Annotated in this window: 124 protein-coding genes, 1 tRNA gene and 1 riboswitch (2 of these 126 running past the window's edge); of the genes, 7 read left to right on the top strand and 118 right to left on the bottom strand. The window is 51.0% G+C overall.

All coding sequences use genetic code 11. The features are described 5' to 3' along the window. From fabG to ACFQ0N_RS04815, 7 genes are all read right to left on the bottom strand, one after another. Window positions 1-531 carry the 5' portion of a 3-oxoacyl-[acyl-carrier-protein] reductase gene (gene fabG, locus ACFQ0N_RS04845; RefSeq protein WP_379324265.1) on the bottom strand. 219 nt of this gene lie to the left of the window's left edge, so the window shows 531 of its 750 coding nt (coding positions 1-531); it begins with the start codon at window positions 529-531; its stop codon lies beyond the left edge, outside the window. A gap of 21 nt (window positions 532-552) precedes the next feature. Then, entirely contained in the window at window positions 553-1,464 is a 912-nt protein-coding gene (fabD, locus tag ACFQ0N_RS04840) for an ACP S-malonyltransferase (RefSeq protein WP_379323387.1), read from the bottom strand. A 26-nt stretch (window positions 1,465-1,490) separates the two neighbouring features. Continuing rightward, window positions 1,491-2,477, bottom strand: a complete 987-nt coding sequence (locus ACFQ0N_RS04835) for a beta-ketoacyl-ACP synthase III (protein WP_379323385.1) — start codon at window positions 2,475-2,477, stop codon at window positions 1,491-1,493. Window positions 2,478-2,486: 9 nt separating this feature from the next. Next, window positions 2,487-3,476 carry a phosphate acyltransferase PlsX gene (gene plsX / locus ACFQ0N_RS04830; RefSeq protein ID WP_379323383.1) on the bottom strand — a complete coding sequence of 330 codons (990 nt, stop codon included), beginning with the start codon at window positions 3,474-3,476 and terminating at the stop codon, window positions 2,487-2,489. Next, the gene (gene fapR / locus ACFQ0N_RS04825; protein WP_379323381.1) at window positions 3,460-4,086 is read right to left on the bottom strand and encodes a transcription factor FapR; all 627 of its coding nucleotides are present in this window, start codon (window positions 4,084-4,086) and stop codon (window positions 3,460-3,462) included. The genes plsX and fapR overlap by 17 nt, the downstream gene beginning before the upstream one ends. Before the next feature lie 233 nt (window positions 4,087-4,319). Then, window positions 4,320-4,493, bottom strand: a complete 174-nt coding sequence (gene rpmF / locus ACFQ0N_RS04820; RefSeq protein WP_379323379.1) for a 50S ribosomal protein L32 — start codon at window positions 4,491-4,493, stop codon at window positions 4,320-4,322. 41 nt (window positions 4,494-4,534) lie between these two features. Then, window positions 4,535-5,038: a YceD family protein gene (locus ACFQ0N_RS04815; protein WP_379323377.1), complete on the bottom strand. Its 504-nt coding sequence runs from the start codon at window positions 5,036-5,038 to the stop codon at window positions 4,535-4,537. Window positions 5,039-5,149: 111 nt separating this feature from the next. Between ACFQ0N_RS04815 and ACFQ0N_RS04810 the strand changes: the two genes are divergently transcribed. After that, window positions 5,150-6,388, top strand: a complete 1,239-nt coding sequence (locus tag ACFQ0N_RS04810; protein WP_379323375.1) for a nucleotidyltransferase — start codon at window positions 5,150-5,152, stop codon at window positions 6,386-6,388. A 48-nt stretch (window positions 6,389-6,436) separates the two neighbouring features. On the opposite strand, the gene ACFQ0N_RS04805 is transcribed toward ACFQ0N_RS04810, so the two are convergent. Then, window positions 6,437-7,501: a YlbL family protein gene (locus ACFQ0N_RS04805; protein ID WP_379323373.1), complete on the bottom strand. Its 1,065-nt coding sequence runs from the start codon at window positions 7,499-7,501 to the stop codon at window positions 6,437-6,439. Between the two features lie 111 nt (window positions 7,502-7,612). Here ACFQ0N_RS04805 and ACFQ0N_RS04800 point away from each other — a divergent pair, with 111 nt between their 5' ends. After that, the gene (locus tag ACFQ0N_RS04800) at window positions 7,613-8,815 is read left to right on the top strand and encodes a nucleoside recognition domain-containing protein (protein WP_379323371.1); all 1,203 of its coding nucleotides are present in this window, start codon (window positions 7,613-7,615) and stop codon (window positions 8,813-8,815) included. Window positions 8,816-8,829: 14 nt separating this feature from the next. On the opposite strand, the gene coaD is transcribed toward ACFQ0N_RS04800, so the two are convergent. From coaD to ACFQ0N_RS04715, 17 genes are all read right to left on the bottom strand, one after another. Continuing rightward, window positions 8,830-9,342 carry a pantetheine-phosphate adenylyltransferase gene (gene coaD, locus ACFQ0N_RS04795; RefSeq protein ID WP_379323369.1) on the bottom strand — a complete coding sequence of 171 codons (513 nt, stop codon included), beginning with the start codon at window positions 9,340-9,342 and terminating at the stop codon, window positions 8,830-8,832. A 5-nt stretch (window positions 9,343-9,347) separates the two neighbouring features. Then, window positions 9,348-9,959 carry a 16S rRNA (guanine(966)-N(2))-methyltransferase RsmD gene (gene rsmD / locus ACFQ0N_RS04790; RefSeq protein ID WP_379324263.1) on the bottom strand — a complete coding sequence of 204 codons (612 nt, stop codon included), beginning with the start codon at window positions 9,957-9,959 and terminating at the stop codon, window positions 9,348-9,350. Window positions 9,960-10,126: 167 nt separating this feature from the next. After that, window positions 10,127-10,984, bottom strand: coding sequence for a SurA N-terminal domain-containing protein (locus ACFQ0N_RS04785; RefSeq protein ID WP_379323367.1), 858 nt, complete (start codon window positions 10,982-10,984; stop codon window positions 10,127-10,129). Window positions 10,985-11,088: 104 nt separating this feature from the next. Continuing rightward, window positions 11,089-12,045 carry a D-2-hydroxyacid dehydrogenase gene (locus tag ACFQ0N_RS04780; RefSeq protein ID WP_379323365.1) on the bottom strand — a complete coding sequence of 319 codons (957 nt, stop codon included), beginning with the start codon at window positions 12,043-12,045 and terminating at the stop codon, window positions 11,089-11,091. A gap of 314 nt (window positions 12,046-12,359) precedes the next feature. Then, entirely contained in the window at window positions 12,360-12,698 is a 339-nt protein-coding gene (locus ACFQ0N_RS04775) for a hypothetical protein (RefSeq protein WP_379323363.1), read from the bottom strand. 131 nt (window positions 12,699-12,829) lie between these two features. After that, window positions 12,830-13,558 carry a restriction endonuclease gene (locus tag ACFQ0N_RS04770; protein ID WP_379323361.1) on the bottom strand — a complete coding sequence of 243 codons (729 nt, stop codon included), beginning with the start codon at window positions 13,556-13,558 and terminating at the stop codon, window positions 12,830-12,832. A 151-nt stretch (window positions 13,559-13,709) separates the two neighbouring features. Beyond that, on the bottom strand, window positions 13,710-14,405 hold the full coding sequence (locus tag ACFQ0N_RS04765; RefSeq protein ID WP_379323358.1) for a DUF421 domain-containing protein: 696 nt from the start codon (window positions 14,403-14,405) through the stop codon (window positions 13,710-13,712). 286 nt (window positions 14,406-14,691) lie between these two features. After that, window positions 14,692-15,171, bottom strand: coding sequence for an RNA polymerase sigma factor (locus tag ACFQ0N_RS04760; protein ID WP_379323356.1), 480 nt, complete (start codon window positions 15,169-15,171; stop codon window positions 14,692-14,694). A gap of 8 nt (window positions 15,172-15,179) precedes the next feature. After that, window positions 15,180-16,100, bottom strand: coding sequence for an ABC transporter ATP-binding protein (locus tag ACFQ0N_RS04755; protein ID WP_379323354.1), 921 nt, complete (start codon window positions 16,098-16,100; stop codon window positions 15,180-15,182). 87 nt (window positions 16,101-16,187) lie between these two features. Continuing rightward, window positions 16,188-18,977, bottom strand: coding sequence for an ABC transporter permease (locus ACFQ0N_RS04750; RefSeq protein ID WP_379323352.1), 2,790 nt, complete (start codon window positions 18,975-18,977; stop codon window positions 16,188-16,190). Further along, window positions 18,977-20,044, bottom strand: coding sequence for an efflux RND transporter periplasmic adaptor subunit (locus tag ACFQ0N_RS04745; RefSeq protein ID WP_379323350.1), 1,068 nt, complete (start codon window positions 20,042-20,044; stop codon window positions 18,977-18,979). Before ACFQ0N_RS04745 ends, ACFQ0N_RS04750 begins: the two co-directional genes overlap by 1 nt. Continuing rightward, window positions 20,004-20,741, bottom strand: a complete 738-nt coding sequence (locus ACFQ0N_RS04740) for an ABC transporter ATP-binding protein (protein ID WP_379324261.1) — start codon at window positions 20,739-20,741, stop codon at window positions 20,004-20,006. The genes ACFQ0N_RS04745 and ACFQ0N_RS04740 overlap by 41 nt, the downstream gene beginning before the upstream one ends. A gap of 20 nt (window positions 20,742-20,761) precedes the next feature. After that, entirely contained in the window at window positions 20,762-22,228 is a 1,467-nt protein-coding gene (locus tag ACFQ0N_RS04735) for an ABC transporter substrate-binding protein (RefSeq protein ID WP_379323348.1), read from the bottom strand. Window positions 22,229-22,392: 164 nt separating this feature from the next. Then, window positions 22,393-23,757, bottom strand: coding sequence for a sensor histidine kinase (locus ACFQ0N_RS04730; RefSeq protein WP_379323346.1), 1,365 nt, complete (start codon window positions 23,755-23,757; stop codon window positions 22,393-22,395). Further along, window positions 23,757-24,434, bottom strand: a complete 678-nt coding sequence (locus ACFQ0N_RS04725; RefSeq protein ID WP_379323344.1) for a response regulator transcription factor — start codon at window positions 24,432-24,434, stop codon at window positions 23,757-23,759. The genes ACFQ0N_RS04730 and ACFQ0N_RS04725 overlap by 1 nt, the downstream gene beginning before the upstream one ends. 72 nt (window positions 24,435-24,506) lie before the next feature. After that, window positions 24,507-24,842 carry a hypothetical protein gene (locus tag ACFQ0N_RS04720; RefSeq protein WP_379323342.1) on the bottom strand — a complete coding sequence of 112 codons (336 nt, stop codon included), beginning with the start codon at window positions 24,840-24,842 and terminating at the stop codon, window positions 24,507-24,509. 4 nt (window positions 24,843-24,846) lie between these two features. Beyond that, the gene (locus tag ACFQ0N_RS04715) at window positions 24,847-25,926 is read right to left on the bottom strand and encodes a glycoside hydrolase family 172 protein (protein WP_379323340.1); all 1,080 of its coding nucleotides are present in this window, start codon (window positions 25,924-25,926) and stop codon (window positions 24,847-24,849) included. A 166-nt stretch (window positions 25,927-26,092) separates the two neighbouring features. Here ACFQ0N_RS04715 and ACFQ0N_RS04710 point away from each other — a divergent pair, with 166 nt between their 5' ends. Together ACFQ0N_RS04710 and ACFQ0N_RS04705 are read left to right on the top strand one after the other, a co-directional pair. After that, window positions 26,093-26,968, top strand: a complete 876-nt coding sequence (locus ACFQ0N_RS04710) for a helix-turn-helix transcriptional regulator (RefSeq protein ID WP_379323338.1) — start codon at window positions 26,093-26,095, stop codon at window positions 26,966-26,968. Between the two features lie 87 nt (window positions 26,969-27,055). Further along, the gene (locus ACFQ0N_RS04705; RefSeq protein ID WP_379323336.1) at window positions 27,056-28,468 is read left to right on the top strand and encodes a hypothetical protein; all 1,413 of its coding nucleotides are present in this window, start codon (window positions 27,056-27,058) and stop codon (window positions 28,466-28,468) included. 82 nt (window positions 28,469-28,550) lie between these two features. On the opposite strand, the gene ACFQ0N_RS04700 is transcribed toward ACFQ0N_RS04705, so the two are convergent. The 25 genes from ACFQ0N_RS04700 to ACFQ0N_RS04580 form a co-directional block, all read right to left on the bottom strand. Next, window positions 28,551-29,360, bottom strand: a complete 810-nt coding sequence (locus tag ACFQ0N_RS04700) for a TatD family hydrolase (protein ID WP_379323334.1) — start codon at window positions 29,358-29,360, stop codon at window positions 28,551-28,553. After that, window positions 29,357-30,157, bottom strand: a complete 801-nt coding sequence (locus ACFQ0N_RS04695) for an ABC transporter ATP-binding protein (RefSeq protein WP_379323332.1) — start codon at window positions 30,155-30,157, stop codon at window positions 29,357-29,359. Before ACFQ0N_RS04695 ends, ACFQ0N_RS04700 begins: the two co-directional genes overlap by 4 nt. Before the next feature lie 4 nt (window positions 30,158-30,161). Then, a complete protein-coding gene (locus tag ACFQ0N_RS04690; RefSeq protein WP_379323330.1) occupies window positions 30,162-30,938 on the bottom strand; it encodes an ABC transporter permease in 777 nt (258 codons plus the stop codon). After that, complete coding sequence (locus tag ACFQ0N_RS04685; RefSeq protein ID WP_379323328.1) at window positions 30,928-31,230, bottom strand: thiamine-binding protein; 303 nt, start codon at window positions 31,228-31,230, stop codon at window positions 30,928-30,930. The genes ACFQ0N_RS04690 and ACFQ0N_RS04685 overlap by 11 nt, the downstream gene beginning before the upstream one ends. 32 nt (window positions 31,231-31,262) lie before the next feature. Continuing rightward, window positions 31,263-32,342 (bottom strand): ABC transporter substrate-binding protein, encoded by a 1,080-nt coding sequence (locus ACFQ0N_RS04680; RefSeq protein ID WP_379324259.1) that lies wholly within the window; start codon window positions 32,340-32,342, stop codon window positions 31,263-31,265. A 160-nt stretch (window positions 32,343-32,502) separates the two neighbouring features. Beyond that, a riboswitch (TPP riboswitch) is annotated at window positions 32,503-32,621 on the bottom strand. Between the two features lie 42 nt (window positions 32,622-32,663). Then, on the bottom strand, window positions 32,664-33,404 hold the full coding sequence (locus tag ACFQ0N_RS04675; protein ID WP_379323326.1) for a DnaD domain-containing protein: 741 nt from the start codon (window positions 33,402-33,404) through the stop codon (window positions 32,664-32,666). 24 nt (window positions 33,405-33,428) lie between these two features. After that, on the bottom strand, window positions 33,429-34,673 hold the full coding sequence (locus ACFQ0N_RS04670; RefSeq protein WP_379323324.1) for an acetate/propionate family kinase: 1,245 nt from the start codon (window positions 34,671-34,673) through the stop codon (window positions 33,429-33,431). After that, the gene (locus ACFQ0N_RS04665; protein ID WP_379323322.1) at window positions 34,670-35,542 is read right to left on the bottom strand and encodes a 3-hydroxyacyl-CoA dehydrogenase family protein; all 873 of its coding nucleotides are present in this window, start codon (window positions 35,540-35,542) and stop codon (window positions 34,670-34,672) included. The genes ACFQ0N_RS04670 and ACFQ0N_RS04665 overlap by 4 nt, the downstream gene beginning before the upstream one ends. 152 nt (window positions 35,543-35,694) lie before the next feature. Then, entirely contained in the window at window positions 35,695-37,221 is a 1,527-nt protein-coding gene (locus ACFQ0N_RS04660) for an AAA family ATPase (RefSeq protein ID WP_379323320.1), read from the bottom strand. Beyond that, window positions 37,214-37,750: a hypothetical protein gene (locus ACFQ0N_RS04655; RefSeq protein ID WP_379323318.1), complete on the bottom strand. Its 537-nt coding sequence runs from the start codon at window positions 37,748-37,750 to the stop codon at window positions 37,214-37,216. Before ACFQ0N_RS04655 ends, ACFQ0N_RS04660 begins: the two co-directional genes overlap by 8 nt. A 155-nt stretch (window positions 37,751-37,905) precedes the next feature. After that, window positions 37,906-38,424, bottom strand: a complete 519-nt coding sequence (locus ACFQ0N_RS04650) for a cell wall elongation regulator TseB-like domain-containing protein (protein WP_379323316.1) — start codon at window positions 38,422-38,424, stop codon at window positions 37,906-37,908. Beyond that, on the bottom strand, window positions 38,424-39,719 hold the full coding sequence (locus ACFQ0N_RS04645) for an amidohydrolase family protein (protein WP_379323314.1): 1,296 nt from the start codon (window positions 39,717-39,719) through the stop codon (window positions 38,424-38,426). Before ACFQ0N_RS04645 ends, ACFQ0N_RS04650 begins: the two co-directional genes overlap by 1 nt. Beyond that, window positions 39,700-40,350, bottom strand: a complete 651-nt coding sequence (locus ACFQ0N_RS04640; protein WP_379323312.1) for a redox-sensing transcriptional repressor Rex — start codon at window positions 40,348-40,350, stop codon at window positions 39,700-39,702. The genes ACFQ0N_RS04645 and ACFQ0N_RS04640 overlap by 20 nt, the downstream gene beginning before the upstream one ends. Next, window positions 40,347-43,217, bottom strand: coding sequence for an ATP-dependent DNA helicase DinG (gene dinG, locus ACFQ0N_RS04635; RefSeq protein WP_379323310.1), 2,871 nt, complete (start codon window positions 43,215-43,217; stop codon window positions 40,347-40,349). The genes ACFQ0N_RS04640 and dinG overlap by 4 nt, the downstream gene beginning before the upstream one ends. 25 nt (window positions 43,218-43,242) lie before the next feature. Further along, a complete protein-coding gene (locus ACFQ0N_RS04630) occupies window positions 43,243-43,956 on the bottom strand; it encodes a tetratricopeptide repeat protein (protein ID WP_379323308.1) in 714 nt (237 codons plus the stop codon). A 119-nt stretch (window positions 43,957-44,075) separates the two neighbouring features. Then, window positions 44,076-44,459: an aspartate 1-decarboxylase gene (gene panD, locus ACFQ0N_RS04625; protein WP_379323306.1), complete on the bottom strand. Its 384-nt coding sequence runs from the start codon at window positions 44,457-44,459 to the stop codon at window positions 44,076-44,078. A 4-nt stretch (window positions 44,460-44,463) separates the two neighbouring features. Then, window positions 44,464-45,345, bottom strand: a complete 882-nt coding sequence (gene panC, locus ACFQ0N_RS04620) for a pantoate--beta-alanine ligase (protein WP_379323304.1) — start codon at window positions 45,343-45,345, stop codon at window positions 44,464-44,466. Continuing rightward, entirely contained in the window at window positions 45,342-46,217 is an 876-nt protein-coding gene (gene panB, locus ACFQ0N_RS04615; protein ID WP_379324257.1) for a 3-methyl-2-oxobutanoate hydroxymethyltransferase, read from the bottom strand. The genes panC and panB overlap by 4 nt, the downstream gene beginning before the upstream one ends. Window positions 46,218-46,578: 361 nt before the next feature. Next, the gene (locus ACFQ0N_RS04610) at window positions 46,579-47,577 is read right to left on the bottom strand and encodes a biotin--[acetyl-CoA-carboxylase] ligase (protein WP_379323302.1); all 999 of its coding nucleotides are present in this window, start codon (window positions 47,575-47,577) and stop codon (window positions 46,579-46,581) included. Between the two features lie 10 nt (window positions 47,578-47,587). Beyond that, window positions 47,588-48,862 (bottom strand): CCA tRNA nucleotidyltransferase, encoded by a 1,275-nt coding sequence (locus ACFQ0N_RS04605; protein WP_379323300.1) that lies wholly within the window; start codon window positions 48,860-48,862, stop codon window positions 47,588-47,590. 33 nt (window positions 48,863-48,895) lie between these two features. Further along, on the bottom strand, window positions 48,896-50,056 hold the full coding sequence (gene bshA / locus ACFQ0N_RS04600; protein WP_379323298.1) for an N-acetyl-alpha-D-glucosaminyl L-malate synthase BshA: 1,161 nt from the start codon (window positions 50,054-50,056) through the stop codon (window positions 48,896-48,898). A gap of 76 nt (window positions 50,057-50,132) precedes the next feature. Further along, on the bottom strand, window positions 50,133-50,849 hold the full coding sequence (gene bshB1 / locus ACFQ0N_RS04595; RefSeq protein ID WP_379323296.1) for a bacillithiol biosynthesis deacetylase BshB1: 717 nt from the start codon (window positions 50,847-50,849) through the stop codon (window positions 50,133-50,135). Beyond that, entirely contained in the window at window positions 50,849-51,265 is a 417-nt protein-coding gene (gene mgsA, locus ACFQ0N_RS04590) for a methylglyoxal synthase (protein ID WP_379323294.1), read from the bottom strand. Before mgsA ends, bshB1 begins: the two co-directional genes overlap by 1 nt. 36 nt (window positions 51,266-51,301) lie before the next feature. Next, window positions 51,302-52,105: a 4-hydroxy-tetrahydrodipicolinate reductase gene (gene dapB, locus ACFQ0N_RS04585; protein WP_379323292.1), complete on the bottom strand. Its 804-nt coding sequence runs from the start codon at window positions 52,103-52,105 to the stop codon at window positions 51,302-51,304. Window positions 52,106-52,198: 93 nt separating this feature from the next. After that, window positions 52,199-52,534, bottom strand: coding sequence for a nucleotide pyrophosphohydrolase (locus tag ACFQ0N_RS04580; RefSeq protein ID WP_379324255.1), 336 nt, complete (start codon window positions 52,532-52,534; stop codon window positions 52,199-52,201). Between the two features lie 127 nt (window positions 52,535-52,661). On the opposite strand from ACFQ0N_RS04580, the gene ACFQ0N_RS04575 reads away from it, so the two are divergent. Then, window positions 52,662-53,528, top strand: coding sequence for a YitT family protein (locus ACFQ0N_RS04575; RefSeq protein ID WP_379323290.1), 867 nt, complete (start codon window positions 52,662-52,664; stop codon window positions 53,526-53,528). Between the two features lie 9 nt (window positions 53,529-53,537). Here ACFQ0N_RS04575 and ACFQ0N_RS04570 read toward each other — a convergent pair whose 3' ends face one another. From ACFQ0N_RS04570 to ACFQ0N_RS04280, 59 genes are all read right to left on the bottom strand, one after another. Continuing rightward, entirely contained in the window at window positions 53,538-54,434 is an 897-nt protein-coding gene (locus tag ACFQ0N_RS04570; protein ID WP_379323288.1) for a sporulation protein YpjB, read from the bottom strand. Between the two features lie 53 nt (window positions 54,435-54,487). Continuing rightward, window positions 54,488-55,126: a DUF1405 domain-containing protein gene (locus ACFQ0N_RS04565; protein ID WP_379323286.1), complete on the bottom strand. Its 639-nt coding sequence runs from the start codon at window positions 55,124-55,126 to the stop codon at window positions 54,488-54,490. 57 nt (window positions 55,127-55,183) lie between these two features. Next, a complete protein-coding gene (locus tag ACFQ0N_RS04560; protein WP_379323284.1) occupies window positions 55,184-56,074 on the bottom strand; it encodes a c-type cytochrome in 891 nt (296 codons plus the stop codon). Between the two features lie 22 nt (window positions 56,075-56,096). Beyond that, window positions 56,097-56,768 (bottom strand): menaquinol-cytochrome c reductase cytochrome b subunit, encoded by a 672-nt coding sequence (gene qcrB / locus ACFQ0N_RS04555; RefSeq protein ID WP_379323282.1) that lies wholly within the window; start codon window positions 56,766-56,768, stop codon window positions 56,097-56,099. A 17-nt stretch (window positions 56,769-56,785) separates the two neighbouring features. Then, window positions 56,786-57,319 (bottom strand): Rieske (2Fe-2S) protein, encoded by a 534-nt coding sequence (locus ACFQ0N_RS04550; protein WP_379323280.1) that lies wholly within the window; start codon window positions 57,317-57,319, stop codon window positions 56,786-56,788. Between the two features lie 251 nt (window positions 57,320-57,570). After that, window positions 57,571-57,993: a DUF2487 family protein gene (locus ACFQ0N_RS04545; protein WP_379323278.1), complete on the bottom strand. Its 423-nt coding sequence runs from the start codon at window positions 57,991-57,993 to the stop codon at window positions 57,571-57,573. Window positions 57,994-58,148: 155 nt separating this feature from the next. After that, window positions 58,149-58,331 (bottom strand): IDEAL domain-containing protein, encoded by a 183-nt coding sequence (locus ACFQ0N_RS04540; protein WP_379323276.1) that lies wholly within the window; start codon window positions 58,329-58,331, stop codon window positions 58,149-58,151. A 123-nt stretch (window positions 58,332-58,454) separates the two neighbouring features. After that, window positions 58,455-59,681: a hypothetical protein gene (locus ACFQ0N_RS04535; protein ID WP_379323274.1), complete on the bottom strand. Its 1,227-nt coding sequence runs from the start codon at window positions 59,679-59,681 to the stop codon at window positions 58,455-58,457. 363 nt (window positions 59,682-60,044) lie between these two features. Then, on the bottom strand, window positions 60,045-60,629 hold the full coding sequence (locus ACFQ0N_RS04530; RefSeq protein ID WP_379323272.1) for a histidine phosphatase family protein: 585 nt from the start codon (window positions 60,627-60,629) through the stop codon (window positions 60,045-60,047). 163 nt (window positions 60,630-60,792) lie between these two features. Then, a complete protein-coding gene (locus tag ACFQ0N_RS04525) occupies window positions 60,793-61,389 on the bottom strand; it encodes an anti-sigma factor family protein (RefSeq protein ID WP_379323270.1) in 597 nt (198 codons plus the stop codon). Next, window positions 61,386-61,982 carry an RNA polymerase sigma factor gene (locus ACFQ0N_RS04520; protein WP_379323267.1) on the bottom strand — a complete coding sequence of 199 codons (597 nt, stop codon included), beginning with the start codon at window positions 61,980-61,982 and terminating at the stop codon, window positions 61,386-61,388. Before ACFQ0N_RS04520 ends, ACFQ0N_RS04525 begins: the two co-directional genes overlap by 4 nt. Window positions 61,983-62,688: 706 nt before the next feature. Next, on the bottom strand, window positions 62,689-63,780 hold the full coding sequence (locus ACFQ0N_RS04515; protein ID WP_379323265.1) for a prephenate dehydrogenase: 1,092 nt from the start codon (window positions 63,778-63,780) through the stop codon (window positions 62,689-62,691). Window positions 63,781-63,784: 4 nt separating this feature from the next. Further along, a complete protein-coding gene (hisC, locus tag ACFQ0N_RS04510) occupies window positions 63,785-64,885 on the bottom strand; it encodes a histidinol-phosphate transaminase (RefSeq protein ID WP_379323263.1) in 1,101 nt (366 codons plus the stop codon). Window positions 64,886-65,024: 139 nt separating this feature from the next. Next, window positions 65,025-65,837 (bottom strand): tryptophan synthase subunit alpha, encoded by an 813-nt coding sequence (gene trpA, locus ACFQ0N_RS04505; protein ID WP_379323261.1) that lies wholly within the window; start codon window positions 65,835-65,837, stop codon window positions 65,025-65,027. After that, window positions 65,824-67,029 (bottom strand): tryptophan synthase subunit beta, encoded by a 1,206-nt coding sequence (gene trpB / locus ACFQ0N_RS04500; RefSeq protein WP_379323259.1) that lies wholly within the window; start codon window positions 67,027-67,029, stop codon window positions 65,824-65,826. The genes trpA and trpB overlap by 14 nt, the downstream gene beginning before the upstream one ends. Continuing rightward, on the bottom strand, window positions 67,026-67,727 hold the full coding sequence (locus ACFQ0N_RS04495; RefSeq protein WP_379323257.1) for a phosphoribosylanthranilate isomerase: 702 nt from the start codon (window positions 67,725-67,727) through the stop codon (window positions 67,026-67,028). The genes trpB and ACFQ0N_RS04495 overlap by 4 nt, the downstream gene beginning before the upstream one ends. Further along, window positions 67,724-68,521: an indole-3-glycerol phosphate synthase TrpC gene (gene trpC / locus ACFQ0N_RS04490; RefSeq protein WP_379323255.1), complete on the bottom strand. Its 798-nt coding sequence runs from the start codon at window positions 68,519-68,521 to the stop codon at window positions 67,724-67,726. The genes ACFQ0N_RS04495 and trpC overlap by 4 nt, the downstream gene beginning before the upstream one ends. Further along, complete coding sequence (gene trpD, locus ACFQ0N_RS04485; RefSeq protein WP_379323253.1) at window positions 68,511-69,557, bottom strand: anthranilate phosphoribosyltransferase; 1,047 nt, start codon at window positions 69,555-69,557, stop codon at window positions 68,511-68,513. Before trpD ends, trpC begins: the two co-directional genes overlap by 11 nt. Before the next feature lie 6 nt (window positions 69,558-69,563). Beyond that, window positions 69,564-71,114 carry an anthranilate synthase component I gene (trpE, locus tag ACFQ0N_RS04480; RefSeq protein ID WP_379323251.1) on the bottom strand — a complete coding sequence of 517 codons (1,551 nt, stop codon included), beginning with the start codon at window positions 71,112-71,114 and terminating at the stop codon, window positions 69,564-69,566. 323 nt (window positions 71,115-71,437) lie between these two features. Beyond that, window positions 71,438-71,806 carry a chorismate mutase gene (aroH, locus tag ACFQ0N_RS04475; protein WP_379323249.1) on the bottom strand — a complete coding sequence of 123 codons (369 nt, stop codon included), beginning with the start codon at window positions 71,804-71,806 and terminating at the stop codon, window positions 71,438-71,440. Between the two features lie 6 nt (window positions 71,807-71,812). Then, on the bottom strand, window positions 71,813-72,916 hold the full coding sequence (aroB, locus tag ACFQ0N_RS04470; protein ID WP_379323247.1) for a 3-dehydroquinate synthase: 1,104 nt from the start codon (window positions 72,914-72,916) through the stop codon (window positions 71,813-71,815). Between the two features lie 163 nt (window positions 72,917-73,079). Continuing rightward, a complete protein-coding gene (locus tag ACFQ0N_RS04465; protein WP_379323245.1) occupies window positions 73,080-73,259 on the bottom strand; it encodes a hypothetical protein in 180 nt (59 codons plus the stop codon). A gap of 83 nt (window positions 73,260-73,342) precedes the next feature. Next, entirely contained in the window at window positions 73,343-74,131 is a 789-nt protein-coding gene (locus tag ACFQ0N_RS04460; RefSeq protein ID WP_379324253.1) for a CheR family methyltransferase, read from the bottom strand. A gap of 37 nt (window positions 74,132-74,168) precedes the next feature. After that, complete coding sequence (gene ndk, locus ACFQ0N_RS04455; RefSeq protein WP_379324251.1) at window positions 74,169-74,612, bottom strand: nucleoside-diphosphate kinase; 444 nt, start codon at window positions 74,610-74,612, stop codon at window positions 74,169-74,171. A gap of 19 nt (window positions 74,613-74,631) precedes the next feature. Further along, window positions 74,632-75,606, bottom strand: a complete 975-nt coding sequence (locus tag ACFQ0N_RS04450) for a polyprenyl synthetase family protein (RefSeq protein ID WP_379323243.1) — start codon at window positions 75,604-75,606, stop codon at window positions 74,632-74,634. After that, entirely contained in the window at window positions 75,603-76,466 is an 864-nt protein-coding gene (locus ACFQ0N_RS04445; protein WP_379323241.1) for a menaquinone biosynthesis protein, read from the bottom strand. Before ACFQ0N_RS04445 ends, ACFQ0N_RS04450 begins: the two co-directional genes overlap by 4 nt. Continuing rightward, the gene (locus ACFQ0N_RS04440) at window positions 76,429-77,079 is read right to left on the bottom strand and encodes a UbiX family flavin prenyltransferase (RefSeq protein ID WP_379323239.1); all 651 of its coding nucleotides are present in this window, start codon (window positions 77,077-77,079) and stop codon (window positions 76,429-76,431) included. The genes ACFQ0N_RS04445 and ACFQ0N_RS04440 overlap by 38 nt, the downstream gene beginning before the upstream one ends. Further along, window positions 77,073-77,948, bottom strand: a complete 876-nt coding sequence (locus ACFQ0N_RS04435; protein ID WP_379323237.1) for a UbiA-like polyprenyltransferase — start codon at window positions 77,946-77,948, stop codon at window positions 77,073-77,075. The genes ACFQ0N_RS04440 and ACFQ0N_RS04435 overlap by 7 nt, the downstream gene beginning before the upstream one ends. Then, window positions 77,945-78,685 carry a demethylmenaquinone methyltransferase gene (locus ACFQ0N_RS04430; protein WP_379324249.1) on the bottom strand — a complete coding sequence of 247 codons (741 nt, stop codon included), beginning with the start codon at window positions 78,683-78,685 and terminating at the stop codon, window positions 77,945-77,947. The genes ACFQ0N_RS04435 and ACFQ0N_RS04430 overlap by 4 nt, the downstream gene beginning before the upstream one ends. Before the next feature lie 8 nt (window positions 78,686-78,693). Then, complete coding sequence (locus ACFQ0N_RS04425) at window positions 78,694-79,563, bottom strand: heptaprenyl diphosphate synthase component 1 (RefSeq protein WP_379323235.1); 870 nt, start codon at window positions 79,561-79,563, stop codon at window positions 78,694-78,696. Between the two features lie 141 nt (window positions 79,564-79,704). Then, window positions 79,705-80,244: a hypothetical protein gene (locus tag ACFQ0N_RS04420; RefSeq protein ID WP_379323233.1), complete on the bottom strand. Its 540-nt coding sequence runs from the start codon at window positions 80,242-80,244 to the stop codon at window positions 79,705-79,707. 128 nt (window positions 80,245-80,372) lie between these two features. Beyond that, window positions 80,373-80,597, bottom strand: a complete 225-nt coding sequence (gene mtrB / locus ACFQ0N_RS04415) for a trp RNA-binding attenuation protein MtrB (protein ID WP_379323231.1) — start codon at window positions 80,595-80,597, stop codon at window positions 80,373-80,375. A 104-nt stretch (window positions 80,598-80,701) separates the two neighbouring features. Next, window positions 80,702-80,778: transfer RNA gene (locus ACFQ0N_RS04410), tRNA-Pro, on the bottom strand. Between the two features lie 162 nt (window positions 80,779-80,940). Further along, window positions 80,941-81,213: an HU family DNA-binding protein gene (locus tag ACFQ0N_RS04405; protein ID WP_379323229.1), complete on the bottom strand. Its 273-nt coding sequence runs from the start codon at window positions 81,211-81,213 to the stop codon at window positions 80,941-80,943. Between the two features lie 365 nt (window positions 81,214-81,578). Continuing rightward, window positions 81,579-83,057: a stage IV sporulation protein A gene (spoIVA, locus tag ACFQ0N_RS04400; protein ID WP_379323227.1), complete on the bottom strand. Its 1,479-nt coding sequence runs from the start codon at window positions 83,055-83,057 to the stop codon at window positions 81,579-81,581. 387 nt (window positions 83,058-83,444) lie between these two features. Beyond that, complete coding sequence (locus ACFQ0N_RS04395; RefSeq protein ID WP_379323225.1) at window positions 83,445-84,167, bottom strand: hypothetical protein; 723 nt, start codon at window positions 84,165-84,167, stop codon at window positions 83,445-83,447. 3 nt (window positions 84,168-84,170) lie between these two features. Next, window positions 84,171-84,518: a 2Fe-2S iron-sulfur cluster-binding protein gene (locus ACFQ0N_RS04390; protein ID WP_379323223.1), complete on the bottom strand. Its 348-nt coding sequence runs from the start codon at window positions 84,516-84,518 to the stop codon at window positions 84,171-84,173. Then, on the bottom strand, window positions 84,515-85,114 hold the full coding sequence (locus ACFQ0N_RS04385) for a hypothetical protein (RefSeq protein WP_379323221.1): 600 nt from the start codon (window positions 85,112-85,114) through the stop codon (window positions 84,515-84,517). Before ACFQ0N_RS04385 ends, ACFQ0N_RS04390 begins: the two co-directional genes overlap by 4 nt. Window positions 85,115-85,143: 29 nt before the next feature. Next, window positions 85,144-85,458, bottom strand: coding sequence for a 2Fe-2S iron-sulfur cluster-binding protein (locus tag ACFQ0N_RS04380; RefSeq protein WP_379323219.1), 315 nt, complete (start codon window positions 85,456-85,458; stop codon window positions 85,144-85,146). 65 nt (window positions 85,459-85,523) lie between these two features. Beyond that, entirely contained in the window at window positions 85,524-85,694 is a 171-nt protein-coding gene (locus tag ACFQ0N_RS04375) for a DUF2768 domain-containing protein (protein ID WP_379324247.1), read from the bottom strand. Between the two features lie 209 nt (window positions 85,695-85,903). Continuing rightward, a complete protein-coding gene (locus ACFQ0N_RS04370; protein WP_379323217.1) occupies window positions 85,904-86,182 on the bottom strand; it encodes a stage VI sporulation protein F in 279 nt (92 codons plus the stop codon). Window positions 86,183-86,245: 63 nt separating this feature from the next. Beyond that, entirely contained in the window at window positions 86,246-87,268 is a 1,023-nt protein-coding gene (locus tag ACFQ0N_RS04365) for an NAD(P)H-dependent glycerol-3-phosphate dehydrogenase (RefSeq protein ID WP_379323215.1), read from the bottom strand. Window positions 87,269-87,278: 10 nt separating this feature from the next. Next, entirely contained in the window at window positions 87,279-87,872 is a 594-nt protein-coding gene (plsY, locus tag ACFQ0N_RS04360; protein WP_379323213.1) for a glycerol-3-phosphate 1-O-acyltransferase PlsY, read from the bottom strand. 126 nt (window positions 87,873-87,998) lie between these two features. After that, the gene (gene der, locus ACFQ0N_RS04355; RefSeq protein ID WP_379323211.1) at window positions 87,999-89,321 is read right to left on the bottom strand and encodes a ribosome biogenesis GTPase Der; all 1,323 of its coding nucleotides are present in this window, start codon (window positions 89,319-89,321) and stop codon (window positions 87,999-88,001) included. 111 nt (window positions 89,322-89,432) lie between these two features. Next, a complete protein-coding gene (locus ACFQ0N_RS04350) occupies window positions 89,433-89,618 on the bottom strand; it encodes a capping complex subunit for YIEGIA (RefSeq protein ID WP_379323209.1) in 186 nt (61 codons plus the stop codon). After that, window positions 89,611-90,537, bottom strand: a complete 927-nt coding sequence (locus tag ACFQ0N_RS04345) for a YIEGIA family protein (RefSeq protein WP_379323207.1) — start codon at window positions 90,535-90,537, stop codon at window positions 89,611-89,613. The genes ACFQ0N_RS04350 and ACFQ0N_RS04345 overlap by 8 nt, the downstream gene beginning before the upstream one ends. Window positions 90,538-90,541: 4 nt before the next feature. After that, window positions 90,542-91,159 (bottom strand): YphA family membrane protein, encoded by a 618-nt coding sequence (locus ACFQ0N_RS04340; protein WP_379323205.1) that lies wholly within the window; start codon window positions 91,157-91,159, stop codon window positions 90,542-90,544. A gap of 119 nt (window positions 91,160-91,278) precedes the next feature. Then, entirely contained in the window at window positions 91,279-92,526 is a 1,248-nt protein-coding gene (rpsA, locus tag ACFQ0N_RS04335) for a 30S ribosomal protein S1 (RefSeq protein ID WP_379323203.1), read from the bottom strand. A 103-nt stretch (window positions 92,527-92,629) separates the two neighbouring features. Next, window positions 92,630-93,208 carry a lysophospholipid acyltransferase family protein gene (locus ACFQ0N_RS04330; RefSeq protein WP_379323201.1) on the bottom strand — a complete coding sequence of 193 codons (579 nt, stop codon included), beginning with the start codon at window positions 93,206-93,208 and terminating at the stop codon, window positions 92,630-92,632. Window positions 93,209-93,211: 3 nt separating this feature from the next. After that, window positions 93,212-93,913, bottom strand: coding sequence for a (d)CMP kinase (gene cmk / locus ACFQ0N_RS04325; protein ID WP_379323199.1), 702 nt, complete (start codon window positions 93,911-93,913; stop codon window positions 93,212-93,214). 148 nt (window positions 93,914-94,061) lie between these two features. Further along, window positions 94,062-94,328: a hypothetical protein gene (locus tag ACFQ0N_RS04320; protein WP_379323197.1), complete on the bottom strand. Its 267-nt coding sequence runs from the start codon at window positions 94,326-94,328 to the stop codon at window positions 94,062-94,064. 59 nt (window positions 94,329-94,387) lie between these two features. Then, window positions 94,388-95,041, bottom strand: a complete 654-nt coding sequence (locus ACFQ0N_RS04315) for a flagellar brake protein (protein WP_379323195.1) — start codon at window positions 95,039-95,041, stop codon at window positions 94,388-94,390. Window positions 95,042-95,985: 944 nt separating this feature from the next. Beyond that, window positions 95,986-97,314: a germination protein YpeB gene (ypeB, locus tag ACFQ0N_RS04310; RefSeq protein ID WP_379323193.1), complete on the bottom strand. Its 1,329-nt coding sequence runs from the start codon at window positions 97,312-97,314 to the stop codon at window positions 95,986-95,988. 103 nt (window positions 97,315-97,417) lie between these two features. Next, window positions 97,418-97,576 carry a hypothetical protein gene (locus ACFQ0N_RS04305; protein WP_379323191.1) on the bottom strand — a complete coding sequence of 53 codons (159 nt, stop codon included), beginning with the start codon at window positions 97,574-97,576 and terminating at the stop codon, window positions 97,418-97,420. Window positions 97,577-97,645: 69 nt separating this feature from the next. Then, window positions 97,646-98,344, bottom strand: coding sequence for a glutamic-type intramembrane protease PrsW (gene prsW / locus ACFQ0N_RS04300; RefSeq protein WP_379323189.1), 699 nt, complete (start codon window positions 98,342-98,344; stop codon window positions 97,646-97,648). A gap of 138 nt (window positions 98,345-98,482) precedes the next feature. After that, a complete protein-coding gene (locus ACFQ0N_RS04295; protein ID WP_379323187.1) occupies window positions 98,483-99,091 on the bottom strand; it encodes a genetic competence negative regulator in 609 nt (202 codons plus the stop codon). A 244-nt stretch (window positions 99,092-99,335) separates the two neighbouring features. Further along, the gene (locus tag ACFQ0N_RS04290) at window positions 99,336-99,617 is read right to left on the bottom strand and encodes a hypothetical protein (RefSeq protein WP_379323185.1); all 282 of its coding nucleotides are present in this window, start codon (window positions 99,615-99,617) and stop codon (window positions 99,336-99,338) included. 95 nt (window positions 99,618-99,712) lie between these two features. After that, the gene (locus ACFQ0N_RS04285) at window positions 99,713-100,573 is read right to left on the bottom strand and encodes a metallophosphoesterase (protein WP_379323183.1); all 861 of its coding nucleotides are present in this window, start codon (window positions 100,571-100,573) and stop codon (window positions 99,713-99,715) included. An 82-nt stretch (window positions 100,574-100,655) separates the two neighbouring features. Further along, window positions 100,656-101,249, bottom strand: a complete 594-nt coding sequence (locus ACFQ0N_RS04280) for a CPBP family intramembrane glutamic endopeptidase (RefSeq protein ID WP_379323181.1) — start codon at window positions 101,247-101,249, stop codon at window positions 100,656-100,658. Window positions 101,250-101,387: 138 nt separating this feature from the next. Here ACFQ0N_RS04280 and ACFQ0N_RS04275 point away from each other — a divergent pair, with 138 nt between their 5' ends. Beyond that, window positions 101,388-102,314, top strand: a complete 927-nt coding sequence (locus tag ACFQ0N_RS04275) for a hypothetical protein (protein ID WP_379323179.1) — start codon at window positions 101,388-101,390, stop codon at window positions 102,312-102,314. A 90-nt stretch (window positions 102,315-102,404) separates the two neighbouring features. Here the strand turns inward: ACFQ0N_RS04275 and ACFQ0N_RS04270 are convergent, their stop codons facing one another. Then, entirely contained in the window at window positions 102,405-102,731 is a 327-nt protein-coding gene (locus ACFQ0N_RS04270; RefSeq protein ID WP_379323177.1) for a rhodanese-like domain-containing protein, read from the bottom strand. Window positions 102,732-103,259: 528 nt separating this feature from the next. Between ACFQ0N_RS04270 and serA the strand changes: the two genes are divergently transcribed. Then, window positions 103,260-104,852 carry a phosphoglycerate dehydrogenase gene (gene serA / locus ACFQ0N_RS04265; RefSeq protein ID WP_379323175.1) on the top strand — a complete coding sequence of 531 codons (1,593 nt, stop codon included), beginning with the start codon at window positions 103,260-103,262 and terminating at the stop codon, window positions 104,850-104,852. Window positions 104,853-104,961: 109 nt separating this feature from the next. Here the strand turns inward: serA and ACFQ0N_RS04260 are convergent, their stop codons facing one another. The 8 genes from ACFQ0N_RS04260 to ACFQ0N_RS04225 form a co-directional block, all read right to left on the bottom strand. After that, window positions 104,962-106,440, bottom strand: a complete 1,479-nt coding sequence (locus ACFQ0N_RS04260) for a HAMP domain-containing sensor histidine kinase (protein WP_379323173.1) — start codon at window positions 106,438-106,440, stop codon at window positions 104,962-104,964. 3 nt (window positions 106,441-106,443) lie between these two features. Further along, window positions 106,444-107,160, bottom strand: a complete 717-nt coding sequence (locus ACFQ0N_RS04255) for a response regulator transcription factor (protein WP_379323171.1) — start codon at window positions 107,158-107,160, stop codon at window positions 106,444-106,446. A 32-nt stretch (window positions 107,161-107,192) separates the two neighbouring features. After that, a complete protein-coding gene (ccsA, locus tag ACFQ0N_RS04250) occupies window positions 107,193-108,452 on the bottom strand; it encodes a cytochrome c biogenesis protein CcsA (RefSeq protein WP_379323169.1) in 1,260 nt (419 codons plus the stop codon). After that, window positions 108,449-110,122 (bottom strand): cytochrome c biogenesis protein ResB, encoded by a 1,674-nt coding sequence (gene resB / locus ACFQ0N_RS04245; protein ID WP_379323166.1) that lies wholly within the window; start codon window positions 110,120-110,122, stop codon window positions 108,449-108,451. The genes ccsA and resB overlap by 4 nt, the downstream gene beginning before the upstream one ends. A gap of 20 nt (window positions 110,123-110,142) precedes the next feature. Then, window positions 110,143-110,676 carry a redoxin domain-containing protein gene (locus ACFQ0N_RS04240; protein ID WP_379323164.1) on the bottom strand — a complete coding sequence of 178 codons (534 nt, stop codon included), beginning with the start codon at window positions 110,674-110,676 and terminating at the stop codon, window positions 110,143-110,145. Window positions 110,677-110,769: 93 nt separating this feature from the next. Further along, a complete protein-coding gene (locus ACFQ0N_RS04235) occupies window positions 110,770-111,510 on the bottom strand; it encodes a pseudouridine synthase (protein ID WP_379323162.1) in 741 nt (246 codons plus the stop codon). A 129-nt stretch (window positions 111,511-111,639) separates the two neighbouring features. After that, entirely contained in the window at window positions 111,640-112,173 is a 534-nt protein-coding gene (locus ACFQ0N_RS04230) for a spore maturation protein (protein ID WP_379323160.1), read from the bottom strand. Continuing rightward, on the bottom strand, window positions 112,166-112,818 hold the 3' portion of the coding sequence (locus ACFQ0N_RS04225; RefSeq protein ID WP_379323158.1) for a nucleoside recognition domain-containing protein. 28 nt of this gene lie beyond the right edge of the window; 653 of the gene's 681 nt are visible here — the last part of the coding sequence; the start codon falls outside the window, past its right edge; it ends in the stop codon at window positions 112,166-112,168. Before ACFQ0N_RS04225 ends, ACFQ0N_RS04230 begins: the two co-directional genes overlap by 8 nt.

Here is a 112,818-nt window from a genome sequence, read left to right as displayed (position 1 = left end):
CGTAGCAAGCTCCTTGGCTGCCGATTTAGTCAAGCCGATTACGCCCGCTTTTGCCGCCACATAGTTAGCCTGTCCAGGGTTGCCTACCGCTCCGACGATCGAGGAAATATTAATTATTCTTCCCGAACGCTGCTTCATCATAGGTCTCGTAACGGCCTTTATGCCATTGAAGACACCCTTCAGATTCGTTTCGATTACTTCGTCGAATTCCTCTTCCTTCATGCGCATTAGCAGGTTATCGCGGGTAATGCCTGCATTGTTTACTAAAATATCGATAGAACCGAAAGTGTCGACCACCTGTTTGACCATCGAATCAAACTGATCCGCTTTGCCGACATTAGCTTGCAAAATAAGGGCACGGCGCCCCATGGCCTCGATGGCTTTTGCGGTTTCAACGGCTGCCGCTTCACTGCCCGCATAGTTGACCGCAACATCGGCGCCCGCTTCTGCCAGCGCAAGCGCGATCGCCCTGCCGATACCGCGCGAAGCACCGGTAACGAGCGCTGTCTTGCCTGTTAAGGATGCAAACATCATCGATTCCTCCTTCATTTACTACAGCGCAGCGATAGAGTTGATCGCAATGACATTAACGCTGCGGTCTACCTTTTTGATCAATCCTGCCAAGACGGTGCCGGAGCCGATCTCGTAAAATGTATCGACACCTTGGCCAATAAGCGTACGCACACTGTCTTCCCAAAGCACAGGCGAGTACACCTGCTCCTCAAGCAGCCGACGAATTTGCGCGGCTTCCTTGACCGGCTGCGCCGTCACGTTGGCAACGACAGACACCTTCGCATCGGCAAACTCGCTAAGCTTAAGCGCAGCGGCCAGCTTTGCCGCAGCAGGCTTCATCATCGAAGAGTGGAACGGTCCGCTAACCTCAAGCGGAACGACCCGCTTTGCGCCTGCCTCCTTGCCGCGCTCTACAACAGATTGCACACCTGCCGCTGTGCCCGAAACAACAATCTGCCCCGGACAATTAACATTCGCCAATTCTACGACATTTCCTTCTTCCGTTACCGATTGGCATAATGCAGCCAGCGCATCGCGCTCGGCGCCCAGTACAGCCGCCATCGCTCCTTGGCCGCTCGGCACCGCTTCTTCCATGAACTGCCCGCGCGCGCGCACTGTTCTGACTGCGTCCTCAAAACTCAAGACGCCGGCTGCGACAAGCGCGCTATACTCACCCAGGCTGTGTCCCGCAACAAAGTCCGGCTCGATTCCGCGGCTGCGGAAAGCCTCCAAATAAGCGATGCTTGTAGTCAGCAACGCCGGTTGCGTAATAGCAGTCTGCTTAAGCTCTGTATCCGGCCCTTCAAAAATAATATCGCTCAATTTAAAACCAAGGGCAGCATCTGCACGTTCAAAGATAGCCTTTGACGCTGCAACCCCGTCATAGACATCTTTGCCCATGCCGACTGCCTGCGCGCCCTGGCCAGGAAAGACGAATGCTATTTTCCCCATAAGTTCGCTACCTCCAAATCAATCAACTACCAGACGACTACAGCAGCTCCCCAAGTCAAGCCGCCGCCAAACCCTACAAGCACCAGCCGGTCGCCTTCCTTGACTCTTCCCTGCTCGACAGCTTCGGCAAGCGCAATCGGAATCGAGCCTGCGGAGACGTTGCCGTAGCGGTCCAAATTTATCATGCACTTCTCTTCCGACAAATTCAGCCGGTTGAGAGCAGATTGTATGATGCGAATATTAGCTTGATGGGGCACGAGCAAATCAATCTCGCTCTTGTCCATATCCGCCTTGCGCAGCGCTTCCTCAGCAGCGCCGCCCATAATGCGGACGGCGAATTTAAACACCTCGCTGCCGGCCATATAAATAAAATGGCTGCGGTCTGCAAGGCTTTGCTCAGAAGAAGGCATTCTGGAGCCGCCGCCGCGCACATTCAGCAATTCACCGCCGCTGCCGTCAGCTCCAAGCTCAAAGGCTTTGAACCCGCGGCCTTCCGGAACCTGCCCCAGCACGACAGCGCCTGCACCGTCGCCAAACAAAATACAAGTGTTGCGGTCCGTATAATCCGTTATGCGGGACAAGCACTCCGCGCCTACAACGAGCACATGCTTATACATCCCGGTTGCAATCATGCTGGAAGCAGTCGACAGTCCATATATAAATCCGGAGCAAGCGGCCGACAGGTCGAATGCCGCAGCTTTTTTCGCCCCCAGCTTATCCTGGAGCAAACATGCTGTAGACGGAAAGAACATATCCGGGGTAATTGTCGCCACAATAATAAGATCGAGCTCCTCGGCCGTTATGCCGGCAGCCGCCAAAGCTTTCACGGAAGCGTGGTAAGCCAAATCGGATGTCGCCTGATCGGGCGCTGCCATGCGCCGCTCCTTAATTCCTGTCCGAGTGACAATCCATTCATCATTGGTATCTACCATCTGCTCAAGATCATGGTTGGTTATTACTCGTTCTGGAACATACTTGCCCGTCCCAATAATTCCTACAGGATATAATTGCATGTCACACTCTCACTTCCGGCTAAATTCGGTTGCAATCGATTCAACCAAACGATTTTGTACCGCTACTCGCGCTTTGCCGATAGCATTCTTAACCGCTTGATCGTTCGAAGAACCATGACATTTAAGCACAAGCCCGCTAACTCCAAGCAACGGCCCGGCTCCGTGTTCCTTGTAATCCATTTTAGCCGCCATCGCCTTAAGCCGCGGCCGCACGGTCAAAGCAGCAAGCTTGCTGATCCACGATGAAGTCATCGCATTTTTAATCTCGCGCATCAGCGTGATCGCCGTACCTTCCATCGCCTTCAGCATGATATTGCCGGCAAAACCGTCACAGACGAGAACATCGCAATTGCGGGACAGGACGTCCCGCGCTTCCACATTGCCAATAAACTCGACCGGCGCGTTTTCAAGCAGACCAAAAGCGGCCTTTGTCAGCTCATTTCCCTTCATCGCCTCGGTCCCTACATTAAGCAGGCCTACCCGCGGACGTTCCAGCCCATGAACCCTCGTCCGATAAATGCTGCCCATTATGGCATACTGAACCAGATGCTCCGGCTTGGAATCCATATTGGCGCCCAAATCCAGTGCCAGCACCCCGACATCATCCATCGTAGGCAGCATCGGCGCCAGCGCCGGGCGCTCAATTCCGTCTATACGCCCGACCACAAGCAGTCCAGTCGTCATCAGCGCCCCGGTATTGCCGGCGGAAATCATCGCCTCGGCCTCGCCTTCACGCACTAATCTGCCCGCCACTACCATAGATGAATCTTTTTTGCGGCGCACCGCCTTCACCGGCTCATCATCCGGGCTAATTACATCGCTCGCATGCACAAGCTCAACATTGCCGGGCTTCGCGCCTTGCATACAAGCTTCAATGCGCGCCTGATCGCCGACGAGCAGCAATTTCACATCCGTCCACGCTGCCGCGGCATCCAGCGCTCCCTTTACGATCTGCTCCGGGGCATGATCGCCTCCCATCGCATCAATGGCGATCCGCACGTTCATTTCCTCCCTCAACAATTGGCTCTCCCGCGGATCTGTAAATGATAAAGTGTCCTTGAAATACCATCTCGTCTCCCACGTACGAAAAAACCTCTACCTTCGCCTTGCTGCTCTCGCCGGATATCGAGCGCACATACGCTTTGGCAATACATTTCTCGCCCAGTTTGACGGAACGGAGAAAGCGGATATCCGCCGCCGCCGTCAAAGCAATTTCATCATTAATGACCGCAACCGCCAGCGAGTTCGCTTGAGCGAATATATGATGACCCCGGGCGATGCCCGTTCTGGAAAATACATGCTCATCCCGTATCTCGAAGATCGATATGCCGCTGCGGTCCAGCTGCAGGTCAACAATATCTCCGATTACCTCGTGAAGCGGCAGCGAGCGGACGGCATCATATGAACGCTCAGCCATCAACTTCATTCGCTCCCGCAACTCCGGTATACCTAACTCCATTCGATCCAGCCTCACTGTCTGAATGCTGACCTTCAGCATTCTTGTCAGCTCGCGGTCCGTTATAAAAGGATTTTCATCAATTAGACGGGACAGCTGCTGATGCCGCTGCCGCTTCGGAACGCGTTCGATGGCCCGCACCGCCTTTGCCAATAATAAGTATCCGTAATTTGGTAGCAGCCCGATAAATGCTATAAAATCTCAGGGGAAGAAACTTGGCGATGCGTCAAGGACGGCGTCAGCCATTTCTTCTTGCAAGCTGCTATTATAACCAGGTACTAACCAGTATATAAGAGAATGGAGCCGGAAGCAATGCAGACTGTGGCTTATTTCAAAAAAAATAGCACTTCATCTATGATGATGAAGCACTACCTTTAATCCATCAACTATTGCTTGATGATCTCTCTCGTTTTGTAAACTCCGCAAACTTTGCAAACCCGGTGAGCCAACTTCAACTCTCCGCATTGCTCACATTTTACCATACCCGGCACTGCAAGTTTGAAATGCGTGCGGCGTTTGTCACGACGGGTTTTGGATGTTCTTCGTTGTGGTACTGCCATGTTTCCCACCTCCTTCACAGAATTCGGCAATGAAGCTCTTGCTATGATTGCTTGAACACATCTTTCAACGCGGCTAGCCGCGGATCGATTTTCTCTTGAGAGCAGCCGCATGCAGCTTCGTTCAAGTTCGCCCCGCAGCTTGTACACAACCCTTTGCAATCCTCCTTGCAAAGCGGAGCAAACGGCAATGACAGCATCATCGTCTCTTCGATGAGCGGCTCAAGATCGAACTTGTCCTCTTCTACGGCAATAACTTCTTCGTCCTCTTCCTCATTCTTCGCGTGCTTGAACTTCTCGGCGAACGGTATGGAAATCGACTGCTTGACAGCTTCCAGACACCTGGAGCAAGACATCTCGACATCGAGATCCAGCTGCCCCTCAACATGCGCGACTCCATCAAGCCCATAAGCTTCAAGATTTACATTCAAGGCTCCGACACTCACAATATCCTTGCGAATCTGCTTCAGCCAATCGGCATTCAGACTTGCCTGAATGGGAAGTCTGTCTCCTCGGGAAGCCAGTTCACGAATATGGATTTCCATCATTCATCACTCCAAACAAACAAAGTTTATTATATCGACGTTCGAATCGTTTTGTCAACATTTTCACACCGTGTTATAGTAAAATGAAGGAATTTCTAGGACGGTGGAACATTTATGCGGACAGTCGGACTAATAGTCGAGTACAATCCGTTTCATAACGGTCATCTCTATCATTTGCAGCAATCCAAAAAAATAACTGGCAGCGACGCTGTCATCGCTGTCATGAGCGGCCATTTTTTGCAGCGCGGCGAGCCCGCTTTGCTTGACAAATGGACGCGCGCCGAAATGGCGCTCCGCGGCGGCTGCGATCTGGTGATTGAGCTGCCTGTCGCATACTCGACGCAAGCAGCCGAGTGGTTTGCTTACGGCGCAGTCGCGCTGCTCGAGGCAACCGGGGTTGTCGATTGCCTCTGCTTCGGCAGCGAAGGAGGCATGATCGCCCCTTTAAGGCGCATCGCCAAAACGATGGCTAAGGAGCCGGCCTCGTTCGGAACCCTGCTGGCTGCTGCGCTGGCCGGCGGCAGCAATTATCCGTCCGCCTACAGCTCGGCTGTCAAGCAGCATATGCTGCTTTCCGGCGATGATGAGGCGGCGGCATTCCCTTTGAATGAGCCTAACAATACACTTGGGCTTCATTACCTGCTTGCTCTGGAACGGCTTGAGTCAGCCATTCAGCCCTTTACGATCAAACGGGAAAAGGCAGGCTATTCGCAAGCAAACATCAGCGATGCCAGTATTGCCAGCGCTACGGCAATCCGCAAATTGATTATGGAAGACAAAATGCCCGAAGCTATCGCTCCATATGTACCGGCTTCTACGTTTGAGCTGCTGATGCAGCAAGCCGGAGAGCGCCGCCTGGTAGGCTGGGAGCAATTATCCAGGCTGTTGTTTCACAAAATCATCAGTGAATCCGCTGCAGAGCTAAACCAATATCACGAAGTTACGGAAGGACTCGAATATCGCATCAAACGCCTGATGCCCTCACTTCCCAGGCTCACCGTCGCCTCGCTGCTCGATTCGCTCAAAACGAAGCGATACACGCGCACCAAATTGCAGCGCGCACTGCTGGCGATTCTGCTCAATCATCACAAGGAACAGCTCGGCGCAGAGCAACTGCGGGCGGGTATTCAGTATTTGCGCATATTGGGCTGCTCCGCCAAAGGGAAAACGCTGCTCAAAAAAATGAAAGGGAAGGCCGCTCTGCCAATTCTGCTTAGCGCGGCCCGCCCTCCGGAGCCGTTTCCTTTTTTGGAGCTCGATGTAAGAGCTACTTCGATCTACGGCATGGCTCAAAACAACGCGGCACCAGATGCACTCTACCGCGATTATTATGCGAAGCCGATCTTTATTTGAACAACGCTGCAGCAAGCCGGTCTGATGCGCGCGATCAAGCCTGCTTGCTTATTTTTTCACCTGCCGGGCCTCCAAATTTTGTACAGCCTCCTTGAGCGTTGCTACGGAGACAATCTCCATCCCTGTTCCGAGCTGCTTGGCTCGCTCCGCCGCTTCCTTGGCGTTTGCCTCCGGGACAAAAAACAATTGCGCTCCCGCCTCGGCTGCTGCGACAACTTTAAGCGTGACTCCCCCGATCGCCCCAACTTCGCCATCCGGCGAAATCGTGCCTGTACCGGCAATTTTCAAACCGTTCGTCAGATCCCCCGGCGTGAGCTCATCCAGCACCTGCAAAGCAAACATAAGACCCGCTGACGGCCCGCCGATAGCATTAGCCTTAATCTCAACTTCATGATGCGGGTCCTCCGCCGCTATGCGCCGCAATTCAGACAGCTGCTTCACATAGAGCGCATTCGCCGTCTCAGCGGCCAATTCCTTCTGATCGTCAGAGCCGGATGTTAAATTGATAACGGGCAAATGAATTTCAACCTCTGCCCCTTTGCGCAGCACGACAAGCTTCAACTCGCCGTCCATCTTATTTTCCGTTAGCGCCGCTCTTGCCTGCTGTACGCTTTTCACTTCCTGCCCATTAATTCGCCGCACCTCATCGCCGGTCCTGGGGCGCTGCTCCCCGGCTCCTTCTCCTTCTACAGCTACGATCAGGCCTTCCGGCACTACCTTGTAAGCAATTCCAGCCTGCTTATAGGCCGCTTCCAGCGCGGCGCTTTGCGAGCCCTGCATAATGACAGTCATTCGCTCCGCATATTCCTTCATCGTTTGGCCCTGCAGCAAGTCCTTTTTCATGTAAAGCTCCAAATCGCGATCCCATGCCGAACGCAGCGCCATCCAAAAGTTGGCGTCGGACAACTTAACAGTCATCAAAAGGAACTGGCCCGCACTCGGCTCATCAGGCTCTGCAGCCCGTACCAACGGTTCCGTTGCTATAGCAAAGCCAGGCTCATAAGCCGCAAATGGGGTTGGCACATAAAGCAGCAGTGTCATTATTAAAGCCGCACCGAGCGGCCAACGCAAAAACCATCGATTATTCCGATACCATTGCTTCAGCTTTTGCATGCCGGATCACCTTCTTTATGTAAAATGGTCTACCCCTGCATAGACAAGCGTAAACTATATTGCCGTCTGTTATTTTCACCTCGTCCTCAATATTTGATTGGAGTTGATGGAATGTCGCGTACCATCGTTCTCGCTCTGCTTTCCCTTGCGCTCGTAGCGGCAATTATTTATCAGCCTGGGGATGCTTTCGCCGCCTCCCTGCAGGGACTGACCGTCTGGTGGACGATTGTCTTTCCCGGTTTGCTGCCGTTTTTTACATTGCTTGAGCTGATGATGGCTCTCGGTGTCGTTCATGGCTTCGGTACATTACTGGAGCCGGTAACAAGGCGCGTTTTGCGTCTTCCTGGCGAATCGGCCCTGGCGCTGGTTACCGGATGGCTCGGCGGATTTCCCGCCGGGGCGGAAGCAACGGCTGCATTAAGACAGCAAAATTTAGTCACCAGGCAAGAAGGCCAGCATTTGCTGGCGTTCTCCCATATGCCAAATCCTCTTTTTATGCTGCTCGTTGTCGGAGCAGGTTTTTTTCGGCGCCCTGAGCTTGGACTAGCCATCGCAATTTCTCTCTGGCTAGCCTGCATTATTACAGCGCTGCTTTTTCGCTTTAGACATGCAGCATCCGAAGCCGGCAATGCCGCTAGTGTGAAACCGGGCCCCTCTCCGCTGCGGCGTGCAGCAAACGCAATGAATGATGCGCGCATTCGCGACGGGCGCAGCTTTGGCAAGGTGCTTGGCGATTCTGTAACGATCTCTGTCGCCAAGCTGATGGCCGTCGGCGGATTTATGATGCTTGCTTCTGTCGTTGTCCAGCTGCTAAACAGTCTCATGTCCCAGCCTTTCTTATCTCTGCTCATACCGGGCCTGCTTGAAAGCCATCTTGGCGCCTATACCGCCTCGCTTGCAAAGCTGGGCATAGCAGGAGCCGATGTACCGTGGCAGGCAGCATTCGCAGCGGCCTTTCTTGCCTGGGGAGGAATTTGCGCTTTGCTGCAAGCGGGCAATGCAATTGCACGCACCGATCTATCGTTGATTCGTCTGGCGCTCAGCCGGCTTTTTCAAGCGGCGTTAGCTTTTATTATAGCGCTGTTTGCCGCTGAACCCATTGCCAATGTCGCTGGCCGATTAATGAAAAGCGCCGCTCCCGCCCTTTTTCAGCAAACGGCAAACCAGGACAATTACTTACTTCCTGTAAGGGCCTCCGATTTGCCGGCAGTATGGCCCTATGTCCCCGCGATTTTGCTTTCGTTCGGCTTTATTGTATTGCTCCTGGCAGGCATCGCCTTTGTCAGCGCAACAAAACGGACGCCTTCAAATTGAATGCGTCCTTCTGTTTATCTCCCTTTATATTTGTCCTGCAGGGCAAGCTCTACTTCAGGCGGCACGAGATCCTTAACATTACCGTGAAATTGAGCGATTTCTTTGACAATGCTGGAGCTCAAATACGAATAGCGCGGATTCGTCATCATGAAGATCGTTTCGATCCCCTCATCCAGCTGATGATTCGTCGAAGCCAGCTGCAGTTCGTACTCAAAATCCGTCACTGACCGGATGCCTCTAATAATGACTTGGGCATTGCGCGTCCGCATAAAGCGAACGAGCAAATCGCGGAAGCTGTCAACGGAAACATTCGGCAAATCTTTGGTCACTTCAGTCAGCAGAACTTTTCGCTCGTCTACCGAAAAAAGCGGATTTTTACTCGAATTGTTAAGCACAGCAACGATTAAATGATCGAATTGCTTGGCTGAGCGGCGAATAATATCCAGATGTCCGAGCGTCACCGGATCGAAGCTCCCCGGATAAACTGCAATGCGTTTTCCCTGCTGATTCGTCTCTGTAGATTGCATATGTATTACTCCTCCGCTGGCGTCGCAGCACATGCTCCCGTATAACGATAAATTGTAACCGCGATGTCGCCATATTTTGCATATTTCATCTGTTCATACTGCTCTATATGTTCAGCATACTGATGACCGGCATCATGCTCCACTACGACGATGCCGCCAATTTCGAGCAGCTTTTTGTCCGCAAGCTCCGCCATCCATTCGTCCATCTCAACCATCCGGTATGGCGGATCAAGAAAGACTAGAGAGAAGCTTTCCCCTCGCTTGGCCAATACCTTCAAGGCGCGCGACGCTTCATTGCGGTATATCTCCGCCCGGTCGGCTACACCGGCCGCTGCTGCATTATGCTTGATCGTTTCGACACTCGCCCGCTCCAAATCGACAAAAAACGCGCGTTCCATACCGCGGCTCAATGCCTCAATGCCCAATCCGCCGGTTCCTGCAAATAAATCCAGGACCAGCCCGCCGTCAAAGTAAGGCCCGATCATACTGAAGATCGCTTCCTTCACCTTGTCTGTCGTCGGGCGCGTATTCATGCCAGGCACCGCTTTCAAAGCCCGGCCCTTTGCTGTTCCTGCCACGACTCTCAGATGCGCCGCCCCCTCTCGCTGCTTGTCAATTTTTCACTGCCAATAATAGTACCACATTTATCCGCTACTAATAAAGTCTCCTTTTTTCGACAATTCACGCATAGCGGCGATAACGATTTACTCCTGGCCTTAGCACTAGAAAAAGCCCTGTCAGCTGCGCCGGGGCAGCCGAAAGGGCTTTTAATTCTATAGCTGTTCTACTTCGCTGCCTGTTCGTTATTGGCAGGCTTATCTCCGTCAGCAGGCTTGTCCCCGTCAGCAGGTTTATCTTCCTTCTTATCGCTGCTTGCCGGCTTGTCCTCGTTAACAGGCTCCTTGTCGAGCGTGTTCGTAATTTTGGCGTTATCTTTGACTCCTTGATACCAGCTTTGATACAAGGTGTTTATTTCTTGATCGACAAGCATGGACTCAAGATCAGCTTTTTTGTCTTCAAACTTCGCTTCTTCCCCAAGCTGTTCCTTATTGTCATCGAAATATTGTTTTACCTTTTCTTCTGTTACACTTTCTTTTGCTTTCGATTCGAACATTTTACGGACTTCCAGCTGTTTAGGGATTGCTTTTTTCAAATCGTCCACTGTCATGCCGTATTGCATCAGCGTCGTTTCAAAATCTTGCTCGGACGAGATTTCCTTTTTTATCTTATCAAGCTCAGCCGTAATTTCCTCTTCGGAAATTGTAATATTTGCTTTTTTAATTTCCTGATTCCACAGTTCCTCGTCGATCATGGACGTCAATATCTGCTCTCCGGCGCCTACTTCAACTAGCTTATCGTATAATGCCCCTTTGCTTATTTTCGTGCCGTTAACATCGGCCACCATCTTGGAATCGCCATTGCCGCCGAATGGCGGCTTGATCAGTACAACGACAAGTACAGCTGCCAGTACAATTGCAACATACATCCAGCCCCGGGACGGCTTTTGTTTCTCTGGCTGGATCTGCTCGCCAAACAATTGACCCTCGCTTTGTATTGCTGTCTCTTCTGCAGCCGAAATTTCTTCCTTCGTTACTTCTTCAGCTGCTTCTGCACCTTGAACTTGCTTTTCATTTTCGTTCAAACTTAAAATCTCCCTTCTGGCACATAGCAACACCATTTTTCTAGTATGCTGTCACTATACCAGAAGCATTTTGACAAAACCTTAAGAGAAGATAAAAAATGAACTCAATTGACCTGGTTATTCGGCTGATTGCGCAAAAAAGACTGCACATTTGCAGCAGCAATCTGCATCAGCCGGCGGCGGGCCTCAATCGTCGCCCAAGCAATATGCGGCGTAATGATGCAATTAGGCGCTCCGATTAAGGGATTGTTTTTCGCAGGCGGCTCCGTTGACAATACATCCACTGCCGCTCCCGCCAGCTTGCCCTCATGCAGCGCTGCAGCCAGCTCCTGCTCAACGACATGTCCGCCTCTTGCCGTATTAATAATGAATGCCGAAACTTTCATCAAGCCAATCGTTTGTCGATTAATAATTCCCTCTGTCTCTGCAGTAAGCGGGCAATGCAAGGTGACGACATCCGCTTCGGTAAAGAGCTCCTCCTTAGCCACAAAATGCACCTGCTCCAAGCCGGCTATCGCCTTCGGCGTTCTTGTATGGACGATTATCTTCATGCCAAAAGCCAGTGCCACCTTGGCCACTCGCTGGCCAATTTCGCCGTAGCCGATAATCCCCATCGTCTTCCCCGATAGTTCAACTAGCGGAAACAAGGAAAATGTAAAGTCCGGACAGGCCGCCCACTGTCCGCCATGAACAGCTGCGCTGTGCTCGCTTGGGCGCTGGCAAAGCTGCAGAAGCAGAGCAAAAACGAGCTGAACGACGGAATTCGTACTATAGCTGGGCACATTTGTAACAACGATGTCCCGCTTTGCCGCTGCGTCAATGTCCACTATATTGTATCCGGTCGCCAGCACCCCGATATATTTGAGCTTTGGCAGCCGGCTTATCGTCTCCGCACTTAAAGGAGTCTTGTTCGTCAAAATGATTTCTGCCGCCGCCGCACGCTCGACAATCTGCTCCTCTTCCGTTCGTTCATACACCGTCAACTGACCAAGCGTTTCAAGCTGCTCCCAGCTCAAATCACCAGGATTTAATGTGTAGCCGTCCAGTACGACAATATTCATGGGCAAGCTCCTCCCTAATTGTTGATCTCTTTTACAAGGGTAACAAAAAACAGGAGCAGGCGTCATGTATATTTTTTTTCAATCGGGTAATCATGTAGTTATCGGCATCGAGAGATGCCGTAGACAACCGCGGAGAAGACTTACGTTTCCCCATAAGCTCTTCGTCCGGTTTCTCCTCTCCCATGAAAGAGCGTCCCGAAAGGGGCGCTCGATTTTTTTGTGCGGAATTCAGATATAAGGTACAAGCCGATATACGAAGAAGTAGGTGATAAAAAGAAAAAGTCTCACCCCTGTGAGACTTTGTTCTGTTCTTTTCACTTTATCTGACGCAATTCCGCTTCTTGTTCTATGGAGCGAACGGACAGCATTTCGATGATACGGTGCTGTTGCTCCTGAATGGATTCCAGGCGTTGAACTGCTTGGTTTGTTTCCATAACGGCCTGCTTTATCAGCTTTTGTTCCGATTCGACAACCTGCAGCCGTTGATTCGTTTCAAGTACTGCCTGTTTGACTGATGAAACTTCGTTCATCATTATTTTCATTTCTGTTGTTATACTCAGTTGCTCTGTTTCCAATGAATCTAGCTTTCGCTTCACTGGCTCAAGTTCTTCACGAATGACGGATTTCAATACATTATTTAATTCGCTGTTCATTTTGTTCCGCCCCTTCAAGCTTAATAACGACATTGTAGCAGAAGTCCGGACTGCATGCCAAGGTTTGTTCTCCATCCACATTGTTCTACAAGGTTCAACTCAAGCTTAGCCCGCGCCTTCTTAAGCTACAATTATTTAACATTAGCAATATTTCTACATTTCGGATAAGAGCTGCAACCGTAGAATTCTCCCTTCGGTCCTTTACGAAGCACCATATTACTGCCGCAACGAGTACATTTCCGATTTTCCTGTGGCAGCTGTTGCTTGACTGCTTTTGCTGATGGAGCTGCGCCAGGATTCAATTTCAGAATCATCTCAATTAAGCCCTCACGATTAATCAAGCGAATGCCGTTCGACTTTGCAAGTGAGTAGGCTTCGTCGGAATATTCCCGATTGGCAATTACCCATCCCTCTGAAGCCTGGTAGTGAGCAATTGCCGCTTTAACCTCCTGTACCGCCTTCAGCCCTACTGTCTTACTGTATCGTTTCGCCTGTACAACGATTTTCTTTCCAGCCTTTGTTAAGACTAAATCGGCCCCATAATCTCCCGCGGCACGTGTTACTTGTACCTTATAACCGTATGCTTGAAATAAATACCCTAAATAATGTTCAAATTGCCGTCCATCCATTTCATCAATATCCTTTATTCCGGACTTTTTCATCCGTTCCGCATAAAGCAAATTACGGTACAACTGAATTGCGATAAATATTCCTACTACCAATGCAGCAGCGACTCCAGCCGCAGCAAAAGATTTCGTAGCATTGTAGACCAGTAGAAACGCCCCTACTAGGCATAAGATAAGTAGGCCTTCAATCAGCTTCTCAAGCTCTTTTTGTTGCTTTCTCTTTTTCTTCGACAATTTTACCCCTCTTCTTTCTTTCAATTTGATATTTACATTTTCGGTAAAATGCATCCACAATTTAAGACTAATGAACTAATTAACACAGAAAGATCCCATATCGCTTTATGCGTTACGGGATCTTCTAATAATGTTGCTCCAACTGTGATGGCTAATATTTACTTATAAATAGAGAGCCGCCTTTTTGCACTTCAGCATAAAAAACCTCATCGACTGATTTAAACCCATTTTTATGTAATTCATTCATTAACCACTCTTCACTGAGATTTAATTCTAATATATTTTTAAACACGATCTTGCCGTCCGAAATGATTTCTGAGGGCATATATTTTGCTTGAGCCGGTTTTATCTTCAAATCTTCTTTAGTAACAGTTTGCTGGGATTCTTTTTTGAGGATGCTCAACTTTCCGTCAGGCTCGAGCACAGCATAGTCAACATCCTGCATACTGAATACATCTTTTTCTCTTAGCAGCATACTCAAGTCGTCAAGATTCAAGCGGGATCTATAAAGTGATTTTCTGAGTATTTTTCCGTTTTTTATCACAATAGTCGGTTCCCCATCCAATAGTATCCTTAATTTACTGGATTTCAAGCCTATGTATTCAATGAGAATACTCAATAATGACCACCAAACTATGCTCGCCAGACCATTAAAAAATGGGACTTTACTTTTGCCCGCTATATCTGCTGCAATTGACCCTATTGTAATACCGGTTATATAATTAAAAAAAGTAAGCTGGCTTAATTGCTTCTTACCCAAAAGTCGCGCAATAACTAAAAGTATGATAAAAGTAACGGTTGATCTTAGAATCATCTCCCAAAAATCAAATTGCAGAAACTCATTCATGCGATGTTACCATCCTTTTTATGTATATGGTCGTTATTAGTCACATTGTTTGATAGTGAGTTGTAAATTATACGACCAAAATGATGGCAAAAGCTACTTCCATCCAAATTCACCGAAGATGAGCAGACGCGTTGAAAATCATGGAGGGTGTCCCAAAAGTCTGAGGGACATCCTCTCATTTTTTAAACAAAAAGAAACCGTTCTTTGAATTATCTACTTTTGGGACAGCCTGTCATGATTCGCAGAATGATGGATTATATCGAACTAGTTTGTGATGCTGCGTCATTCACAGCCATTTGGATAATTGGACTCTGCCGCGGCGGATTTTGGATTTGACCGTATTCACGGGACAGCCGAGCCGTCTAGAAATTTCAATGTAGCTGGCATGCTCGTATACCCGCATATATATGGCTGTGCGGGTCTGCGGCGATAGCCCCAGCAGCAGCTGACGGACCCGCCTCTCGAATTCCCTGTCGAGAACGGCCTGTTCTGGACTTGCAAAGTCCGGCATCGCCTGTTCTTCGGGCAGAATCCTCGCGAAACGCTGCTTGCGGCGCCATTGGTCGATGAACAGACGGTATCCGGTTTGGGACAGCCATGACTTCGGATGCTCGGGCAGCCTTTCCTGCTGGCACAGCCGCAGGAAAATTTCCTGTACGAGATCGGCTGCTTCTTCCCGATTGCGGGTCAGGTTAAGCATATATTTGTTCAAGTAACCGGAATGCATCTCATACAGTTCATCCAAATTAGCCGCCATCTGTTCCATGCATCCGCTCAACTCCGATCTGGACGGCCTGAGGGCGGGCTATCTTCAGGAGGGCCTATGGTTACCCGTTTGCCGTCGAATTCGAGCACGGCTTTGCCGCTTACTTGCATCGCTTCCAAATAATCAGGCGGAATTTGCAGTCGGCCGACACGGTCGAGAACCACATATTCCTTATGCTTCCCGCCGAACCTGGGGTCTGAGCCTGGGGCAGCATCGGACGCAGCTTCTCCATTGCTGCCCGGAGAATCCGCGTCCCGCTTAACCCACTCGGTGCTGGTAAGACCATCGCGAATGGCGACAACGCGGTCAACCTTGTCCGCAACAGAGAGATCATGGGTGACGATGACGATCGTCACCCCCAGATCCCGGTTGAGACGACGGAATATAGCCAGAATCTGCTCCCCCGTAGCGCTGTCCACTGAACCTGTCGGCTCATCGGCAAGAACAAGTGGCGGACGGTTGGAAAGCGAGATTGCGATAGCAACTCTCTGCTGTTCGCCGCCGCTGAGCTGCGTCAGACGGCTGCCGATCCGGTGCTCCAGCCCCACCGCGGCAAGCAGCTCCTTCGCATACGCCCGGTCCGCCTTGCCTTGAATGAGCATCGGCAGCTCGACATTCTGGAGCACCGTCAGATAGGGCACCAGATTTCGCCCGTTATTCTGCCATATGAAACCGACGGTTCTGCGCTTGTATTCGATTAGCTGCTCGCTGGACATCTTGAGCAGATTCCATTGGCCTACGACCGCCTGACCTGCGGACGGCCGGTCGAGTCCGCCCAGAATGTTGAGCAGCGTCGATTTGCCGCTGCCGCTATTGCCGATAATCACCATCATCTCGCCTTGCCCGACCGTCAGATTCAGCCCCTGCAGGGCGACGACCTCAATGTCGTCGGTTTTGAAAATTTTCACCAGACCTTCGCAATGGATCATCGAGACAGCCTCCTGAACGTTTTTTATGTCCTGCATAGTTTCAGCCATGCTTGCAACAACCGCCGTTATTCATACAATCATTCAGTCTTAGCGTTCCTCGCCCAGCTTAACGGCTTGCGAGATGCGCAGGCGTCTGAGCTGTATGATCAACATGCACGCTCCGGCCGCAAGCATGATCCCGGTGGAGATATACAGCTTGAGCGTATCCTCCGCCTCGAACACGATCCGGAAGGGCGGCACCTGCCGCGATCCCTCCACGCTTCCGCCCTGCAGGAACGGCAGGAACAACCGGCTGGCAATTGTGCCAAGTCCGAGTCCCGCGGCGACAGACAAGCCTGTCGTGAACAGCTGCTCAAGCAGCAGCATGCCGGTCAGCTGCCCGCGCGAGAGTCCCATCGCCCGCAGAATGCCAAGCTGGACGACCCGGCGCGACAGGGTGAAGAACCAGAAAATCAAATACCCAAGCAAGGAAACTAGCAGCGAGATCAGGAAGCCGAGACTCAAGATTCCGAATACGCCGCCTTGAGCCGGATGACTTCGCAGAAGAATAAGCTCTCCCCGGGCATCTTCCGCCTGGGCAAGCGCAACGCCGCGCTCCGCCAGCTCCTCAAGCACTGGCCCAAGCTTCGCTCCCTCCTTCATGCTCAACCATACCTCATAGGGAATCTTCTCGATCTGTTGGTTCAGATAATCCAGATTGGCCACGAAGAATGGCGATTCATCCGGGTACAGACTGGGCCAATACGGCACAATGCCAACGACAACGAAATCGACAGGTACGTTATCGTAACCAATCGCAATGCGCAGCGGATCGCCTTCCTTTAAACCATACCGCTTGGCGAATTTCTCCGATACGAGCACCGCTTGCTCGGCTGTACCAAGCGCGTCCAGGTATTGATAGGGATGATAAGGATACAGATCCTCGCGGAACCAGGCCGCCTTGGCGAAATCGGCGTTGTCAATGCCCACCACCTGTCCGTTGCCTGCTTGCTTGCCGCTGATTTCCACCTTACCGGTCGCCTTCATTACCCGCGCCGCGGCCTCCACTCCTTCCAGATCGCGATAGGACTGAAAGGAAGGCTCGGTATAGTAAATCTTGTTCTCGTCCTTCTCGTCATGCGTTCCTTCCCATGCCGCCTTGAGCACAACATCGCTGCCGTACTGATATTGCGTGCGATCCGCCGCATTCACATCCATTGTCCTGGCGGCCGAGGCGTTGTATACGCCCAGCCCGATCGTCAGGATCAGCAGGATCATCAGTGGATAGAAGGCGCCCGCCGAACGCGACAATTGGGTGATCGTCAGATAGACCGGAACCGGCATGCGGTTCTTCACAAGCGCGTTCCAGAAGCGAAGCAGCAGCGGAAACAACCGCAGACACAGAAGCCCGGCGGCGAAGATGAGCAAGGCCGGGATGATGAAGATGACCGGCTCGATCTCCGTTGTGCCGCCGCTGCTTTTGACAGAAGCGACTTGCCCGGTGTCAAGCAGATACCAACCGGCTGCCGCAAGTCCCAGCAGCGCCACATCGATATAAAGACGCTGCCACAATGGCGCCCTGTCCCCTCTTGCCTGCTGCTGCGTATGCTCGACGATAGATGCGCCAGCATATTTGCGGACGGGAGCCGTGGCGGCGACAATCGCGGCCAATGTCGCAGCGATCCCCATCAGCCAGGATAGCGGGGTCCGTCCGACGGCAATCGACTTGCGGCCAACGAAGGAGAGGAACCCGCTGGAGGAGCCGATCGTCTTGGCCATCAGCCATGCCAGAGCAAGGCCGAGCACCAGGGCTGCGCATCCAAGCAGCGCAGCTTCAATCGCATAGAGCGCTGTAATCTGCCGCGGACTTGCACCGCGGCTGTGCAGCACGGCGATGTCGCCGCGCTGGCGGGCAAGCGATTGCTGGGCGTTAAGTGTAATGAAGTACAGCACCATCGCCAGTACCGGAGCGGCAAGCGCGAACAGCATCGCCTGCAGTTGGACGCTCTGACGCTCGAAGCTGTGCAGCATATCAAGGAATGTCAGATTGACCTTCGTATTCTCAAGCTGCTGATGGAGGTTGATCTCAAGACGCTGCAGCACGCCGATGAGCGGTGACAGATCGCTGATGCGGATGTTTTGCAGGTCGAACGCGAGATACCATCCGGCGGAATCAAGCTTAAGCTTGTTTTCCTTAAGCAATGTATCCACCATCGTAACTCGGCTGACGATGAGCGATTCGGCCAGTTTCTCCTTCCCGTCGATTGCCCAGTTCCAGTTCGTCTCGTCGCTGAGCTTGTAGGAGCCGACGATGCGCACCGTCTGCCGCTTTGTCTTGCCGCTGCTGTCTTTCGCGTCATAATAGAAAGAGTCGCCGATCTTCCATCCGTAGCGGCTCAGCGTCTCGCTCAGCACTAGCGCTTCTACAGCGCCGCCTTGCATACCGTCACGCGGAAGCTTGCCCTCCACAAGATCGGCCAGCTCTGGAATACCGCTCTGATAGGCAAGCTCCATACGGGTAAGCCGGCTTGTGCCGCTTGCGGCTGCGTCTGTGGAACGTACGATAGACGCAGCCAAGCCGATACGGCTTGAATCAGCCTGCAACGGGAAGCCGATCTTCCCGGGAAGCTCCCCGTTTATCCATCGATCGGCTTCGATCAGCCCTTCCAAATCCGTCTCGGAGCTGCCTGGCGATTGATATTTCATATATAGCGATGCCGCAGGCAGTCCTTTTGTCTCTTCCTGGAGCGACTTGATTACCAGACGCTTCAATGTTCCATCCGCGTACATCGGAATGCTCATCGCGAACGCTGCCGCGACTGTAAGTCCTAGCAGCGTTCCGAGCGTAAACCAGCGGTTCTGCCACATCTTCAGGAGGAGATAAATGACAATGCGCATTATTTCCCCACAACCTTCTGGCCTTCCTCCAGCCCCTTGATAATTTCCACGTCCGTTGAGGTTTGTATGCCGACTTCCACGTCCACCTCGCCCTTGCTTCTGTCCGGATTCGACACCAGCACATAGGTGCGGCTATTCTGCTTGCGCAGCGCCGCGACAGGGATCGTTAATACGTTCTCCTTCCGCTCCACAATGACCGAAGCGGACAGCGGCGTGCCGCGGGCGACTCCTCCAGGCAGCTTCGGCAATTCGACCAGCGTATACGAGTCAAGCGTATCCGGCTCCGTGCCGACCGGAAGTCGCCCTACCTTGCCAGTATGGTCGCCTGCCGTATTGATGCTGACCATTGTTTCCATGCCCGCAGCGATACTGCTCAGATCGCTCGCTGCGAACTGGACGGCAACAACAAGCGAGCTCACATCTGCGATCTGCCCGACCTTCTCGTACGACTTGGAGATATCGCCTTTCTCTGCCGTAAAGGTAACAATCGTGCCGTCGAACGGAGCAATCAGCTTCGATCCCTTCAATTTGCCCTGCAGATCGGCCAATTCATCCTTGAGCAATCCATAGTCCAGCTGCTGTTTCTTAAGCTGAACCGTATTGACTTCCGACGATTCGTGCCAGGCTTCCCTTAAGCCCAGCTCGGTTTCCCGCAAGTCCAGCTCGGCTTTCTCCAGCTCGATTTTCTTTCTGCGGATCTGGTTTTCCGTATCGCCCGTATCAAGCACGGCCAGCACCTGGCCCTTCTTCACCTGATCGCCGGCTTTCACGAATACGTCCACAACACGGAAATTATCTTCGGTGAACAACAGGTTTTCCTCTCGCTCCGACATCAGCTTCCCGGACCCGCTTACCTTCAATTCCAGGGTGCTGCGCTTGACCGGGTATTCCGGCTTCTGCGAAATTTTCGGGATGCGGATATCCGGCAGCTTCTCCTGCTCTTCCTCCTGGGGCAGCAGGGAGCATCCAGCCAGAAGAGTCAGACATATTGCCGCAAGCATCAGGCCGGTTCCGGTTCGCTTAAATTTACTCCAATTCGATTCGGCCATCGACCATTTGGTATACAACGTCTGCCGCCTCCCATAGTGTGGAATCATGTGTAGTCATGCAGATCGCGATCTGCTCCGCTTCAATAATATCCCGGAATACCGCAATAATACGCGCTGCCATCTGCGAGTCCAGCTCCGCCGTAGGCTCGTCCGCGAGCAGCAGATGGGGCTTGTGGGCGATCGCCTTGGCGATGGCTACCCGCTGCTGCTCTCCGCCGGACAGCTCGAACGGACGATGTGACGCCCGTTTGGTCAGACCGACCAGGTCCAGACAACGGGCGACCCGCGCCTTCCATTCCTTCCGGGGGATGCCCGCCATACGCAAGCTCAGCTCGACGTTCTCAGAGGCCGTGAGCAGCGGCAGCAGGGCGAATGATTGGAATATAAATCCGATCTCCCGCCGCCTCACGATGGTCAGCCGCTTGTCGCTCCATGAATGAAGCGGACGGCCGCGGAAACAAACCTCGCCCTTCGTCGGCCGGTCAAGCCCGCCCAGCAAGTTGAGCAGCGTCGTCTTGCCCGATCCCGAACGCCCGCGCAGCATGGAGAGCCTGCCGGAATCAATCGACAGATCGATCCCTTTCAGCACCTCGATGTCGTGACCTCCGGATACGAAGCTTTTGCGCACGCCGCGCACTTCCATAAGCGGCCCGCCGTCTCTCTCAGGGAGCGGAGCAGGGGGCGATTCCGACTCATTCGTCTGCGGCTCCGGCATCACCCAGTTCGAAGCAGCCATTACCCTTGCTCCGCGTCCACGATCGCTTGCGTCAGCAAGCCCTGCCCCTGCGATTGAATCGTTCCGAGCGCCTCATCCACGGATTGATTCCCGTCCACAACCTTCTTTATTTGCTCGGATGCCAGCTTCGCAAACGAGCCAGCGAAGCCCTCCGGCAGCTCTTGCAGCAAGCTTTGCTGATTGACTCCAAGCGTATAAAAAGCATCGATGTTCTTGCCGTCTGCTTCGTTCTTGTATGCGGTACGCGCCGACAGGGATGGGGACGACTTGGAACCGGTCTTGGCCAGCTGCTCCCCATTGGCATACTTCAGAAACTCCCAGGCAGCGGACAGATTCTCGGATGATGCGTTAATGGCAAATACGTTGTCCAGACTTAGGCTGCCGGTGACGTCAGGCTGCGATGAATCGACAGGCATCGTTACGATATCCCAGTTGACAGCCTTGAACGGGCTGTTGTTGGTCTTGCTGCCGACTGCAGATTGCCCTTTCGTTACCGCTCCTACCGGTCCTCCGCTCAACCCCATCATGGTCATCAGCATCGGACCGTCGATTGCCATCGCCGCCTGGCCAGACATGAATTTCATCGAACCAGGGCCGATACTGAACGCAGCCCTGCCGCCTACACGCATCGAGACGCCTCCGCCTCCTCCCATGCCTCCGTCCTCAGAAGGCATGGAGATGCTGCCCGACTTGTACCCGTCAATAACCGACTGGAAGATCGACTTCCACTCCGGCGTATCGATGGACAATGTCTTCGCATCGGTATCGGCATACAGCAGCCCTTTCGCTTCGCCAATCGTACGGATCAGCTCGAAGGAATCGGTTGTCTGGGAAGACTGGAACAGACCGTTCAAGGAGTCGTCGCCGTCCTTCTTCACGGGGAAACGGGCCGCAAGCTGCATCACTTCCTCCCAACTCATCCCGTCCGTCGGATACGGTATGCCATGCTTGTCGAACAGATCCTTATTATAGTAGAGAGCCTTGCTGGCGAAGCTTGGGCTCAGCCCGTACAGCTTGCCTCCTCCGCGCGCCTTCAGCAGATCAATGACCGACGGCAGGAAGCTGTCCAGGTCGAACTGGTCCTGCTTCACGACCGCATCCAGATCGTACAAGAGCCCCTTCCCCGCGAATGAGGCATATTCGTCTTCGCTCAGCAGCAGGACATCCGGCTGCTGCTCCTTCACGATCCGCTCCAGCTCTGCCGCCGGGTCCTCCGCATTGAATACCGATTCGGTTGATACGACCGAGAGCTCAACATTGGGAAACATCGCCTGAAAAGCGTTGCCGTACTGCATGTAGAAAGCTTGTTCATTGAAAAAAGCGACCTTGAGAGAGCCCGAATCATCTCTGTCCAGATTGTTTAATGCATCGTTCTTCTTGCCGCCTGCTTGCGAGCAGGCTGACAAAGCAAGCACTGCAATAAGCGCCCAAACAACCAACCCCAGCTTCTTTCCTTGTGTTCTCAACAATTTCATCACCCTTCAACGGTTAATAAGTTCATCGCCCATTATGCCAACGGATTCTTAGAAAACGGTTAGAGAAGCTGAAAGGAAGCTTAAGCTGCGCTGAAGGGAAAATGAAAAAAAAGCCCGGGGCAGCTCGCCCCAGGCTTTGCAAATCTTGTCATAGGCTATAAAGGCAAAGAAATAAATACTTGTGTGCCGGCAGACAGCTTGCTTTCCACACGGATTTTGCCGCCATGCCGCTCCACAATCCATTTGGCGATAGCCAGCCCCAGACCCGAGCCGCCTTCCTGCCGGGTACGGGCTCTATCGCCGCGATAGAAGCGATCAAAGATATGCTGCAGGTTGTCCGGAGCGATGCCAATTCCGGTGTCCTCCACCTCCAGCTGCACAGAGTGCGACAGCTTGCGGCAAACAACGCGGACCAATCCGCCTTCCGGCGTATATTTGATCGCATTGTCAAGCACCGTGACCAGCAATTGATGAAGGCGTTCCTCATCCGCACTCATCGATATATTCGGATCGATCTCCGTATGGAGAACAATGTTCTTGACCTCCGCCAGCATCTGCATTTTCCGTGCGCTCTCCTCGACAATGCGGTCGAACTGAACCGGCTTAACGTCAAGCTCAAGCTGATTCGAGTCCGTGCGCGCAAGCGTCAGTAGACCGCTGACTAGCTTGCTCATCCGGCGGGCTTCCTGAAGCACGGTCGATATATGCTTGCTGTCCTGCTCAATCGTATGCTCGGGGTGGCGCAGCAAGAGCTCCGTATGCGCTTGAATAACCGACAGCGGCGTGCGCAGCTCATGGGAAGCGTCCGATACGAACTGCTGCTGCTTGTCCATGGAGAGCCGGATCGGGATCAGCGCGCGGTTCGCCAAATAATAACCGGCTGCGACAGCGATCAGAAATCCCACAATGCCCCCGTAGATCAGAATATATTCGAGACGGCGCAGCATGCCGATCTCAGCGGAGATATTGCTGAGCAGCTGCTGTTTTGCTACCTGATACTGGCCGCTTTTTACCCCGATCAGAAGCCCGCTGATGCTCGGATTATCGATATTGACTACCCGAAAATACTGGTCGCCGACCTTTACCGATTGCGGCTCCGGACCAATCTGACTGGGGCGCAGCCGCTTCAGCTGCTCCTCGTCAAACTGATCTCTTCCCGGCAGCGGAACAGGCTGTTCATCTGCCGTCCAGTACAGCTGAATAATCGGCCGGTCCATCCGGGTCAAATTGAATATGGGGACGGCCCTCTGAATCATCGTGGTCCGACTCGCTTCACTCATCATCAGGCCTGTATCATTTGGAGTCTGCCCCCATTCACTCGCGTCCTGACTCATGGCTTGACCTGTGGATATACTCCCGAGACTTGCCACCTGCTCCCTCGCAGTCGTCATCGCACGGTCGACCTGGTCAAACAGCATTTGCCGCATAACCAGATAAACAGACAGGTTCAGCACGATCAGAATAATGGATAACACGGCAGCGTTGCGGATGGTGAGCTGGATACGGATGCGGTTGAACATCAGCTTCTCTCCTTCAGCAAATAGCCGACTCCGCGGATCGTATGAATATAGCGGTCGCAGCCGGAAGGAGCCAGCTTCTTGCGCAAATAATGCATGTAGACCTCGACGACGCTCAGTCCCGCACCCGTATCGATTCCCCAAACTCTGTCCAGCATCTGCTCCTTCGTCAGAATTTGCTCGCGGTTAAGCAGCAAATACTCCATCAGCTCAAATTCCTTCAGCGTAAGCTTGAGAGGCTCGCCGCAGGCGTATCCTTCCAGCGCCTTGCATTTCACAACAAGCTCGCCATACTTCAGCTCGCCATCCGGCGCCCCCGCAGACTGCCGGCGCAGCAATACGCGGATTCGCGCCAGCAGCTCCGGCGTCGCGAATGGCTTGACCAGATAATCGTCAGCGCCGGAATCAAGCCCTTTCACGCGATCTTCCACACTATCCCGCGCTGTGAGCAGCAGGACCGGCAATGCGATCCCCTGCTTCCTCAGCGCGTCCAGCACGGAGAGCCCATCCATGTCGGGAAGCATGATGTCCAATATGATCAAATCATGGATTCCCTGCTGCGCCAGGTACAATCCATCCAGCCCGTTCTCCGCTTCATCAACCTGATAGGACTCTTCTCTAAGCACCGTCGCCACCGCTTCGAGCAGCGGGCGATCGTCTTCCACGACTAGAATTCGCAATTTGGCCTGCCCCTTTATTCATCACATAAACACTTGGCAGCCCTATTGTACACGACGAACCTTAATAAATGATTAGAAAGCCGGCTCCCGATCATCGGTACCGGCGAGAATTCGCTTCATTGTAACTTGGCTTGCTTCTGTATCGCTCAGCATACGGGACCAGCTCACCCGCCCATCCAATGCCGCGCCTGGTTGCAGAATGCAACATATTCCGAAAATACCGCTGAATCGCGGGGCAAATGTTGCATTCTGCACAACAATTTCGCCTGCCCCCTCAGCCTGGACCTCCAAGCCCACAAGCCAGCCAACCTGCCAGCCCGCCAGTCCACGAGCCGGCCATCTGACCCCCCTCCGCCTGCCTGCCGGCGTGCTAGCCCACCAGTCGGAAGCGTCCGGCTGTTCCGCCATTCAGCTAGATAACTTCCAGCCTGTCCGCCCCCGGCAGCACCGGATGCGGCGTGTGCGGCTCGGCCTGATACCAGAAGGCGACCGAGGCGATATCATCCTTCAGCGGCAAGTATCTTCCCTCTGAGCGCCAGCCCAGTGCTTGAATCGTTACACGCAAATCCGACTCGAAACGGATCGGATCCATAATGTGCCAGCGGTACATGCCGAAGCGCTGATTGGCCCGGTAGGTTCCATCCGGCTTAATGTGCTGATGCATCCCCAGAAATGGCGTCGAGTAAGTGACATACTTGCCTTCTATATCCCAATTCCAGGCTCCGCCGAAATAATCTTCCGTCCCGGTTCCGCAAATCGTCGGATACTCGCCGTCACCATCCATATAGAACTTGATTTCCCCTTCTCCCCACCAGTTGTTGCTATTGACTTGCCAGGCCAGATAAGTGCCCACATAATGACCTTTGCCTTTAATTCCATCCACAATTGTATGTACCTCTTTGTACGGCAACGGGTCGCTTCGCCGCCATTGCGCATGGAAGTACGCCATGTCATCCGGGATATCGCTCAAGGCATAATCGATTTGATAGTATAGAATATGGTCGTGACAGCTGATATTTTCCACAACCAGCTTTGCGTTGCCGCGGAACGGCATTTCCCAATAGCTGTTAAAGCCATTGGCCGGGTTAACCGAGACTGGCAAAGAGTTGACCAGACTTCGCTCGCACCACCCGTTACAGAAAAAATCGCCTAAAGGCACTTCTACTGACGGCTCAGTCTCATCATCCCAGTAGATGCGCAAAATAAGTTGGCGCCACGATTGTACGCCACAGGTAAGCCATATATGCTGAATCACGCCAGGCCCTTCGATTTCCGCTATCGTAAACGAAGAATTCGCTCCGATCGAGACACTCGGCGATATTTTCCACCCTAGCCCCAAATCTCTGGCCGCCGCTTTTCCCGTACCTTCCGTGGCCATGCCGCCTTGCCCTTTAGCGCCTGTAAAGTTCTCCGGTGAAATCGACCGCGTTTTGGCGTCAGACAACCGCGACAAATTACCAAGTCCCATCCCCAGGCCATTAAATGCCGTCATAATTGCAACCTCCTCAATTAGATCTTACTGCTTGCTGCCATTATAGAAGATTTACCATCAATAAGATTTACCAATCATTTTGGATTGTTTAGCAATTATTCATTTTTTTATGGTAAATTAAACGCAGACTAAGACACCCGCTCCCCAAAAGGAGGATACAAGTTGTATGCAGCAGTTATGGTCGCCGTACATTCGGGTTGCGCTGGATGATATTTTGCCGCCGGGGCACATTTTTCCGGAACGACAAATATGGGATTATGAATTTCTGTATGTGAAACAAGGAACATTAACCATCGAGATTGAAGACATCGCTTATACGGGAAAAAGCGGTGATCTTTTTGTCTTGAAGCCGCAAAAGCGGCATCGCATTATTGTCGTCGGAAGCGAAGCTGTACGGCAGCCGCATGTCCATTTCGATCTCGTCGAAAAACCGGACAGCCCGCATGTGCCGGTATCCTTTCGCACGGCTGATCAAATGAATGCGCACGAGCTGGCCTGGTTTCGCCCAGATGAATTGTCAGGGCCTGAGACGCAGCTGCCCAACCTGATTTCGTTAAGCGCCCCATCGCAATTCGAGCAGCTATTGTTCGCTATTATCGATGAATTTCGCATCAAGTCGGCATACAGCGCACTGCGAATGAAGGGGCTGCTGCTGGAGCTTGTCGCCTATGCCCTGCGTGAAACTGAACGTCAGCAATTCACCCTTTCGTCCAAACGCCTAGAGCTGCTCGACAATGTAAAGCATTATTTGCAAAAACAGCTCTTTCGCCCGGTAACGCTTGATGAGCTCTCGGCGCATTTTCATCTTAACAAAAGATATTTGATCGGCCTTTTCCGCCAGGCTTTCGGTCAAACCCCGATTCAATACCATCAGCAGCTAAGAATGGAGCAAGCAAAAACGATGCTGAAATTTACGATGCAGTCTATTCAGGAAATTGCCGATACGCTCGGCTACCCCAGCATCCATATGTTCAGCCGCGCCTTCAAAAACAGTGTGGGCTGCAGTCCCTCTTCATACCGGGCAAACTTCCACTCCTTGTAAACGTTCTCAATTGGACGTGAACTCTTAGGCATCAGACCGCATAGGATATAGCACCATTCCTGAGGTTGATGAAAGGGTGAACCTTAAATGGAAGTCCAGCTCACTTCGCTGCATTGGGTATATCTGGCGTTTATCGTCTTTATTATGGGATTTCTGATCAAGCGCCGCGATACGACCCTCATCTGTGTGGTCGGCATTTTCTCACTTGGGCTGCTTGCCACCGAAACGTTAAGCGGCTCGATCAGCGGTGTTTTCAACAGCTTTATCTATGCAACCAAAGAGCTTATGAGCACGATCTTTATCATTTCTATTATCGTTGCCATGAGCAGGATTCTCATCATTACCGGCATTAATGAAATGATGATCGCCCCCTTCGCCCGGCTCATCCGCACGCCGGCTATGGCCTTCTGGGGCATTGGGTTTATTATGATGCTCACTTCTTTGTTTTTTTGGCCATCGCCGGGAGTCGCGCTAATTGGCGCTGTATTATTGCCGGTTGCCGTACGTGTTGGCCTGCCGGCGCTTGGGGCTGCGATGGCAATGAATCTGTTCGGTCACGGCATCGCCTTATCAGGCGACTACATTATTCAAGGGGCTCCTAAGCTGACAGCCGATGCGGCCGGACTGCCGGTCACAGCCGTCATGCAAGCCAGCATACCGCTTGTTATCATTATGGGACTTGTCACAACGATCGCCGCCTTCTGGATGATGCGCAGAGATATGACCAAAGGAACGTGGCGCGACGGGCTGATCAAGCTTGAAACCGGCAAAAATCAGGCGGCCGCCCCAAGCAGCGGCGAAGTGACGGTCGCCCTGCCCCGCCCATTGAAACGCTGGCTCGCCGTCATTATCCCGCTTTTATTCGCCGCTGATGTCGCAGCAATGTTCATGCTTGACCTGCAGGGCGGCGACGCCACCGCCTTGATCGGCGGAACGGCTGTAATTATTCTTATTGCCGTTACGCTCATTGCCCACCGGCACCGCGGACTTGAACAGACGACTGCCTACATGATCGAAGGTTTTCAATTTGGCTTTCGCGTCTTCGGCCCGGTCATTCCGATCGCAGCCTTCTTTTATTTGGGGGATGCGGCCATTACTGAACTGTTCGGCAATACATTGCCAGACGGCTCGCACGGGATCGTGAACGATCTCGGCGTTGCGCTCGCTCATCATGTCCCGCTCAATGAAACGGTAGGAGCGATTACCCTGACGATTACCGGAGCGATTACCGGCCTTGACGGGTCGGGCTTTTCCGGCATTTCTTTGGCAGGCTCGGTCGCCAAGCTGTTTGCAGCCGCCATCGGAACTGGCGCCGATACTTTGACCGCATTAGGGCAAGTAGCAGCCATTTGGGTCGGGGGCGGCACCCTTATTCCGTGGGCGCTTATTCCGGCAGCAGCCATATGCGGCGTCGATCCGTTTGAGCTCGCCCGCAGAAACTTGAAGCCGGTATTGATCGGCCTTATCGTTACGACAATTGCCGCGATATTCCTCATCTAGCCCGCAAAATAAACAGAGCTGTCTTACCGTAGTCGTCGACTAGGCAAGACAGCTCCTTTATTGCAGCGGTTTTTCTGCAGCTTCATGATATGCGATAAAATCGCAAGGCATTGTTCAGCAGCGCTTCTGCGGCGGCTGAATGCTCAACTGCCTTCAATTCCGCAATAGCTGCGGCAACCTGCTTGACCATCCCCGGTTCCGTCCTTTTGCCGGCAAAAGGCCCCTCGAACGGCCACGGTCCATCCGTCTCCGTCATGAGCAGCTCTAGCGGATATTGGCGGACGAGCTGTTGAATCTCCTCCTCGTACACGACATCGGGGGTAATTGAGATCATATAGCCGTTGGACATCATTCGGCTGACAGTCGCTTCGCTCCCCTTGAACCAATGAAAATGCGCATATCGCACCTGGTAGCGCTCCAGCAGATCAAGCGCCTTGTCCGCATCCTCGTACACAGCATGCAGCACGATCGGCAAATCCAGCTCCGCCGCGAGCTGAACAAACTGCGACAGTAAATTTAGGTAAGGGGACTCGTCGAACTCTTCTCCCTTCGCTTCCGCTTCAGTCCGCGTATAATAAGGAAGACCTACTTCCCCAATGGCAAATCGTTCTCCGGCCGCATGCCGCTCGCGTATCCAATCCAGCAGCGCAGCAAGCTCTGCCTTATCAGGAAGCCGCTGCTCCGGATGAAAGCCATAGGCAGGCGTAATCAGATCAGGATACCGCTCTGCCAGCGCTTGATTCCCTCGACTGGAAGAAAGGTTCATAGACACAGCCACGATGCCGGTGACACCGTCCGCCGCCGCGTTCTCCAGCAAAGCGCCGCGCTCAGCCTGCTCATACAAATCGACATGCAAATGCGCATCAACATAAAGTATCCGCTGTCCGCTCATAATGGCCCCCCTATTGCCCCGCCTGCGCCGACCGGCTGCAGCAGGCTGTAAATTTCCTGCTTCAGCTCATTGAACAGCTGATCCGTCCACAGCTCTTCTTCGCGCGGCCGTGCAAACGGGACGTTAATTTCGCGAATGACCCCAGCCGGCGCATGGGAAAGGACGATAATCCGATCAGACAGCAGCAGCGCTTCCTCAATGCTGTGGGTAATAAAAAGTACAGAACGCCGATCTGCCTCCCATAGCGACAGCAGCCATCTCTGCATATGCAAGCGAGTCAGCGCATCCAGCGCGCCAAACGGCTCATCCAGACACATCAGCGGCTGCGGCGAAAGCAGCGCCCGCAAAAAGGATACCCGCTGCTGCATCCCTCCCGACAACGCATGCGGATAAGCATCCGCCTCCGCGCCCAGACCGACTTTATCCAGCCATTCCCGAGTGGCCGCCCGCGCCTGCTCGCGCGGAATGCCGGCAATTTCCAGCGCCATCTCAATATTACCCGCCACAGTGAGCCAAGGCATCAAGGAGGCCTGCTGCGGCATATAGGCGATTAACCCGCGCTCAAGCGGCTCAATCCGGCGGCCGCCAATGAATATTTCGCCTGCCGTCGGTTTTTCAAGTCCGCCGATAAGATGAAAGAGCGTCGACTTCCCGCTGCCGGAAGGACCGATAAGCGAGACGAACTCCCCTGTTTTCACATAAAGCGACACATCCTTCAGCACCTGCTTGGCTTGCGAGCCGCCGTTGAATGTCTTGGACAGCCCCCGCACTTCCAGAGCATTATGTTCATTGCTCATAACCTCACTCCCCTTCCAGCTTCGGCGCCCGCCAGCGAACAAATAGTCTTTCCAGTATGGCGATCAGACCGAATAACAACAGGCTCATCGCAACAATCGTCACGATGCCGACGAATACACGGCTCGTCTGGAAGCCCTTGGACGCCAGCCGGATAAAAGCGCCGAGCCCTTTGCCCGATCCGATCGTATCAACGTAGATTGCGCTGATTACGCTGTATGTGGCAGCAATTTTCAATCCCGAGAACAAGTAACTGATGGCATTAGGCAGCTCCAGCCGCCAAAACATTTGCTTTCTGGTTGCTCCTATCATCTTCATGTACATGACCAGCTTTGGATCTGCTTGCGTAAGTCCTGTCAGCATGGCGACAGCAACCGGAAAGAAACATACGAGCATTAAAAGAAGCACTTTGGGCAGCAGTCCAAAGCCGAACCAAATGACAAATAGCTCGATAAGCACAAAGACAGGCACATTTTGCGTCAACACAAGCAAAGGGTAGAAGCCGGCTTTTGCTCCGGGAATCATATGCAGCAAAGCGGCGAGCACGAAGCCCGCCGCCGATCCCGCTGCAAAGCCGAGCAGCGTCAAACTTATCGTGGTACTAGCATGGTCGTACAGCCGAGGGGCCACCGCAAGAAATTCCTTCGCAATTGCCGACGGCGCAGGCAGCAGCCAAGGGTCCAGCCGAAAAAAAGCGACCGCAGCTTGCCATATTAGTATCAACGAAGCGAGCACCGCTGCCGGCGGCCATACCTTGCTAAGTACGGATCTTTTATTTCCCATCCGGGTATTTCTCCAGCAGCCGGTCCATAGAAGCGCCATTTTTCGGGTTGTGATACACTTTGATTTGCGAAATGACCGAAGGGCAGCCCATCTCAGTCATTGCGTCATTCATGCGCTGGACAATCTGCAGCAGCTCGCCCAGTTCACCTTCCATCGTCGTCTCAAGCGGCGCTACCCGGTAAGGCACCCCGGATGCTTTAATAACCGCAATTGCCCGGTCAACATAAGGAAGCGAGCTTTCCCCGCCAGGTGTTTGCGGCAAAATCTGAATGCTTAGCAATGTGTTAGCCACTGTGAACAGCTCCTCTTATTGTAATGTTCGCTTTATCCTTGCGGCAAAAATTCATTCGTAAACGCTTTGTCTACATCCAGTTCCTGCTCAAGCAATTTGTGGTCGAGCATCCATTTGGCATAGTTTTCCCACACTTCCCGCTTCTGTTCGCCCCAGCGCGGCGCATCGTCCTGATATTTCGGGCTGAGCCATTTCTGGCTGGCACGCACCAGGTCGGCATTCAAGTCCGGTTCGGCTTTGATCAGCACCTCGGCAGCGTCTTCCGGATGCTCGATGGCAAACTGATAGCCTTCGGCTGCCCCGGCGACAAAAGCTTCAACCAGCGCCTTATTATCGGCGATCATTTTCTCGCTTGTGGTCAGAACAGGCGTGTAGTAATCCAGCTTATCGCTATAGTCTGTCAAATACACCATGTTCAGCTTTTCTCCGCGAAGCTCCGCCTCGACACCGGTCCAGGCGTAATAAATCCAGGCAAAGTCGATATTGCGTTTGACCGCTGTAAAGAAATCGACATCCCCGATGCTAACGTTTGTGACCTTGCTGGCATCGGCGCCCTGCTCGCTCATCAGTGATTCGATAATCGCTTCCTCGGCAGGGGAGCCCCAGCCGCCATAAGTCTTGCCTTCAAAATCTTTTGGCGTTTTAATGTTTTTCTCCACAGGCGAAGCGAATCCGGACGTATTGTGCTGAATGACTGCTGCAAGCGATACGATAGGCACGCCTTGAATTCTCGCTTGGGTAACGCCCTCCTGGTAGCTTACGCCAAACTCGGCCGCTCCAGTGGCGACCATTTTGTCCGATCCGGCATCCCCTGGCAAAATAATTTCCACATCAAGCCCGTGATTTTTGAAAAAGCCGTTGTCTCTGGCAACATATAATCCGGTATGATTAGTATTCGGAGCCCAATCCAGCACCAGCTTCACCTTCGTGAGCGGTTTGTTTTCGGCTTGTCCGGCTTCTCCGTCATTTGGCTGCTGCTGCCCGTTCCCGGTGCCGCTGCCTGTATTTGCCGGCGCTTCATTGCCCGCTTTTGCCCCGCATCCGGCAATTACCAGCATGAATACGACAAGCATAATTCCAAAGTTCAGTACCTTGCTGCCTTTTCTGTTCATCATCTCGATTGCCTTCCCCTTCCTGACTGCACCAAAAAATTTAAAGCGACTTGATCTGTCCTGTATACATAGAAAAAGCGTCCTCCTGACCGGAGGACGCTACAACATTGCTCTACAAAAACCGCCTGTTACGGCGTCTGCATAAACAGAGCCGGTAAAGCACGGCTAGATGCTAAGTTCCTACGCTGGCATTATCCAGATCAGGTCTAAGGGTCGGGATTGTTCTTGCTTTGGAATCCCCTCTCAGCCGGCCATTACCCAGCTCCCCATGTCATATTCAATTAGTCGCAAGCTTCATTATACCACTAACCGGGCAAAAAGCTACTCTTTTTCTCGCTCGAATTGGCGATCGAATGATGAAGACGCCCCTTTTCTTCCCGTCCGGAATTTGCGCGTATGCACCTTCGCCTCATCCGTATTCGTAACGCGATTGCGGCTCCATTCAATCAGAATGCGGTCGATGTAGCGGAAATGCAGCTTTCCGGCAAAGACGGCCTCCTTCAAAGCAAACCGAATCAGTTCGTCCGGATAGCGGTCCTCATCAAGCCAGCCGCTGATTGTCTCGCATTCCATCGGTGATAACGGGCGGCCGAACTCCTGTTCAAATACTGTAAACAGATCCGCTGCCGGCAAATCGGCATCCGATTCCTCACGTGCCTGCCGATCTGGCCGGACATGGTTAAGCGACTGCTTGGCATTATCCGACATCCATTCTGCGGAGCGTAATATCCAGCCATCCCAATTATAACATTCGGAATGGACGCCGGTGACCGGATCGAGCTGCTCGTCGATGGCCAGCAGCCCCTCCTTAAGCAGTCTGCCGATAAGCTGGTGCGCGGCACTCACCGTTATGCCCAATCGCTCGGCCAGTTGCTCCGGCGTGGGAAAGTCGATCTGCTCCAATTGGCGGAACATCAGCAGCTGAACAAGCAGCATCATTTCTGTATCAGACAGGCCGATCCCCCGATAGGCGCGCAGCAGCCCGGCGGGAATAACGACACTGCCGCTATTCATCGCCGCAGCCATGCCGCGGGCGTAAGCCTTCCACATTTCATTTTTCATTCATACACTCAACCCTTCGCTAATTTAACCGTTTTGTAGCGGCTCAGCCCCAGCCGAGCCCTTCGCTTGATTGTTGAGCATTAAATGATACGTATCCTGGGCGATAACAAGCTCCTCATTGGTCGGTACAACCCATACCTCTACACGAGAGGCGTCGGTCGAAATTTTGCGGGCCTCTTTGCTATGTACCGCATTACGCTCAACGTCCAGCTCAATGCCGAAAAATGTCAGCTCCTCACATACCGCTTGGCGTACAATGGCAGAATTTTCACCTACCCCTGCCGTAAAAACGAGCGCATCTAGCCCGTTCATAACAGCGGTATACGCCCCGATATATTTGCGCAGCCGGTACACGTACATATCAAAAGCGAGCGTTGCCTGCTTGTCCCCTTCAGCCATCGCTTCCGTAATTTCCCGCATGTCGCTGCTGATGCCGCTGATCGCCTGCAAGCCGCTATGCTTATTCAGCATCGAGTTGACATCGCTTAAGGTCAGCTCTTCCTTGAACATTGCGAAAGGTACTATCGCCGGATCAAGATCGCCGCTGCGCGTACCCATCATCAGCCCTTCAAGCGGTGTGAGCCCCATACTGGTATCGCACGACTTTCCATCCTTTATCGCTGCGCAGCTGGCGCCATTGCCAATATGGCAGGTGACCATTTTCAACTCTGCAAGCGGCTTGCCGATCAGCTCGGCTGCTATACGGCTTACATAATCGTGCGAAGTGCCATGAAAGCCGTAGCGCCGTATTTTATGCCTTTTGTAAAGCGCCATCGGAATCGGGTACAGAAACGCTTTGCGCGGCATCGTCTGATGAAAGGCGGTATCGAATACAACCGTTTGCGGCACGCCCGGCATATTCGCTTCGACAGCGGCAATTCCCATCATTGCTGCCGGATTATGGAGCGGCGCCAGATCGAACAATTGGCGGATCTCCAGCTGGACCTTTTCATTGACAATGGTGGATTCTTTAAAGCTTTCGCCGCCGTGAACGACGCGGTGGCCGACTGCTTTTATTTCATCCATCGACTTCAGCTTCCCGTATTCGGGGTGGGTAAGCAGATCTATAACCCGTCTAACAGCCGTGTTATGATCGAGAATTTCACTGACATGCCGGACATCCGGCATTCCTGCAGGCTCATGCGATACGATCGAGGATTCCATCCCGATCCGCTCCACTCGCCCCTGCGCAAGCACGGTCTCATTCTTCATATTGTACAGCTGATACTTGAGCGACGAGCTCCCGGCGTTCATTACTAAAATAATCATATACGGATCCCGTCCTTATCATAGTTAAAAAAGCCAATACCGCTCTTTACGCCCAAATGGCCAGCGCGCACCATCTTTTTCAAAATGGTTGACGGGCGGTATTTGACCTCTCCGTATTCGCGAAACATTTGCTCCAAAGCGGCAAGGATTGAATCAAGCCCGAAGCGGTCGGCCATCTCGAAAGGGCCGTACTGGAAAGAGTAGCCGATGCGCATCGCACTGTCGATATCGTCTGCCGACGCCACTCCTTCCTGCAGCACATGCATCGCTTCGTTAATATAGAGGCAAATCAGCCTTGTCGTGACAAAGCCTGGCGATTCAAAGACCATGACACTTTTTTTATGAATAACCGCTTCGACAAAATGCTTCGTCCGTGAAAATGTGCTTTCCGAGGTTTTTAAGCCGCGGACAATTTCCACCAAATTGGTTTTTATGACCGGATAGACAAAGTGCATCCCGATAACCCGCTCAGGATGCGAAGTGAAGCCGGCAATTTCCGTCAAGCTCAGCGTTGACGTATTGCTCGCAAGTATAACATCGGGCTCGCACAGTTTATCCAGCTGAGCAAACACTTCCCTTTTTCTCTCCATATTTTCCGTCACGGTCTCGATCACGATATCGCATTCCGGAATGGCCGAGAAGCGCTCAACTGGATGAATCCGGTTCATAATCAGTTTTTTTTCGGACTGCGTCAGCGCCCATTTTTCGATCTGCCGGTCCAAACCGTGCTCAATTGCCTGGATTCCATTTTGCAACCGCTCAGGCGTATCCTCGTTCAAATATACATCAAGCCCGTTAGCAGCGAGCATTTCCGCGATTCCTTGTCCCATCGTACCAGCGCCAATTACGCCTACTTTACGTATTGCCACAACTGTCATCCCCCATATGCCGCCTTGCTCATCAGGCACTTGGCCCTTGCCGGCTATCATCATTAGATCTTATTATAGCTTTTTTACGGTATGGGGGCTATAGATGGCCATCTTTGTCCGGTAATCGCCACAAGACATTCACGAGTTTGTCATTAAATTATATCCTGCGCCGCTTCCTGTACAGGAAGAGCCTCGTTTGCGGCAAGCAGTTCGCGGAAGCTGTCGCCGCTAAGCGTCTCCTCACGAACCAGGACATCCAGCGCGCTTGTGAACACCTGGCGGCGTTCAGCCAATAGCCGCTTTACCCGCGACATCAGCTCATCCAAAATCGAGCTGTTGATTTGGGCCCATTTGTCGGGCGTCATCATCCGCTCATCAATAATGCCAAGCTCGGTCAGTCCCGACTCTGCCATTGAGCGCACAATGCTTAACACTTGGTCAAAATCCCCGCGCGAGCCTGTGCTTCGGTCGCCGTAGAACAGCTCTTCCGCCGCGGCTCCGCCCAGTGCAATCATAATTTGCTTTTCCAAAAACGGACGCGTGTACAAATAGCGGTCCTGCTGCGGATTGTGGCGGACATAACCAAGCGCTTGTCCGCGCGGCGATAACGCCACCTGCGATACACTGCCCGGCCGAACTACCTCCGCTGTAATAGCATGGCCCAATTCATGCAGGGCAACCCGATCCCGTTCCTCTTTAGTCGCCTCGCGATCCGTACGTTCTCCCATCATCACCTTGTCAATCGCCATGGACATATGGCGCAGGGCAATTTCCTCTTCGTCATCCCGCATCGCATAAATGGCTGCTTCATTCATTACACTTTCCAGCTGGGCGCCGGAAAAGCCGAACGATTCAGCGGCGATTCGGTTCAAATCCGCGTCCTCCGCCAGCGGCTTGTTGCGGGCATGAATGTCCAGAATATGCCGGCGGCCTTTTTTGTCCGGCAAATCCACTGCAATATGGCGGTCGAAGCGGCCCGGCCGCAGCAGCGCTGTGTCGAGCATTTCTTTCCGGTTGGTCGCGCCGATCAGCAATATGCGCGGAGATTCGTCGGTATGGATACCGTCCATTTCGGTCAGCAGCTGATTCAATGTCTGATCGTACTCCCGATGCTGCCCGCCGTCGCGCTTGCCGCCAATGACGTCAATTTCATCGATAAAAATAACAGCGCTGCCTTTGCCTGCCTTGAGCGCCTTTTGTCTCGCTTCCTTGAACAAATCGCGGATTCGGCTTGCTCCGACCCCTACATACATTTCGACAAACTCAGAGCCGGACGCAGCCACGTAGCTGGAATCGGTGTAATGGGCTGCCGCTTTTGCCAGCAAGGTTTTTCCTGTACCCGGCGGCCCGGTCAGCAAGATCCCTTTTAGCGGCCGGATGCCCAGCTTGGCAATCCGCTCCACATGAACAAGAAAATCCAGCGCTTCAATCAGTTCCTGCTTTGCCCGCTCCTGTCCGCCGATCTCTTCGAATGACATCGGTGCCGGAGGCCTCGGCTTGCTGCGCCGCTCATTGCCGATCGCCGCCAAATTGCCGCGGGAACGGACAATATAAATAAGGGCTGTCAAAACCAAGGCGGAAATAAAAATGGGAATGACATTAAGGCCGATATACAGCTGCAAAAAAAGAAGCAGTACAGGAATGAATCCGATCGCTATTTCTTTTTTATACTTATGCATCAGGCCACACCCCGATCCGCTCTGGGTTGCGCGGCAATACGACATACTTGACCGCATTGCCGTCTTTTAACGTAATATATACATTACTCTCGTCCATTTCCGACACGGCGGAAACTCCGGTATGGCTAGCTGCAATTTTCTGCATCGCAGCGGGAATTTCTTTATATTGCCGTCTTTCCATCGCTTGGGCAATATCAAATAAAGAAGCAGCCCATATATCGTTTAGCTTCGGACTTTGGTCCGGCTGTTCAATTTTGAGCTTCAACTGGCGATCTCCGATCACTTTACTGCCTTCATGCGCTATTGTGTCGTATACTTTTCGAATATTTGCATCTTCATTAAATGTTATATCGACGGTCACCGTATCGCGGCCAATATCCGGTTTGGCCGATACAACGCCGGGAATGTCCTTAACAATTTGCTCGAGCGGCTGAAATGCCGTAATATTCTGAAAAATATACCAACCGCCAAACAGCAGCACAGCTGAGATCGCTGCAGTCACTGCAATCGGTATGATTCGTAGTTTCATAATTGCAATAAGCCCCCTTCCAAGGATGCAATATTAATCATATAGCAAAACGTCAATACGATTCGCTATACGAAAGTATATCACATTCTCCTGTACTTAGGGGCGGGCAATAGATGGCAATAATGGCTGATGCCGCGGGTAATGCCGAGCCGCCGTTACTGCTGCGGCAGGGTATAGGTGACTAATAATGCACCATCGCTGAAACGAAAGAAGTCATAGAAATAGTTGCCGGAAGCTTTTTTCGTATAAAATACCTCCCATGCCGGCTCGCCGTCTTTGTAGCCCAGCTTGATATGCTCAATTTTGGCATCCGCTCTTGATTTTGCCAGCGCATCCTCCAACCTTTGTTTCGATACTCCTTCTTTCAGCTTGAACACTGACGATTCACCATCCTCCGGCATCCATGCATAAGCTTCGTCTCCATCGGCATCCTTGCCGTGAACGATCCACACCGTATTATCCCATACATATTTAACGGCGCGATCGGTTTCCTGCAGCAATCCGGCTTCCTTGACCTTGGTTTCCGCAACCGCTTGTTCATCCCAGAATGGGCGCTGCACGTAGCGGTAATATTGATTCAATGCAATCAAAGCAATTATAATTGCGGCTGCTATAATTAGTGTGATCCGCCATGGCGTGAGCACCGGTGTCCGCCGATATCTTGTTATCCGCATCAATGCTGTGACAGCCTTTCAAAGCATCGCTGCGCTTCCGCCAATACCTGCTCTTCATCAATCAATGTACAAATACCGTTGCGAACCACTTGCTCGCCATCTACCCATACATGTTTTACATCACGGCCGGAGCCAGCGTAAACTAAATGAGAAATCATTTCAGTCTGAGGATAAAAATGCGGCTGCTCACTGTCGATCGCGATAAAATCTGCTTTCATGCCTACTTTCAGCATGCCGATATCGCTTGCCTGTCCGATTGCTTGAGCGCCATATACAGTGCCCATTTTGAGCGCCTCATATGCCGGAACAGCAGTGGGATCTCCTGATACACCTTTATGTATCAATGCTGCCAGCCTAATTTCATCGAAAAGATCCAAATTATTATTGCTTGCCGCGCTATCCGTTCCAAGCGATACCGTAACTCCCGCTTTTAACAGCTCAGGAACACGCGCAACCCCGCTGGCTAATTTCAAATTACTGGCCGGGTTATGCGAAACCGCCACTCCCTTCTCAGCCAGCAGCGCAATTTCATCGTCCGTCAAATGTACGCCATGCGCAACTAATGAAGGACGCGAAAAGAAACCGAGCTTATCCAGATGCTCCACAGGACGGCAGCCGTAATCCTTCACATTCTGCTCAACTTCTGCGGCCGATTCTGACATATGGGTATGCAGAGGCACTTGCAGCTCATGAGCCGCTTCTATAATCCGCGCAATATAATCCGGCGGGCAAGTATACGGCGCATGCGGAGACATCATCGTCCGGATACGGCCGCCCGCCTTTCCGTTCCAGTCTTTGGCGAATTGCTTGGCCTCTTCCAGCTTTGCTGTCTGAACATCAGGCGGGCACAAGCCGATTACTCCCCTTGTGAGCATACCGCGCATGCCGGCCTGCTCTACAACTTGAGCTACGATATCCATACGGTCATACATATCGACGAACGCCGTCGTTCCGGCTTTCAACATTTCAATGACTGCAAGCGCTGTTCCCCAGCGGGCGTCGGCATCGGTATATTTCGCCTCCATCGGCCACATCTTTTGCTCCAGCCACACTTGCAAATTTTCATCGTCCGAATAGCCGCGCAGCAAGGACATAGCTGAATGCGCATGCGTATTAATTAAGCCCGGCATAAATACAAGCCCGCGGCCATCCAGGCGCGCTGCATTTTCGATCGTGGGCGCCTGCTCGCTCAAATACTGAATACGATCGCCTTCTATGACCATATGCCCTTTTATTATTGGACGAGCATCATCCATTGTTACGAATGTCCCGTTTTCAATCCACAGCCGGTTCATTGTCGTTGTCCCCTTCTTTCTCCAAATAATACGCCAGGCTTAGCAGCTCCCGGGTAAAATCAGCGTAATGAATGCGTATATGGTCAGGTACGCGCAAAATAGCCGGAGCAAAATTAACTATGCCGCTGACGCCAGCCTCGACAAAACGATCTGCTACATTTTGCGCAGCTCCGGCGGGTACGGTTATGATGCCGATGCGAATATTCAATTCGGCCACTTTGGAGACGAGATCTTCCATTGGCAGCACGGTCAAGCTGTTGATCGCGGTGCCGACAATGGAAGGATTCGCATCGAAAACACCCATAATTTTCATATTGTCCTTCAGATACATATTGTAATTGCATAATGCCCGGCCTAAATTGCCCGCTCCTACCAAGCCAACACTTAACGGCTGATCCAGCTTCAAAATTTGCCTGATTTTTTCAATTAAATAATTGACATCATATCCAATTCCTTTGCGTCCGAATTCGCCAAAATAGGCGAGATCCTTACGAATTTGCGCCGGATTAAGATCGAGCTTATTACCCAGCTCCTGCGAGGATACAGTCTGCACCTCACGCTTATTCAAATCATTGAGAATTTGCAAGTAGACTGGCAATCTGCGAACGACGGCTTCAGAAATTTTTTTCATTGCTCTGCTTCCCCTTTTTCCACGGACAACCATTCTCTAATTCGCGGGACGATTTGATTAAGATGCATATGCTCAATTTTCGGCCCAGGCAGCGAATACAAAAAGTATTTGCCATAGTAAGTTTCAATGACCCGGGTATCATAGATAAGCACGATTCCCCGGTCATTCGCCGTCCGGACAAGTCTGCCAAAACCTTGCTTAAACCGAATGACAGCTTGCGGAATTGACAGCTTCAGAAACGGATTTTGATTTTGCGCCTGCAGCAGCTCCGATTTTGCCTCGACAAGCGGATGATTCGGCGGCTGAAACGGCAGCCGGACAATTGCTAAGCAAGTAAGGGCGTCGCCCGGAATATCGACTCCTTCCCAGAAGCTGCTTGTCCCCAGCAGCACAGATGCGGCCTGCTGTTGAAAGCGGCGCACAAGCTTGCTGCGGTTGCTGCTGTCGATTCCTTGCCCTAACAGCTGGATGCTATGAGGCGCAAGCTCATCCTTTAACAGCTCGTATACTTGCTTAAGCATGCGATAGGAAGTAAACAATACCAGCATTCTTCCTTTAGTTTCTACCGCAATTTCTGTTAGAGACTGTACCAGATGTTGGATAAATTCCGCCTCTCCCGACATTCCCTTTAAAACCGGGAAGTTGCGCGGAATGCATACCAATGCCTGCTCCCGGTAATTGAATGGCGACGGCAGCTGCACGGTTTTTAAACTTCCTTTATCTTCAGCCTGCGCTAAGCCTAATTGGCCGCTCGCATATTCAAACGATTTATGCACCGATAAAGTAGCAGAAGTAAGAATAACACTTTTTTTCACATCAAAAAAATAAGTGCGCAATTTCTCGCTTACATCAGCCGGTACAGCGAACATATGAACCGATTTTGCGCGAAAATGCTGATTGGCCTCAAGCCAATATACAATATCTGCTTTATCCGCCCGGACAAATGAACGCACGTCATCTCTTGCCCGTGACATATCCTTGATCGTGCCGCTCAAATCGGTAACGAGCGCCGCCAGCTGAGAACTTTCCAGCTCTTCCTTCATTTCCGCGAACATTTTATCAAGCGGTCTGATAACTTGGCTTAACAGGCCATGGACAACCTCTTCGGCCGCTTGAACGTCCTTCCAGCCTTGCGGCAGCTTCTCGGTTCGCAAGCGATACACGGTTTGTCCCGTTTCACCGGCAGATTCCTGCGAGCTGCCGTTCATCACCATATACAGCATCTCGAACAGCCGGTCCCATTCGTCCCTCAAATCGCCGAAGACCGGAACAATCTCTTCAATCGTTTCCTGCCAGGCCGCGCTCTTCTCGGATTCCCCGTCCAGTTGATGCTTCAATTGAATGAGCTGTCCGCTGCGGGCATCTTTGCATAACCGTCCCAAGGGGTGCTGCACGCTATGGTAAGAAATTTGCGTTCCCAGATGCTTGCTTGCGACCTCTTCCAAATGATGCGCTTCATCGACAATCAAATATTCAAATCCCGGCAGCAAACGATGGTCTGCTCTAATATCTGTGAACAGCATAGAATGATTGGTAATGACAACATCAGCGATGTTCGCTTCCTGCTTTGCCCGGTGATAAAAGCATCTTTTGAACCAAGGACAGCTGCGGTTTAAGCAGGAATCCGCATCGCTCGCCACTGTAGACCAAAATTCCGGCCCGCGGCTGCCTAAATTCAGCTCTTCCTGATCGCCATGCTCGCTTTCGCCAAGCCAGACAACCATTTGGGCCGCAGTAATCCGGTCCTCGACAGGAGCCGCGAAGTCTTTCATGATTACTTTGCTTTCAAACTTCCTTAAACATAAATAATTGCCGCGCCCCTTGAAGACTGCAGCTCTAAACGGATAGGGAAGCACGGACTGTAGTAAAGGCAAATCCCTTTGCCGCAATTGCTCTTGAAGATTAATCGTATGGGTGCTGATTACGATTTTTTGATTTTCTTTGACGCCATAATATAAGGCCGGGAGAAGGTATCCAAGCGATTTTCCAGTCCCTGTACCCGCCTCTATCATTAAATGTCGATCCTCTTTCAGAGATTCATACACTTCCTGAAACATAATCGACTGCGCATCGCGTTCTTCATAATCTGGTATAATCGCACGAATATTATTTTTTACGTGGTCTAAAAACTGCTCAAAAGTCCAATCGCTTACACTTTCGGCATCCCATTCTTCGCTGCGAGGGGCTTGCTCGTCCGTCCAATCGCCTGCCTTCATGGCAAATTGGCGAAAATAATGGAAGGCATCAGCATCGATCGTTGAGACGGCTTCCTTCTCGGCAGTCAAATATTGGATGAACCAACACAGATCATCCAGCTCATCGGACAATACCGCGGCAAGCCGCTGCAATGTAAGTAAAGGAAGCTGCTCCAATTTATGATAGCATATTGCAAATAATTCGCCCGTTGCAATTGCGTCGCTGTCCGCCCGATGATGCTGACCGTGATCAATGCCGAATAATTCTGTAACTGCTCCTAATTGATAGGTCGTCAGCATCGGAAACAATATCTTTAACAGATCAATCGTATCAAGTCTTCGGCCGGCAAAAGGCATATAGCCGCAGCGGTCAAGCGCTTGATTCAGAAAACCGGCATCAAATCCGACATTATGCGCCACCAGAATCGCATCAGTCAACAGCGGCACAACCTCCAGCATCACTTCTTCAAGAGAAGGCGCGGCTTCGACCATTTCATCGTCAATCCCCGTCAACTGCGCAATAAATGGCGGGATCGGGATCGTCGGCTTCACAAAGCTGCTGTAGACTTTTAACGTCTCCATTGCTTCATTAAGCAGTACGAGCCCGATTTGTATAATTTCATCGCCGGCGCCATTTCCGGTCGTTTCCAGATCCAGTACAGCATAATTCATCCCGTGTTCGATCCTCTCCCCAAAACTAAAGCTGACCACTGCCAAAATAAAGCGATAAATGTCCTGCATGCTGCTGGCACGATTTTAAATTTGACAATGGATCAGCGAAGGCAGGGTCAGCCTCATGCGCTTTTAAGAAATAAAGCTCGGCCTGCTCAAGATTCATCCGGATCGCTTGAATACAACCGAGCGCATTATAACCGAGCGCCTGCCATTTCGGATGTTCGGTCAGCTCAACAAGCAGTTGAAAATGCCGCTGCGCCTCGTTCCATTCCTGCAAATGCATAAAAGTCATAGCTAAAAATAAACGTGCCATATTGTTTTCAGGTGAAATAATGATGGCTTCTTGGAAATGATGTGCAGCTTCCCGAAACATAAATAATTTAAAATAACCTTGCCCTTTGCAAACCGCTGCCGCCTCCGGCTCGCTCATTTCAATGACATGGATGGCCGGTTTGCCTTCTGATTCCTTAGGTGGTGAAGTTACAGCAGCAGCCGTTGAAACCGTTGACGATGCCAGCTCTTGCTTCGTCTGCATCGAACCGGCGGCATGCTGTTCTTGAAATTCACTCATTTTTTCTTCGAATAAAAGCCATTCTTCAATAAATTCATCACTTATCGATTTTAACATGGAAAGCTGCTCGGCGTACTGTTTCTTTTGTTCATGTCCTGCTTGACCATAATGCGTTCTAATCTCGTCGAGCATTTCATGCAAAGTGGCAAATACATGTCGGAACAATTGCCATACACCCCGCCTTCCGCAAAGTTGATGAAACATTACGCTCATTTTTTGCGTCCAGCAAGCTTTTCATACCCGGTTCCAACCGTTACACAACATTGCCACGTCTTTGCTTGCTTTTAGCCGATTGTGGCATGTATTTCACCTGTGCGGGTTTCTACAGGCTTGTTGTTTTCCTCCAAAATAACAATTTTGGGCGCATACTGTCTTGCCTCTTCATCGGTCATCATGGCGTAGGAGATAATAATGACATTATCGCCAGGCTGAACCAAACGGGCTGCCGCGCCATTCAGACAAATGACTCCTGAACCCCGAGGCCCCTTTATGACATAGGTTTCCAGCCGCGCTCCATTGTTATTATTAACAATTTGCACTTTCTCATTTTCCCACATATCAGCAAGCTCCATCAAATCCTCATCAATGGTAATACTGCCAACATAATTCAAATTGGCTTCCGTAACCGTCGCGCGGTGCAATTTGGATTTCATCATCGTTCTAAACATCTGCTTACCCTCCGATCTGAAACAACCGATTGTCAATTAAACGGGTTGAACCAAATTTTACAGCAAGGGCAATAATAAATAGGCCCGAAATATTGGCCACTGCTGTATCTCTTGGCAAATTAGATAAATCAGGATAGCTTGCTATTTCAACATAATCGATATTGGCTTCAGCTGCAGTGCCGATCATTTGTCTTATACGTTCTTCCAAAGCCTGAACCGTTATCCCTTTTTCCTTTATCCAATTTTCAGCGGCCGATAACGTCTGATTTAGAATAACTGCCTGCTTGCGCTCCTGTTCATTCAAATATACGTTGCGTGAGCTCATCGCCAGCCCATCCGCTTCACGAACCGTCTCGCAGCGAACAATTTGTACCGGAATATTCAAATCGAATACCATCCGTTCGATGACCGCTACCTGCTGCGCGTCCTTCATCCCAAAATAAGCGCGATCGGGCTGAACCAGATGAAACAGCTTGCTGACTACTGTGCCGACCCCGTCAAAATGGCCTGGTCGCGATGTGCCGCACAGACGAGCTGTAATTTCATCTATCATTACCCTTGTTAGCGGCCGCGACGGATACATTTCCTGAACCGCCGGCATAAAGAGCAAATCGATGCCGTTGGCTTCAGCAACCGCCGTATCCCGCTCAATATTACGCGGATACCGCTCAAAATCCTCATTCGGGCCGAATTGCAGCGGATTGACAAACACGGATAGGACAGTAAAACCGCATTCCCGGCGGGCGCGCTGCATCAGGCTGGCATGTCCCTCATGCAAAAAGCCCATTGTAGGAATAAGCCCGATTATTTCATCGGGATTGTTTTTTCTCCTTTGCCGCAATCGCTGCCGCAACTCTTCAATTGTCGTGCAAATCGTCACACTCATGCCTCTGTTCCTCCCGCTGCTGACGAATTGCCGTACAGCTGCTTCACCATCTCCTGATCCATCGGGAAGCTGTGCTCTTCTTGCGGAAAAGTGCGGCTTTTTACGTCCGCGACATAGGAACCGATCGCATTGCGAATAACGGTCCCCAAATCCGCATAGGTTTTGACAAATCTTTTTGCCCGGTATGGCGAGGCATACTGTAAAATATCATGATAAACGAGCACTTGGCCGTCACAGCCGCGCCCGGCCCCAATCCCGATAAGGGGGATCGATATATCGGAGGCGATCTTCTCCGCCAACTGTTCCGTAACGAGTTCAATCACGATCGCAAAAGCGCCCGCTTGTTCGATCGCTTTGGCATCTTCAATCAGCTGGCGGGCATCCTGATCCAGCTTGCCCTGCACGCGATAGCCGCCCAGCTGGTGGACAGACTGCGGCGTCAGGCCGATATGGCCCATGACAGGAATTCCGGCGCGTACAAGGGCCGCTATCTCATCTGCTATGTCGGCTCCGCCTTCCATCTTGACTGCATGGGCTCTGCCCTCTTGCATAAGACGGGCTGCATTGCGGAGCGTATTTTCAATCCCTAACCGGTAGGTCATAAAAGGCAGATCCGCGACAATAAAAGTTTCCTTTGCGCCGCGGGCGACTGCCCTCGTATGATAAACGATGTCATCTAATGTGACTGGAATGGTCGTATCGTAGCCAAGCACCACATTTCCCAGCGAATCGCCAACGAGAATCACATCAACGCCGGCCTCCTCCGCCAGCTTGGCAGAAGGAAAATCATAAGCTGTCAGCACCGAAATCGGTTCGCCGCTTTGCTTCATTTTTTTCATTTTTGTAATCGTAAGCGGTTGTTTCATTGTCAGTTCCTCCATTAGTCTGGTCAAGCTGAGCCTTTCCGCACCGTTTGGCCCGCGGATGAGGCGATGCTTGCCTTTAGTTTTAGGATAAACACAAATAAACCTTTTAGCCCCTTTGCCAAAGGTCCCAAACCAAAAAGGAAAACGGACGGAATTTTGTCTGCGAGCTTCCTTCTGTCTCGGTCCCTGAACGGCTCAGAGCAGAATCCATGCTACATACATACTGCTATGCTGATCATCTTGAACAACCGTAAAGCGTCAAAATTCGCGGTACAGACCAACGCTTAAGGTGCAGCTCATCCTTATGTGATGCCGCCCTCGTCTTCCCGCCGAACAGGCTTAGTATAGCAGAAAACGGAATAATCGTCTATGAACGAATATCCGGCGTTTCTTGCGCGGACAGCAAAGATTCCGCTGAAAATACCGATTCCGTGCTTCCATCGGCTTTCTTTACTAGTAATGCGCCGCTTTCGCATAAACCGATCGGCACGCCTTCGACTATTCCCGCGGATGTCGAGAGCTTTACTTTCTTATGGAGCATGACCGCCATGCTCTCCCACAAGGAAATGATCGGGCCAAAGCCTTCCCGCAAATAAAGCGGATAGAGCTCTGTAAAATGCTTGATAAAAGAGACGATAACAGCCAGGCGGTCAATTTCTTCTCCTTTAGCGATCCGCAGCGAGGTGGCGATGTTGCGCATTTCTGCCGGATAGTCCTCCTCCAATAAATTCACGCCGATTCCAATTCCGGCAATGACATAACGGATGCGCTCATTTTCAGCTGTCGATTCCATTAAAATCCCGCTTATTTTTTTGCCGTCGACCTGTAAATCGTTAGGCCATTTGATGCCAATATCAAGCCCCGTCAATTCGCGCAAGCCGCGGCATAGCGCAACCGCTGCCAGCAAAGTTAATTGCGGCGCAAATTGCAGCGGCAGGTCCGGACGCAGCACGATGCTCATTGACACACTGCTGCCCGCCGGCGACAAAAAAATGCGCCCTCTTCTGCCTCTTCCGTTCGTCTGCTCCTCGGCGAGAATTATCGTTCCTTCAGGGGCGTCATCCTCTGCCAGCTGCTGGGCGATATTTTGTGTCGATTGTACCGAATCGAACAGTTTGACCGCTTTCACGAAGGGGTATATTTTCAGCTGATTGACGATTTCGCCAAGCTGCAGCTTTGCCGGCGGCTCCCCGACAAGCCGGTAGCCAAGCTTGCGGGAGGCTTCGAACCGATAGCCTGCTGCTTCCAGCTTTTTGATTTGTTTCCAGATCGCTGTGCGGCTCACCCCTAGCTCTTGACTCAATCTTTCACCGGACACATATTCACCTTTATGCTGCAGCAGTGTTTCAATGATTGGATGGCTCATTTTGTCTCCTTTATGCCTGCTCTTGGCTTATTTTTTTGCGGGCGGCAGTGAGCAAAGCGGCGCTGTTGTTTTCAATATGTCCGAAAGCTGTCTCTTGCAGCAGCCATGCCAAGAGTTTGCCCAGCCAGGGACCCTCCGGCATGTGCAAATTACGTGCCAGCTCAGTGCCGTTAACATCCAGCTCCTTAATGCTGCTGACCGGCATCGCCTGCAGCCAGACTTGCAGCTGCTCATACAGCTCATCGCCGATTTGCAAGGCAGGTATGCTGCGGGTAAGCTCCAGCCAGTCTGAAGCCACCCGTTTGTTATGCTCAAGTATCGTAGACAGCCATAGATGGCGCAACTGGTCTTTATTCGACCTTATGAGCGGCGCATCACTCATGCGGCGGCCAATTGCCGCTGCAGAGCGCAGCTCCTGCTTGCGCTTGTTAGAAAAGCATAATGCGCCGGCCAGTTGCTCGGCTTCTGCCCCAGTCAATTCATAGGCCAAGCAAAGCGCTCCCCAGCGCTGGGCCAAGCCCGCCAGTTTGTGCCACTGCACCCGCACTCTCCGCTGACCGGCAAGCTCGTCCAGGCGCTCTTCGTTCAGAAGCGGGAGCTTCGTATTGCTCAGCATGCCACTTGCCAGCATAAGCAGCAGGGCGCGCTGCGGCGCTATCCCTTCCATCATTTTATCCGCTTCGGCGCCTACCCGCTCCATAGCCACATAACAAAGCAGCGAGCGATGCTTTATCATCGCTCGCCATGTTCGCTTCTCGATCCGTAAAGACAAATTAGCGGCAAATCTTACCGCACGTACCATGCGAAGCGCATCCTCTTGAAAACGAGCCCCGGCATCGCCAACCGAGCGCAAAACGCGCCGCTGCAAATCGCTTCTGCCGCCGAAGGGATCGACTACACGGCCGTCCATCCGGAGCGCCATCGCATTGATTGTGAAGTCGCGCCTCCGCAAATCTTCCGCAAGGTCTGATACAAACTGCACATCGCTTGGACGCCGGTGGGCTTCGTATTCCGATTCTGTCCGATAGGTCGTCACTTCATAGTACTCATTACGAAGGCGAATCGTCACAGTACCATGCTGCAATCCGGTGGGGATGAAGTGCGGGAAAACTGCCATCACCTCTTGCGGTTTGGCTGAAGTAGCAATGTCAACATCATGAATCGGTCTCCCCAAAAGCGTATCGCGGACACAGCCTCCTACAAATACCGCTTCGAAGCCATTGCCTTGCAGCTGCTCAAGTATAGGGAGCGCCTTTCTTAGCGCAGCATTTTGCTCAATATTCAAGGCCGCTCCTCCTTCCCGGGGCCGCATATTCAGTTAATCGCAGACAGGCTGCGGAATATGCGCTTCAATCCCAAGCACGCGATAATAAATTCGTTCATATTCGGCTGTTATTAAATCATTGCAAAATTGGGTCCGTGCGCGATGCAGGCAAGCCTGACGAACCTTATTGTACAGCTCTTCATCCAGCAGCAGCCGGGCAGCATTGGCAGCCATGTCGTCGGTGTCGCCAATCGGCGACAAATATCCTGTCTCGCCATGCGACACTAATTCGGGAATTCCTCCAGCAAGCGAACCGATCGTCGGAACACCGCATGCCATCGCCTCAAGCGCCACCAGTCCGAAGCTCTCCTTCTCCGAAGGCAGTAGCATTAAATCGGCAATAGAAATGACGTGGGCTACATCATCCTGCTTGCCAAGGAAATGGACGCGGTCCTCCAGGTTCATTTCCCTTATTTTATGCTGTATTTTCGGCAAATCCGGACCTTCACCGACAAGCAGCAGCCGACTAGGCACCTTATCGGCCATTTTAGCGAATACGTCTACTACATCGCTTACTCGTTTCACCGGCCTGAAATTGGAAATATGCATTAATATTTTTTCATTGCGGCTGGCAAAATCGCTGCGCAGCGAAGCGCATTGCCGCGGATAATAAATCCGTTTGTCGACAAAGTTATAGGTCAAATCAATCGGTCTTGAAATATCCAGCAATTCGCGCGTTTCACGGATTAAATCCTGCGACACTGCCGTCACTGCATCACTGGAATTAATGGCCAGCCTGATTAAATCTTTGTTCGTTTCGTCCTGGGCCAGCACTGTAATATCGGTCCCATGCAGGGTCGTCACTGTCTTCAGGCCGTCTCCGGCCATCTGCTTTGCAAGAAACGCACAGACCGCATGCGGAACGGCGTAATGAACGTGGAGCAAATCGAGCTGCTGCATTTTCGCCACTTGCGCCATCTTGCTTGCCAAGGACAGGTCGTACGGCGGATAACGGAAAACGTAATAATCGCTAACCTCTACTTCATGATAGAAAATATTTTTATGAAATTGCCCTAGGCGGAACGGTATACTATGTGTAATAAAATGAATCTCATGGCCTTTCTCAGCCAGCAGCTTGCCAAGCTCTGTCGCAACTACGCCAGAGCCTCCCAGCGTAGGATAGCAAGTAATTCCAATTTTCAGAGGTCTTGCCATTAGTTCCACCTCCAGCGTCTTTCACGTTCAACCAAAAATATAACCTTCAAGAATTCATATTCACTTCTATGAGAAATTAAAACAGCTCGACAACATGAGGCCGCTTTATGGCAAAGCCTTCGGCGTACTGCCAATGCTTCGTCTGGCCAAGCAGCATATCCCGCGCCTCCACCCGTTCAATATACCGGTCGGTTAAAGGAGTAGCTACGCGATCCTCCCCGGCCCCTGCACCCATAAATTGCGATTTGTAGGCGCGGAGCGAAGCGCGCTTTTGGTTATACTGCCCGCTTACATCAACAAGCAGAGACACATCTGCACTGTCATTTATATAATAGAACAGAAGCTGCTCCACCTGAACGGCCGGCAGCTCCGGCAAGTAATTGCGCAGCTTTGCATTGAAGACCGCTTCCTCTACAAGGCGGCTGCATGCCCCGTGATCGGGATGACGGTCCTCCCAGTATGGAGCAAACACAATTCGCGGCCGCAAACGCCGAATTTCTCGCACAATGGCTTCAATTTGCTCAGCCGCGCCCGTTAATCCGCGATCAGGCAGATTAAGTACAGAACGTTCTGCCACCCCTAATAACTCAGCTGCAACAGCCGCTTCCTGCCATCTAATTTCCACTGTGCCGTTAGAGGACATTTCTGCACGCGTAAGATCGCATATCGCCACCTTCACGCCTGCAGCAGTATGCTTGCTGATCGTCCCCCCCATCCCGATTTCCACATCGTCAGGATGGGCGCCAAAGGCGAGAATATCGACCGTCTGGCCTGTTGGGATATATATACTCATTATCGTTCACCCGGTTTATATTTATGGACAAGCTCTCTCCAGGCAAAATCTCCGCGCTGCATTGCCTTCACCAGCAGTTCGGCAGTCGCGACGTTCGTCGCCACAGGAATGCCCTGCACATCGCATAAGCGAAGCAAAGCGATAATATCCGGCTCATGGGGCTGAGCCATCAATGGATCGCGCAAAAAGATAATGAGATCCATTTCATTTTGGGCAACCAATGCACCTATCTGCTGATCGCCGCCAAGCGGGCCGGACATAAAGCGATGAATCGAAAGATCGGTATGCTCCATGATGCGCATGCCAGTCGTCCCTGTTGAAAACAAATTATGTCCGTGAAACACAGGTTCATAAGCAATAACAAAATTGACCATTTCTTCTTTCTTTCGATCATGGGCAATAAACGCAATATTCATGACGAAGTTCCCCTCTTCTACCCCTAAATGATTTAATTAATCCATTACATGCTCAAAGCCATAAATTAATCCGCTGTAGGTCATTACTTTTTTTACGGCAACTGCTACACCGGGCATATAGCCTGCACGGTCATAAGAATCGTGGCGGATTTTCAGCGTTTGTCCGAATGCCCCGAAAATAACTTCCTGCTGCGCAAATACACCTGGCAAACGAACGCTATGAATGCGGAAGCCATTGTAGTATCCGCCGCGCGCGCCTTCGATCGTTTCTTCCTCTTTCGGATTGCCTTGGCGAAGCTCCTGACGGACTTCAGAGATCAATTCAGCCGTCTTGACCGAAGTGCCTGAAGGCGCGTCCAGCTTCTGATCGCCATGGTACTCAATAATTTCAAGATGTGGGAAATATTTCGACGCTTGCGCGGCAAATTGCATCATTAGAATAGCTCCGATCGAGAAGTTCGGCGCGATCAGGCCGCCGAGCTCGCGCTCCCTGCAAAGCTTGTCCAGCTCGTCGATTTGTTCCGGAGTAAACCCGGTTGTGCCAATAACCGGACGAACCCCATGAAGAATGGCCGTCTTCGTATTCCCGTATGCTGCCTGCGGAACGGTAAAATCAACCATGACATCGGCTCTGGCGTCTGCCAGACCCGCTTCCAAATCAGGCGATATCGTTACGCCGCACGCCCCTGCTCCGACTAATATTCCCGCGTCGATTCCGGCCGATGACGGGCTGACTGCCGCTGCCAGCTCCAATTGTTCATCCTGGAGCACCATTTTGACTACTTCACGCCCCATCCGGCCCCCTGCGCCAATGACTGCAACTCTTATTTTATCTACCATCTTCTATCACCTGTTCCTTCTTTTATAAGAAGACTCCGCTCACAGAACCATCTCTCCCAAGAGGTATTGGTACAGCATATGTAAGGAGTCTATTTACGGTTCAACATTTTTCGGGGTCCAGCGCGATGCATCGCGCGTAGCAAACTTGTGCATGACCTTGTTATGTACTTCTGTCATATCGATATTCAATGAATTCGCAAAACAGCAAACAAGAAATAATATATCGCCAAGCTCCATCTCAATGGAATTGTCAGCTTCATCAGCCTTTTTCGGTTTTTCGCCGAATTGATGATTGACTTCGCGAGCAAGCTCTCCCACTTCCTCGGTCATTCGAGCCAGCATCGCCAACGGGCTAAAATAGCCTTCCTTATATTGCGATATATAGCGATCGACTTCGCGTTGTATCTCTGCCAATGATTTTTCTGCCATCGTTACAGCCCTTTCCAAACTTCCGTTCTCTCCATATGTTAACGTAAAGCGCCTTTGAAAACAATGCTTTTCAATTGTCGAATAATTAGACATACTATGTAAAACAGCGTGAACGGGGGGCGCGGCAATGTACATAAAACTAAAAACAAAACTGAACGATTTGCTGCCAATAACGCTTGGCACTGCGATCTACGCCTTTGGCCTTAATTATTTTATTATTCCGAATCAATTGATGGAAGGCGGCGTTACCGGCATAGCAGTGCTGTTCAATTATGCGTTCGGCTGGCCGTTGTCGCTATCCACCCTGCTTTTAAACATACCGTTATTTCTTATTGGCTGGCGCATTTTGGGCGGGCGGCAAATCGCCTACTCCATATACGGAACAGCGGCGCTCACTTTGTTTTTGGCCATTATGGAACGCTGCATTGCGCTTGGTTGGATTATTCCCTTTCATACTGCCAATGATTCGATTTTGGCCGCGCTTTATGCAGGCGTCACTTTAGGAGCCGGGCTCGGCATCGTCTTCCGCTTTGGCGGCACGACCGGTGGGGCGGATATACTCGCACGGATTGTCTCCAAAATGCGCGGCTACAGCATGGGGCAAATTATTTTAACGCTTGATGTCATTATCATCGCCTCTTCCTTTTTATACATTCCGAAGGAAAAGGTGCTCTATACGCTCGTTGCAGTTTTTATCGCGTCCAGGGTGATCGATTTTATTCAAGAAGGCGCATATGCCGCCAAGTCCTTCTCCGTCTTCACCGATCATGGCGATGCACTTGCCGCTCTAATTACCAAGGAGATGGAGCGGGGCGTTACTTTATTTGATGCCAGAGGCGCTTATTCCGGCAATAAAAAACAGGTCGTCTACTGCGTTGTCGCCCGTCACGAAATTCGACAGTTGAAGACATTGATACGCAGTATCGACCCGTATGCTTTCATCGTCATTTCAGATGTACATGATGTGCTCGGAGAGGGCTTCAAGGAGGAATAGAGAAGCTTTTTAAAAATAACGCGTTCGCGGCGGCTTTGACGGCGGCAGCGATGTGCTGTACAGCTCATCCTGCCTAAATTTGCGCCAGCCTACAAAACCAAGCACCCCCATAACCAAGGAAGCAAGAAACATCGTCATAAGCAGCTCGCGGGCAGGGATTGGCTCCCCATTCGGGGGCAGCGGGGCCGCAATAACCGCCGCGGCGTCATCGCCTGCAGCGGATGGCGATGCGAAGAGCGCCATGGCTGATTGCTCGAGTACAGTGAGCGCGTATCCGACCAAATGAGACTGTGCCGGGTCATCTGCTGCATAACGAAGAACCTGCTTCGTATTCAAGATTTGTTCCTGCAGCTCTTCTATCTGCTCGGGCGGTCTTGTCATTAACGCCGCGACCTCAATGCGCTCGACATGCTGTTGAAACATCTCCACCAGCGTTATAGCATTAACAGCCGGCAGCCGTCTTGCCCTCGCCAGATCGTCCTGCAGCACCGTCTTATATTGCAGCCACAACGGCGATTGCTGCTGAAGGGCATCTACGGCCAGCTTGACGCGCGCCGCTTGCATAAACGCACCTTTTCCCAAGTTTTTATTCAGCTGCTTTTTGGCTGCGGCAATACTCTGCTCCAAGCTTTTCCAGCCTGCCGCTTGGCCTGTCTGACGAAGCAGCATGTCACCCGCAGCCTTCTCGAGCCGCACGATGGCCGAGAAGGCCACCTGACGATTTCCCTCATTCGCTGCCATATACAATTGATCTGCCAATGTGTTCAACTGCTTCATCCCACTCTTCGTTTTCTCCTGAAGCAAACTGTTAGTCTGCTTGGCCATCACTCGGGCAGAAGCATCTGAGCAGGCTGCAGATGTTATTAAGATGACAGTCAGCAATAAACCTAATATTGACGCTCTCATAGATTCATCCCCCCAATACTACCGTATGGGGGGATGTCCAAATATATGCCTTATTATCGCCGCTTGGCAAAGGCAAGCGCCAGCAAAGTAAGCAAGAAGCTGAAGATCGTCAGTCCGACCGTAAAGTTGCGCACAGCTCCAATTATATCGTCCAAAGCTTGCGGCAGCCATGGATAAATGTTATAGGTGTAATCCATTGTATCGTTTAACAGCAGCCAGGCTGTCGCTACGACGGCCGCCATTCTGCCAAAGGCAAAAAAGCGCGTAAACAGCAGCGCCTCGACCGCCATCGCCAAATGGGACACGATCAGCATGTAATGCTCCCAATAAACTGGACCGCCTTTCATCCAGCCGGCTACAATCATGGCCACTGCCCAAATCCCGTATTTAATCGAGGTTACAACTCCAAGCGCCTCGATGATATAGCGCAGCCATTTTGCCCCTGTGCTCGCGGTCTCCTTTAAAGGAAACAACAGATAAAGCAGCGCCAAAGTAAAAAATAAGCTTGCGGTCGGGCTGTCTGGCACAAACACAAGCTGCCAGGCAGGATTATGCTTATATGTATCAATCAGCTGTTCTCCATACCAGTAGTAGCCATAAATTGTACCTAAGCCGTTGCAGATGAGAAGCAGCCATAAAAAGTTGCGATTGGTAAGCAATGCACGACTCCATAAAAAGGACAAATTTGCCACAGCTTCAACTCCTTGAAAAAAACCTGACCGCTACTGCGATCAGGTTTTTAATCTGCTTTATTTTTCAGCAGGTGCCTTTTGTTTAGCCAACCAAGTAGCAACTTGATCGATTTCTTCAGCGCTCATCGATTCCTTCTGTGCAGGCATTTTACCGCCGCCCTTGCCGTTCGTTACAATATCAACGATCTCCTCTTTCGAGAGGCGATCGCCGATGCCGTTGAAGCCGGGAATGCCTGCGCTCTCATTGCCTTTCAAATCATTGCCGTGACAGCCGACGCAACGCGCTTTCAAAATGTCAACCGCCGGGTCGTTCTTGTCCACGATCGGAACAACAGCAACCTCTTGGCCAGGCTTGATTCCTTTCTTGGCCGCTTCAGCTGCTGCTTCGCGGGCCCTTTCCTCACGGAGTTTATGCTCCGGAACCGTGTTCGTTTTTTCCAGCTCATGCGTGTAGTGATCCCATGACACTTTAGTCAGGTAGAACACCGAGATGAGCGCCATAAACATTAGCGTCGCTGCAACAGGACGTCTGTAGAAACGGCGTTCCTTGCCTGTATCCAAAAATGGAGCAAGCAGCAAAGCGCCAAAGGCAATACCAGGAATGCCGATCGTACCCAGAACGACATAGTCTTGCGAAACGTACGGATATTTCAAAAATTGATACAGGAACAGGAAGTACCAGTCCGGCATCGGAATAAATGCTGCGTTAGTCGGGTCTGCCGGATAGCCCAGCGGCGCCGGCTCCGCAATTGTCAATACAAGAAATCCGACAAGTACAACGACGCCTACCATCCATTCCTTAAGCAGGAAGTTCGGAACGAAAGCTTCCGATTTGCCTGGATAGGCTGTGTAGTCTGGCGGAACTGTATCATAACCGCCCGGTTTTTTGCGAACGCGGGAGTCACCGACATAAACGACTTTTTCTTTCGAATTGTGGCCGTGTGCCATTCACAAATTGCCTCCCTTCGGCTTATAGTGGTCCCGAAATGCCTTGCTTCCGGATCATAAAGAAGTGAGCCGCAAGAAGCGCAAGCAACGCGCCTGGCAAGAAGAAGACGTGAATCGCAAAGAAGCGCGTGAGCGTTTCTGCACCGACGATCTCGCCGCCTTGCATCAATTCTTTAATATAGACACCGATGTACGGTACAGATTCTGCAATCTGAATACCAACTTTTGTGGCGAAGTAAGCTTTGTTATCCCAAGGCAGCAGATAGCCTGTGAAGCCCAGAGCGAGCATGATGAAGAAGATCAGCATACCAACAACCCAGTTCATTTCGCGAGGCGCCTTATAGGAGCCTGTAAAGAACACGCGCAATGTATGCAGAAACATCATGACGATAACAAGACTTGCGCCCCAGTGGTGCATTCCGCGTACAATACCGCCGAAGGCCACTTTATGTTGTAAGTAGTCAACACTTTTGTAAGCGTTGATAATGTCCGGCACGAAATACATCGTTAAGAACATACCGGATAGAATTTGAATAACCGTAATGAAAAACGTCAGACCGCCGAAACAATACACGAATGCAGAGAAATGGTGCGCAGGGTTAACATGTTCCGGAACTTCATGATCCGCAACGTCCCTCCACATCGGCGTAATATCAACACGTTCGTCAATCCAATTGTAAATGCTTTTAAACATCTGAAGTTACGCCCTCCTTATTTTACTCGTGTATTAGCTTTAATCGGTCCGAGGTAAACCCAGCCGTCCTTTAGCTGCACTTCATACTCATCAAGCGGCTTTGGAGCCACGGTCAAGTTTTTGCCTTCTTTCGTATAGTGCGCATCATGACAAGGACAAACATATTGATTGTTGTTGTTCGTGTTCCAGCCGATTGTACAGCCGAGATGCTTGCACACTGGAGAAAGCGCAAAAATTTCCCCTTTCTCGTCCTTGGTGATCCAAGCGGCCAGCTCGGGGTCGCTCACGTACCAACCGTCAATCTGGTGAATATTGAATTTGAATTCCTGCGGTTCATTCGTGATCTTCGATTCCTCAACCACTTTAATTAAAGAACCGGTTTCTTTCTTTTTCAAAATCGGATCAACCGCAAAACGAATCATAGGAAGCGTCATGCCAGCAGCCATAAATGCACCTGCTCCGCCAAGCGTATACGACAAAAATTGACGGCGCGACATTCCCTTCCGTTTCACCGGCTGATGTTCATTATCGTGTTGTTCGTGGTTACTCATCTTCTGTTCTACCCCCTTTGCCAACCATATCTTGCGTTCTGCCAGAAAACGGCAAAACGAATGACGAACTAGGACATTACTTATAATAGCCTAGGTGCTATGGAGCGTCAAGAATGCTAAGGAGATAATCATAACGTAACAAAATCGGTTTTTAAATTTGTTATTATTTTGTCACATTTGACCTCATCTGGCATTGTTTTTCCCCAACCGTTCACACCTTATTCAAAAACTCTCCTAATTCTCTGCCACAATTACTTTGTTAGCCACAATTCGCGCACTTGCCGGCTTACTTCTTCCGCTGTTGGCGGCTCTCCGGCTGCAGTCATTCCAATCACGAGATCGGCGGAGGACTTCACAGCCTCTTCAGCCGCAACCGGAAATGCAGTCACGACGATAACATGCCGAAATCCGGCCTCCTTCAAGCTGGTGCAGAGATTGTCGATCTGCTTCGCTCCTGGCTCGTCCCATTGGCAATAGTGGCAGGCCGGGTATGTCACGATTCTGCCTTTGAAGGGAATTTCCAGGACATCAAGCACATCTCTCAAGGACTCAAGCGCCTCGGTCGCCTCAAATGGCATTTCACTTCCCGCCAGTCCGGTAACCGGCAAAACTGCGGTATCCAGATAAGGCTGCAGGCTTGCCCATTGATCAGGAGTCAGTTCGCTAAACTTCATTATCCACCTATCCCTTATTAATATGTACCAACTTCTTCATCCTATCATGTTGTTCCGACAAAAAAAAGCCCTGTTTTGTATGAATTGCGGAGCAAGACCTCACTCCTATCATAACTGTACAAGGCTTTTTGTCATGTATTTTTATTTGTTCCCGTCTAGTCTCCAAGCGTCTTCAACTCTTCTGTCAGCCGTTGAAACCTTTCTTTGTCCCCTGTCGCAAGCGCCTGGTCAATCGCTTGATAGATTTGTTCCGATCGAAATTTCAGCAGTGCTTCATCAAGCACCATTTCAGCAGCTAAACCCAATAACGCTTCATTTGCCACTTTCATTCTATCCATAGGATACACCTCCAAGTATTCGCTACAGAGATCCTATTCAATCATATTCAATTCGAAATAGCGCCGTATCCTATGTTGGCCCTGCTCCGACTGAATGTGCGGATGTCTAACATCTCAGGCGGCTTATTCCAAAACAAGTGCTTCATCATCATCCAGATTCAGGCCGGCTACAACCGCTCTGCCTAGCGGAGTAGCGCGAATCACTCTGCCGCAAAGTTCATGCTCTCCGAGCTTCAACAGCCCGAGATGCAGCATCATCGCGACGATCCGCTGTTCAAAAATGGCATCTGACTTATCGTAGTAGTAAGGCCGAATGTAAGGCATCAGCGCCTTTTTTAACGAATCGGCACTAACCCATTTAGCGGCAAGCCGGTCGATCCAATAAACGAGTGAACGCAAATTCGGTATTGCGTTTTTATAGAGCCTCAGCCAGAACCGATATAGCTCATCCGGAGCTTCCGGCAGCTTCTTCATTTGGCGCTCTTGCCCGGCAGGAGTTAAGGCAAGCAGTGCTTGCTGCTCAGATATCCAGCCCTTGTAATAACAGTAATCATAGAGCAGTGACATCCGATCCGGATATTCCTTCATGCGGCGTCCATAACCGAAGCGCCATTCTCCCCTGGCCGGAAGCTCCTCCCTGATGCCAAAGCGCTCCATCATCTGCAGCACATTGCGCTTGTACATCATCCCATCGACAGTTAGCGAAATTTCATTATGATGTACATAAGTAAGCAATTCGACTACATCCTCGCCCAGCAATTGCTGCTCGTCCCGATATGCATCGGGCTCGTCGTGCAAATATTGAAGCTCGAGGCCCAAACGCCGTTCCAGCGCTTCGCGGAATCTTATTTTTACGTCAGAGGGTATATGGAACAAATAGCGGTCTGGTCCCGCATGACCGTTAAACAGCCAGCCGTAATGTTTAAAACGTATAATTGTATCCCGCGGGCCTGGCGGCTGAGCAGGCTGCTCGGCTTTTGCCTGCTTTCTTCTTTTCCCCGTTTTACCCGCTTTTCCGCTTGCACCGCGCTCTGTTAAAGCTTCTGAAGCAGATGCATCCTCAGCTTGCCACTCAGTTCCGTTATCGAACTTGCTTTGCTGCACTCTAGCAATTAGCTCTTCCAGACTAAAAGCGTTTCTTGGATCAAACAGCAAGGAATTCATAAAACGCAAATCTTCCATTTTCATCGTACTAATCTGATTTTCAAAGACGTCGCGCCGACCAATCGCTTGCAATATGGACTGGATAAGCTCGTTTTTGGAATGGCCATTGCATTCGCATTGGTACGTATTTGCGATTCGCCCCAATTGTCCGATATCTGCATATCCCAGCATATCCGCCAAGTTCATTGCCCACCCTCCATTCATCTGCCCTGTTGTACTACCATTATGGGAACAATAAACTGATTTAATAACATCAAGCCAAAAAAAAGAATCCCGGGCAGGCATGGCGATTAGATCGTCTCCTGCGGGATTCCCCTTGTTCACTAATATGTAATGAGCCAAGAAGAAACGGTTCCACCGTCTTTAATTAGACGGGTGCGTTTCTCAGGGTGATACTTAGAATTTATCAGCTAAAAGTTTATAAATTCTATATCACTAAGAAGAAACGGCTGACGCCGTCCTTGGCGCGAGGCAAGTTTCTTCCCCTGAAATTTTATAGCATTTATCGAGTGAAACTTATAAATGCTATAAAATCAAAATATCGGCCCTCTATTCCTCTAAATGAAGCGTACAGTTATGCAGCAGCGGCTCCCAGCCGTCATCCCCCTGCCGCATAATCGAAAAGGCCATATTGACAATGGGCTTATTTTCTAATGATTCGCACATTCCTTTCAGCAACTGCGCCAGCAAGCTACCGTGAGTGACCACTAAAATATTTTGCTGCGGATACCGCTCAGCCAGCTCGTTAATAAAGCTTAGGGCGCGTGTGCGGAGTTGCCCGTCCGTTTCCTGGCCTACGTCTGCTTGCCGCCAATCCTTGCCCCAACGGGACAGCCGTTCTTCCTCTGTCGTCCCTTCGACGATGCCAAAATTGCGCTCGCGCAGGCGCGCCTCTGCCGGAAGCAGCGGTATTTCCAGCCTGTTTGCAATAATTTCTGCCGTCTGCGCCGCTCTGGACAAATCACTCGAAACGATGGCATCCCACTTCTGCTCATCTTTTTCCCGGTACAAGCGCTCTGCCAGGGCTTCAGCCTGACGTCTCCCTTCCTCATTGAGCGAAATATTCGTTTGTCCTTGAATTTTCCCTAAAGCATTCCAATCTGTTCTTCCATGACGAATCAAGCCGATCCGCATTGTCGGTCTTCCCCCTTCCTTCTTCACAAGAAGTAACGGCTGACGCCCGTTTTGGGCGCTTTCGCTATGTTTATTCCTCTATAACTATAAGCTAGGTATATTATATGTCGATAAAAATAAAAATCTCCAGCATAAGCTGGAGCGAGGCCGGCTGCTGCGCCCTCTAATGTCTTGTTCGTGACAGCCAATTTAAAATGAGCAATGTCATCACAATGCCGAGCAGCGAGAGTGCAATCCAATATTGGGGCACTGTCGGCACTACATTAAGCACGATTGGGTCGCTTATGCTCGCCACAGGCACATCTGCATAAAAATCATTTGTAAACATCGGCACATCACTGGTAGCGTTAGCCGTCTCAAGCAGTCCTGTCAATTTCTTGACCGAGGCGTCCTCAGCGCTGCCAGTTAAAAAATAATATAAGCCGCTAATGAAAATTGCCATACACCCGGCAATGACTGCTGCAACATTGCGGCGGAATTTCCTGGTAAACTGGTAGCTGCGGCTGGCAACCGGCATCAACCACGACTGTTCTTCATAAATCCGGTCCATCACGCCGCGATTGACATGATCGATTGGCCCTGCCTCATCATTATATTCAGAGAAACAACGAATTAATTGCTCGCTTTCCTCCCACAGACGAAATTCTTCCCGGCATTCCGCGCAAACTTGCAAATGTTCATCGACAGCCTGCCGTTCCGCATCGTCTTCGGGCAAATCCCAATAAACGCCGAACGATTGTTGAACTTCCAGGCATTTCATCGCATTTTCATCCCCTCGAATTCATCCAGCAACGGCGACTTCCCAAAATACGGCTCCAACTGAGCCTTGACACTGTTGCGTGCACGAAACAATAGCGATTTGACCGAACTGACAGTCTGTCCGAGTATGTTGGCAATTTCTTGGTAGTCTAACTGATCGTACTCTCGCAATATCAATGCTGATCGCTGCTTCTCAGGCAATCGGTTGATCGCCTCTCGCACCATTGTCATACGCTCATTTTGCAGCAAGCGATGCTCCGGCAAGGAATCCGGAGGAGCTTCGGGCATTATATGTACTTCATCAAGTGAGACATTTCCTGCCTTCTGCTTGCGCAGTTCGCTCAATACCGTATTTCTGGCAATCGTGTACAGCCATGTGGAGAAGGAAGCATCTACTTCCCGGAACGAGTGCAAGCTGCGATACGCTTTATAGAACGTCTCCGAGCACAAATCTTCTGCCATCAGCTCAAGCTTGGAGCTCTTGAGCATGTGATAAATAAAGGCTAGGATTTTGCGTTGGTAGCGCCGCATAAGTTCCGAATATAGCTGTACGTTACCGTCCTTAATTTCACGTATTAACTGGGAATCGGTCATTGCGGGCGACCCTCCTTGGCCTTCGGAGTGACCCCAGTATCGGTATAACAGTTATACCGCTCCGGAGGAGAAAAGTTGCGCTCACAGTATGAATATTTCAAAACTATGTAGTATTGCGCTTAAAGATGTATTAATTCGTGATTTGCGACCAAAATCCTGCTTCTTTCGACATGATCGCGCACTCCATATTTTTACACGTGGCAAACCTCATTGTACCATATCATTTCATACACGTGGATGAAAATTTTCCAATGATTATCACATTTTCCTCGTGCATGCCATCCGTTTCCTCCATTGCCTGATTCCACAAGATCAGGCGGCCTATTGGGCGAACCCGAACGGACTGAGCGGACCTGAGGGGATCTGAGGGGATCTGAGCGACCGGAGCGGACCGCATACGTCTTGGTTGGCCTCTCAAAGCCGCCTTTTGAAGCTGAAAATCAGCCCCCTACGGTCCATCATATGCAGCTTTTTCTCCCTTTCGCCTCGATAAAAATAAAAAAAAGCCGCCTTAATTGGCGGCCCGCACATTGTGCGATGGATTTGGATAGGAGTGGAGAGAAACCATACTGTACTTTTATTATATGTATACGTTTTCATTTTGTCAATGGCCGATTTGTAAAATATTTTAAATACAGTTCAAAACGTGAAAACGGGCTTCCTCAATTATCTTTGCGATAACTTTGGAAGCCCGTTGCTTCTCGTACTACTGGCGAACCTCATAGCCGGCCTCTATCAGCTTTTGCACCGCCTGATCGAGATCTTCCTGCGTCCGGAATGACAACCGCAGCAAACCGGGCACATCCTCCCTGCTCTCAATAATTTGCATATTGCTCAAATTGATGCGTGCATTGCCGAGCTCGGTCGCTATTTTTCCAATTATGCCCGGATGATCGGGAACATCGATATAGCATTCATAAATCGAACGGATCATCCCTTTGCGCCGCTCAGGCAGCTGGCTGCGAAACTGTCCGGCCTCGAAAAAGGCAGCAGCGATTTTATCGCCTTCGCTATTTTCCAGCATATCGATAAACGAGGCTGTCTCCGCCTGCCAGTCCTTCAGCAGTTCAAGCAGCACGTGGCGGTTATTAATCAAGATATCGCGCCAAATTGTCGGATCGCTTGAAGCAATCCGGGTAATGTCGCGGAAACCGCCGGCTGCCAGCATGCTGTAAAGCGGATTCGCGCCATTATAGCGTCCGATCTGATTGACGAGCGCGACCGCTACAATATGAGGCAAATGGCTGATCGCGCCCACAATCTCATCATGCTGCTCCGGATCGACATGGACAATATGGGCGCGAGTAAGCTTTAGCAGCTCGGTCAGCCTGTCGACATGCTCTTGCGCCGTGTCCGGCTCCGGGGTAAGAACATAATAAGCGTTTTCCAGCAAATAAGAAGAAGCCGCTTCTACGCCTGAGCGCTCGCCGCCAGCCATCGGATGCCCGCCGATAAAGACGGCTCCGGACAGCTTCAATGAGCGGGCGCACGCTGCAATCGTAGCTTTCGTGCTGCCTACATCTGTAACGATGCAGCCGGGCTTCAACTCCATCTCGCTCAACTGGCGCAAATAAGGCTCAAGCGTGCTCACCGGTCCGCAAAGAAAAATAAAATCCGCATCGGCAACCGCATCGGCCACTGACGTCGTAGCATGATCGACCACGCCTCGCGCGATATATTTGGCTACAGACGATTCACGCGGAGAATGGCCGACAACAGTGAGTCCCGGCTTGCCTTTGAAGCAGAGCGCCAGAGAGCCGCCGATCAATCCGACGCCTAATATCGCTATCTTGGTCATAGTGTTAACCCAGCACCGCCGCTTCCTTCAGCACTTCCTCCAGCGCCTGGATAAATTTCTCGTTCTGCTCCTGGCTGCCTACAGTAATACGGATATGAGTCGGATAATGGCTCCACCGTGCACGAGAGACGATGCCGCGGCGCAGCAGCCCATCGAACACCTCCGCTGACGGCAGTTTGGCGTCGAACATAATGAAGTTGCCATGCGCCTCGAAATAAGACAAGCCCATTCGGTCAAATTGCGCCGTCATATAGGCAATCCCTTTTGCATTGCGTTCGCGGCATGATTCAATAAAGCCTGTATCGGCAATAGCCGCAGCGGCGGCAGCCTGGCCAAAACGGGTCGTGTTGAACGGCTCGCGCACTTGATTGATGTAGTGAATCAAATCGGCATGGCCGACGCCATAGCCTACCCGCAGCGACGCGAGCCCGTAAATTTTGGAGAACGTGCGCAGCACGATGATATTTTTGTACTTATTAAGCAGTCCAATGCTATCGCCATAACGTTTATCAGTTACATATTCCGCATAAGCTTCATCGAGTACTACGATGACATTAGCCGGCACCTGCTGCAAAAATTGCTCCAGCTCCTGCTTGTCGACGATCGTCCCCGTCGGATTGTTGGGGTTGCAGATCCATATTATTTTCGTCCGGTCCGTTACCTTGGCAAGCATGGCCTCAAGATCATGAGAGGCGTCCTCCCGCAGCGGCACCTCAATCGAGACCGCGCCTTCGATTTCCGAGTTATGCTTGTATTGCGGGAATGTTTCATGAGCCATAATCGTCTCGTCGCCAGGAACGAGATAAGCGCGGGCAAGCATCAGAATGACTTCGTCCGAGCCTGCGCCGAAAATAAGCTGGTTGCGTTCAACCTGCAAATATTCTGCAACAGCGGACGTGAGCGTTGTGCTGAAGCTGTCCGGGTAGATGCTGCAATTGTTAATTTCCGCTTGGATGGCCTCCTTCGCCTGCTCCGAACAGCCGAACGGATTTTCATTGGAAGCAAGTTTAATAACTTCAGTCAGGCCCAATTCGCGCTTTACTTCTTCAACCGGCTTGCCAGGCTGATATACAGGTAAATTCACAATACTTTGTTTTGGTTGCATTCAACGATCACCTCATCATAATAACTGTAGCCATTGTTACCTTCGCTAAACATTGTCTCACAACTTGTCCTCATTTTAAAGGGGATTTCAAAAAACCCCGTTCTCTGCTGATGCAACAGAAAACGGGGTTCACTTTATCCTATGAGCCGTTTTTCAAGCGGCTCACAAACTGCCGGATGTGCTCAAGGCCTTGCTGTTTTGTCTCCAGTACGGTCAAGAGCGGCAGCGCCTCTTCAATCTGGCGGACGATTGCACTGCCTACAATAACGCCATCGCTTTTTTCGGCGAACCGCTTCACCTGCTCATGGCTCGATATGCCGAAACCGACAGCAATCGGTGTGTCGGTAGCCTTTCTGACCGTCCCGAGAAAATCATCAATGCCCTGATAAAACTCAGCGCGTTCGCCGGTTACGCCCAGCGAGGAAACGCAGTATACAAAGCCGCGGGCATTGCGCGCAATGCGGGTAACCCGTTCATTCGAAGTAGGCGCCACCAGCGGGATGAGATGAATGTTCGCCGCTTCGGCCATTTGCAGCAGCTCGGCATTCTCCTCAATCGGCACATCAGGGATAATAAGACCGCTAATGCCTTTCTCGATAATGAGCTCGAAAAACGGCTGCAAGCCAAGTTGCAAGACCGGATTATAGTAAGTAAATAAAATAAAGGGCAGCTCTACGCCGGCTGCTCTTGCTTTGGCTGCAACCTCGATGCAATCTGCAATTGTAACCTGCTGCTGCAGCGCCCGTCCGGAAGCGCGCTGAATGACAGGGCCATCCGCAAGCGGATCGGAGTAAGGCACGCCCAGTTCGATCATACTGGCTCCCGCCTGCTCCAAAATTTGAATAATTTCAACAGAGGTTTGCAGATCCGGATCGCCAATCGTCAGGAAAGGTATAAGCGCAGCTTCACCTTTGTCCCGCAGCTCGCTAAATACAGCATCAATGCGATTCATGCCCGTTCCCCCCTAAATAACCCATTATTGCTTGTACATCCTTGTCCCCGCGACCCGACAAACTGACTACAATCGTCTTGTCCGGGCTTAATGTCGGCGCCAGCTTCATAACCTGTGCAATGGCATGCGCCGACTCCAGCGCAGGAATAATGCCTTCTGTCCGCGACAGCAGCTGCAGCGCTTCAAGCGCCTCCGCATCCGTAATCGGCAAATATTGCGCCCGACCGGAATCTTTCAAATAAGCGTGCTCTGGCCCGACGCCCGGATAGTCCAGCCCCGCCGATATGGAGTGTGCAGGCAGCACTTGTCCAAACTTATCCTGCAGCAAGTAGCTGAGCGAGCCCTGGAATACGCCGTGGCTTCCTTTCGTCATCGTCGCTGCATGCTGCTCCGTATCTACACCTTTGCCTGCAGCCTCAACGCCGATCATCCGCACAGACGCATCATCAATAAACGGATAGAACATTCCCATCGCATTGCTTCCGCCGCCCACTGCCGCGACAACATAATCAGGCAGCCGGCCGGTTTCCTGCAAAATTTGCTCGCGCGACTCATCCCCGATGACGCGCTGAAAATCGCGCACCATCATCGGATACGGATGAGGGCCTGTAACCGATCCTAAAATATAGTACGTATCCTGAACATTGCTCACCCAGTAGCGCAGCGTTTCATTACAGGCATCCTTGAGCGTGCGCGTGCCCGACATGACCGGAACCACCTCGGCCCCGAGCAGCTGCATCCGGAATACGTTCAGCTCCTGCCGCTTCGTATCCTCTTCACCCATAAATACCTTGCATTCCAGGCCGAGCAGCGCAGCGACCGTTGCTGATGCTACCCCGTGCTGGCCGGCGCCGGTTTCGGCGATAACCTTCTTTTTGCCCATCCGCTTGGCCAGTACGCCTTGGCCGATCGTGTTGTTGATCTTGTGGGCGCCTGTATGGTTCAGGTCTTCCCGCTTCAAATAAATTTTGGCGCCGCCCAGATGCTGAGAAAGACGCTCCGCGTAGTATAATGACGTTGGACGTCCAGAATATTTATTTAATAAATAACGAACTTCCGCAATAAAACCAGGATCTTTGGCATAATGCCGGTAAGCTTCCTCTAGTTCTAGCAACGCATTCATCAGCGTTTCGGGCACATAACGCCCGCCAAATTTGCCGAATCGTCCGTTTTCATCCGGAGTTTGATTCATGCGCCTTTCACCCTTTCCGTAAAACGAATAATTTTCGCAACATCTTTATTGCCTTCAGTCTCTACTCCACTGGAAACGTCAACACCGTCCGGTCTGTAGTCCGAGAGAAGCTCCGCCACATTGTCCGGATGCAGTCCTCCTGCTACATAGAGCGGAATCCCCATTTTTCGCGCTTCTATTGCATACGCATCAATAACATGCCAGGCGAAGGTTTTTCCCGTTCCGCCGCCAGCCGTATCTAGCAATACAGCATCGACAGCGCCAGCGTAAGCCGCAAGCCGCTCCGGTCCGGCTCCGGCCGCCACCAAATTTTCTTTGCCGCATTCCGCTTCTTCGGCGGTAACTGAAAATACCTTCCACACGTCTACGGCATGTTTTGCTTTAATCGCCCGGCACAGCTCCGGTGTTTCCCCGCCATGCAGTTGTACCACATCAAGCGGCGCCTCAGCAAGCATTTGTCCGATTTCCGCTAATTCCATATTAACAACGACACCCACAGTACGCGGACTGCTTCCCGACGGCGTCGTCAGCCGCTTCACTTCGTCAATCAGCATCGCCGCCTGTGCAGGCAGCACCTGGCGGCGGCTTGCGGCGAAGACGAACCCGATCTCGTCAATCGGCAGCCCAGCAAGCTGACGGATCGTCTCTGCATCCTGCAAACCGCAAATTTTCAGTCTCACCTGCCGCTCCCTGCTCATTGAGCCGCTACCTGGCCAAGCAATTGATCGACTGCAAGCCGCACATCCGGCTGGCGCATAAAATGCTCGCCGACCAAGATGCCTTTTGCCCCCGCTTGCTCAACAAACGCTACATCCGCCGGGTTTGCAATCGCGCTTTCGCTTATAACAGTCACATTCGCCGGCGCGAGTGCCGCAAGCGCTTTGGTCGTGTTCAAATCTGTCGAGAACGTTTTAAGATCGCGGTTGTTGATGCCGACTAACGTCGCTTTATTCAGCTCAAGCACACGCTCCATTTCTTCGCGGTCATGAACCTCAACGAGCACATCCAGGCCAATCGATTTCGCGATATCATAAAGCTCGGCAAGCTCGGACTGGCTTAAAATAGCCGCAATCAGCAATACAGCATCGGCACCGATGATCCGCGCCTCATAAACTTGCCGATAATCGATTATAAAATCTTTGCGCAGCAGCGGGACAGTTACAGCGCCGCTGATCGCCGTCAAATATTGATTTGACCCTTGGAAATAAGTCTCATCCGTCAACACGGAAATGCAATCCGCACCTGCTGCTTGATAGGTTTGCGCCAGCTCTAGCGGATGAAAATCGGCACGAATCAGTCCTTTTGACGGAGAAGCTTTCTTCACCTCGGCAATCAGCCCCATTCTCCGCTTGCGCCCTGCCGTCAATGCCCGTTCAAAGCCGCGGCAAGGCGCAAGCCCGGCGATCTGCTTCTCATAGGCGTCCAATGAAAAATGCTCGGCAAGCGCCGCCACCTCTTGCCGCTTTGTCGCTACAATTTTATCAAGAAACATGTGCTACCTCTCCTGTCGTTTCAATCAAGCAAGTCAGTTTTGCCGCCGCCTTGCCGGAATCAATCATTGCCGCAGCAGCTTCTACGCCTTCGCGCAGCGTTGGCGCCGCTCCTCCAATATAAATGCAAGCACCCGCATTCGCAAGCACGATCTCACGGTACGCGCCCTGTTCCTCCCCATTAAAAATCCGATGGATGATTGTCGCATTCTCCGCTGCATCGCCGCCAATGACCGCAGACAGCGGGCGCGAAGTCAAACCGAGCTCCTCCGGCGTAATGTCATAAGTCCGCACCTTGCCATCCTGCAACTCAGAAATTTGAGTAGGCGCCGAAATACTTATTTCGTCCAGCCCGTCATGACTACTCACAACCATCGCCCGCTTCAAGCCGAGCTCGTCAAGCACCTCCGCAACAACGCCCGTGCGTGAGCGGTCGTACAGCCCCAGCAATTGACGATCGGCTCCTGCAGGATTCGTGAGCGGGCCGAGCATATTGAAAATCGTGCGGACGCCGATTTCGCGCCGCGGCGCTGCAGCATGCTTGAGTGAAGGATGATAAAGCTGGGCGAACATAAAGCAAATGCCGATCGATTGCAGACAGTCCGCCGCCTGCTCAGCCGATAATGAAATGTTGACGCCGAGCGCCTCCAGCACATCCGCGCTGCCCGCCTTGCCGGACATCGCTCTGTTGCCGTGCTTTGCCACCCGGACACCTGCGGCAGCGGCAATCATTGCCGAAGCGGTGGAAATATTAAATTTGTGAATGCCGGAGCCGCCGGTCCCGCAAGTGTCGAGCAGCCCCTCCTGCTCTGCCTCTACCCGGTTCGAGTGCGCCCGCATCGACTCGGCAAAGCCGGTAATTTCGTCCTTCGTCTCGCCTTTCATTCTCAGCGCGGTCACAACCGCGCCGATTTGCGAGCCGGTCGCCTCTCCGCGCATAATAATACCCATCACATCACGCGCCTGTTCGCGAGTCAGATTATTTCCGCTCATAATGGCAGCCAGTGCGCGCTGCATCGTCATCATTTCGCTTGTCATCTTCGCTCATCCTTTCACATTCGCGTAATAGTCGACATTAATCATATTTACGCTTTTCTTTTGCGGTGCAAAGGCAGCCTCGGCGGCACGGATCGCTTTCAACAGCGCCATCCCTTTATTTACGGTCTCCATATATTCATTCTCCGGCACCGAATCCCATACAATGCCTGCACCGGCCTGAACATACGCTTTGCCATGCTTGAAAATAATCGTCCGAATCGTAATACAAGTATCCAAGCTGCCGCCAAACCCAAGATAGCCGATCGCTCCGGCATAGGCGCCACGCGCCTCATTTTCCAGTTCCGCAATAACTTCCATCGCTCGCAGCTTCGGTGCGCCGGATACCGTGCCAGCCGGCATGCACGACACAAAGGCATCGAAGAAATCTTTATCGGCTTTCAGCTTGCCGGACACATTGGAGACAATATGCATCACATGGGAATAGCGCTCAATCTCCATATAAGAATCGCATTTTACCGAGCCGAACTCTGCCACACGTCCGATATCATTGCGCCCCAGATCAACCAGCATGAGATGCTCCGCCCGTTCCTTCTCATCGGCAAGCAGCTCCTTTTCCAGCGCCAGATCCTCTTCCTCTGTCTTCCCGCGCGGGCGCGTGCCGGCAATCGGCCTCGTTTCCACCCGCTCGCCGTCTACTTTCACCAGCGCTTCAGGCGACGTGCCGACAATTACTTCATCGTCCATTTTCAAATAGTACATATACGGGGATGGATTCATCGTGCGCAATACGCGGTACACATGCAAAGGGTCAACATCAGTGTCGATACTGAACCGCTGCGACAGCACAACTTGAAAAATATCGCCGGCACGGATGTATTCTTTTGCGCGTTCCACATTGTCCATAAACTGTTCCTTCGTCAGATTGGAGTGGATCTCGCCCAAGTCGGGATCGGCAGGCACTGTGCCGCCTGTCATCAATGTTGCCGGCAGCGGCTGCTTGAGACGCTCGATCGCCTGATCGATGCGGGCAACGGTTGCCTCATAAGCCGCGGCAATTTCCGTATTTGTTGCGCCTTCCTGCACATGGACATTGCCGATAATTTGTATTTGCTGTTTAAAGTGATCAAAGACTAAAATTTGATCGCAGAACATAAACTGCAAATCATTCATCTGCAGATCATCGATGCGATGCGCAGGCAGCTTCTCATAATATTGCAAAAGATCATAACCGAAAAAGCCGATCGCTCCTCCGGTAAATGGCGGCAGCTCAGGGAGCGAGGGGCTGCGAAAGGAACGAAGATGCGCCTTTAGCTGCTCCAGCGGGTTAGCCTTCAGCACCTTCTTCTCTCCATGCTGCTCGATGACTATTTCGCCGCCTTTGCCGTGAATGAGCATAAAAGGATGTGTGCCGATGAACGAATAGCGCGCCCATTTAACCCCGCCTTCAACACTTTCGAGCAAGAACGCTTGACGCTCTTGGCTAAAATGCTGGAAAAGCCGTATCGGCGTCTCGGTATCAGCCATAATATGGCGGGCGACCGGAATTAAATTGTACTGGTCCGCTTGCTTCATGACGCGCTGCAATTCATTATTCATCGAAATCTCTCCTCTAATCGGAAAATAAAAAAACTCCTGCGTGAGCAGGAGTGTTCATGTCAATAGACTCATATAAGATTAGGGCAGGACATCAACAAATGAGAATAACAGCATCCCCTGCAACCGATCACCAAATAATAGTGATACCTGTGCAGGCTCATCTCTGCTCATCCCTGTCTAGTCTACTCAGCTCTACTCCACTCATCTAATGGCATAAACGCCGTCTTGCTCAACTCATCTGGTCTAAATTGCCTCTAAAACTATGTTAAAAGCATACACTAGCCGCTTCCTGTCCGTCAACCCCGAATTTCAGCGGTGCAAGCTCAGGATTTGGCCAGATCCGGCCGCAGCGCTTGCGCCCTTCCCAAATAAATATGCTCAATCTCCTGCTGCGACTTGTCCGTATTGACGAGGACAAGCAGGCGAATGCACTTTTCGAGGCTCCCTTTGACCGGTACCTCCAGCGCGCACATGAGCGGCACCAGCTCCCAGCCTGCCATCGTTCGAATCGCCCTCGCCGGGAAGGTGGCATCCAAATCATTCGTAACGGTAATCAAAACACTGCAAATATCATCAGGCACAATTCCGTTGGCATGGACGATATCCGCTAGCAGCTCGGATGTGGCATCCAGAATCGGCTGCTCTTCATTGACCTCAATCGTTATCGCTCCGCGAATTCCGCGTACACTCATAGTAAATTATGCCTCCTGTTTTAACTGTTCCACGATTTCGCGCACTAGCGATGCGGAGACTTGTGTATTAATTTCAACCTTGCCGATTGCTGCAGGCACGATAAAGACCATCGTTCCCTCCTGGAACTTCTTGTCATGCTGCATCGCTTCCATAATTGCATCTGTATCCAGATGAGCCGGAAGGCGAATCGGCAGGCCCACCTTGGTTAACACCCGTTTTGTAACGTTATAAATTTCTTCAGGAGCGCCGAGCGCAACCGCAAGCCGGGCTGAACCAATCATGCCGATCGAGATGGCCTCGCCATGCAGCAGCTCGTTATAGCCGGCAACCGCTTCAAGGGCATGCCCAATCGTGTGCCCCAGATTTAAAATTGCCCGCAGCCCGTTTTCCCGCTCGTCTTCGGAGACGACAGCAGCCTTTACACTGCACCCCTTATATAAAGCATAGCTTAATGCCTCATGATCCAATGCGCATAGCTGCTCGGCATGATCGTCGCACCAGGCTACAAATTCCGCATCCCAAATCAGTCCGTGCTTCACCACTTCAGACAGTCCGGCGCTTATTTGCCGCTGCGGCAAAGTTTGCAGAGTTAACAAATCATAAAGAACAAGTTCGGGCTGATGAAAAGCGCCAATAATATTTTTTGCCAGCGGATGATTGACGGCGACTTTACCGCCAACGCTGCTGTCATGTGCCAAAATCGTTGTAGGAACCTGCACGAATTTAACGCCGCGCATATAAGAGGCCGCCACAAATCCGGCCAAATCGCCGACAACTCCGCCGCCAAGCGCTACAATCGCCGATTTCCGGTCAAGTCCTGCTTGCAGCGCTTGTGTGACAAGCTCTTCAAGCTTCGCTAGCGATTTGGAGCTTTCGCCTGCCGGCACAATAGCCGTACTCACCTTGAAGCCGGCTCCGGACAGCACATCGTTCAAATGCGCCAAATGTCTCGGCGCAACCTCGTCATCTGTAATAATCAGCAGGGGTGATTTTTTACTAATGCCGTGCTTAGCAAACAATTCGCCTGCTTCATCGATCAGCCCTTCTCCGATATAGATCGGATAGGAGCGCTCACCCAGTTCTACTGTCAGTTCACGTTTTGTACTCATTCATAACGCCCCATTTTATGCCAAATTGTATAAGTAAAATTGCTGCCAGTCCTGTCCAATATCTTTGCTCATTATAGTATAGCCTTGTCTGTTTGACAAGAAAGGCGCTTTTACAACAAAAGCTGCCTTGCACACTTTGCGAGCGTACAGGCAGCTTCTATCTTCATCGTAATCGAGTGATTGATCGCGTATTATGGAGTATCTGCGACTCCATTTTCAGCCTCAGCTCCGGCTCATTCATAAGCCCGGATAGCTGGCGAATATCGAGACCTAATATTTGCGCGCATTCCTGCACATTAATAATCCCGTGTCTATAAGCTGCAATGACCTGCCTTTTATCCATAGAAACCCTCCAACTAACATGCTGTATGCCTGACCATACAATATTAGTATTGGAGAAGAGATTAGTCCGTATACCTGCGCCGCTTATTCTGCCGTCCGGCGATAAAAGAAGGTTTCTGCCGATTGCAGGCCATATTGTCCGGGATTGAAAATCTGTTCCGTGCTGCCTACGAACAAGATGCCCCCAGGCTTCAATGACTGAGCAAACTTATGATAAAGCTTGTGCTTGGCTTCCTCTGTAAAATAAATCATCACATTGCGGCACACAATTAGATCGAATCCGGTTTCAAAACGATCGCTCAGCAAATTTTGCTGCTTAAAGGTGATCATTTTTTTTAGCTTATCATCGACATCGTAATGGCCGGCTGCAGCAGCTTTCAAAAAATATTGCTGCTTGTAACGCTCCGGCACATCCCTGATCGAGCGCTCATGGTAGCTGCCCTGGGCAGCCTTTTGCAGCACGGCCTGATCAAGATCGGTGGCCAGTATCGATATGCGGTCGCTCAGCTGCTGCTGAGCGGCAATCATGGCAAGCGTATAAGGCTCCTCGCCAGTAGAGCAGGCTGCGCTCCAAAACTTCAAGCGTCCGTTTTTCTTTTGCCATTCCGGAAAAAAGTCCCGCTCCAGCGTCTCCCATCTGGTCGGATTCCGCCAAAACTCGGAAACGTTGATCGTAACCCGATCCAGAAACTCTTCCATCAGCTTGCGGTCCTTCTCGATTGCCGCCCAATAGGCCAGAAAGGAATCAAATCCGTGCTTGGCTCGCAAGGTCGTCAATCTGCGCTTCATTTGCGCCTCTTTGTATTCCGACAAATCGATAGCCGTTTTGGCCTTCACCCGCGCTATAAATTGTGTAAAATCCAAATCTTCGATATGTCTGCACGCTCCCCGGCTTAGCCGCCCGTTCTGTCTAGATCCAACGCTGGATTGTTTTTTCGTAGGATATCAGTTCCTCATCTGAAAAGAAAATGCCGATTTCGCGCTTGGCGCTTTCCGGCGAATCCGAACCATGAATAACGTTAAAATTAGTATGTATGGCAAAATCTGAACGGATTGTGCCCGGCGCCGCCTCTATGGCGCTGGTCTTGCCGATCATCGCACGAGCCAAAGCGATTACATTGTCACCTTGCCACACCATAGCAAATACAGGTCCTGATGTAATGAAATCAACAAGCGGCGGATAAAAAGGCTTGCCCACATGTTCAGCGTAATGACGCCCGGCGATTTCCGGCGTTACCATCATAAACTTTGCAGCCACAAGCTGCATCCCTTTTCGCTCAAAACGCCCTACAATTTCACCAATAAGCCCGCGTTGAACACCATCTGGCTTAACCATGAGAAATGTTTGTTCCATCATCAAAAACCTCCTATGCTCAATAATTCCTTTTGGCCACAAAATGCGCAATGTCGGCCAAATTTTTTTTGGCCGGATTGTCAGGCAGCACGGCAAGAGTAGCGATCGCTTTATCAATATAACGCTCCGCCAATCTCTCCGCCACCTTAATTCCTTCGCTTTTTCGTATCATTTTCAAGGTTGGCTTCATATCGCAGGCACCGTCAGTCAGGCGAATATGCTGCAGATCGGCAAGCAGCCGCTCGCGGATAGCCGGCTCGCGCAGCGCCAGCAGCACCGGCAATGTTATATTGCCTTGGCGGATGTCGGAGCCTGGAGGCTTGCCGAGCTGTTTTTCCGTCCCCAGCAAATCCAGCAAATCATCGCGGATCTGGAAAGCCATCCCCACATTATAACCGAAGCGGTAAAGGCCATTGGACACTTTGTAATCCGCCCCTGCAGCTACCGCCCCCAACTGGCAGCTAATCGCCAGCAGCAGCGCGGTTTTGCGGCGGATACGAAGCAAATAGTTGCGCACGCTCTGCCCAGTGTTGAAAAAATCGCGGATTTGCTCCATTTCGCCAATGCACATTTGCACCATTGCTTTAGATAATATCTGATGAATAAGCGGATTATGCAGCTCGGTTGCAATCATTAGCGCTTTACCATAAATATAATCTCCGGTATACATTGCAATGCGGTTGTCCCATTTGGCTTTTACCGTTAACTGCCCGCGTCTTGTCTGGGCATTGTCAATGACATCGTCATGAACGAGCGATGCCATATGGATCAGCTCCAGCGGTACAGCTACCCGTCCAAGAACGTCAAGATCATAGTTGCCAAACTTGCCTGCCAGCAGCACGAAGATGGGTCTTATTCTTTTACCGCCTGCTTTGAGCAGGTGGGTTGAGGTTTCGGTCAGCAACGCATGATCTGTCGTAACGCTGCGAGCGAGTTCGCGCTCGATTACATCGAGATCGCCTTTCATTTTGGCATATATATCAAGTAGTTTCATTCGTTCACCTGTAGGGCTGTCATTTGATCTTCAAAAAAATGCATGTTGACTGAATGCTTGAGCAAGCCGAGCTGATTCGCATATTTAAAATAAAGCGACAGCCCCTCCTGTTCCTCCGGTCCAAAATCGTAGTGGAGCTCCTGAAAGTAACGCCGCCAGTACGATTCATCGCCGCCGATCAACTTGCACCCTTTTTCAATTAAAGGATTCAGGTTACTCAAGCTTTTCCGCTTGCTCGCTACAAGCGCCCGCCAAACCTCAGCCACCTCGAGCGGCCGCTTAGCGGCAGCAGACCTGCGGACAGCTACGACGGCAAAGGTCATGCCGTGGCCTGTCCACTCGCGCCAGAGCTGCCCCAGGTCGATCACAGTCATCCCTGCGCTTTCCCAGGATGCCTTAATCGCCGAATCGCCGATCAATAAAGCCGCATCGGCCTGTTCCAGCATCAAATCCAGTGCCGGCTCCATCGTAATATAATCCGGATTCCCTTTAAAATAAAGCGACATGATTATTTTGAGCAGGTTAACTGAAGTAGCGGAAGTCGCAGTCAAAGCAATCGTACCGTTTAACACTTGATCCATCGGCCGGTTCGTTATAAGCAGTATCGAGTTCACACGTGCGCGTGCGCTGACAGATAGATCAGGCAGCAGCAAGTAGTCGTCGGAATACTGCGCATAAGCAAATGAGGACATTGATGTAATGTCAATTTCCCCGCGATGAAAAGCCTCGTTCAATGCCGAGGGCACCCGCTGTATAATCGTATACCGCTCTGCAGGAAGCCTTTCCTCCGCATAATGAAAAATCGGCCACGCATTCGCATAATCAATCCGTCCGATGGTGATCGCCTGTTGTCGGGCCATGCTGCTCATCTCCCCATCTTCTGTATAAGTTGTGATCAATCTGCAATTGATCCAACACTTTGCCGACTAAAAAGTCGACCATGTCCGCAATCGTCTGCGGTCCGTAATAGAACGCCGGCATCGCTGGCACGATTGCGACGCCAAGCTTTGAGAGGCTCAGCATGTTTTCCAGGTGGATCGCATGAAGCGGCGTTTCGCGGGGAACAAGCAGCAGTTTGCGCCCTTCCTTCAGCATAACATCAGCCGCCCGCGTCATCAAATTATCCGATATCCCGTGAGCAATGGAAGCCAGCGTTCCCATCGAGCAGGGCATAATAATCATTCCTTGCAGCTTGAACGAGCCGCTGGCGATTGAAGCGCCAATATCGGCATTAGGGTGATAGATCAGCCGCGCGCCAGCCAGCGCCTCTCCAAAGACCGCTTCCAGCGCTTGCTGCCGCTTCGCTGCATTCCAGCCGAGCTCTTCCTTCAACACCCGCCAGCCGGCATCGGTAATGACCAGATGTACGGCATGACCGGCAGACAGCAGCATTTCGATCAGCCGGATCGCATAGATCGATCCGCTGGCGCCTGTAATGCCGACCGCCCACCTTTGCTTCGGAGCCGTCACCATACGCGCAGTACCACCAGGTCAAATAAAGTGCAGACAAACACCACGATACTTAAAGTGCCGTTCATCGTGAAGAAGGCGGTCTGTACACGGCTGGTATCGTTAGGCTGTACGAGCCAATGCTCATAAAAAAGAATGGCCGCTGCAATAATCGTCCCGAGCAGATACCCCCAGCTCAGCGGTGTGAGCCAAAACAGCATGAGGAAGCAGGCTGCGGTAATCATATGAAAGACGCGCGAAATCCACAATGCTCCCCGGAGTCCGAAACGGGCCGGAATCGAATACACGCCATGCTTGCGGTCAAACTCGAAGTCCTGACAGGCATAAATGATGTCAAAGCCGGCCAGCCAGAACACCACAGCTACATATAGCAGCCAGGCTGATGCATCAAGCGTCCCTGTTACAGCAACCCACGCCCCTAGCGGCGCCAGTCCGATCGTAAGGCCTAAAAAGACATGACACAGCCAGGTAAAACGCTTCGTATAGGAATAGAGCACGAGCAGAAACACGGCAATCGGCATAAGCTTCATACAGATCGGATCCAGGAAGCTGGCGGCAAAAATCAGCACCGCAAACGAGACGACGGTAAAGAGCATAACCTCGGCCACCTTCAGCAAGCCGGCCGGAATTGCCCGGTTCGCAGTCCGCGGATTCATCTTGTCAATCGCGCGGTCAATAATCCGATTCAGCCCCATTGCCGCGCTTCTGGCCCCTACCATAGCGAGCAATATCCAGCCGATCTCGCTCCACTCCGGCAATCTTTTTTCTACTACTACTGCGCCGAGCAATGCTCCCATAAAAGCGAATGGCAGCGCGAACACCGTATGCTCGAACTTGATCATTTCCATAATGATGCCTATTTTACGAATCATGGCTGGTTCATTCCCTTCGTCCCGATATGCAAGGCAGCAATACCGCCGGTTAGCGGATAAGCCTGTACATCATCGAGGCCGATCTTGCGGTAAATCGCCGCAAGCTGCTTTAAATCAGGGAACGCCTTCAAGGAGTCCGGCAGCCACTTGTATTGCTCGTAACGCCTGGCAAAAAGCTTGCCCATTAGCGGCAAAATACGCTCAAAGTAAAAATAGTAAATCGCTTTGAACGGCTGCCAATCCGGCTTGGACAGCTCCAGACAGACAACCTTGCCCCCAGGCTTTACTACCCGCTGCATTTCGCGCAGCACCTGCTCCGGATCCGGCACATTCCGCAGCCCGAATCCAATCGTGACATAATCGAACTGATTATCTTCAAATGGCAGCTCCATGGCGTTGCCCTGGATGAGCTCAATTTGCCGTCCCAAGCCTTCCCTGTCCACTTTGGCATGCCCGACATCAAGCATATTTTGGCTGAAATCAAGTCCGACCGTCTTCCCGGTGCCGCTGGCCTTCGCAAGTGCAATCGTCCAGTCGCATGTGCCGCAGCACAGATCAAGCGATGTATCTCCTGGCTGCATCGCCATTTTGCGCATCGTAAATTTGCGCCATGCTTTATGACGGCGAAAACTGAGCAGGTCATTCATAAGATCGTATTTTGGCGCGATGCTTTCAAAGACGCCATGCACAAAATCTTCTTTTGGCGTAGCCTTTTGTGTTTGTACTTGTGCTTGCATTTGCTTGCTCACCTTCTTTCCCCCAATACCGATGCGGCCGCCAGCTGCCGACTCATTAACTGTTCACAAATCTCCGTTAATTCTTGGACGATTCGCTCCGAATCGACCCGCGCGGCAACAGCTTGAATGATCTGGACAGACTGATTAAGCTGCTCCGCCAACTGGCCGCGTATATTATATTTGGCTATCAAGGATTCAATCATGTACGGCTCGACGGAGGATTCCGCCAGCAGCCGCTTCTCCTCATCGTTGCCTTCTGTCCACACATGCCAATAACCCCAACTGCCGACAAAAGCAAGCGGGTCTTCGCACTTGGCCAGCTCGGACGCGATCACCTCGCAGCGCCCAATGGTCTCAAGCAGCTCCGACCACAGCTTAACCGCATTTTCATTAAGCAAGTAGGAAAAGGAATAGAACAATCGTGTGTTCACCTGCACGCATTGATGCAAGTATTCTTCAGTTGTCAGCCTCAGCTGTTTCATCTTCATATACAAATTCATTTTGAGACGGTTGACTTCGCATACGCCGTCGCTCATGCTGCGAATCATCTCAATCCGGCCAGGATGAGCAAGCAGTTGATAAAAGCGGCTGCTAAAATAATCGCCGGCCAGCACTTTCAATTGCCGGGAACGCATCTCGCGTTCCGATAATCTTCCCGAGTCCGCATCGATCGTATCATGTGTGTCCATCCCAAGCTGCACCAGCCCAGCAACAAGCCCGTAAAGCTCGTTATCGGCATAAGGAATACGCTCATTAGCTAAAAAAGCAAATAGCAGCCGAATTCGCAAATCGGGAAAAGCCGGCAGCGCAGCATGGTCGACAATGACATCATACTCGGTATACTTCTTCGCGATTTCAGATATTTTATTACAGTTCATTGGTCAAGCCTCCGGGCCAGAGCAGCGAAAGTCTTGCTGTTCTATAATCTAAATTATTATAGCATTATGTTGATCTTTCCGCTATACGCCGCACCTGATCTACCTGCGTCTATTCGGTTACGGAATCACTGAATGCATAAATCAGGGACGCTTTTTTTGTCCTGCCAGCGTAAGCCGCAAACGTTCGCGCCAGATCGGCTCGGCAAAGGGATCCGCCTTGCTGAGCAAGGAAAGCTCTGCCGGCAGCCACTCGTCAGTGCGGCGAATATCTGCAGCGGCAACCAGGGCGGAAGCGCGCTCCTGCGTTTCTGTGTCAATTGTGTTAACAAACCTTACGAGCACCCTCGTGACGTTGTCCGTCTGTACAAATGCCAGCCGCAGCAGCCGCTCTAAGTCGCTCATCCAGGCCGCTGCCTGCAGCACCCCGCCCTCTACCGCCAGATCAACCGACAATACGGCCCGATGCCAGTCAGCGCGGCGGATCGGCAGCCCGAGCTGCAGACCGGCCAGGGAATCAACCAAATTGTTGCTGCTGATCCGTTTGATGCGCTCTGCTTGAAAAACGGCAACATCTAAGGCCGCTTTATTTGCTTTTTTGCCGAGCAGCGGCAGCACGCCAAGCAGCCCGGTCACTAAGATGGTCACAGCACTGGCGGCCAACAAAGCTTTACCGACTCGCATTTTTTTCACGCCTTTCGCAACATCAAAATCTGTCCTCTTCTTATTGTACAAAGAAAAAAAGCAGGCTATGCCTGCTTAATCAAGCGAGAACAGGTATCGACAAGCGAATGGGCCGGCTTCAGCCGATGCTAATCGTCATTGTCGATGACGCCATGCTTAGTTAGTATCGTAGCTTTGCCCCTGACCTTGATCGCGGATGTGTGATCAGTAAATTGCACAATCATTATTTCTCCCTTATCCAGCTTCTCCGTATGGTGAAATTTAGTATCGTGGCCGCGAGTTAAGCCGATTACTTGGACCCCCTGCGCTTTAGCTTTGATGACCACATAATCCCCCTGCAGCGTCTCACTCATAATTCGCAAGCCTCCTTGTCATGTAATTTCCAATATTGTGAGAAGAAAAAACTGCCTCCCGAACAATGATCAGGACGGCAGTAAATGTGATAATTCTTATTCAGTGGTCGGGTGTACCGGATTTGAACTGGCGACCTCTACCACCCCAAGGTAGCGCTCTACCAAGCTGAGCTAACACCCGACATTGCAACCCGCCATTAACTTTATGCGCATGGCTGACTGCAAGGTTGAGTCTACTGGATTTCCTAACTATTGTCAATAGAAAGTAACGAATTGTAGTCCTAAAAAAACGCCCGCTGCCTGGGCATGCGGACGTTATCGGCGGCGGTTAACCGCCTGTTCATTATTGTACTTGATCTTTCAGCGCTTTACCTGCCTTGAAGGAAGGAATTTTGCTAGCTGGAATGTCGATCTCTTGACCTGTTTGCGGATTGCGTCCTTTACGAGCTTCGCGGCTTTTCACCTCAAAGTTGCCAAATCCTACCAGCTGAACTTTGTCTCCGCTTTGCAGCGCTTCGGAAATAGCATCGAATACAGCATCTACTGCTTTGGACGCATCTTTCTTGGAAAGGTCTGTCAACTCGGCTACTTTTGCAATGAGTTCTGTTTTGTTCAATTCATTCACCTCCCCTTACAGCAGCTTCAAAGCTTTCACTATCATTCTGTTTAACCGAAACTCGCAAAATTATACATGCTTCTGTCCGGTCACATACGATTTCTCCGCGCTATGCGTCGCAGCCCTCAAACAATAATAACAATTGCGGGGCGAGAACAAACGCCATTACCGCCGGATTAGTGACAAAACTATAGTAATACAGCGCATTTAGAATTTCAAGTGGGCACACAAGTTTTCCCGCGTGAGACCTAGATAATTCACAGTTTTGCGACTATTTCTTCAAGCCTTGGAGCCACTGTTTGAAATTATACATGAAAAAGACGTGCCTAATCAAGGCACGTCTCCTTAAATTTTCCCAAAAATCACTAAAGAATGATCGCAATTAGTCCGCCAGAGCCCTCGTTGATTATTCTGCCCAGCGTCTCCTGCAGCTTATAGCGCGCATTATCCGGCATCATAGCAATTTTGCCCTGGATGCCCTCGCGGACAATCGAGTGCAAGGACCGGCCGAACATATCGGAATCCCACACCTTGATCGGGTCGTTCTCAAAATCCTGCATCAAATAACGGACGAGCTCCTCGCTTTGCTTCTCGGTTCCGATAATGGGCGCAAACTCCGACTCGACATCTACTCTGATCATATGGATCGACGGCGCCGTCGCTTTCAATCTTACACCGAAACGGGAGCCCTGGCGAATAAGCTCAGGCTCATCGAGCTGCATCTCTGCAAGTGTAGGCGCAGCTATGCCATAGCCGGTCGTCTTGACCATCTCCAGCGCTTCCTGGAAGCGGTCGTATTCCTTCTTGGCATGAGCGAAGTCCTGCATCAATTGCAGCAAGTGATCCTTGCCGCGAATTTCTACGCCGACGACTTCCATCAAAATTTGATCGTATAGTTCATCCGGTGCATACAGATCGATCTCTGCTACCCCTTGCCCCATATTCATGCCGCTTAAGCCGGCGCGGGCAATGAACTCGTACTCCATAAACTGGCTTACAACGCGGTCTACGTCGCGCAGACGGCGAATGTCCTTAACCGTATCGCGCACCGAATTCTCGTAGTTGCTGCGCAGCCAGTGCTGGTCATTGAGCACCATTACCCAGCTTGGCAGGTTGACGTTGACTTCATGAACCGGGAATTCATAAAGCACTTCCCGCAGAACAGACATGACATCTTCCTCGCCCATCGTAGCGACACTAAGCGTCATGACCGGAATATCATATTTGGTCTGAAGCTCGCTGCGCAGTTGCTGCGCTTCCTCGCTCCGCGGCCTTGTGGAGTTGACGATCAGCACGAATGGCTTGCCGACCTCCTTCAGCTCCTCAATGACGCGTTCTTCAGCTTCTACGTATGATTCCCGCGGTATTTCCGCGATCGTTCCATCTGTCGTTACTACAACGCCAAGCGTTGAATGCTCCTGAATCACTTTGCGCGTTCCAATTTCAGCCGCTTCCTGGAACGGAATCGGCTCCTCGAACCACGGTGTTGTGATCATTCGCGGCCCATTCTCATCCTCGTAGCCTTTGGCTCCCACTACGGCATAGCCTACACAATCGACGAGCCGCACATTAACTTCAAGCCCTTCTGCTACGCGAAGCTGTACGGCTTGATTGGGCACAAACTTCGGCTCTGTCGTCATAATCGTTTTGCCTGCCGCGCTTTGCGGCAGTTCATCAATAGCTCTTGCCCGGTCGGCCTCGTTTGTAATATTCGGCAGCACAACCGTCTCCATGAACCGCTTGATGAAGGTTGATTTGCCCGTGCGGACCGCACCGACGACGCCGAGGTAAATATCCCCGCCAGTTCGTTCGGCTATGTCCTTGAAAATGTCTACTTTCTCCACTGATATCCCCTCCCAATCGAATTTCGCCAGTACATGGACGTACCGTTACTGCCGCGTTTCCCGCTGCCTGCGCAGTCGTCAGGGTTCGCCGCCATCGCCGATCCGGAGCAAGCAAGCAACGCAACTCGTACATGATTTTGGACTAGTAATAGCTTATTGTGCGATTGTCCCATTTATGACGACTATTCTTTGAAATCTTTCAATTTTTGCTTTCTCCGCAACCGGCCTTCCCAGATAGAGATATATGAGAGAATTTGATGTCCTATACCATCTCTAATGAGAAAAACTTCGACTGAAGTCCTTCGAGGATGAGCAACTGTGAAAAAAAACGCCGCTGTACTGTAACGGTCAGTACAACGGCGCCTTCTTGCCGGATCGCTGTCGCCCTTAAGGCTCCAGCACCGCTTGCGGCTCGCCATTTATTAATTTATAACCGGGCGATTTAACGGGTACGAAGTCCGATTGCTCTACAAGCAGCTCGCGCAGATCGGCCATGTTTTCATATCCGCTGCTGGCGCTAGGCATCATTTGCGAAATATCGATGGCATAATCGATATAAACCTTGCCCATCTCATCCAACAGCGTATGCAGCGTTTGACCTGAAAATACGCTCTGGATTTCAGGCTCCTTTACACTAAGCTTGCTATAATCGATCAAGTAAAAATCGGGATAATACTTCTCTCCCGCCGGAAGCTTGCCGCCATTGTTGTTTTTATAGGCGGCCACAGCATTTTGCACATCGTTGATTTTTTGAAACTGCGCCAAATTCATCAGCTTTACTGTCGGATCGGTCTCTTCGTTAATAACGAGGAAATAGTAGCTGCCGCCCTTTTCAAAAGCAGATGCCGGTATTTCGCTTACATAATTCATCCGCAGCAATTTATCAAAATCGATCATGAACTTTTCATAGCGCGGCGTGTCAGGCTCGCTATTGCGAATAGGCAGCAACCCTGTATCCTTTTGATACTTGTCCACGACGAGCTGCACGTTCATGAGTGCATCTTTGGCCGGCTTCTGATTTTGCGCCAGCTTCTCTTTCGGATAAAGACATCCGGACAGAAATAAAGTAATAAGCGACAGCATAAGCGCGATCTTTACTCTATGAAGCATCGTTTAATCCCCCCACAAATCATCAGACTCCGTCTGCTGCAGCTGCTTCCGTATAGCTGCGCGAAGCGGGTCCTCAGGCACTTCGACCGTCACAGGACCGACAATCCGCGCCTGGCAGGAAAGACGCATGCCCTCGTCAGCCAGACCGGCCAGCTTGCGGCGCTCTGCTTCATTAACAGCCGACAAGCCTTTATCTCCGGCATGGCGCACCTTGCACATCAAGCATGCCGCTTTCCCGCCGCAGCGGGTGCGGATCGCGATTCCGGCCTTGCGCGAAGCATCCAGCACGGTCGTCCCGCTCCGGACCGTTATCGTCTTATTGGCAGGCTGAAAAGTGATTTGCACTCTCACAGCAACCCCTCCGCCCCTGCCTGTTCCAAACAGGCATGCACCTTGGCCATCGTTGCGGACGATAGCGGATTTCTTGCCTCTATACAATCAAAGGCAGCTTGGTGGACAGGGCGCTCCTCACGTACAGCAGCGGCTATCAGCTCGACGCGGTCGCGCCGGCCGCGCAGCATATTGAACCACATTTCATGCGCCAATGGCACTAGACCGATCCGCCTGGTACCGCAGGAAAGCTCCAGCTGCAGCGGGTAAAGCGCTTCGCGCACCTCCACCTGATAGCGGTCCTCCTGGGTCGTTACTACAAATCCGCCTACCAGCTCGACCTGCACCCCGGCAATCAAATAGTGGCTCAGAACGGAAGCGTAGATCCCTGAAACGTTCTCCTGCTGCTCATCAAGCGCATAAGGAGCCAATGCCTGATGCAGCAATCTCGCATCTTCATGATCAGCATATAAATCGAGATCGCGAGGCAGCTGTGCGAGCTGCAATCCCCGCAGCATTAACCCCGCACTCCCGCCAACCAGCCACACAGCTCCTGTAGGCTGTGCCGCTTCTGCGATGACTTCGAGCGCGCGGCGGATTGATTGTCGATCCTCCACCGGACTCCACATCCTTTTCTATATTTCACTTATATTTTGAAATAGGGTTTGTTGCGTACTGAAATCTCGCCGGCGCCAGGCATTATCGTTGCCTGGCACGCCAGCCGATAGCCCTCATCGAATTCTTCCGGCTCCAGCCTATTCCATTCCGCATCTGTAATATCTCCCAAAAATTCGCCGCCAGCCTCCACAATACAGCGGCACCGGGCGCATGTAGCGCGTTTGCAATTATGCAGCCAATCTATGTCATGCTTGAGCGCCAGTTCCAGCACGGACTTCCCGGCCTCTGCCTCAACAATCGCAGTTTTCGTACGTCCTGTTAACTCCACCATATATTTCCCCATCCTTTCCAGCCGCCTCTTGTCCTGCGCGCGCCAATCAGAGGTTATGTAATCTTCTTCGCCCCATTTTAGGCAATCGATAAAAAACCGAGTATTCCGCCTACAACTAAACATATAAATGCGACCGTTGAAACAATAAATCGAAAAACGCCTTTAAGCTTATAGCGCGCTACCGTTATCAAGACAGCGGCTATCGCCATTAACCCGATCCCAATCAAGGAAATCCACATCTTTGTCATTGGATCCACTTTATTGCTTCCCCACCTTGTCCATTAAATATTCGCGCTTTTAGCCAGCAAGCTTATGAAATTGACGCCTTATTATAGCATTTGTCGAGCTGTGGCGGCTACTTGCAGCCAATTTGTTCACATAAAAGAAGAAAAGGGACTTCGCAAATCGATCCCGGACAGCTGGAGCCAGGCATCGCTTTGCTAATGTCCCTTATCAGTTACTTCTTCATCATCATTTTCATAAGAGCTTCCACATTGCCCATGTTCATGCCGCTTTTTTTGACAGCGCTGATAATATCGTTAATGGTACTTTCGGCTACAGGTACATTCGCCACTGCCGATACTTGTTTGATCAGCTTGCGCAGTTCGGCATCGCTTTGCATCGTTTTTGCAGTTACTCCGCTAGCAAGCTTTTTGACGGCTGATTCTGAAATAGATTTGCCTGTTTTTTTCTTCACCGCGTTTAAGACGTCTTTTGAAATGTTTTTATCGCTCATCGTTTCCCCTCCTAGCCAGTACTCGTAACACTATATGAGAGGAAAAGGTGATTGGTGTAGGCACTATGGAAAAGCAATGTCCTCCATTTCATGCGTCCGGCCTCGTCCCATCAGATCTTCGACGGCGACCCGCGGCGGTTTATTGTTGAACAGCACTTGAAACAGCTGCTCTGTAATCGGCATTACAACCCCAAAAGATTCTGCAAGCTCGCGCGCTGCGCTAGTTGTACGTACCCCTTCCACGACCATGCCCATCCGTTCCAGCATCTGATCGAGCGGCACGCCCTCTGCCAGCATGTACCCGGCGCGGAAATTGCGGCTGTGACGGCTTGTACACGTAACGACAAGGTCGCCAACCCCGGCGAGGCCGGCAAAGGTTAGCGGATTGGCCCCCATAGCAATGCCAAGCCGCTTGATCTCGGCGAGGCCCCGCGTCAGCAGCGCCGCCTTGGCGTTATCGCCAAACCCGAGCCCATCCGACAATCCGGCGCCAAGGGCAATAATATTTTTGATCGCTCCAGCAACCTCGACCCCGATTACATCCAGATTCGTATAAACACGGAAATATGGCGTAATAAAGGCATCCTGCGCTTTCTCGGCGGCTGCGAGAGAGGCTGCGGCAACAACTACAGTAGTCGGCTGTCTTCTTACGACTTCCTCTGCGTGACTTGGCCCGGAAAGCACAACAATCGATTCCGGATCGACCGGCAGCTCCTCCGCCAGCACAATCGACATCCGCTTCAAGCTGCCCGTTTCAAAGCCTTTGGTAGCATGGACACATAATGCATTTGCAGCGATAAATGGCGCCGCCGTGCGGGCAACCTGCCGCATAGCGGAAGAAGGAGCAGCAAACAATACGATCTCCGCATCCTTCAATGCACTTTCGATATTAGTCGTGGCCGCGATGGAATGAGGCAGCTCGGCACCTGGCAAAAATCTGCCGTTCACATGTGTACGGTTAATTTCTTCGACTTGAGCCTCATTACGTGACCAAATATGAACGATATATTGATTTTCTGCGAGTACCGTTGCAAGAGCCGTCCCCCAGCTCCCGGCGACCAACACTGCAGCTTTTCGTTTTTCCATGCCTTCCTCCCTACTGCTTGCGAGCACCCAGCTTATTTTCATTGCCTTGCACCAGCTTGACAATATTGCTCCGATGGCGCACAAACGCAAATATGCAGATGAGCAAGCTTGCCAGCAACAATGGCAATGGCTTACTGGTCAACAAAATAATAATCGGCACTAATGCGGCAAAAATAAGCGATCCCAGTGAAACAAATCGCGTAATAACTATGGAGAGAATTGCGGCAATCCCGGCGATCAATGCCGGCAAAAAGGCTAGTGAAGCAATAACTCCAACCGTCGTGGCAATTCCTTTTCCGCCTTTAAAGCCGAAAAATACCGGCCAGTTGTGGCCTATAATAGCAGCCAGTCCGCAAACGACGGGCACCCATTCTCCGCCGACGAGCCATTTGCCAAGCAGAACGGCTAGAACGCCTTTTATAATGTCGAGTAAAAAAACGGCCGCCGCCGGCCCCTTGCCCAAAATACGCAAAGTATTCGTTGCCCCTGCATTGCCGCTGCCATGTTTGCGAATGTCGATTCCTTTAATCCATTTGGCAATTAAAATACTGAATGATAACGAGCCCAGCAAATAACTGATCACGATTGCAATTACTGTTAACACCGTTCCTGTCTCCCCCTAAAAAGCATAAACCGGCTCTCCGAATAAGCAATGAAGCCGCTCCAGGCGCCAGCCGGCTCAATACGGCAGCCAGCGCATGGATACAGGCTTCTTGGCATGCAGCGCTAATTAATCGTCGTCTGATTTCTTTCTGGTATAGATCCGAATCGGCGTTCCTTCAAAGTCAAAGGAGGCCCGGATCTTGTTCTCCAAATAGCGCTCATAGGAGAAATGCATCAGCTCCGGATCATTTGCAAACAGCACAATAGTAGGAGGTTTGACCGCTACCTGGGTGACATAATTAATACGAAGGCGGCGCCCTTTGTCCGTTGGCGGCGGATTGATCGCAATCGCATCCGAAACAACATCATTAAGCAGATGCGTCTGGATACGCAGCGCATGCTGCTCCGATACGCGATTGACAACCGGCAGCAGCTTATGCAGCCGCTGTTTTGTCTTGGCGGACAAGAAGACAATCGGCGCATAAGTCATAAACAAAAAATGATCCCGGATTTTTTGCGTGAACTGCTGCATCGTCTTGTCGTCCTTCTCGACAACATCCCATTTGTTAACGACAAAGATCGAAGCCTTGCCCGCTTCATGCGCATAGCCGGCGATATGCTTGTCTTGCTCAATGATCCCTTCTTCGCCATTAATGAGCACAAGCACGACATCTGCGCGTTCAATGGCTTTCATGGCGCGCATCACGCTGTACTTCTCGGTCGTTTCATACACCTTGCCGCGCTTGCGCATGCCCGCTGTATCGATTAGGACATATTTTTGCCCATCGTGCTCAAACGGAGTGTCGATCGCGTCGCGGGTCGTCCCTGCCATATCGCTTACTATGACCCGCTCTTCCCCAAGAATCGCATTCACCAAGGAGGACTTTCCGACGTTCGGCCGGCCGATTAAAGCGACGCGAATGACATCCTCCTCATATTCCTCTTCCTGCTCTTCCGGAAGCCGCTCTACGACCGCATCCAGCAAATCTCCAATTCCTGTGCCGTGAGCCCCGGAGATCGGAATCGGTTCGCCAAATCCCAGGCTGTAAAATTCATAAATATCATCATGTCGATTCAAGTTATCCACTTTATTGACAGCAATTATAACCGGCTTGCGCGAACGCATCAGCATCTGCGCAACTTCGTCGTCAGCATATGTTACTCCCGCTTTTGCATCCACCATAAAAACGATGACATCCGCTTCTTCTACTGCCAGCTCTGCCTGCATCCGTACTGACTTCATAATTTCATCTTCGCCGTCAATCTCAATGCCTCCAGTATCCACAATACTAAAGGCTCTGCCATTCCATTCACCGGAACCGTAAAGCCGGTCCCTCGTTACACCAGGCTTGTCCTCCACAATCGCCAACCGATCGCCGATCACCCGGTTAAAGATCGTAGATTTCCCCACATTCGGCCGCCCTACAATCGCGACAATGGGTCTAGACATCGAATTCACTCCTCAAGCGTAAGCAGCTGTCTTCCATATGAGAACAGCAGCTGCTTCACAAATTACTCACGCCTTCCATCATAGCAAAAAACAGCGTCGTTGGCTAACATTTCATTCTGAAGTATGATCAACCAATATGTAGGTACCGTTCTTCAGATCGTGAACAGCGGCATTTAATATCTTTTCCAGCAAAAATGCCGTTGCTTCCTGCTGAGCCGCATTCTTTTCGATAAAGATCGGCGCGCCTCCATCGACAGCAGCGGAGTCGGTTGTGACGATTGCGACGATTTTAGCCATGCCAGCCTTCCTCCTGCTTATTCAGATTCGCCTCCGTTGGCATTCTTACAGCCGATTCCAATATAGGCACACGCAGCATGATTTGCTTGGCCTTCTCCGGATTATTGTCATGCGCAAGAATAAATACGGCCAGCCGCCCATCCCTCATATCCAGCTTCGCCATCGGAATTAAAGCCGGCTCGCCGTCATCGCGGTAAATGCCAAGCATCGTAGATAGATCATACAGCATCGCCTGCCGCTGACCCAAATTGCTGATGGTTACTTTCGCATTCGGGTTTTTCGGGTGCAGTACGAGACCGATTCCGCCCTCAGCAATCAATTTTTGATTTGATCCCAGCCCGACATTCATGATATAGATATCATTAACATACAAATCCGGCCCCTTTACGATAACATTGCCAATTTCAACCTCGGCAATATGGGAGATCATCTTGCCCGACTTGAGCCAGAGAACGACGATTAAAGTGGCCAGGCCGACTACGATACCATAAATAACGCCGAGCGAGAGGGAGGCTAGCGTAGTAAGCAGCGCTGAAAAGATAACCAGATAGTTCCGCCCCTCAAACACCATGGCAATGCCTTCAATATATGTAGCGCCGCGCGGCACAAGCTCCAGGCTGTCAATTTTCGACAATGTTTCTCTCTCCATTTTGCGCACATCGCGAAATTGCTGAGCAGCCAAAGTCAAGAACGTAATGGCCGTGTAATCTTTCTTGTATAATGCCGGTACCGCTACCGCCCCTAAGGCGGCAGCGATCACCCCAAGCGAAATATGGATGATTTTCCCGTGCGGGTAAGCGGGATATTGCCGATAATCGGTCCGCAGTAAAAACAACCGTGCGCATATGCCAAAGGCAATCCCCAGCAGGATCCCAATCATTACATGATGGGGCTGGCCAGATATCATTTGTTTCCACATCGATTCAATTACCCCCCCGCGCTCTGGTACGGATGCTTGTCATTTTCATCCAAGACAGCTGCAGACCGTATTTTATGTTCCATAGCAATCTTGTCATACATACAGCGCAAACCGTTTGATCCCACCAGCGCAGCGTGCCAATCGCGACTTCCCCGGCAGCCTGGCCGGCCAGCCCAATCTCTGCAGCCATAACTGCGAGCACTGAGATTGCAGCATGATAACGGAATCGTTCAGTAAGCAAGCTCGCTATGAACCCGATTAGAATCGGGGCATCCCACTCAGGAGCTACAACAACCATCACCGGATCCAACCGGTACAGATAATGGCTCCACCAGCTCAAGCCTGCAGCCAGCGCTGCGCTAAGTAAGACGCTAATATGCTCCTGCAGCGGCCTTGCAGTAAAAATAACAACAATTGCGATCATTGTTGCTCCAAGAGCACTACCGCTCATTACAATATGATCGGACATTCTGACCGGCCAAGGATGAAGGAGAGCAAGCAGTACGGCCATGCTCCACAGCAGCCTTACGGAAGCTTCTCCAGCAACCTGGCGCTTCCAGCCCGTCACATAAAGCACCAGGCCCATCGCAAGCAGCCAAGCCGCAAGAAAACCTGCCCCCATCTTCTTCCCTTCCTTCTAAATTAGCAGTCAGCCACTATTATGCGCTTATTACTGCACTGTTAATCAAAAAAAGCTGCTCCCTGAACTTAACAGGGAACAGCTTTCTCATATAGATTAACTTATTTAAGTTTGCTCAGCTTGTCGCCGAAACGCTCAGCAAGCGTAAAGCTCATGCCTTCGTTGCTAAGGCTGACATTCGGGTTGTCGATTTTTTCAATTTTTGGACCGCGGTCACGGTCGCGATCGCGAGGCGCTCTTTCCGCTTTTTCCGGTTGGGCAGGCGCTTCTTCTGTTTCTTTGATGCTCAAGCTTACACGCTTCTCTGCAGGATTGAAGTCCAAAATCTTCGCTTGCACTTCTTGGCCTTCTTGAACAACCTCATGCGGAGTCGCCACATGGCGGTGAGCCAATTGAGAAATGTGAACAAGGCCTTCTACGCCTGGAGCAATTTCAACAAAGGCGCCGAAAGTAACGATGCGGCGAACGGTGCCTGTTACAATATCGCCTGTGTTGAATTGGCCTGCTGCAGTTTCCCAAGGGCCAGGCTGAGCTGCTTTCATGCTCAGGCTGATTTTTCCTGCTTCCGGATCGACCTTCAATACTTTGACGCGAACCGATTGACCTTCAGAAACCAAATCTTTCGGATGAGCGACATGCTCCCAGGAAAGCTCGGAAACGTGGACCAGACCGTCAATGCCGCCGATATCGACGAATGCGCCGAACGGAGTCAGCCGCTGTACAGTTCCCTCAAGCTCTTGGCCTGCTTCGAGAGAGTTCATAATTTTTTGCTTGTTTTGCTCATATTCTTCATCAAGCACTTCTTTTTGCGACAGAATCACTTTATTGTTCTCGCGGTCGATTTCCTTCACTTTTACGCGAAGCGTACGGCCTTTGTAATCGCTGAAATCTTCAACGAAGTGACGCTCAACCATAGAAGCCGGGATAAATCCGCGAACGCCAATGTCCGTTACGAGGCCGCCTTTAACAACGTCTGCAACCGTAACTTCGAATACTTCGCCGCTGTCAAAACGCGCTTGCAGCTCATCCCATGCGCGCTCGCTATCAATTTGACGCTTCGAAAGAACAAGCTTTTCCTTCTCATCGTCGATGCTGACGACCTTTACTTCAACTTCTTGACCGATTTGAACCGCTTCGGCCGCGTTTTCGAGTTGAACCGGAGACAGCTCGCGAATTGGAATAACGCCGTCATATTTATATCCAAGGCTTACAAAGACTTGGTTATCATCGATTTTGACGATCGTACCTGTAACCGTGTCACCTTTTTTGATCGACACGATATTGTCCATAGCCTCCTGGGTAATCGTTTCCGCTGGAGCGGACTCTTGTACTTTTGTTTCTTCTGACATTTGAAATACCTCCTCAATTCATACCCCAACTTTATTTAAACGCACATGCCATAGCTTGTGCAAGCCAAACATGTACTGTCTAAAACATTATTTTGCAGCCTATCTACCCTTGGCGGGTCATCTCGCGTATTTCCGTCATGACCGCATCCGTTACCCGATCCAGCACATCGGATGAAGAATCCTGTATGAAGGCCGATAAATCGATCGGCTGGCCGTAACGAATTTTCATTTTGCGAAATAGGCGATAATTCCCGATAATTGCCACCGGTATGATAGTTGCATTGCTGCGCATAGCAATCATGGCAGCGCCCTTCTTAGCCATTCCTGTCGCCGGAGCATTGCGCGTGCCCTCCGGGAAAATCCCCATTACTCCGCCCTCTTCCAGCAGAGCAATCGCAGAGCGTATCGCCTCCTTGCTCACTCCCCCGCGCTTGACCGGAAACGCGCCCAAGGCGCGAATGAACGGGCCAAATAACGGGATATTAAACAGCTCCGCCTTTGCCATATAGTGCACTTTGCGCTCCAGCTTGGTTCCTACCGTCGGCGGATCAAGCAAGCTAATATGATTGGCGCATAGCACAACGGGACCGGTGGACGGGATATTTTCCAGCCCTACAGCTTCGAATCGGTATAGCATCGCATAAATGAGCCGGAGCAGACCGCGGCAAGTATTATATAACATAGTCTACTTCGCCTCCGCCAATTTGGTTCGGCTCAAATTGAGAATAATTTCTACAACTTGATCGATATTCAGCTCCGTGCTATCGACTACGACGGCGTCGTCTGCGCATACGAGAGGAGAGACCTCCCGCTCCTGATCGCTGCGGTCGCGTTCAGCAATTTCAGCCTCCAGTTGATCAAGCGGAACCTTCTGTTCATCCCTAAGCTCCCGGTAACGCCGTAATGCTCTGATTTGCACACTGGCTGTCAGGAAAATCTTCAGCTCAGCATCAGGCAAGACATGTGTGCCAATGTCGCGCCCATCCATTACAATGCCGCCTGCAGCAGCCATTTTGCGCTGCAGCTCGACCAGCCTCGCTCTAACCTGCTGGTGCGCTGCGACTTGTGAGACGCGCAAAGTAACGTCGCGCGTACGGATGGCATCGGTAACGTCCTCACCGTCAAGCAGAACAATCTGCCCTTCTGCTCCCGGCTTCAAGATAACCTCGGACCGGCGAGCGATTGCGCCCAGCTCGTCCGACTCTGTCGGCTCGATGCCGGCTCTGTTCGCAGCGAGTGTCACTGCCCGGTACATCGCACCGGTATCGATGTAGATGTAACCAAGCTTCTCAGCAACACGACGGGCAACTGTACTTTTCCCTGCACCAGCCGGTCCGTCGATCGCAATATTCATGCGCTCGCTGCAACGTGTATCATCCTTGCTCAACGATGTGCGACCTCCTTGGAGTGCCTTTGCGGCAGCTTGCCTTGTCCTTCTCACAGGCGCGCTGTAAAATCCTCAAGAAAAAAGCAGGCTCTGCCTGCGGTTGTGAAAATTATACCACACTAAAGTTGGAGATGCAAAGAACGTCCCCTCACCTTAGCGGTCTTCCTTCCAGCCGGTCCACGCCGGTAATCCACTCTCTAACACCCTCAAACTGCAGGGCGGCTTGCGAAATTACAAGAATTACAAGCAGCCCGATTGCTACAATTTTGAGCAGGCTGCTAACCTTGTCAATTTGGTGTATTCGCTCGTATTTTTGCTTAGCGCCTGCTGAATGCGCCCGCTTCTCCCTTGATTGATTGGCAATAACAGCGCACCTCCCCAAATTGGACGTGTCGAACAGCCAGTCCGTCTTCACTATTAAAATGAAAATTGTCTCATTTGGGGTAGTTTTTCCATTTCATGCATTGTTATGTATCATTTTTTGCGGATTTCCAGCTGCCGTTCAAAGCAATAGCGAATAATTTTTTGCCGCTCTCCGTCGGTAATGCTTGTAAACTTGATCATGACCTGGTTGCGGCCAGACTCGAGCTTGCGAACCCGAACAACCTCAGATTTAAACTGCGCATGCTCGATTGCGCCATTGCGGTAAGGAAGAAGCAGCCAGCATTCCAGCTCCTTTCCCGGAGTCATCGGCCATTTGCCGTCCGACAAAAACGATATCCCTCCGCCGCCAACATCGTCCGTTATACCGATAAAACGAATCTGCGGCGATAATTGGATCGCCATCTCCAGCTCTGCAGCTACACGCAAAAAATTCCGGCGCTGAACCTTTGTAATCGAATCGGGATCAGGCTTGCGGATGCGCACTAGCCGCACAACATCTTCTTTATGCCCCAGCACATGAGAATTGAAGTAATGTTTTACGCCGTCGCCTGATATGTAATAGGCAGAGAGCTCATCGCCCAAAAACAATCGCTTGTATTTCCCCATCCCTTCTTGTACAGGCACTTCAATCAGCAGCTCTATATCATTCTCATCTGCAATTCTTGACTTATATTCTATCTGCGCTTCCTCTTCATCCGATGAAGCTACCTGTAAAAATAAAAACTGATTGATCTTAGGCACCATATGATCCCCCCTGAATTACTGCAATAATTATAGCATAACAACCCAATTTCGGGGGAGCGATGCGCAACAAAATTTTACATTTTCATGCCGGTTCTGATAAGGGCAGTTGGGATCTGGGAACTTATAACTCAACTTTCGCACTTCATTAAACTCGTTCAGCCCAGAGAATCGCTAAGGATAAGCAGATTAAAAAAAGTAACTGGACAATTACTGCAATAAGAAAAATACCGCTCATTGTGGACCATTTCACAATCTGCTTCTCAGTTGGTTAAAAGCACACACGTCCATTCGACAGCCTCTTATAGGACGACTAAAGGGATTTTTTTCATTTAGTTTCCCTGTCTTTCAGAAATCACGAGGAACTACATGCATTTTCTCCCTTTAGTTTGCAGCAAAATCACGAATCCCGTTCAAATCGGCTAAACTAAATACAGGTTTTGCATTTAGATCGCGAATCGTCTGCTTATCCCTAGCAACTAACTACATAAAATGCAGTTAGTTGCTACCCCATGCTACTGCACGGCATCATCAGGGGGATAGTGATCTGGCTCCCCTCCATTTCATCCTCCCTATGCTGACGATTAGGGCTAACGAACTTGAGACACGCTATTGGCCGAAAAATCGGCTTGCTCCGCGTGTAACGAACCGAAGACACGCTATTGCTGGAAAAAAGGCGGGGAAGCGGCCGATTTTCGGTGAATAACGATCGGTAGATTCGTTACAACTCACAAGGTCCCATTTTGAGCCGGATAAGGATTGTCAGGTTCGTTAGCAAATCTTATCAGATGGATGATGCTGCCAAGCAAACAGGCAAAAAAATCACAAAATTAATAAAGCAGCAACTAAAATACAGTTAGACGTCCATGCCTCTGCACGGCGTACCACTTTCCGCTGACTTACAAAAAACGCCTCTGACCATATGGCCGGAGGCGTTTATCATCTTTTTAAGGAAGCTTTTCAATCGCTTCTTCGGTGCCTGTGGCGGCATTGATATAGATGCGGTACGTACCGCCATTAATCGACCCGGTAAACTCATGGCAGAGCACTTCTTTGTTTTCGTCATTCAAAATGACTGCCAGACGTTCACTTGTTTGCTTCAAATCCGGATTAAGCGATTTGCGGGCTTCTTCTACGGAGATCGCAGGCTTAGGCAGGTTGCGCTCATGATGCTCATGGATATAATCCGCCGCCTGCAGTCCTACCGCCTCACCGTTATCCAGTGCAATTTTTACTGTTATCTTCTCAGGGTAGATCAATACGCCATCCTGACTTGCAACATAAGTAAATGTCGCGATTTTATTATATTCGTCATAGACAGCAGGCACCATGTTTTGATAGCCGCGATGTTTCAGAAACGCTGTTGCCTGCTGTTCCGCTTGTTTGTAACCCACTTTATGGTCATTAACCGCCCGCGAATTCATGTAGTAGATCAGATGGCCTCCATCCTGAGTGAAATCCATTTGAACAGGATGTTTGTCTTTTCCTTGCTCTACTGTCGCCGAATAAGTTGCATATTCGGTGCCCTTGCCATTTTCCACTACGCGAACAGCTTGCTCATCCACACCCGCAAATTGTGCGGCCAGCGCTTTAATTTCCTGTGGCGATTTTTTCGGTCCGCCAAGCATCTTCAATGTCCGTTTTTGATACATGCTGGATACGGAAGGGCCCCAATCCAGCTCCGGATACTCACCGACCTTTTTGTCAACGAGCTTGAAGCCGTCAATAATTGAATTGTCCCGAGTGGATTTTTCAGAAGCGAGCGCGAGTTCAACATCCATCCAGCGCAAATTGCTTGCCAGCACCTTGCTCTGCACGCCAAGCAGGTCTTTGGATATTTGATCGGCATTGGCATAAAGCGACTTCAAGGTTTTCATTTCATTTGCATTGAGCGGCTCTTTCGTCAAATCACGTACAGAAGCTTTGTAAGCAAAACTGGATATTTTCGACAAAAATTCTTCTGTCCGATTGAACGGCATCAGCGAAAGCGGCAATTGATTAATCTCATTTTGCGCCTGGCTTGTCAACCGCCATACATTCACAAGCCCTTTGCGCTGATAGCCGTGAGAAGCTTGGCCGACGGCAAGCGTATTGCCGAGCTCAGAATGCAATTTCTGCACATGGTAAGACAGATCGTGAAACGCGCGTTGATATTGGTTTTCCGCCTTAATCAGAATTGAATTTTTCTCTTGATGCTCCTGATATCCCCAGTAAAGCGAGCCTGCAAAAAACAGCGTCATTACCGGAAACAATATGGCGCTTAGTCGCTGGTACATAAGTCAAAAGCTCCTTTCGTGTGCAAAACCTGGTGTTAGTTTGGTTTGCCTTCAGGAGCTTTATACATTGTTTTTCAGTTTTGTTATTGAACTGGCCAAAATTTCAGAACGGTAATTCTTCAATTTCAAAATCTTCCGCATTGCTGCAAACACATTGTTTAAAGCCTGTATCGATTTTCCCCTTATCACGCCGTCCGCGCAAAACAAATTTTTCTCCGCATTTGCGGCAGCGAATCGATACCTTTATCCGTGCCAAGTTCATTAGACCCTCCTGCCCGCTGCTATAAGCGTAAGCGTTGCCTGTTCTCTTATAGTAGTATAGACAAGGGAGTCAAAACTTAACCTCTTTTTCCCTGACTAGCAGCCGGAATGGCGAGCGGGCATTGGCACGATTTATTTTACGCAAACCTTTGATCCACAAAAACGCCATTAACGGTACGATAAAATATATCCAGTACACTGTTCCTGAGCCCATAATCCAGTCATATACCCCATGCTCAAGCAGAGCGATTAAAAAGGACAGCGCTAAAAAGCGTTTGACTTTGGACTTTTCCGAAAATTTGGCTTTTCCTAAATAATACCCCATCGTCACACCGAACAAGGCATGTCCGGGTACGGGCAGCAGCGCCCGCACAAGGATCGTTCCGAACTCAACAGGCTGGTAAATGGCGTACAGGACATTCTCTGCAGTGGCGAAGCCTAGTGAAATGGCAACCGCGTAGACGATCCCGTCATAGGGCTCGTCGAACTCCGTATGATTAAAAATAATATGATAGAGCACGAACCACTTGAGCAGTTCCTCTACGCCGGCAGAAATGGCGAACGCAAATAAAAAAGGATGGTCTTCTCCAATCCATAGAACCAATCCGCGCTGAATAACCATTATCGGAAGCACTATCAAAACGCCAAGCAAAAATACTTTGGCTACCATTAAAATCGGCTCGGAATCATATTTATCCCGTAAATAAAAATAGGTGAGCAGTGATATTCCCGGCGCGACAGCCGCTGTTAAAACTGAAAGTAACACCATCCCCCATTAATCACCTCCGATCTATTTATTATACAACGCCGGGAATAGATCGGGAAACTGCTGAAATTGCCAATTTATAAAATTAAAGAGCTTGCAGCCGGCCGGCAATGCCGCAGCTGAAGCTCTCGCTGTGTGTGGTTAAAAATGAGTGCATATTTCTGAAACTGCGTTGTCGGAAATAATCAATTTCCCATACTCATCCAGAACAGCCGTTGTGACCGATGTCGCTTCGCCATACTCAGCCAGCAGCGCAATAAGCGCATGATACTGGGGCAGCTCAAGACCCGTTGGCTCGAAGGCGAGCATATATTTGTCATTATAGGCATACAAGCGGCCGCCTTCCAGAAAGTTAGCTGCTTGAAGCTGTTTGCAGGCAGATATAATGTCTTCAAAATCCTTGAATGCATACAACACAACGTCACTTTGCTCAAGAGTAACCTCAAGCTCGTAAACATCTTCGTCATGTTCATCTTCATCCAGCGCCCGTTCTCCAGGCCTGCCATTCACCTTGCCCCTAGTGACGATTACAACCATGCCCTGTGCCGGAAGCTGAAAAACTTCTACCGCCAGCGGCCCGCTTGCATCAAATCCGAGCTCTGTGTAGGCTTGATCCATCATCTCACTGAACAACTCATGCACCTTCGGAATTTCTCGCCACATGTCCTCCTTCTGGATCCCACGCTCCAGCAGGTCGTCGAACGTCAGAAAGATTCGTATTTTATCTTGATTGAGCCGTTCGATTTTCATGATAGGATCCTCCTCCTCGAAAGCATCTGCTTGTTATCGCGGAGCAAAACAGATTTCGAAGCGCTGATTGCGGCATGATCTGTTATAACAGCGTATGAAGCAGAGAGAGATATGTGCTAAAATCGTGCTATGTACCTATGTTATCACTTCTACACACGGAATGCACTAGATCAGACAAAAAAAGAATCGTAGAGCCGCTGCTTCCTTGCAAAAGGGAATGCTTGGCTCGACGATTCAAGGCAAATTAATGCGCTTTGTTGTCTTGGAGCATTTTCTCTACTTCTTGATTTAATTCAGGATCGCTTTCGACTACAGCATGGATTTGATCCCAAGCCTCAGCGGAGCCTTTTGCCGAGGCTTGCGCAGGCTTTGGGATAGCCGCATTCTTTTTCCGCATGAATTTTCCTGTCATCATCTCACTGGCCGCTGATCCGGCGAGCGAGATCCATTCCGGGCGTCTTCTTGATAAAAATACGGCAGCTGCCATCCCCGTTAGGCCGCCCATAACAAATGAAGACCATTTCATCAGGCACTTCCTCCTTAATTCTTAATGCGTGCATCCATAGTGTGGCCTTAGCAATATCGGCTCATCCCGCACAAATTAAGGAAGTGGGAAGCATTTTATTTTTTTCCGGCCGCGGATCGCAGGGTGAACAAATGATATTCAGACGGGGCGCGGAACCGCAAAGGCAGCTTGGATGTTCCAAACCCGCAGCTTACAAACATTCTCGCTTTATTCCGCTTATGTACGATTTTGCCGGCTGTATCAAAGCCTCCGGCGGACTTAGGCCAGTACCAGCCGCGGTTCCAAAAAGAGCGAAAAACCGAACCGATAAACGGAAGAAATATTTGTCCTCCGTGAGTATGGCCTGCAAGCACAAGATCCACGCTGACTTTGTCCTGCAATTTATCGATTCGCGTCATAATGACCGGATCATGCGCGAGCAGCAGCGTAAACGCCGCCTCCTTCTCATCCGCCTCCAGCGCTTGCTCCAGCCGGTCGCGTTTTGTATGGGGGTCATCCACTCCGCTCAATCGGATTCGTGCGCCATTCGGCTTTTCCAATATGACAGATTCATTGATCAGCAGTCTGACGCCCTCTTCGCGCAGCATAACATCCAAAGCTCTAATATCATCATCGTAGTCATGATTGCCGTATACCATATATACCGGCGCCAGCTTGGCCAGCATACGCACATTATGCCTGCTGCGCGGCAGCGGCACCCCCGCCTCCTTGAGATCGCCGCCAATCAGCACTAAATCTATTTTGCCCAAATTCATGCATGATTCTACGAGCGCTGCAGAAATTTTTCGCCGATGAATATCCGAAATAAATAAAACTGCAGTCCCGTCAAATGCTTCCGGCAATGTTTCCAGCTCAATTTGCTGAACATCCGGCCGGGCGCGACAGGCGCAAATGAACATATAAAGCAGCAGACCAACCGGCAAAAATATTAGCAGCAGCAGAATTGCAATCCACATCTATCCGTTTCCCCCATCGCATAATCCGTTTATTCCATTCTATGCTGTAAAGATCCTTTTCCTGTTTCGGTCTACATTTTTATTAACGTTCTTTTCGGTAACGGATAATAAACCCCATGACGGCATCAATTAAAAAATGCGCAATAATCGGCGTCCACAACGTGCCGGTCTGTTCATACGCCCAGCCCAAACCGTAGCTTATCGAAAAAACAAGACCTGTCGGAATCCAGTGCCTTAAGTAGCGAACGTGAATGGTCGCAAACAAGATGCTTGTCCAGTAAGGACCGATCGAATGCTGAATGGCGCCTCTGAATAACGTCTCCTCGCAAATCGCCACAATAAAGGAGAGCAAAATAATATGCCACCACGGCCTGTTTTTAAAGATCCGTTCATTAACCCCGCCGTCGTCTCCCACCTCATCCGGTACAAATCGGGATATGGCAATATCAACAGCTAGGACTATAACCCCAAGACCTAAGACCCAGTACACAAAATTGACGTTTTTCGGAATGGCAAACAATGAAAATAAACTTTGATGCTGAAAAAATATCCAGATCAAGCCGATAATAAGAGTAAGTGCTTGAGTGCCATACAGATTGATAAGCAGCATTCTATCGTCGATCTCATCGATGTTCACTTTGCGCAGCTTGAATTTGCCCAAGTTGAATTTTTTCATAAGTTACCGCCTGTCATTGAAGTTGTATATTTTCTTTTCCAACATTTTCACCTATACTAAACTAGGACAATAGATGCATTACAGCCGCCATCTTATATTTCGAAAAATGACAACATTTGTCTAACGAGGGAGATTGCTATGGAGAAACGACTGGCACGAACCGAATTACTTTTTAGTATTGGATTCTTATTCACGCTCGTCCTTGCTGTCGGTGCTTTCTTTTACGGGATCAAGGTTGGCTCTGACAAGACAGAAGCCAAATTTATCGAACAAACGAAACATCTCAGCAGCAACAGCGGCGCCAGCGCCCTAGCTTATCAGCAGCAGGATCTTGTTTCATTCTATCATACCGTATATTTGCCCTATCGTGAATTTCAGAATGCATGGGTACAGACGATGACCAAGCTTGCCGCAGGACAGCTCGCCGATCCGGCAGCCGCCTTAAAGGAACTGTCCGGCCTTGCCGACCGCAAATATACAGAAGCCTCCCGGGCTGCCCAGCCACAATCCTCACCGCTGCTCGGACAGGCTCAGGTGGAGCTGATGAAGGGCATGAAGGCGCTAGGCACGGCTGCAGATCAGGTGAAAAATAATGCCAACCGGACGAAAAGCTCCAGCGTTCTGAATACGATAAACAACAATCAGCATTACAACGAAGGGGTAAAACACATCTTAACCGGGCAGATGAAATATTACACCTCCATGCAAAAATGGAGCTCCTCCGTCAATCGCGATATTCCCGATCAATATGAAGTTAAAAATATTTTGCAGATTAGCGCTTGGAAAAAGCTCCCGCTAACGGTGAAAAACAAGCTTGCTGCCGAGCAAATAAAGGCGCGCAATCAATTAACCGCCTTTTTGCCGCATGATTTGACCGCGCGAATCGATGAGTTCATCTTATCCGGACAAGCCAGCAAAATGAAAATTAAAACGATCGACGCAATCATCGACCTGCTTATAAGCACCAAGGCAGTGCGTGCCGGGGACTTCGGCAACAGCAAGGCACGTCTGTATGACAATGAATTGTTGCCGCAGCTTCCTTTCTTCTATCCCGAGCAGGAATGAATTGAAGCGGGGCTGTCTCCTATAGACGAGGAGACAGCCCCGCTTCGCAATCATCACCCAGCTAAAAACCCGGTTTCAAGGCTCTCTTGATTAATCGTACTGGAAACCGTATATCGCTGCGACAGCGGCCATACCGCCAATGACGTTATGCAAATTGTCGTAGCCCCTCCCGCTTAAATAACGGCAGACCGCCACGCTGCGAATGCCGTGAGCGCAAATGATGTATAGCGGCTTATCTTGAGGGAGCTCATTGCAGCGTTCGATAAACGTACTTGTAGGCATTAGGACAGATCCATCAAGATGATAATAATCATATTCATGCCTTTCTCGCACATCGAAAATTTGCTCGCGTTCGATTGCTTCAGCTGCTAGAAGCTCCGCCAATTGCTGAGGTTCAATATCTTCCCAGTTTTCCATCGACTTTAATCCCTGCCAATCGCCTGTTCTTGCCCTTGATCATAACGAAAATTTCACAATTGGGCAAGTTTCGGCATTGCATTCTTCCACAGTGTTGCATTAAAATAGAAACGTCCGTATCGTCATCACAGTCTAATATTCCTCAACGTTCGACACCAAGGCGAGCAAGAGGAACCTTAAACCCGAGAACCGACTCTCGTCCCGCTTTTGCTTCATGAGCGGAGGGCGGGGGTTTTTCGCTTCTACATACAAAACTGAGCTGATCCTTCCGAAGCAAATTTTGTTTCGATGAGACTACGCTCAACAAAACTGAGCCCATCCTTCCGAAGCAAGTTTTGTTTCGATGAGACTTCGAGGAAGATTACGCTCAACAAAACTGAGCCGATCCTTCCGAAGTAAGTTTTGTTTCGATGAGACTTCGCGGAAGATTATGCTCAACAAAACTGAGCCGATCCTTCCGAAGTAAGTTTTGTTTCGATGAGACTTCGAGGAAGATTACGCTCAACAAAACTTTTAGGAGGCATGTTTATGTTTAAAGTGCTTGTATCTGATCCGATTAGCGATATGGGGATACAACAGCTTGCTGATGCGGCTGATGTTATTGTCGACAAAAAGCCAGGTCTGAGTGAAGATGAATTGGTTGAAATTATTGGAGAATATGATGCACTGCTTGTCCGCAGCCAAACGCGTGTCACAGCGCGCATTATGGATGCCGGCAAAAAGCTGAAGGTTGTTGGCCGCGCCGGCGTTGGCGTCGATAACATCGATCTGGAGGCTGCTACGCAGCGCGGTATTATCGTTATTAACGCTCCCGACGGCAACACGATCACGACCTGTGAGCATACGTTTGCCATGATGATGGCTGTAGCCCGCCATATTCCGCAAGCTTATCACAAAACTGTCGGCGGCGTATGGGATCGCAAATCCTTCCTCGGAGTGGAGCTGCGGAACAAAATTCTCGGCGTCCTTGGCATGGGCCGGATCGGCAGCGAGGTTGCAAAACGCGCCAAAGCGTTCGGTATGGAAATTTGGGGCTACGATCCGTTCTTGACGGAAGAGCGCGCCGAAAAGATTGGCGTCCGTCTTTCCACTGTAGAAGAGATTATACGCAATGCCGATTTTATGACCGTCCATACTCCGCTTACTCCTGAGACTCGTCATATGATTTCACGCCCGCAATTTGAAGTGATGAAAAAAGGAATGCGCATCGTCAACTGCGCCCGCGGCGGCATTATCGACGAGCAGGCGCTTGTCGAAGCCATCGATCAGGGCATCGTTGCCGGAGCTGCTTTTGACGTATTTGAAGTAGAACCGCCGGCAGCGGATCACCCGTTCCTCGGGCATCCTAAAATTATCGTGACACCGCATTTGGGCGCCTCGACAGTAGAAGCGCAAGAAAATGTCGCCATTGACGTTTCAGAGCAAGTTCTGAATATTTTGCGGGACAAGCCATTTATGAACGCTGTTAATATGCCGCCAATTCCGGCCAACGTCCGGAATAAACTGCAGCCGTACTTCGGACTCGGGGAAAAACTGGGCAGCTTCGCGGCACAAATTACCGAAGGCGCGATCGAAGAGATTACGGTCAGCTACTCCGGCGAACTAGCCGAAGTCGACACTCAACCGTTAACGCGCTACATTGTCCGCGGCGTTATGGCGCACCATCTTGGCCTGGACCAAGTCAATGTCGTTAACTCGATGCATTTGGCCAAGCAGCGCAGCGTCAACGTCGTTATTCAAACTTCGCACACAGCGAAGGACTTCACCAATCTGGTGACCGTCACACTGCGTTCGAAGAAGGAAACGCGCCAAGTATCCGGCACCCTGTTGACAGGCTATGGCCCGCGTATCGTGCAAGTTGACAAATTCCCGGTCGATGTCGATCCGGAAGGACATATCATTCTTGTCTCGCACTTTGACAAGCCTGGTATCGTTGGCCGCGTCGGCACCTTGCTGGGCAGCAACGATGTCAACATCGCCACGATGCAGGTCGGCCGTCAACTGGCAGGCGGATCGGCGATTATGCTGATTAGAGTCGATAAATCCGTTCCTAAAGCAGTGCTTTCGGAGCTGGTCACATTGTCCGATCTTAACAGCGCCAAAGAAATTACATTGACTTAATGGCCGCGCGATAAAGGCTGCTCAAAAACAAAAATGTTTCACGTACAACAAGATTAGTCGGTTTCTTTCAACAAAAAGAGCGCTCCTCATAAGGAGCGCTCTTCTTTTTCTATGGCCCTTCGACAGGAAGCAGCAGCGTAAACTCCGTTCCTTTGCCGACCGAGCTCGTAGCGTATATACGGCCGTAATGGGCTTCAACAATATTTTTAACGATAGCAAGGCCGAGGCCTGTACCTCCTAAAGCAGCACCGCGCTTGCGCGCCTTATCCGCTTTGTAAAACCGTTCAAATATATAAGGCAAATCCTCGGACGGGATTCCATGGCCTTCATCCCGTACTTTTATTTCGATAAACGGCTTGCCTTCTACTTGCCCGTAGCGCGCCGACAGCTCAATTTCCGCACCGCTCGGCGTATGCCGCAAAGCATTATCGAGCAAATTGGTAAGCACCTGCTCCAGACGATCCTCATCGCCGGCTTCAATGCCCAGATGCTCCTCTGGCAAGCTGGAGGTCAGCACATTGCCGCGTTCCTTGGCATAAGCGATAAACTTGCGATGCACCCGCTTTAGCAAGGCCGTCATATCTACCGGCTCCAGCTTAACCTCGATATGGCCGGCTTCCATTCGCGCAAGATCAAGCAAATCCTTCACTAGCCGGCCCATTCGCAGCGATTCGTCGTGAATGACCTGGACCAGCTCCTGGCGCTCCTCAGGCGAAGCCGCAATATCATCAAGGAGAGCCTCGCTATATCCTTGCAGCATAGATAGCGGAGTACGGATTTCATGCGACACATTGGCGACAAAATCGCGCCGCAGTTTTTCCAGCTTGGATTCTTCCGTGACGTTGCGCATGACCGCCACTGCCCCGCGGACAGTGTCATTCGACTTCAACGGTGCCATGACTAGCGACCAGACCCCGCTCTGAACATGAACTTTGTCTGTCATGTCCCGTCCTTCTCGCAACACGGCGCTGTAGAGCTCGCGAAGCGGGCCGGGAACCTGGCTGATGCGGCTCTCGCCAGAAGCAGCAGTTCCTTCGTCCGCCTTCTCTTCCCCGATCGCCGCAGCATCCTCTGACCATTGCAGATCATTCCAGCTTTCAAGCAATAATTGCCCCGGCGGGTTCGCCAAAATAATTTGCCCTTCAGCATCGAAAGTAACGACGGCATCGGCCATGCTTCGCAATACGCTCGACAGATGATCCTTCTCATGGTTCAAATCGCGGATCAACGTGCCCAATTCGCTCGCCATATGGTTGAAGGTGTTGGCTAAATCGCCGATTTCATCTGTAGAGCGGATCATAACCCGAGTCTCATAGTTACCCTGAGCAATCAAATCGGCTGCTTTTTTCATTTGCAGCAGCGGCTGCGTTATTTTGGTAGACAGAAAAAAGGCAAAAAATGTGGAAAGCAAGAAGCCGATAATCGCCGTATAGACGAACAGCACCTTCACATCATGCGATCGATCACTAAAGGTAACATCGATATATTGCAGCAGGAACATGCCGAGGCTTAGCAGCACGACCGCCACCAGCCCGATAATGGTCATCCACAGCTTGCCGACAACACTGCGCCATAGCATTGTCAGCATGGATTACTTAGGCACCTCAAGCTTGTAACCGACGCCCCAAACTGTAGTTATCATCGCCGCCGCATCGGCCGAAACCTTGTTCAGCTTTTCCCGCAGACGCTTCACATGGGTATCTACAGTACGCAGATCGCCGAAAAACTCATAGTTCCAAACGTCTTTCAGCAGCTCTTCCCTCGAAAAGACCTTGTCCGGTGAAATCGCCAAATAATGCAGCAGTTCATATTCCTTAGGAGTCAGGCTCACTTCCTGGCCGCCTGCCATCACCCGGTGCGCATCATGCTCAATGATCAAATGTGGAAACACAATGTTGTTGCTGGTGAGCGCCTCTTTGGAAAGGAAGGCCGTTGCCGACGAGCGGCGCAAAATCGCTTTTACCCGATAAATCACCTCACGCGGGCTAAATGGTTTCACTACATAATCGTCTGCTCCGACCTCAAAGCCCTGGACGCGATTCATCTCCTCGCCCTTAGCCGTCAGCATGATGACCGGGGTCGCTTTTACTTGCCGCAGTCTGGAGCAAACTTCAATACCATCAATTCCGGGCAACATGACGTCGAGCAAAATAAGATCAAAGTCGCTGCCGGTCGCCAGCCGGATAGCCGTTTCCCCATCCTCTGCCTCTTGAATGACATAGCCCTCTTTTTCCAAGTACATCTTCAGCAATCTGCGAATCCGTTCCTCATCATCTACTACCAGAATGCGATGTGCCTGTTCAGCCATACGATCCGACTCCTTTCATCTGTTCAAAAATTTTAAGCGCCTGCGTAAGAGTGCAAACCGACAAGCACCAGGTTGACGCCAATGAGTGTAAACATGACGACAACGAAGCCGATAACGGCAAGCCATGCCGACTTTTTGCCGTGCCAGCCGCGCGACAGGCGCAGGTGCAAGTAAGCTGTGTAATAGAGCCATGTAATAAGTGCCCATACCTCTTTCGGGTCCCAGCCCCAGAAGCGCGACCAGGCGATATAGGCCCAGATCATTGCGAAAATAAGCGCCCCAAGCGTATAGATAGGGTAACCGATCACAATCGTGCGATAGCTGATTTCGTCCAGATCGTCCGGATCGATATCGCCCATGCCGGAATGAATCACTGCACCGATCGGCCTGCGCAGCGCCAAACGGACAATGCCGTACAAAATCGTACCGACGATAATCGACCATACGATTGTGTTCAGCTTCCGCCCGGCATTGACACCCTTCATCCATACCGGCGTTTCCAGCAGCGGCTCCTTCATGCCGAGGAACGGCTTCATTTCGATGACTTCACTGTTATATGGCTTGAAGATCGGCGGCAACGTATACTCGACCGTCTCCACCGAAGTGCTCTCCTGCCCGGTGCTGCTAATCACCGATATTTCTTGTTTGAAGGAAGCTTGATAATGCGCGCCTCTGAAGGCAAAAACTGTGCCTACAAAAGCAATAATAACTATAATAACATAGAGACAAAATTCCACCCAGCGCTGTTCCCGGCGAGCGGCTTTATCGGTTGACTTAAAATTGACGACTCTTAACAAGTACATCAGACCTGCGGCAAAGCCGACAGCGAAAAAAGCTTCACCAAGCGCGGCTGTCGTCACATGGACCTTCAGCCACATCGACTGCAGGGCCGGAATAAGCGGCTGCACCTCCTGCGGGAATACGGCTGCTAATGCGACGATAATGACCGTCAGCGGCAGTGAGAACAGCCCCAGCAGCGGCTTGCGGTAAATGGCATACGTAATGATGAAGGCAAGCATAATCATCATCGCCAGAAACGTCATAAACTCATACATGTTGCTGGTCGGGATCTGGCCGCTGCCAATCCACCTTGTGAAGAAAAAGGTCAGATGAGCGGCAAAGCCGATTATGGAAGTGACGAAAGCAATGCGGCTCCACCGCTTTTGATGCTCCTCCGGCTTGCGGTTGCTGAACTTCTTCCCCATTACCGTTACCCCGTAAAACAAAAACCCAAAACAATAAAGAAAGAAGGCAGCAATGAAGGCAATGCTGCTAAACTCCACCAAATTCACGATTGGTTCCCTCCGTTATCGAGCGACTTCGGCTCTACGTTCAGCCCAGTTTTGTTCAATACTGCGGCAACTTCGGCACGCATGCCGTAATTGTTTTTATTCGTATGAGCGCCCAGCGAAACCCGCCCGTTATCAATTCGCAGCCAGATCCGGCGATGCTGCCAATAGGAGCCCATCAGCAAACCTAACATCGAAATTCCCGCTCCAATCCATATATAAGGCATCGCATAATCCATCCGAATATTTAACACCGAGACTGCGCCTTCGAACTCGATGCCGTCCATGGACGGCACTTTAATTTCAAATCTTTCGCCGATTTTGCCGTTAATGGCATCTTGGCTGAAGCGCGCCTTGTCCGTTTGCTTCGGGAAATACATATACGGCTCGCCTGTATCAGGAAGATCGCCCCCCTTAATGACAAAGGCAAAAGCAGGCGCATTCGGATTCGGCGATTTGGAAGCCGGCTCGCCGCTAGCATCAATAGTGAAGTCCATAAACTTTGATCTTAGCAGCAGCTCGTAGGGACCAAGCTTAAACGCAGTGTCCGGGTCCCGCATCGACAGACGGAAAGGGCCGTAGGTTTCGCCTGTTTGATGATCGATCAGGACCGGGTTCACAGCGTGCAGCTTGGGCGTGTCGTCAAAGCTGTACTGGTACAATTTCAGACCGTTGAACGACAAAGGCTCGTTTACCTGAATATGCTGTTTGGCGACCTCCTGCAGCTTAGGCTGCAGCAGCGGATCGTTGCAATCTCCCGTACATTCGTAAAGAACAGCCTGCGTCTCATACTTTTTGGCCCGCATCGTGCCTTGCAGCTGCTGCGGAAGCTCGTCCTTCCCGTAGTATTCGACCGTAAACTTCTCACTTTTCACAAAATAATCAGTGCCCGGGATTTGAACCGTCTCTCCTTCTTGGACCGATACATAATTGTCCATCGTCCAGCCCGGAATCGTCCGCAGAAGGGCTGCGAGCAAAAAGACAATCAGGCCGATATGGTTAATATAAGGGCCCCAGCGGCTAAACCTTGATTTTTCAGCGAACAGCGCCTGGCCGTCCTTTTTGACCCGGTAACGCTTCCGCTTCAATTCTTTCTCCACATCGTCAATCCAATTGTCGGCCGCTTGCCCGCCCTTGGCCACCTCCCCGGAATAGACGGTTTTTTGCCTCATTATAAATTGCATATGCTTCCGCGTCTGCTGCTTGTTAAGCGCGCGATAGAGCGGCAGCACCCGATCGAGGCTGCAGATGACGAGCGAAGCGCCGATCATAACGAGCAGACCTCTAAACCACCAGGACTCATATGTATTAGAGAGTCCCAGCGTATAGTACCATTTGCCGATCCAGCCGTATTTCTCTTCATAGTAGGTTGCCGGATCGAAGGAAACAAAGGCGTTTTCCTGCGTAAAAATGGTGCCGACGATCGCCGCCAGCAGTGTAATGATAATCATGCGCACTGCAACCTTGACGGAGGAAAAGAAATTCCATACTTTGTCGATAAAATTCGGATTGCTTTTTTGCGACCGTCGCGCCACCCCGTCGTAGCGCATTTCAAGCGGCGTAGTTTGCGCGGCGAGCTCCTCGGATAAAGGCTTGCCGCAGCTTTCGCAAAGAACGGTTCCTACCGGGTTTTGGTGGCCGCACTCGCATTTCGTATTTTCAAATGACAACAACTGCACAGACCTCCCAAACTTTAGAACTGCAGCAATTTCTCAATGCGCCTATCAATCTCCTCTTCGGTCAATCCGCCTACATAAATATCCATAATGCTTCCGTCCGGCTTCACAAAAAAGGTCGTCGGATAGGAGCGTACGCCATAAAGCCTTTCAATCTTATTGCGCTGATCACGCAATATATCATAGGTCAGCCCGAATTTTTCCACAAAATTGTTAACCGTCAACTGATCCTCGCTCAAGTTGATGCCTATAATTTCGAACGGTTTTCCTTGAGCCTGCCATTTCTCATATTGCCGCTGAAATTCGGGTGTTTCGATCACGCATGGCGGGCAGAAGCTGCCCCAAAAATTAATGACAAGCGCCTTCCCTTCGTAATCGGCCAGACGATGGGTTTTATTATCGGTGCCAAGCAATGCAAAATCTGGCGGCCGTTCGCCGATTTTCGGCAAATCGTCCTTCGAGCCGAATACCGCATTGCCTATTGTATAGCCACCAAGCAGAACGACAGCAAAAAGCACAATAATTTGAACTAATCTGCGGTTTTTTTTCATAGGTTTGCAAGGTCACCGCCCTTCTCGTTCTTCTTTAGCATTCCAATTGTCATTATAACGAAAACTGGACGGCAATTAGATTGCCGCCACTCGTTATTTTTGAATATTATGTGTCTTCGTTGCGATTTTCTTCAAATCTTCGACTTCCTGCGCCGTCAGATGCCGGTACTTGCCGCGGGCCAAATTCGACAAGTTCAGCTCGCCGTACTTGATCCGCTTCAAGCGCGACACCGGATGATTAATCGCCTCAAACATCCGCCGCACCTGCCGGTTGCGCCCTTCATGAATCGTAATCCGAATGGTCGCCTGCTTCCGCTCCGGATCTACGTCCTGGTACTCAACCTCTGCCGGAGCGGTCATTCCGTCCTTGAGCTTGATTCCGTTCTGCAGCTTCTCCAAGGCATTGCCGTGCGGAATTCCTCTTACTGTCGCCAAATAAGTTTTCGGCACCTGATGGCTGGGGTGTGTAAGCATCTTGGCAAAGTCACCGTCATTCGTCAAAATGAGCAGGCCTTCAGTGTCATAATCAAGTCTTCCTACCGGGTAGACCCGTTCCTTGATGCCCGGCAAGTAATCAGACACGATTTTGCGGCCATGCGGATCGCTCGCGCTTGTAATTACACCTTTTGGTTTATTCATCACGAGATACAGCTTTTTCTCGCTCTTGATCGGCTTGCCGCCAACCGTTATGATATCAGCCTCCGGATCCGCCTTGACCCCCAAAGTCGTTACCGTCTCTCCATTGACAGCTACTTGTCCGGATAAAATCAGTTCTTCACATTTTCGGCGCGACGCAACCCCGGCCTGCGCCAAAATTTTCTGTAATCGTTCCAATAATTTCACCTCATCATTCATCATACCCCAAAATCGACAGGAAATCACTATTTGCTAATGTTTGAATTAAAACCCCGGTTCGCTTCGCGCTTGCAGCTGCAAACACGAGACTTACCGGGGCCCTCGCCATTATCCGAATATGTAAAGACAAATAAAAATAGCAGCAATAAATCCGACTAAATCCGAGAATAATCCTACCTTCAGCGCATAACGGCTGCGGCGAATGCCGACAGCGCCAAAATATACAGTCAACACGTACAGCGTCGTATCCGTGCTTCCTTGGATAGTCGAGGCAATGCGGCCAATCATCGAATCCGGGCCATACGTTTTTATGAGCTCAGTCGTAAAGGCAAGCGAGCCTGCCCCCGTTAATGGCCTAAGCATGCCAAGCGGCAATATTTCGCTCGGAACGCCGAATTGATCAAATACAGGACGAATAAGGGCTGAAAGCAAATCCATCGCCCCGGAGGCGCGAAACATACTAATGGCAACCATCATGCCGACCAGATGGGGGATAATATTTATCGCCGTTCCGAAGCCCTCCTTGGCGCCCTCCAGAAACGTTTCATACACCGGTACCTTTTTAAATGCCGCATAAAGCGGAATAAACACAATCATAAAGGGGATTGTCCACGCCGAAATTATTGTAATCCATTCATACAACGGCCTCACCCTCTCCGCCGTTCGTTCCATCCTTTCGAATCCGCTTAACGGCTTGATTGCGTCGTCTTCGCTTCTTGCTGTCTATATCCGCGGGCGGGCCGGAGCGGAATCTGTACCAGCGGTCGGCCAAAATGGCCGCGGCCGTGGCGATTATCGTCGCGGCTAGGGTCGTACCGACAATTTCGGCGGGGTGTGCCGAATTGTAGGTCATGCGTATAGCAATTAACGTGGTCGGCACAAGGGTAATGCTTGCGGTATTTAAGGCGAGCAACGTGCACATCGCGGGGGTGGCAGTCGTTTTGTCCGGATTCAGCTTCTGCAGCTCCTGCATCGCTTTAATCCCCATCGGAGTCGCAGCATTGCCCAGCCCTAAAATATTGGCGCTCATGTTGCTCATAATATAGCCGAGCGCCGGATGGCCTTTCGGCACATCCGGAAATAAAAAGCGGACAACAGGTTGCAGCAGCACGGCGAGCTTGCGCAGCAGCCCGCCATCTTCCGCTATCCGCATTAAGCCCAGCCAAAACACCATCACACTTATTAAACCGAAGCTTACGGTAACACCGCTTTCCGCCCCCTTGAAGGCCGCTTCCGTGAGCACTTCAATCCGGCCGTTAATTAGCGCCGCTACAAAGCTGGCTGCAA

It is taken from the genome of Paenibacillus sp. GCM10027626, from assembly GCF_042676285.1.
In the GTDB taxonomy this organism is placed as follows: domain Bacteria; phylum Bacillota; class Bacilli; order Paenibacillales; family Paenibacillaceae; genus Paenibacillus_Z.
Note: the sequence above shows the minus strand (reverse complement) of the source record. Positions and strands in the feature narration are given on the sequence as shown.

What these genes read in the sequence shown, in the direction of transcription:
- fabD (WP_379323387.1), bottom strand. Translation starts at nt 1,464, where the DNA reads ATGGGGAAAATAGCATTCGTCTTTCCTGGCCAGGGCGCGCAGGCAGTC.
- ACFQ0N_RS04835 (WP_379323385.1), bottom strand. Translation starts at nt 2,477, where the DNA reads ATGCAATTATATCCTGTAGGAATTATTGGGACGGGCAAGTATGTTCCA.
- rpmF (WP_379323379.1), bottom strand. Translation starts at nt 4,493, where the DNA reads ATGGCAGTACCACAACGAAGAACATCCAAAACCCGTCGTGACAAACGC.
- ACFQ0N_RS04815 (WP_379323377.1), bottom strand. Translation starts at nt 5,038, where the DNA reads ATGATGGAAATCCATATTCGTGAACTGGCTTCCCGAGGAGACAGACTT.
- ACFQ0N_RS04810 (WP_379323375.1), top strand. Translation starts at nt 5,150, where the DNA reads ATGCGGACAGTCGGACTAATAGTCGAGTACAATCCGTTTCATAACGGT.
- ACFQ0N_RS04805 (WP_379323373.1), bottom strand. Translation starts at nt 7,501, where the DNA reads ATGCAAAAGCTGAAGCAATGGTATCGGAATAATCGATGGTTTTTGCGT.
- ACFQ0N_RS04800 (WP_379323371.1), top strand. Translation starts at nt 7,613, where the DNA reads ATGTCGCGTACCATCGTTCTCGCTCTGCTTTCCCTTGCGCTCGTAGCG.
- coaD (WP_379323369.1), bottom strand. Translation starts at nt 9,342, where the DNA reads ATGCAATCTACAGAGACGAATCAGCAGGGAAAACGCATTGCAGTTTAT.
- ACFQ0N_RS04780 (WP_379323365.1), bottom strand. Translation starts at nt 12,045, where the DNA reads ATGAATATTGTCGTACTGGACGGCTACACATTAAATCCTGGTGATTTG.
- ACFQ0N_RS04775 (WP_379323363.1), bottom strand. Translation starts at nt 12,698, where the DNA reads ATGAACAGCGAATTAAATAATGTATTGAAATCCGTCATTCGTGAAGAA.
- ACFQ0N_RS04765 (WP_379323358.1), bottom strand. Translation starts at nt 14,405, where the DNA reads ATGAATGAGTTTCTGCAATTTGATTTTTGGGAGATGATTCTAAGATCA.
- ACFQ0N_RS04760 (WP_379323356.1), bottom strand. Translation starts at nt 15,171, where the DNA reads ATGGAACAGATGGCGGCTAATTTGGATGAACTGTATGAGATGCATTCC.
- ACFQ0N_RS04755 (WP_379323354.1), bottom strand. Translation starts at nt 16,100, where the DNA reads ATGATCCATTGCGAAGGTCTGGTGAAAATTTTCAAAACCGACGACATT.
- ACFQ0N_RS04750 (WP_379323352.1), bottom strand. Translation starts at nt 18,977, where the DNA reads ATGCGCATTGTCATTTATCTCCTCCTGAAGATGTGGCAGAACCGCTGG.
- ACFQ0N_RS04740 (WP_379324261.1), bottom strand. Translation starts at nt 20,741, where the DNA reads ATGCCGGAGCCGCAGACGAATGAGTCGGAATCGCCCCCTGCTCCGCTC.
- ACFQ0N_RS04730 (WP_379323346.1), bottom strand. Translation starts at nt 23,757, where the DNA reads ATGTTCAACCGCATCCGTATCCAGCTCACCATCCGCAACGCTGCCGTG.
- ACFQ0N_RS04720 (WP_379323342.1), bottom strand. Translation starts at nt 24,842, where the DNA reads ATGGCGGAACAGCCGGACGCTTCCGACTGGTGGGCTAGCACGCCGGCA.
- ACFQ0N_RS04715 (WP_379323340.1), bottom strand. Translation starts at nt 25,926, where the DNA reads ATGACGGCATTTAATGGCCTGGGGATGGGACTTGGTAATTTGTCGCGG.
- ACFQ0N_RS04710 (WP_379323338.1), top strand. Translation starts at nt 26,093, where the DNA reads ATGCAGCAGTTATGGTCGCCGTACATTCGGGTTGCGCTGGATGATATT.
- ACFQ0N_RS04705 (WP_379323336.1), top strand. Translation starts at nt 27,056, where the DNA reads ATGGAAGTCCAGCTCACTTCGCTGCATTGGGTATATCTGGCGTTTATC.
- ACFQ0N_RS04700 (WP_379323334.1), bottom strand. Translation starts at nt 29,360, where the DNA reads ATGAGCGGACAGCGGATACTTTATGTTGATGCGCATTTGCATGTCGAT.
- ACFQ0N_RS04695 (WP_379323332.1), bottom strand. Translation starts at nt 30,157, where the DNA reads ATGAGCAATGAACATAATGCTCTGGAAGTGCGGGGGCTGTCCAAGACA.
- ACFQ0N_RS04690 (WP_379323330.1), bottom strand. Translation starts at nt 30,938, where the DNA reads ATGGGAAATAAAAGATCCGTACTTAGCAAGGTATGGCCGCCGGCAGCG.
- ACFQ0N_RS04680 (WP_379324259.1), bottom strand. Translation starts at nt 32,342, where the DNA reads ATGAACAGAAAAGGCAGCAAGGTACTGAACTTTGGAATTATGCTTGTC.
- ACFQ0N_RS04675 (WP_379323326.1), bottom strand. Translation starts at nt 33,404, where the DNA reads ATGAAAAATGAAATGTGGAAGGCTTACGCCCGCGGCATGGCTGCGGCG.
- ACFQ0N_RS04670 (WP_379323324.1), bottom strand. Translation starts at nt 34,673, where the DNA reads ATGATTATTTTAGTAATGAACGCCGGGAGCTCGTCGCTCAAGTATCAG.
- ACFQ0N_RS04660 (WP_379323320.1), bottom strand. Translation starts at nt 37,221, where the DNA reads ATGCATAAGTATAAAAAAGAAATAGCGATCGGATTCATTCCTGTACTG.
- ACFQ0N_RS04655 (WP_379323318.1), bottom strand. Translation starts at nt 37,750, where the DNA reads ATGAAACTACGAATCATACCGATTGCAGTGACTGCAGCGATCTCAGCT.
- ACFQ0N_RS04650 (WP_379323316.1), bottom strand. Translation starts at nt 38,424, where the DNA reads ATGCGGATAACAAGATATCGGCGGACACCGGTGCTCACGCCATGGCGG.
- ACFQ0N_RS04645 (WP_379323314.1), bottom strand. Translation starts at nt 39,719, where the DNA reads ATGAACCGGCTGTGGATTGAAAACGGGACATTCGTAACAATGGATGAT.
- ACFQ0N_RS04640 (WP_379323312.1), bottom strand. Translation starts at nt 40,350, where the DNA reads ATGAAAAAAATTTCTGAAGCCGTCGTTCGCAGATTGCCAGTCTACTTG.
- dinG (WP_379323310.1), bottom strand. Translation starts at nt 43,217, where the DNA reads ATGAATTATGCTGTACTGGATCTGGAAACGACCGGAAATGGCGCCGGC.
- panD (WP_379323306.1), bottom strand. Translation starts at nt 44,459, where the DNA reads ATGTTTAGAACGATGATGAAATCCAAATTGCACCGCGCGACGGTTACG.
- panC (WP_379323304.1), bottom strand. Translation starts at nt 45,345, where the DNA reads ATGAGTGTGACGATTTGCACGACAATTGAAGAGTTGCGGCAGCGATTG.
- ACFQ0N_RS04610 (WP_379323302.1), bottom strand. Translation starts at nt 47,577, where the DNA reads ATGAGCCATCCAATCATTGAAACACTGCTGCAGCATAAAGGTGAATAT.
- bshA (WP_379323298.1), bottom strand. Translation starts at nt 50,056, where the DNA reads ATGGCAAGACCTCTGAAAATTGGAATTACTTGCTATCCTACGCTGGGA.
- bshB1 (WP_379323296.1), bottom strand. Translation starts at nt 50,849, where the DNA reads ATGAGTATATATATCCCAACAGGCCAGACGGTCGATATTCTCGCCTTT.
- mgsA (WP_379323294.1), bottom strand. Translation starts at nt 51,265, where the DNA reads ATGAATATTGCGTTTATTGCCCATGATCGAAAGAAAGAAGAAATGGTC.
- dapB (WP_379323292.1), bottom strand. Translation starts at nt 52,105, where the DNA reads ATGGTAGATAAAATAAGAGTTGCAGTCATTGGCGCAGGGGGCCGGATG.
- ACFQ0N_RS04580 (WP_379324255.1), bottom strand. Translation starts at nt 52,534, where the DNA reads ATGGCAGAAAAATCATTGGCAGAGATACAACGCGAAGTCGATCGCTAT.
- ACFQ0N_RS04575 (WP_379323290.1), top strand. Translation starts at nt 52,662, where the DNA reads ATGTACATAAAACTAAAAACAAAACTGAACGATTTGCTGCCAATAACG.
- ACFQ0N_RS04570 (WP_379323288.1), bottom strand. Translation starts at nt 54,434, where the DNA reads ATGAGAGCGTCAATATTAGGTTTATTGCTGACTGTCATCTTAATAACA.
- ACFQ0N_RS04560 (WP_379323284.1), bottom strand. Translation starts at nt 56,074, where the DNA reads ATGGCACACGGCCACAATTCGAAAGAAAAAGTCGTTTATGTCGGTGAC.
- qcrB (WP_379323282.1), bottom strand. Translation starts at nt 56,768, where the DNA reads ATGTTTAAAAGCATTTACAATTGGATTGACGAACGTGTTGATATTACG.
- ACFQ0N_RS04550 (WP_379323280.1), bottom strand. Translation starts at nt 57,319, where the DNA reads ATGAGTAACCACGAACAACACGATAATGAACATCAGCCGGTGAAACGG.
- ACFQ0N_RS04545 (WP_379323278.1), bottom strand. Translation starts at nt 57,993, where the DNA reads ATGAAGTTTAGCGAACTGACTCCTGATCAATGGGCAAGCCTGCAGCCT.
- ACFQ0N_RS04540 (WP_379323276.1), bottom strand. Translation starts at nt 58,331, where the DNA reads ATGGATAGAATGAAAGTGGCAAATGAAGCGTTATTGGGTTTAGCTGCT.
- ACFQ0N_RS04535 (WP_379323274.1), bottom strand. Translation starts at nt 59,681, where the DNA reads ATGAACTTGGCGGATATGCTGGGATATGCAGATATCGGACAATTGGGG.
- ACFQ0N_RS04530 (WP_379323272.1), bottom strand. Translation starts at nt 60,629, where the DNA reads ATGCGGATCGGCTTGATTCGTCATGGAAGAACAGATTGGAATGCTTTA.
- ACFQ0N_RS04525 (WP_379323270.1), bottom strand. Translation starts at nt 61,389, where the DNA reads ATGAAATGCCTGGAAGTTCAACAATCGTTCGGCGTTTATTGGGATTTG.
- ACFQ0N_RS04520 (WP_379323267.1), bottom strand. Translation starts at nt 61,982, where the DNA reads ATGACCGATTCCCAGTTAATACGTGAAATTAAGGACGGTAACGTACAG.
- ACFQ0N_RS04515 (WP_379323265.1), bottom strand. Translation starts at nt 63,780, where the DNA reads ATGACCAAGATAGCGATATTAGGCGTCGGATTGATCGGCGGCTCTCTG.
- hisC (WP_379323263.1), bottom strand. Translation starts at nt 64,885, where the DNA reads ATGCAACCAAAACAAAGTATTGTGAATTTACCTGTATATCAGCCTGGC.
- trpA (WP_379323261.1), bottom strand. Translation starts at nt 65,837, where the DNA reads ATGAATCGCATTGATGCTGTATTTAGCGAGCTGCGGGACAAAGGTGAA.
- trpB (WP_379323259.1), bottom strand. Translation starts at nt 67,029, where the DNA reads ATGAATCAAACTCCGGATGAAAACGGACGATTCGGCAAATTTGGCGGG.
- ACFQ0N_RS04495 (WP_379323257.1), bottom strand. Translation starts at nt 67,727, where the DNA reads ATGAGCAGGGAGCGGCAGGTGAGACTGAAAATTTGCGGTTTGCAGGAT.
- trpC (WP_379323255.1), bottom strand. Translation starts at nt 68,521, where the DNA reads ATGTTTCTTGATAAAATTGTAGCGACAAAGCGGCAAGAGGTGGCGGCG.
- trpD (WP_379323253.1), bottom strand. Translation starts at nt 69,557, where the DNA reads ATGACAAGCGAAATGATGACGATGCAGCGCGCACTGGCTGCCATTATG.
- trpE (WP_379323251.1), bottom strand. Translation starts at nt 71,114, where the DNA reads ATGAATAATGAATTGCAGCGCGTCATGAAGCAAGCGGACCAGTACAAT.
- aroH (WP_379323249.1), bottom strand. Translation starts at nt 71,806, where the DNA reads ATGAGTGTACGCGGAATTCGCGGAGCGATAACGATTGAGGTCAATGAA.
- aroB (WP_379323247.1), bottom strand. Translation starts at nt 72,916, where the DNA reads ATGAGTACAAAACGTGAACTGACAGTAGAACTGGGTGAGCGCTCCTAT.
- ACFQ0N_RS04465 (WP_379323245.1), bottom strand. Translation starts at nt 73,259, where the DNA reads ATGGATAAAAGGCAGGTCATTGCAGCTTATAGACACGGGATTATTAAT.
- ndk (WP_379324251.1), bottom strand. Translation starts at nt 74,612, where the DNA reads ATGGAACAAACATTTCTCATGGTTAAGCCAGATGGTGTTCAACGCGGG.
- ACFQ0N_RS04450 (WP_379323243.1), bottom strand. Translation starts at nt 75,606, where the DNA reads ATGAAACTACTTGATATATATGCCAAAATGAAAGGCGATCTCGATGTA.
- ACFQ0N_RS04445 (WP_379323241.1), bottom strand. Translation starts at nt 76,466, where the DNA reads ATGGCCCGACAACAGGCGATCACCATCGGACGGATTGATTATGCGAAT.
- ACFQ0N_RS04440 (WP_379323239.1), bottom strand. Translation starts at nt 77,079, where the DNA reads ATGGTGACGGCTCCGAAGCAAAGGTGGGCGGTCGGCATTACAGGCGCC.
- ACFQ0N_RS04435 (WP_379323237.1), bottom strand. Translation starts at nt 77,948, where the DNA reads ATGATTCGTAAAATAGGCATCATTATGGAAATGATCAAGTTCGAGCAT.
- ACFQ0N_RS04430 (WP_379324249.1), bottom strand. Translation starts at nt 78,685, where the DNA reads ATGCAAGCACAAGTACAAACACAAAAGGCTACGCCAAAAGAAGATTTT.
- ACFQ0N_RS04425 (WP_379323235.1), bottom strand. Translation starts at nt 79,563, where the DNA reads ATGAACTGTAATAAAATATCTGAAATCGCGAAGAAGTATACCGAGTAT.
- ACFQ0N_RS04420 (WP_379323233.1), bottom strand. Translation starts at nt 80,244, where the DNA reads ATGCGAGTCGGTAAAGCTTTGTTGGCCGCCAGTGCTGTGACCATCTTA.
- mtrB (WP_379323231.1), bottom strand. Translation starts at nt 80,597, where the DNA reads ATGAGTGAGACGCTGCAGGGGGATTATGTGGTCATCAAAGCTAAAGCG.
- ACFQ0N_RS04395 (WP_379323225.1), bottom strand. Translation starts at nt 84,167, where the DNA reads ATGCTTCATAGAGTAAAGATCGCGCTTATGCTGTCGCTTATTACTTTA.
- ACFQ0N_RS04380 (WP_379323219.1), bottom strand. Translation starts at nt 85,458, where the DNA reads ATGGGGAAATATATGGTGGAGTTAACAGGACGTACGAAAACTGCGATT.
- ACFQ0N_RS04375 (WP_379324247.1), bottom strand. Translation starts at nt 85,694, where the DNA reads ATGACAAAGATGTGGATTTCCTTGATTGGGATCGGGTTAATGGCGATA.
- ACFQ0N_RS04370 (WP_379323217.1), bottom strand. Translation starts at nt 86,182, where the DNA reads ATGAGCGATAAAAACATTTCAAAAGACGTCTTAAACGCGGTGAAGAAA.
- ACFQ0N_RS04365 (WP_379323215.1), bottom strand. Translation starts at nt 87,268, where the DNA reads ATGGAAAAACGAAAAGCTGCAGTGTTGGTCGCCGGGAGCTGGGGGACG.
- der (WP_379323211.1), bottom strand. Translation starts at nt 89,321, where the DNA reads ATGTCTAGACCCATTGTCGCGATTGTAGGGCGGCCGAATGTGGGGAAA.
- ACFQ0N_RS04350 (WP_379323209.1), bottom strand. Translation starts at nt 89,618, where the DNA reads ATGGCTAAAATCGTCGCAATCGTCACAACCGACTCCGCTGCTGTCGAT.
- ACFQ0N_RS04345 (WP_379323207.1), bottom strand. Translation starts at nt 90,537, where the DNA reads ATGTGGAAACAAATGATATCTGGCCAGCCCCATCATGTAATGATTGGG.
- ACFQ0N_RS04340 (WP_379323205.1), bottom strand. Translation starts at nt 91,159, where the DNA reads ATGGGGGCAGGTTTTCTTGCGGCTTGGCTGCTTGCGATGGGCCTGGTG.
- rpsA (WP_379323203.1), bottom strand. Translation starts at nt 92,526, where the DNA reads ATGTCAGAAGAAACAAAAGTACAAGAGTCCGCTCCAGCGGAAACGATT.
- ACFQ0N_RS04330 (WP_379323201.1), bottom strand. Translation starts at nt 93,208, where the DNA reads ATGTTATATAATACTTGCCGCGGTCTGCTCCGGCTCATTTATGCGATG.
- ACFQ0N_RS04315 (WP_379323195.1), bottom strand. Translation starts at nt 95,041, where the DNA reads ATGGTGCCTAAGATCAATCAGTTTTTATTTTTACAGGTAGCTTCATCG.
- ypeB (WP_379323193.1), bottom strand. Translation starts at nt 97,314, where the DNA reads ATGTACCAGCGACTAAGCGCCATATTGTTTCCGGTAATGACGCTGTTT.
- ACFQ0N_RS04305 (WP_379323191.1), bottom strand. Translation starts at nt 97,576, where the DNA reads ATGAACTTGGCACGGATAAAGGTATCGATTCGCTGCCGCAAATGCGGA.
- prsW (WP_379323189.1), bottom strand. Translation starts at nt 98,344, where the DNA reads ATGGTGTTACTTTCAGTTTTAACAGCGGCTGTCGCGCCGGGAATATCA.
- ACFQ0N_RS04295 (WP_379323187.1), bottom strand. Translation starts at nt 99,091, where the DNA reads ATGAAAATCGAACGGCTCAATCAAGATAAAATACGAATCTTTCTGACG.
- ACFQ0N_RS04290 (WP_379323185.1), bottom strand. Translation starts at nt 99,617, where the DNA reads ATGAAATGGTCTTCATTTGTTATGGGCGGCCTAACGGGGATGGCAGCT.
- ACFQ0N_RS04285 (WP_379323183.1), bottom strand. Translation starts at nt 100,573, where the DNA reads ATGTGGATTGCAATTCTGCTGCTGCTAATATTTTTGCCGGTTGGTCTG.
- ACFQ0N_RS04280 (WP_379323181.1), bottom strand. Translation starts at nt 101,249, where the DNA reads ATGAAAAAATTCAACTTGGGCAAATTCAAGCTGCGCAAAGTGAACATC.
- ACFQ0N_RS04275 (WP_379323179.1), top strand. Translation starts at nt 101,388, where the DNA reads ATGGAGAAACGACTGGCACGAACCGAATTACTTTTTAGTATTGGATTC.
- ACFQ0N_RS04270 (WP_379323177.1), bottom strand. Translation starts at nt 102,731, where the DNA reads ATGGAAAACTGGGAAGATATTGAACCTCAGCAATTGGCGGAGCTTCTA.
- serA (WP_379323175.1), top strand. Translation starts at nt 103,260, where the DNA reads ATGTTTAAAGTGCTTGTATCTGATCCGATTAGCGATATGGGGATACAA.
- ACFQ0N_RS04260 (WP_379323173.1), bottom strand. Translation starts at nt 106,440, where the DNA reads ATGCTGACAATGCTATGGCGCAGTGTTGTCGGCAAGCTGTGGATGACC.
- ACFQ0N_RS04255 (WP_379323171.1), bottom strand. Translation starts at nt 107,160, where the DNA reads ATGGCTGAACAGGCACATCGCATTCTGGTAGTAGATGATGAGGAACGG.
- ACFQ0N_RS04240 (WP_379323164.1), bottom strand. Translation starts at nt 110,676, where the DNA reads ATGAAAAAAAACCGCAGATTAGTTCAAATTATTGTGCTTTTTGCTGTC.